This window comes from Acinetobacter sp. 1130196 (assembly GCF_000588095.1).
GTDB classification, from domain to species: Bacteria; Pseudomonadota; Gammaproteobacteria; order Pseudomonadales; family Moraxellaceae; genus Acinetobacter; species Acinetobacter nosocomialis.
The window spans coordinates 1-115,343 of sequence record NZ_JFWX01000002.1; the positions used below are offsets into that span (position 1 = coordinate 1).

Genomic DNA, 115,343 nt, shown 5'->3' on the forward strand with positions numbered 1-115,343 from the left:
TTACCTGCAGAACTGCGTAAAACGTTGACCTATGACCGTGGACGCGAGATGTCAGAACATAAAATACTCGAAGAAGATTTAGGCATAGATGTATATTTCTGTGACCCACATTCACCTTGGCAAAAAGGCACATGCGAAAATATGAATGGTTTAATTAGGCAATATTTACCTAAAGGGATTGATTTAAATCAGGCAGATCAGCATTATTTAAATCAAGTTGCCATGTCACTGAATACTCGTCCTAGAAAGGCGTTAGATTGGCTTACACCATTAGAGAAATTTGCTCAGCTTGTTGATTATCATATGGCTTTTGAAACTGTCGCACCTCATGTTTGAATTCGCCCTGTTATAGACCGTTCGACCTTTATTTTAACGGACTCTGGTGGTTTACAAGAGGAAAGCCCATCATTTAATAAGCCAGTGTTAATTTTACGAGACACGACTGAACGTCCAGAAGTGGTTGAGGTGGGGGCAGGAGTACTCGTTGGAACAAATCAGCAAAAAATTATTGAAGAAGCTGAGAAACTTTTAACAGATTCAGAGCATTATCAAAAAATGGCAAATGTTGAAAATCCGTTTGGCGATGGACGTGCTGCTCAGCGAATATTAGATGAAATTGCTAAAACTTATGAATAGAGATCATTTTTTCGAAAGTTTTGTTTGTTTTAGGGCAGTAGATGTCCTGCCGAAAGGGAGCCGATACCATAAACCGACAATATAAACTGACCAGCGTCCCATATAGTGGGGACCATCAAAAATGTAAATAGTTTTACCTTCATAGGCTTTAATTTGAGAAATAATTTCCCAAGGATAGGCTGCCCGGAATTGTCCATTTTTCTTGGTGCGAAAGGCTTCTAGCACAATCACCGTTTTATCTTTTCCAAGTGTTTGTTCAAGTTGGTCTAGAATACGTCTAGCTTGTTCGGGAGTTCTTACTCCCACACCTACGCCGTCTTGAAAAAAGATGCCCGCTTGTTGTGGTAACCAACTTTTAACCCAGAGATCATAATTTTCGGGTTCAGTTTCACCGCTATAAACACTAACCCAAACAGGTGAGGGTAGCTTTTCTAAAACATGACCTAATGTACTTACTCTTAGCCATGTGGGATCGGCTTCTACTGGAAAGTAGTATCCTTTTAACGATGCATCATTTTGTTCTTGAATAATTTGTGCAGATTTTTCTCCTAAAGCAACGACATTTGCACGTGCTTCATGTTCATTATATTCACCTGCTAAACCTAAAATAAGATTTTTAGCCCACGGTTGTTGTTTAATTTTCTGTATATCAATGGCATTTTCCCATTGAGGAAGATTGGAGTTTTTCCACCACGATTTAGATTCAACGACTGACCATTGAGGAACAAAGGTGTTCACACCTAAGTAATGCCAATTTCCTTTAGGGGGAGTAGTATTATTGTCAGGTTGCCAGAAAATACCTTCAATAATGGGAGGTTGTCCATGATTTTTGAACAACCCCGCATAAGCCACTACGCTACATATAATTAAAATAATAAAAGCAGTTATTTTAATTGGTATCTGTTTTCTCATTATTTCGTCGTAACCAATACCACAAGAAGATCACTATTATCATAATTGCAGAGATAATCACAACTAATAAAAAGAATGAAGACTGCTGAACTAATGGCGCTTTTTGATTACCTACAATTAATTTTTGGAGAACATAAATATTGCCGTTTTCTGAAACCAGCATTTTGGTCACATTATTTGGAATTTTATGCTGTATTTTTCCCCATAAATGCATAAAGGTGAGTGCACCAGTTTCAGAATCGGTAATCACATCAAAGCGGTTATTGTTATAACTCACAATAAAACCGTTGGCTGCCGCAGGCGCATAAATAATATTTTGATGCATTAAGATTTGTTGCTGATAAATCTCTTTATTTACTCTCACATTGACCGCTTGAGGGGCGTTTGGTGAGAAACGTACCAGATTGAGAGGCATTGGTGCCTGTGTAAGCAGCATATTTTTAGCGACTTGTCCCAAAATGATGGCAATATTTAATGCCCCTGATTGGTCATCAATTGCAATTGTTGGTTTGGTTGCTAATGTCATTGAAAGCGCTGCCACACCATTTTTGAGTTTATGTGGAAGTTTTACCGTTGATTTGGCGGTATCTACCCAAAGTGAACCATGAGCATTTGGTAAACATTGAGAATTTGCAATAACTGAGTTTTCCAGTTTTAAGCTAAAGTTTGTTGTATTTGAAATTTCCTTAGCAAAGATGTTGAACTGTCGGTTTACTGGGTCAGAAGCAAGATCTGCTGTTTTCATACTACCGGCAAGGCCACCATCAAGCCATGCTGTAATACTAGAGCCTTGTAATAAACCACTTTGAATACGAAGTGCAATTTGTCCCTGTAAAATATCAGTAGGCTGCCATACTGCCGGAAAATCAAGGAATAGGTTCTTTTCAGCATGGTTGAGTCTGAAGTCATCAATACCTAAATCTGCAAGCGTATCAATTTTTCTAAATTGAGCCCATGCTGGTGGTGAAATTGTAGTGGGAAAAATAGCACTACCTGTATTAAGCTGCTGTACGTATACCGGATTAATTAGACCATTAATCGCAGCAGTAAGCTCTTGGGCGGTATGGTAAGTGATAGAGAGAGTAGGTACCCCATCTGCAGGTTTTGAAATTTGTACAAACGCTCCATTTTTAAGTGGAGCCGTGGATTTGATCACTTCAATAATAAAGTTTGTTTCAGGATTCAGGTTCGTTTGACCTGAATCAACCCATTCAATAGGAGTTACTGAGCTCCAAGAACTTGCCAAACGAGCTAGCATGGATGCTTCGGTAATTTCCTTACGGTTATATTTTAAAATTCCAACAAATGGGGTAGGACGTCTAGCTTGGGGGTTAAATAGAGCATCTGGTAAATCTTTTAAACGGTATATATTTCGAACAGGAGTAAAGTCGAGTTGAGAATTACTCAAATAGGTTAAATGGTCGATATCTTCGGTACAGAAAGTCTCTTTTGTCTGGTTGAGAGTCGTTGGTTTAGCATATTGTTGAATAATAAAATCTAAACGATGAAAGCCACTTGGACTGGCAGGAATATTGAATTTAAACTGGCCATCACCATTTAAGGTCGTGTTATAGATCAGTTTATCATCATATTTCACCAGTAATGTTGTGTCATTTTCAGTTGAATAGTCACTAGAGAACTGAATATTCTGCCATTCAGCTCCTTTTCCAACATAGAAAAAATGAGGCTCGACCGTATATTTGGTCGAGGTACTTATATCATCAAGTTTCCATGTATATGCATGAGCAGATATGGCAAGTAAAAAACTGGTGCTGGCAAGGAGCACTTGAGCTGTCTGGTAAAGATCGAAAGTCTTTTTCATTTATTTTTTCTCCTTGCTACGTTCTGTTTTGTACCATTGAAGGGAGTTGCCCTGTATTTTATTTTTTAGCATGTCAAATGCGGCTTTAAAGACAATAAATAAGAAGATTTGTGAGTAACTGACGTAAGATAAGACAGAATAAAAATAGAGTTCCGGTTTAACTTTTTCTAAGGAAAGTGTAAACCACATTTGTGCCACATAGAGACAAAATGAAAGACCCCACAAAAGTGTAAATGGTCCCGGAACGGAAATACCTGCGATATCAAGTAACCCAAGCGTTAAAGTAATATGACTCCAGAATAGAGCTGGTACGAAAAGGATATAGCACATAATGTTATTCAGAATTTCAATCCCGATTGGGAAAGGTGTTCTAAGTGCTACAGGTAAATATTTACGTGTCACATAAAAGTTACCTTGTGTCCAACGCGAGCGCTGTTTAACAAATACACTTAACGATGGGGGATCTTGTTGCCAACCAATAGCATAGGGAACCCATTTAATTCGTTTTTGTCCAATAAAAATTCGGAAACTCATTTCTGTATCATCAACTAACGATTTTTCATCAAAACCGCCTAAAGTCTCTAGTGCATCGCGCCAAATGACGTAGTTGGTTCCCATTAATGTTGATAACTCAAAACGTTGCCAACGCCCACCTTGGAAGATCCATTGGAAAAAGATGAATTCAATCGCAATAAAACGAGTCAAAATACTATCTTGCCAGTTACGGGTTCTTACTTTGCCATTTACAGCAACTAACTTTTTGTCTGCCAATAAAGTTTGAGCAAGTAAACGAACGCAATCGGGTTCAGGAGTACTATCGGCATCATAGACAACAATTAGCTCACCTTTGGCATGGGGAAGGCCATTATTGAGGGTTCGGGATTTACCTTTACCGCCCATTCCCTTGGGAACGTTAACAATTTTTATGCATGGATAAATTTTTGCGAGGTTTTCTGCGATTTCAAGGGTGTTATCTTTGGAGCCATCATTGATCAGTAAGACTTCATAAGACTCTGCTGGATAATCCTGTTGAGCAATGGCATGCAAAGTGTCTTCAATCACCACGCCTTCATTATAAGCAGGGATCAAAACACTTAAGATGGGCCATCTTTCTGGTATTGGTAAGTTTTGTAGCTCTTTTTCAGCTGTTTTAGAATACTTCCACGCTTGATAACTTAACCATGCCCAAAATGCTTGTGGAATCCAAATACCTAAAAAGCCAAATAAAAACAGGATATCAATTGGAGCCATTTTTACGGACCCTCCTAATAATAGAAGAGATGAGTACTAATAATAGAATTAATCCCACTACTAAGGAGATCCATGAAATATAGCTACCAAATGTACCAAGAAGATCTGGATAAGTTGTTGTTAAAATCAGATCAAGAGGAACTACAACAACACTTAAACCAATAAATATATAACCTATAAGACTCGTATTCACATGTTCAGAAGTACTGGCATAATCAATATTATTAAATTTCCACGAAATACCGAGTTGAGGATAACGAATATTAGATAGGGGTAAGTCGGCAGGAGGATTAATAATAATTTCATAACCTGATACATGGCCATTAAAGTCTTTGGCCGAATAAAATAAATGCTGACCTTGTCGGATTTCTCTAGATGGTAAAGGGACGGCTGAAGAATTTAACTGGACAATATAACTTCCAGCTGGCTGTGAAATTAAATTTTCATCCCATCCTGTACTTACGAAAGCAGCCATTGGCCTTAAACCAATAGCAGTTGAAAAAGTAGCCTTTGCGGCAAAATACTGAGGTTGTTCAGTTTTAAAAAGCACGATGGGGATAGCACCTTGGCTCACGGCTTCTTTTAATAAAAAATAGTGGGGGAAACCGAATACTTCGTCTGGCAAGATAATGCCGGGGCGAATTCCGTTGTGAACAAACTTTTGAAAGCTTTCGGAACTAATCTGATCAAGGGTGAAGACAGGCCACCATGTATCTTGATAAGGAAAAAACATGGAAAGATCGTTAGAACTTTGTACTTCAGTTTTTATTTGTTCTGCTTTAATTTCACAATGATAATATTGCCGATAGAACTGCTGTAGAGTGGCATCTGGATATTGGCTAGATGCAATCACAATTCCACAAATGTTAAGAAGATTAGACATTAATTCATCTCCTCAGGTGGAATTGGAATAATTTTATATTCCACCTCAAGACGCAACGTCATAATTTCTCTTAATTTTTTAATAAATTCAGGTTCTTGTTCAGTTTTTTGCTGACGAATCATAATACTGTATATATTTTCGAGATCATCATCTGCAAACTGAAAAACAATTTCATTGGGCTGATGTTGACTCAAAATTTTGATCATTTCGTTTTGAGTAGTTTTCCAGACATCATCACCTAGCATTTCTTTAATGAGACTACGATTAAGAATCTTGATTGAAAAGACTTCATAGTCTTGTACATTATGGTGATCAAGAAGCTTAAAAAAGCTACGCTGGAAATATTTCAAAGCGCTGATCGGGAAAATATCGCGGCGATAATTTCGATCATAGCTTTGAATATCTCGATATTTTTGAACATTAATTTCAATATTGTGGCGTACAGCACTTAAAAACAGCGGAATAAGAGGAATAATAAACAGTAAGAGAAGCTGCCGCTCAATATGAGTTTGTGCACCTAAGTCGAGTAGAAAATATACAGCAACTCCAATAAATGCGAGTAAACCAACAATTAAAGACAAGCCAACTTCTAAAAAAGCACCCGAAATTAAAAGAAGAAGAATAAAGATCCAGCTTCCTCTAAAACTAACAGGCAACCACTCATATGCAACCATTCCCATAAATAGATGTGCTGCGATAATCCATAAGACGAGTGTTCTACCTGGGTTCTTTTGTTGCATGCGAGCTATGCTACCTTTTTTGTAATGTTAATTTTTTTATACTTTTATAATGAAAGGTGTCCATTTGCGAAGTTGTTGTTGTTTCTGTCCTTTTTAAGTATCTGCTATGTTTATTTGTAGATGAAAGTCCCTTTATAGTCAAATCCCGTCTTTATTTTTTAATCAAAAATAAACAGATAAGACGTAATTCTTATCTAAATATGCTTGAAAGTTTCAATTGCTTTTAATCGTGTTTCTTTTAAATCTACAATTGGTTTTGGATAATTTAAACTCAAATTGATTTTGCTTGAGTAGGGGTCATGAATGGATTTATTGTCCAGATGAGCCAGTTCTTTCACCCATTTACGAATATAGTCCCCATTAGGATCAAACTTTTGTGATTGGGAAATCGGGTTAAAAATTCTAAAATAAGGCACAGCATCTGTTCCTGTTGAGGCACACCATTGCCATCCCCCATTATTTGCTGCCAAATCTCCATCAATTAAATGTTGCATAAACCACTGTTCACCAATACGCCAGTCAATCAATAAGTTTTTGCATAAAAACATGGCTGTAATCATACGTACTCGATTATGCATCCAACCTGTTTGTAAAAGTTGACGCATCCCGGCATCCACAATAGGAATACCAGTTTGTCCAGTTTGCCAAGCTTTTAGCTGCTCTGGATTATGGTTCCATTTAATTTTCTGAGTACCTTTCTTAAATGGAAGATGCTTAGAAACATACGGAAAATCAAATAAGATGTGCTGGTAGAACTCTCGCCAAATAAGTTCATCTAGCCATGTTTGTTGACCTTCATTGTCTAAGTGAAAGTTGCCGTGTTGATTACGAAAGAGTGCTTGTAAACACTGCCTTACAGATAAGATTCCAATATTTAAATAAGGAGAAAGTTTGCTTGTGCCATGCACATGAGGAAAATCTCGCTCAACTTTATAATGGGATACAGAATCTTCGACAAATTGGTCTAGTTGTTCTAATGCATATGACTCGCCAACAGGCCATAAATCTTGCTGTTCTTTAGAAATAGATGAACAAAATAGTTTTTCAATTTCTGCCAAGTCCACACTTTTTTCATCTAAAAACTCTAATGAAATTTCATTTTGCTTATGTGGTAAAGGGAAGCATTGAGGTAAACCGCTGGTATTTAGTTTTGCATAACATGCTTTTTTGAATGCACTAAAAACCTGATAGGGTTGTTGTGATTGATTGCGAATGGAACGTAAAGGGAAAATTGTACGATCATGAAATAAAAAAAGCTCTTTGCTTTCCTTATTTAAAGAATCTTGTACTGTTTTATCTCTTTTTAATTCATTTGCACCCATTTCAATATTGGCATAGACATTTTCAATATTATATTTCTTGCTGAAATCAGAAATAAACTTAGCAGTATCTTCCCAATAAGGAATGACTTGGATAACAAGTGGAATATGAAGTGATGCTAATTCTTTTTGAAGCTCTTTGAGCTGCCGTAAATAAAAACTAATTTTTATTGGAGCATCGTCGTGTTGTTTCCATTGCTCTGGCGATAAGATGACTAATCCAATTGAAGGCCCTTGCTGACAGGCATGCCATAAAGCTGCATGATCATGTATTCGTAAATCTTGTCGGAACCAAATCAATTGATAAGCATTTGACATGCATAGTCCAATAATAAATTAACTTACTGAATATTATATAAAATAAACGCATAAAAAAAGCAAAGCCGAAGCTTTGCTTTTTATCATCTTGTGAAAGATGAATTAGTGGTGGTGACCACCTGCACCATGTACGTGACCGTGATCTAACTCTTCTTGAGAAGCTTCACGGATTTCTACGATTTCAACTTCAAAAGTTAATTCTTGGCCAGCAAGTGGGAAGTTAGCATCAACTACAACGTTGTCGCCTTCAACCGCTTTAACAGTAACGATTTGAACGCCGTCATCTGTTTGAGCTTGGAATTGCATACCAGGTTGAATGTTATCAACACCTTGGAACATTTGAGCTGGAACTTCTTGTACTAGGTCTGGGTTGTATTCGCCATAACCTTCAGCAGCTGGTACGTTTACAGTGAATTTATCACCAACAGTTTTACCAGTTAATGCATTTTCTAAACCTGGAATGATATTGCCTGCGCCATGCAAATAGGCAAGTGGTTCACCTTGAGATTGATCAAGTGTTTCACCCTCAGCGTTTGTTAATTTATAGTGGAATGAAACCACGTGGTTATTTGCAATTGCAGTCATGTTTTTGATCCATTCAATCAATTAAAGCGTACATCATAAAGTGAAAAATAAATTTTGTAGACTACAAAATCTCAATCTTTAACACTTTTTCTAATGCGTTTTTATCTATATAGGGATGAACTTAAAAAATTCAACTCAATACAGCTTAATTTTTGGACGTACTCGTCTTGTAAGTAAATCTTTCACTGTGAGTAGTCCAGCTTGAGTGTATCCATGAATTGTTGCTTGATGTAAACGATATAAAGATACGTACATCGTTTTAGCAATATATCCTTGTACACTGACATCCCCCAGCAATTCTCCAACGGCTTTATTACGACTTAAAGACACAAGCGAACCTTTGTCGTTAAATGTAAACATTGGCTGTGAGCGGCCATTCAGCCGAGCAGCCATTGCATCGACTAAAAAGCTTGCTTGTTGACTGGCAACTTGAGCACGTGGTCCGAGTGGGGGATTTCTTGCGTCGAGTTGACAGTGTGCACAATCACCGAAAGCAAATACATTTGGATCGGAGTAAGTTTGCAGAGTTGCGTAGACCATTAAACGATTAATATTGTCACGTTCGAAATCAGTAAAACTTTCAAGAACTTTTGGCGCTTTTACGCCAGCTGCCCATACCGTAATATCACTTGTAAGTTGATTACCGTTGCTGAAATAAATGCAGTGTTTATCAACTTTTTCAACGCGGTGTTGAGTTAAAATTTCGATGCCCATTTTTTGGAGCTGTTTTGCACTATGCTCAGCCGTTTTTTCACTTAAAGCAGGCAGAATTCGTTCTGATGCTTCAATCAGTGTGATTTTGACCTGTTTAGGATGGATCTTTTTCAAACCATAGCGATAAAAGTTTTTGGTTGTTTCAATCAGTTCTGCTGCAAGTTCAACACCAGTTGCACCCGCACCAATGATTCCAATATTTAATGTACGTTGATCTGGTTGATTTTGTGCTTCGATATATAAATGCAAAAGATCTTGCTGGAAAATATCTGCTTGTTTTCGGCTATCGAGGAAATGACAGTTTTCGCGTACCCCAGGTGTGTTAAAGTCATTTGACACTGAACCAAGCGCTAAAATAAGCGTGTCATAATTCAGTTGTTGAACATGCGTGTTTTGTTCTTTGGATACTTGAGGTGGTACGACATCTATTATTTTTTGATCTTTGTGTATCGCAACAAGTGTTCCTAATACAAACTCGTAATGATGTTTTTCTGCATGGGCAAAATAATTGGTTTGTTCTTCGTGAGGGTTTAAGGAACCCGCAGCAATTTCATGAAGTAGAGGTTTCCAGATATGAGTCAAATTTTGGTCGACTAATGTAATTTTAGCTTTACCACTTTTCCCAAAAGTTTCACCGAGTTGTGTGGCAAGTTCTAAACCACCCGCACCACCACCGACAATAACAATATGATGTAAACTTTCGGCCATTTTTATCACCTAATTATTTTTCTATAAAAAAAGATGGCTAAATTATGCCATCTTTTATTTATAAAATTTATTGTGCCTCTGTGCACAATTTGATGTTTTTAGTGCGAATCTACCGGATAAAGTTTTGCGGCACTTTGGTTACTCGATGAAAAAATAGAGAACAAATTTGAGAACCACATCACGATTCTTTGGAAAATATTCGCTTCTTCAATATGCACTTCATTTTCAATTTGTAAGCTGCGAATCAGCTGATTATTTTGATAAATTGAAACAGTTGCCAAGTTCATCGCCTTCATTAACGGTGCAGTTAACTTTTGCTCATTTAACTCAATGTTTACACGTGTTTGAGTGGTTTCAAGTGGAGCAATAGTTTTAGGCTTCTTGTTACTATCAAGAACTTGAATACGCTGTGTAGCATAATCAAACGTATTTAAATCGATTGCAGCTGGCTCTGCATATAAAGAAGTCGTGACAATGGTCGGCTGCTTAGTTTCTACTTTAAACATTTTTAAAGTTGATTTAATCACAGGTAGCTCAGCAATTAGTTTTTGCTCTGGAATAACCACTTCATCACGTGTATACGCATACGCAAGATTCATTAACTTATCGGCAATTTCAGCGCGTTTCACGGCACTTGGTGTACCTAAAACAATAACCAGTAAACGTCTTTGTGGTAAGTTTGGTGAAAACGAAGGGCGCGAAGCTGTGAGAGCCAAGTTATAACCCGCTGCTTTGGTATAGCCAGTTTTTAAACCATCTACAGATGGATCATATTTCAAAGCAAGGTTGGTCGCATGGTGAAAACGTTGATTGTAGCTAAAGCTTGGCATTTTTGAATAATGTAAATATTCAGGTGTTTGGTGAATTACTGCCTGACTTAATAAGCTTAAATCATGAGCTGTAGTGTAATGATCTGGCATTGTAATCCCGGCAGGGTTACTAAAATGCGTGTCTTTCATACCTAATGCTTGAGCTTCTTGATTCATACGTTGTACGAAATGAGGCACATCACCAGAAATTTTTTCTGCCAAAGTCACAGCTGCATCATTTGCTGACATCACAATTAAACCAGCCAAAAGCTGATCAACTGAAATTTGTTCACCCGCTTTGAGGTACATTTGTGATTCGTCCCACTGAACCACACCTACGACAGGGGTTGCAGTAATGACTTGATCTAGCTTTAATTTTCCAGCCTTAATCTCTTTTAATGCAATGTAGGCAACCATCATTTTGGTTAGAGATGCTGGTGCACGTTGTACATGACTATTATGCTCAGCAATGATTTGTCCAGATTGAGTGTCTACAATTGTCCATGCAGCGGCTTCAACACTTTCAGGAGCAATATTAAGTAGAGCAGCATTGGTAAGAGTAGTACAGAAAATACTAAACAGCGTAAAAAGAGATAGGAAGAATTTCACTAGGTGACCTTGACGTTTACTGGCAAATACGGAACACAGATGCCCAGCATGCTATGCCTTTTTTTTGTAGAAGGCTAGTCTGAATTGTTGCCAAAAAATACATCTACGCAAGTCGATACAAAAAAGTGATAATCTAATGTGAAACCGTTCTTATTTTAAATTGAAGAATTTATGTTGCATTATCAAATAGAGTTCGATGATTACAAACAGCACCTTGTTCACGTAACAATTCGTTTTTTAGCGAATCCAAATCAGGAACTATGGTTACCAACGTGGATTCCAGGCAGTTATTTAATTCGTGAATTTTCTAAGCATATTGAAGCTGTAAAAGCTTACGATGAAGCTGGACGCATGCTCAATATTAAAAAAACTGAAAAAAATCGCTGGCGTTTATTTAACACCGATCATGAGTTAATTACTGTTGAATACGATGTCTATGCATACGATTTATCAGTACGTGGTGCTTATGTAGATCAAACACGTCTATATATTAACCCAGCCTGTGTATGCTTAGGTTTAGATGGACAAGAGCAATCTGCTTGTGAATTAGAAATCTTTTTGCCTGATGAATTAAAACACTTTCAATTAGCAACTGGTTTAGCTTCAAAAAGCTTAGTTAAGGGACGTTTTACCTTAAAAGCTGATCATTATGATCAACTCATAGATAGCCCATTTGAACTTGCGGAGCAAACACGTTTTAGCTTCGAAGCTCATGGAATTGAACATGAGTTTGCAATTTCTGGACAGCACAGTGCCAATGTAGAACGTTTAAAAACAGACATTGAAAAAATTTGTGCAGCCGAAATTGAAATGTTTGGTTCAGCCCCATTTAAAAACTATACCTTTATGACGATGGCTACAGGGAATAGTTATGGTGGCTTAGAGCATTGCAACAGCACAAGTTTGATTACACCACGTGATGATTTACCAAAATCGAATGAACCAACTGAACCTTCGAAAGATTATCAACGTTTCTTAGGTTTATGTAGCCACGAGTATTTTCATTCTTGGTTAGTAAAGTTTATCCGTCCAGAAAACTTTGCGAACTACAATTTGCATCAAGAAGGTTATACCTCGCTACTGTGGATCTTTGAAGGGTTTACTTCATATTATGATGATCTCATTTTATTACGTAGCGGTGTGATCTCTCAGAAGTCTTATCTAGATTTGTTGAAGTCACAGCTTGATCGTTATTTACAAAATCCGGGGCGCTTTGTTCAAACAGTAGCTGAATCAAGTTTTGATGCATGGATTAAGTTTTATCGTCCAGATGAAAATACGAATAATGCCGGTACGAGCTATTACAACAAAGGCGCATTAGTTGCCTTATGTCTAGATTTAGGCTTACGTTTACGTGGTTCCAGTCTAGATGCCTTAATGCGTCGTTTGTATGAAAACACGCAAAATGGTATTCAGGTCAATGAGCGTACTGTTTTTGATTTATGTGAAGAGTTAACTGGCGATAGTTGGGTTGAGCAGATTAATCATTTGATTAATACCACTGAAGAATTGCCGCTTGATCAGTTATTCCCTGAGTTTGGCTTAAGCTATACGCTTAAAAATGATAAGACCTTGGCTTATGGCTTAAAGTTAACTGATAAGCCAGAGGGCGTATTAGTACAAAATGCTCACCGTGAAGGAGCTGGTGCAAAAGCTGGTATTTCTGCCAATGATGTCATTATTGCAATTGATGGATTAAAAGCGACCACAAAACTTATTGAAAAATATGCTAAACAAAAGGGCAGTTACCCAGTCTTGGCTTTCCGCCGTGATGAGTTGTTATCATTTGAGGTTACAGGCGACAGTATCAACTTAACTGAAGTTGAACTTTTTGTTGAAGATCAAAGCAAAGCTGATAAATGGTTAAAAGCCTAAATAACAGTGAATTAATTTATAAAAAACTGATGTTTCGTACATCGGTTTTTTACTTTTTAGTAGATTATAAAAATTGAAATAGGTGTTATCTTTGAGTTTATTTTGAATGAAAAGTATAATATTTGTCAGAACTCTGAAAGATATCTCATGTAATTTAACAATGTCCTATATCTAAAAAGTTGGTAATCGTGCATGTATTACCATAAGTTAGGTATAAGATTATCATTAATAGATTTAAATTATGTATTATTTCGCTGCGAAATGTCGTTATCACTGGATATTTCGTTGACTGAAAGCCAATGAGAGCCGATACTCTCAGGGTTTTATTTAAGCATATCGGTTCGTAGGTACTGGGCCAAAAGCTCGGTCCTCAAAACTCAATTCAACGGAAGGGGCTATATATGGCTGGTGAAAAGTCAACTATCATTTACACACTGACTGACGAGGCGCCATTATTGGCGACTTATTCGCTACTGCCGATCATTGAGACCTTTACTAAGCCAGCAGGTATCGAGATTGTTAAAAGTGACATCTCTGTAGCTGCACGTGTGCTCGCAGAATTCGCTGACTACCTAAGTGAAGAGCAAAAGGTATCCGACAACCTTGCTGAGCTAGGTCGTCTTACACAAGATCCAGATACTAACATTATCAAACTCCCAAATATTAGTGCCTCTGTTGCGCAATTGACAGCATGTATTAAAGAACTTCAATCTAAAGGTTATCCAATTCCTGACTATCCGGAAAACCCAGCGACTGAAGAAGAAAAAACAATCAAAGCTCGTTATGGCAAATGCCTAGGTTCAGCAGTAAACCCTGTCCTTCGTGAAGGTAACTCAGACCGTCGTGCTCCTGCTGCCGTTAAAAATTACGCTAAGAAACACCCTCATTCAATGAGCGAGTGGAAACAATGGTCACAAACTCACGTTTCACACATGGAAGAAGGTGACTTCTACCACGGTGAAAAGTCAATGACGCTTGACCGCCCACGCAACGTAAAAATGGAACTTATCACAAACAGTGGTAAGAGCATTGTTCTTAAGCCAAAAGTTGCGCTTCAAGAAGGCGAAATCATTGACTCAATGTTCATGAGCAAGAAAGCACTTTGTGATTTCTATGAAAAAGAACTTGATGATTGTAAAGAAGCAGGAATTTTATTCTCTTTACACGTTAAAGCGACAATGATGAAAGTTTCACACCCGATTGTTTTCGGTCACTGTGTGAAAATTTACTATAAAGAAGCTTTCGAAAAACACGGTAAGTTGTTTGATGAATTAGGCATTAACGTAAATAACGGTATGGCTGGGTTATACGAAAAAATCGAAACTCTTCCAACATCATTACGTGAAGAAATCATTGAAGACTTACATGCTTGCCAAGAACACCGTCCTGCACTTGCGATGGTTGACTCAGCAAAAGGTATTACTAACTTCCATTCGCCTAACGACATTATCGTAGATGCTTCTATGCCTGCAATGATCCGTGCTGGTGGTAAAATGTGGGGTGCTGATGGTAAGCAATACGATGCTAAAGCAGTAATGCCAGAATCAACATTTGCCCGTATTTACCAAGAAATGATCAATTTCTGTAAATGGCATGGTAACTTCGATCCGAAGACTATGGGTACAGTGCCAAACGTTGGTTTGATGGCTCAAAAAGCTGAAGAATACGGTTCTCACGATAAGACTTTTGAAATTCCTGAAGCAGGTATCGCAAACATTACCGATCTTGACACTGGTGAAGTGTTATTGACTCAAAATGTTGAAGAAGGTGATATCTGGCGTATGTGTCAGGTGAAAGACGCTCCGATTCGTGACTGGGTAAAACTTGCAGTGACTCGTGCACGTAACTCAGGCATGCCTGCGATCTTCTGGCTTGACCCATATCGTCCACACGAAAATGAATTGATCAAGAAAGTACAGAAGTACTTAAAAGATCACGATACGACTGGTCTTGATATCCAGATCATGTCTCAAGTACGTGCAATGCGTTACACACTTGAGCGTGTAGTTCGTGGTCTCGATACAATTTCTGTAACTGGTAACATTTTACGTGACTACTTAACTGACTTGTTCCCAATTATGGAACTTGGTACTTCTGCGAAAATGTTGTCTATCGTTCCGCTTATGGCGGGTGGTGGTATGTACGAGACTGGTGCAGGTGGTTCAGCACCTAAACACGTACAACAACTTGTTGAAGAAAACCACTTACGTTGGGATTCGCTTGGTGAGTTCCTTGCGCTTGCAGTTTCTTTAGAAGAAATGGGTATTAAAGAAAATAATGCTCGTGCGAAGTTACTTGCGAAAACACTTGATGAAGCGACTGGTAAATTACTCGACAATGACAAGTCTCCATCACGCCGTACAGGTGAGCTTGATAACCGTGGTAGCCATTTCTACTTATCACTTTACTGGGCAGAAGCACTTGCGGCTCAAGACGAAGATGCTGAGTTGAAAGCTAAATTTGTTCCACTTGCAAAAGCATTAGCTGAAAACGAACAGAAGATCGTTGCTGAGCTTGCTCAAGTACAAGGTAAAGCAGCTGACATTGGTGGTTACTATGCAGTTGATCCTGCGAAAGTAAGCGCTGTAATGCGTCCAAGTGCTACATTTAATGCAGCGCTTTCAACTGTTCAAGCTTAATAACTAATTCGTTAGTAAATAGCTGAAAAGCCGGTGCATATGCGCCGGCTTTTTTATTTTTATAAATAATAGCTATTAAAAAAGCCCACTTATGTGAGCTTTTAAAAATTAAATGTTTTTATCGACCATTACGGCTACGACCACGAGGTGCTTTAGTATTTGGACGAGTTGTACCGTTAGTTTTACGACGTGGCTTTTCACTTTCATCCATTTGCCAGATACGCTTTGTACCAGACTTTTTAACAGAACCATCTTTATTCTTACGAACCATTGGTTTGCCACCTGTACCCCCAGGTTTTTTCACATACGAGCGTGAACGATAAGGTTGCTCGGCTGGAACATCTTTAAAGTCTGGGTAGAGTAGAGGTTCGATTTCTTTGGTCTCGCCCGGCTGTAATCCTAATTGGACTAAATCAATTGAACCGATTTTAGTACGAATGAGACGTAAAGTCGGGAAACCTACCGCAGAGGTCATGCGACGAACTTGGCGGTTACGACCTTCACAAATAGAGATTTCAATCCAAGATGTTGGAATACTGGCACGGTAACGTACAGGAGGGTCACGGTCCCATAACCATTCAGGTTCACTTACCTTAATTGCTTTAGCTGGTAAAGTCATACCATCATTAAGCTCTACACCTTTACGAAGTTGCTCAAGCGCTTCTTCGGTAACATCGCCATCAACTTGAACTAAATACGTTTTGTATTTTTTATTCGCAGGGTTAGTAATGAACTGATTCAAACCACCATGATCGGTTAAAAAAACTAAACCCTCAGAGTCCATATCAAGACGGCCTGCTATGCGTAAAGTCGGGTCATCTATAAAGTCAGACACCGTCATATGCGCTTCGTCTTTACGAAACTGGGAGAGCACGTCATAAGGTTTATTGAGAATGACGATTTTCATAAAAAATGACTTCTTCTTTCAAATAAGAGGTAAAAACATTGAGCAATATTTAAGTGTGAAATTTGCTTATTTCCCACATAAATCTCAAAAAGGATTAAATTCGATTAAGCTATTATGCGTGAATAAAAGTTGAAAGTATTGTTTATCGATAATTATTTTTTTTTGGTTAGTTAAATATTATAAAAGGGAGAATCTACACAATGGGTTATCAGAAGATCGTTGTTCCTGCCGACGGTGATAAAATTACAGTAAAAGCAGACCTGTCACTGAATGTACCGAATCATCCAATTATTCCTTTTATTGAGGGTGATGGTATTGGTGTAGATATTACACCGACAATGAAAACCGTCGTCGATGCAGCTATTTTAAAAGCTTACGGTGGCAAACGCTCTATCGAATGGATGGAAGTGTATTGCGGCGAAAAGGCCAATAAAATTTATGGCACCTATATGCCAGAAGAAACTTTTGAAGCCCTGCGTGAGTTTGTTGTTTCAATTAAAGGCCCTTTAACCACTCCAGTTGGTGGTGGTATTCGCTCACTCAATGTAGCATTACGTCAAGAATTAGACTTGTACGTGTGTGTACGCCCTGTACGCTGGTTTAAAGGTGTTCCATCACCTGTTCAGCACCCTGAACTGACCGACATGGTGATTTTTCGTGAGAACTCGGAAGATATTTATGCAGGTATTGAATGGAAAGCAGACTCTGAAGAAGCGAAGAAGGTAATTAAATTCCTTCAAGAAGAAATGGGCGTCACAAAAATTCGTTTTCCTGAAGGATGTGGTATTGGTATTAAACCCGTTTCTAAAGAAGGATCGCAACGTTTAGTTCGTAAGGCCATCCAGTTTGCCATAGATAATGACAAACCATCGGTGACTCTTGTTCACAAGGGCAATATTATGAAATATACCGAAGGTGCATTTAAAGAATGGGGATACGAGTTAGCGCTAGATCGTTTTGGTGGTGAACTCATAGATGGTGGTCCTTGGGTTAAAATTAAGAACCCTAAAAATGGTAAAGACATTATTATTAAAGATGTAATTGCAGATGCTTTCTTACAGCAAATTTTGATGCGTCCTGCGGACTACTCAGTGATTGCAACTCTTAATTTAAATGGTGACTATATTTCCGATGCATTAGCAGCAGAAGTAGGAGGGATTGGAATTGCTCCCGGTGCAAATATTGGTGGCGCTATTGCAGTTTATGAAGCAACACATGGAACAGCACCTAAATATGCTGGGCAAGATAAAGTAAACCCGGGCTCAATTATTCTATCTGCTGAAATGATGCTTCGTGATATGGGATGGACGGAAGCGGCTGACTTAATTATTAAGGGTATTTCAGGAGCGATTGCCGCTAAAACGGTGACTTACGATTTTGAGCGTTTAATGCCGGGCGCAACCTTATTGCGTTGCTCTGAATTTGGTGATGCCATAATTCAACATATGGAAGATTAAACTTAAATAAAAAGGCCCTCGAACGAGGGTTTTTTTGTATATAAGTATTTATACATTTTTATGCTATTAAAAATTAAAGCTAAGAGTGGGCAGTGTATACCCATAATAAACAAGCCAATACTGTAAAACTTAGCAATATTAAACCTTGTCCGTGATGAGTAGCATACAGAGGTACATTACCAATGCTATGCGTCATTTTATAGTTCAAAACAGGCCTGATACAAAAGAAAAAAAGAGGTAATGATAAAATCACTGTATTACTAATTTTAATGCTATACCGGAAATAGTAACTAAATAGCCCTATCGTAGCCGCATATAGCAGCGTTTTGAAAAGCACTTCACCACTGGTATATATATCTATGCCAATATAAAAATTAAACTTCCATATAAGAAGGCTAACTGTAGCAATTATTGTAATAATGCCGACAACAACCGCATTTGCTGGGTTTGATACATTGTACATTTTTAAAGTTTTTAATTGGTATAAATTAATTTGAATAAAATATATATTATAAAAAAGTATAGTACATTGACTATTTTTAACTTTATAAAATGCCTCAAAAAATCTGATTTAGACATTTTGCGACTCACGCGAGTTTGAACTAGTCTCTTTAAATACCCATAAGGCAAAACAGAATATAATGACTATTAGTAGACCTAAACTTTGACCATGACCCGAGAGATAAAACGGAACATCTGGGATGGTTTGGAGGGCTTTATAATCAAGAATTGGTTCTAGCCAAAAGTACGCGAATGGAACAGCAATTAAAAATTGTGTTGTAAACTCAATATGATCGCGTGTTAAAAAGCCAAGAATAGCTGCTGTGCCAATATAGATAATGATCTTTACAGAGACCTCATAGGATGTTGTGATATCCAGTGCAAAAATGGTCCGGCATTTAAATGCCAGTAATGAAACACAGATAAAAGCAAACATCGCCAAGAGCTTTAAAAGCTCATCAATATAATTGTTATTGCTCATGTCTTACTCTATTTTAAGTATTAAAAATTATAAATTTTTATCGAATATAGATCAGAAAATAACACTCTACATTGACATAATATGACATTTTTTGTCAGTTGAGCTTACTGAGTAGGCGTATAGACATAGGTGTTAGGCAGTTAGCTCTACTGATCTACTCATTAATTTTTATTGCATAAATTCGGGATGTTTAGCAGTTTTAGGTAGCCCGATTTTCTTTTGATAGCTTTGGTCTAAAGCCTGAATAATAAGTACAAAGACAATTAAAAAGAGAGGAAAGTACAAAGTTTTCATAGTTTGGTTTCTCCGAGAGAATTTTGTATGGAAGAATGGGTACGAATTAAAAGGCTCAATGCAAATAACAAAACAATGCCTCCCATTAAAAACAGATGGGCATAAGACCAATGCAAGTGGTGTAAAGTACTAATAACAACGCCACCTAATAGCTGAGTGCTGGCAAACCCAATGGTGGCAAGGCTCCAGATTTTTTGATAACGCTGTTCATAAATCTGTAGCAGACTATAAGAGCTAATAAATACAGTGGCTGGTGTAAGTAGACCTGTAAGAAAGGACGATAAGGCGAGTAAAGCAGTAGCATGGGAAAAGAATGGTAAAGCAACTGCCAAGCAGTAGACACCGTATAGCCATTTAATGGCTTGTAAATAACCAGTAAAGCGGCTTAAACAATAAGCTACAAAGGCGCCAATACAGCTTCCTATCCCATAAAGAACCCAAAATAAATTTCGTTGTTGCAAGGGAAAGTGTAGGGTTCCCGATAAGTAGTCCATCCAGAACAAAGAGTGGGGAATATAAGCAAAAGCACTGCACATATAAGCAATAATAATGACAAGCCCCAAACGTGAGTGTTTGAAGTTTTGAGGAGCTTGCGTTGTGACTTGTACGGCCTGAGTAGACTGATATTTTAATAAGCGGAAAAGAACGAAACTGCCAATAATAGAGAGTATTGCAAAAATGCTCCATACATATTGAACAGACATGTTTTTGAGAGCAGGAATAATGAGAGTAGCAGATAACACGCCTGCGCCAATACCACTAAACCCTAAAAAATTAACTTTAAGTCTTTGGCTAATTGCAATATTTTTCATAGCAAAGCTAGGTGCTAAAATCATGAGTAGGCCACCCGCGACACCTGAAATAGTACGCCAGAGAACAAACCAAGCCATAGGCATGTGTATAAACGAACAGCAGAGCAGGCTTAAACTGCCTAAGACAGCTGAACTTGTGATCAAAGCGGGAATAGATTTTTCTTTAATGCTAAACAGTGCCAATAGTGCGCCAACCAGATAGCCCAATAAATTTGCACTTCCTAAATAGCTTGCAAAGTCGTGAGTCCATCCATATTGCACAATCATAATAGGCATGAGCGCAGTATATGAAAATCTAAAAATACCAATTCCTAGACAAGTCGCTAAAAAGACAAGCAGGCTCATTCGATAGAACGTAGACATAGGAAGTCTCTCAATTTTTTTATTATTAAAAGCGAGTTTATTTATCATTAGAAATGATTTAATATGATATTAATTATCTTGTTTTGAGATAGTGGTATGTTGCTTAAGTCTTTAGAGTTTTTTTTAGCGGTTGCAGAGAGTGGAAGTTTTTCACTAGCTGCACAAAAAATGTGTACGGTTCAATCGAACATCACAAGTCATGTGAAGAAGCTTGAAGAAGAGTTAGGCGTGGTTTTATTAAATCGCCATAACCCCGTTACATTAACTAATGCAGGACAGCAGCTACATAGTTATGCTGTCCAAATGATCGCACTGCATAATAAAGCGAAAAAAATTTTTCAAGAAGGTGATATTGACCCGAATGAAACCATTCGTTTGGGCAGTATGGAAACGACAGCAGCAATACGACTTCCTCAATTGCTTAATCAATGTATGCAGCAATATCCGAATTTACCAATTGAGCTTCAAACTCACTCAACCCGATATTTGTTAAATGCTGTGCAACAAGGAGAAGTCGATTGTACGTTTGTTGCTTCTAAATATGTAATTCCAGAGTTATATAGTTTTCCAGTGTGGCAAGAACAACTGGTTTTAGTTTGCCCAAAACAACAAACTCACTTTCCCGACATTACCACCCTCGCAAAGACTCGTTTTATTGCGTTTCGACAAGGTTGTTCTTATCGGCATGCAATTGAGCTGTTTTTAAATGATCATAGTGTCCCACCTTCACAAATTATGGAAATGGGTAGTCTCGATGGCATTGTGAGCTGTGTAGAATTAGGAGTCGGTTTTGCTTTGTTGCCCAAGTCATATCTGAGCAAAGTAGCCGATAAAGTCTCATTAAGTTGTTTTGAAATTAACACTGAATCTGCACATTTCACTACTTATTTGGTTGCTCAGCCTCCTGAAACATGGGGCAGTAATTTAAAGCAATTTATTTGTTTTATTGAGCAAAACTTTATACAGAAATGCGCTTAATTTTTATACATAAATATCCTACTTATCTTATGTTTTAAAAGTGATATATATGTATTTAAAAGTCATTTTATATTCTCATTCAGATCAGTAATGATCTGCATGCTAGAAAATTGTTGAAAAGGGTAGTTTATATAGGCCGGCTATGGTCAAATATGCCCCCTTAAAAGATGACACAAGCAATAAGTTGGAGTTTGGGAATGAATATACCCTTAATCATCAATATTGTGGTTTTTGTCGGGTTAATATTTTTACTCGCCCAAACACGTAAAACGGACTGGAGCTTGTCTAAAAAAGTTCTTGCCGGCTTAGTTCTAGGTGTGGTGTTTGGCTTAGGACTACATTTGATTTATGGCGGTGGCCATCCGATTCTTGCTGAATCTATTAGCTGGTTTAATATTGTTGGTAACGGCTATGTAAAACTTTTACAAATGGTCGTGATGCCTTTGGTCTTTGTTTCGATTTTAGGTGCGGTAGCGAAGCTGCACCAAGCTTCTTCTTTAGGAAAAATCAGCTTCTATACCATCGGAACTTTGTTATTTACGACACTCATCGCTGCGCTGGTTGGGGTATTTGTGACGAACTTATTTGGTTTAACTGCCAAAGGTTTGGTACAAGGGGCTGCAGAAACAGCTCGACTTACCGCGATTCAGACTGACTATGTGGGTAAAGTAACAGACTTAAGCGTACCGCAATTTATACTTTCTTTTATTCCGAGTAACCCTTTTGCTGAGTTAACGGGTGCAAATCCGACTTCAATTATTAGCGTGGTTATCTTTGCTGTATTTTTAGGGATAGCAGCACTCAACTTGATGAAAGATGATGCAGAAAAAGGTCAACGTATTCTGACGGCTATTCAGACTTTACAGTCATGGGTCATGAAGCTTGTTCGTTTAGTAATGACGCTTACACCGTATGGTGTTTTTGCTCTCATGACAAAAGTTGTGGCAAGTTCAAATGTTGCGGATATCTTGAACCTAGGCGGTTTCTTGGTCGCGTCTTATTTAGGCTTGGCGATTATGTTTGTCGTACATGCCATTATTTTGACTCTGACTGGTGTTTCTCCCCTTAAGTTCTTCAAGAAAGTTGCTCCAGTTCTTACATTCGTGTTTACGAGTCGTTCAAGTGCAGCAAGTATTCCACTTAGCATTGAAGCGCAAACTCGTCGTTTAGGCGTGCCTGAGTCTATTGCAAGTTTCTCTGCTTCTTTTGGTGCCACTATTGGACAAAATGGTTGTGCGGGTTTATATCCAGCCATGCTCGCAGTCATGGTTGCGCCAACTATGGGTATTAACACCCTAGACCCAATGTGGATTGCTTCGTTAGTGGGTATTGTCACTTTAAGTTCAATTGGCGTCGCTGGTGTTGGTGGTGGTGCAACTTTCGCAGCATTGATCGTACTTCCTGCGATGGGCTTACCTGTAACTTTAGTTGCACTTCTTATTTCAATTGAACCGTTAATTGATATGGGTCGTACTGCGTTAAACGTAAATGGTTCGATGACTGCTGGTGTAGTTACAAGCCAATTTATGGGGCAGACCGACAAAGCTATAATGAATAGCGAAGATGAAATTGAATTAACTCAACATCATTAAAAGTTAATATTAAAATGGCTCATCCAGTCTGGATGAGCCGTTTTTTTATATACGTAAATTGCTACTGTGATGTTAATTTTAAAAAAACTGTATCTGTTTTTCTTTTAAATAATTTTTAAAAATGAGTCTATTAAGAAAGAGAGCACTAACATGAAAATGTATCAAGTCGATGCTTTTACCAAAGAATTATTTCGTGGAAACCCTGCTGCTGTAGTAGTTGAAAAAGAGTGGCTAGATGCAGATTTAATGCAAAAGATAGCGCTTGAAAATAACTTATCCGAAACTGCTTTTGTAAAAATTATAGACTCTGAAAATTATGAAATCCGTTGGTTTACTCCAACAGTTGAAGTCGATTTTTGTGGACATGCGACTCTTGCCAGTGCGTTCGTATTATTTAAAGATTATACCGAGAAAAAGACTCTTAATTTTCATGTACGAAACTTAGGCCTATTTGTCGTTCATCGAGATGAAGACGGCAAAATCAGAATGAATTTTCCAATTCGTAAGGCTCATCAAGTTGAAGATTATCCGGCTGTTTTACGTCAAGCATTAACAAAACCGTTTAAAGTGGTTTATCAAAATGTTCAAGCCTACATTGTTGAATATGAATCAGTTCAAGATGTGTTAGATGAGAAGCCTGACATGAATTTGCTTAAAGCCTTAGGTAAGCGGACTGCGATTACCACCAGTGGTCTTGATGTAGCAATAACGTCAAGAGCAGATCAAGACTATGATTGCGTATCGCGTTACTTTGCTCCTGTCGCAGGTATAGAAGAAGATCCTGTTACAGGTTCAATTCATACCGCAATAGCACCGCTATGGGCAGAGAAACTCGCTAAAAATAATATTACTGCTTATCAGGCTTCTAACCGTGGAGGCGTTTTGTATTGTAATGTCTTAAATCAGGAGCGTATTGAAATTTCAGGCTATGGCAAACTTTATATGCAAGCAGAAATTTTTCCTTAAAATATAAGGCCGTTTAAATAAACGGCTTTTTTTTCAAATCTTTACTATTAATGTCAGCTTAAATTTCCTACTATAGTCCCACAACTATTGATTTTTTATTATTCAAATTAATTGGTATTTATATGTTTATGCAGTTTAAACAACTGACTCTCTCCCTATGTATTCTTGGTTTAAGTGCTGCGTCTTTTGCACAAACAACATTAGTAAAAAGTAAGCAAAATATTGAGGAATATAAATTAGATAATGGTTTTCGGGTCGTACTTGCCCCGAATGACAAAGAAAATAAAATCTTTATTAATACCATCTATTTGACAGGTTCTTTAAATGATCCGCAAGGTAAAGGTGGCTTAGCACATTTACTTGAGCATTTGGCCTTTAAAGGCACGCAAAATGTAAAAGGTGAAGAATTCCAACGCCGTTTAGATCAATATACATTAATGACGAACGCGAGCACGGATTACTATTCAACTAAATACACGAATATTGTCCGTCCAGAAAAAACTGCACTTGATCAAGTACTGTATCTTGAATCTGAGCGTATGGACAAATTGGTTTTACAAGAAAAATTTGTTCCTTCTGAAATTGAAATCGTAAAGCGTGAACGTGAAGTCCGTATGGATCAGCCTTTTGCTGTTTTAATGGATCAAATGTGGAAATCGGCTTATGGAAACCAGTATTTAGGACGATTACCGATTGGTGATTTGCCAGAGCTTAAGTCAATTAAAATGCCGGAATTGAACCAGTTCTACCGTAGTTGGTACGCACCTAATAATGCGGTCATGGTGATTTCAGGTAAGTTTGATAAAACTGATGTTTTAAAAACGATAGACCAATATTTTAGTCCAATTCCTGCGCGAGCTGTGCCTAAGCGTGTTCAGGTGCCTGTGTTAGATTCTACAAAAATAAAGAATCGTGAATTTGTGGTGAAAAAAGGCAGTGATTTAGCCAAATTCCATATTTATATGAATGGAAAAAACATCAAAATTCAGCCGACACTGGCTTTAGCACCAATGTTATATACCATGCAGCCAAGTGGTCATTTGTACCAGAATATGGTTGAAACAGGCATTAGCACAGACGTTCAGGCATCAACTTGGTTAGACCAAGATTTTAATGTTGTATTTTTAGGGGCGGTCTACTCACCTAAAAACGACCCCAACAAAGTAGAAAGCGCTTTGCTCTCTGGAATTGAAAAAGGTAAACCTTTTACAGAGACTGAGCTAAAACGTGTAAAAAGTTTAATGAAAACACAAAGCGAGTTAGTCAATAAAGACGCCGTTGCTTTGGGTTCTCGTTTAAGTGATTACAGCGTAGCTGGTGGGCAGTGGGATCAATATTTTAAAGATTTAGATGCAGTTGAGAAAGTGAAGCTCAATGACGTAAATCAAACCTTAAAACAGTTCCTTATTGCTGGGCATCGTATTGATGGCGATATTTTGCCAACACCTGAAGATCAAAAGAAAGCATTACAACTCGACCCAAAAGATAAACCTAAAACTTTAGATCAGACAGATGCTAAACCAGAACCTTTAAAAGACCCGAAAGTTTATCAAGAAGAAGTTAACGAGTTTTTAAAAACTTCTAAGCAATATGCTGAGAGTAATGAGAAAAAGATTATTCGTGGAAAACTTAAAAATGGAATGAAGTATGCTTTGTTCCCTGTGGAAACCCGTGATGATCGTACCTATGCCACCATTACTATGGATTTTGGTACAGAAAAATCTTTATTTAATAAAGGCACGGTAGTTGATTTAACTTCGTATTTATTACTTCGTGGTTCTGATAAATATAGCTTGCAAGATATTGCCGATAAATCGATTGATGCTGGTGGCGCGGCTTATGCGAGTGCTGACGGCAATGGCATGACCATTAATATTCAATCTAAAACTGAAAAGTTTGATGAATTCTTCAAGTTTGTTCTAGAGGTTATGAAAAACCCTAAATTTGAACAATCTCAATTCGATTTAATTAAATCTCAAAGCTTATCTAGTCTTGATCGACCTTATACAGAACCTGATGTAGTTGCAGGTTTAACGTTGTCACGTTTAGTTGAAGAATATCAGCCAGGTGATTTACGCTACCACTTTGAACCTGAGTTAGCCAAAAAACAATTAAAGGATGTGACCCAAGAACAAGTCAAAGAGTTATATCAGCATTTCTTTGCAATGAACCATGCCCAAATTGCAATTACTGGCGCATTTGATGCCAAAAAAATGAAAAAACTATTAAATCAGGAGTTTGGTAGTTGGAACAGTAAACAACCATATGAAAAAATCTTAATTCAACACGTCGATTTTCCTGCTCAGCAAGTACATGCTTTATCTGAACAACGTGAGTTTGGTAGTTATCAAAGCGTACTTGCGATACCGGTTGGAAAAAATCATCCGGATGCATCTGCCTTAATTTTAATGAATTATATTTTAGGTGATTCTCAAATTTCTTCGCGTTTGGCTCAAGAGCTTCGTGAAAAAAATGCATTAGTTTATGGTTTTGGAACAGGACTGCAACTTGATCAGGACACCAATGTGGGTGCATTAAGTATTAGTGCAAACTATACGGCGGGGCGTTCGGCACAAGTTTCTGCTTCAGTTCATAAGGTATTAAATGACTTATTAACCAATGGTATTACCGAGCAAGAGCTTGCAGCAGCTAAAGCAGATCTCATGAAAAAACGTGTTACTGCATTAGAGGATGAGCGTAATATTCACGGTATGTTAAATATTGAGCTTGAGTCAGGTAAAACATTACTGGATCGTGTTAAGCATGATCAAGATTTAACAAAGCTAACTGTTGCTGATGTGAATGCAGTCATTAAAAAATATATTAAACTTTCCAATCTCGTTGAAGTGATGGCTGACCAATATGGCCAAGCGCAAAAGCAATAAATGACTTGCCAAATAAAAAGCCACATGAAGTGGCTTTTTATTTGGGTATTTAAAATTTATTAATGATCATGGTCATGCTTATGAGTATGAAAATCTTCATTCTTACGGAAACGTAAATAGTTTTCGAACTGTTCACAGTACTCATCAAAGTTATCTTCAAGCATCATTTGAAATTGTTGAAGCAGATAAGACATCACTTGCTCTTTTGCATCACGCATTTCATTGCCATCTTTAAAATTATTGGCAGCGACCCATGTATTAAAACGGGCAGTTGCAAATAACATCGCAGCACTCACTTGTCCGCGAAGCTCAGCTGGATCAGGTTTTTGGCCTTTAGGCGGGCGACAAAAATCATTCGCTTGTTTAATGAATTCATCCGCACGCTCAAAGAAAACAGCATTTAACGCTTCTTCTTCAGTAATATCTGTTGCATTAATCTTTTGAGACATGACTTATTCCCGCAAAAATAGAGCTGCTTATTATAGGCAAAGCCTTGCGGAAACAAAACCTTTGCCTTAGTCTGTAAATAGCCTAAGTATTGGGAGTTATAATATGCAAGATGCAATTGCCGTTCAAAGTCTAAAAACAGACATTGCTTTATTACGTCAGCATGTTTTTCCGCCCCAGTATTTGGAGCATGTCGAAGGGCTACCAATTTATTATGGTTTGCAAGAAGAAGTCTTAGCCTATTATCAACAATGGAAAGATTTAATAGAAAGGGCACAAGAGCTTTTTCAGCCTTTTATGGAAGATGAATTACCAGATGCGATTCATTTACCGAGTCATTTAAATTTACCTTTATTCTTTTTCCATGTAGACCGAATTCGTATTAATAAAACACGCGCAAAAGAATCTAAAACTTTCCGTGGTGTGGCCAGTCTTATTGAAAAATGTGGACAGTTTGACACAGACCAGATTTTTACCATGCAAGAATGGTTGCAAAGCGACGACACGGCAGCATTAGTTGCACACCGCGAATTTATCGATTTAAGAACTTATGTATTCCAGCATGGTCAAACTGAATATACGCGTTCACGGTTTTATACCAATGGTATTGTGTTGGGGGTAGAGCCACACTTTAAACTTGTTGACGCTCGTGATAAGCCAAGAAAACAGCGTAGTGATAGCTATAGCGACCCATTAGCAGATAATGGTGTATGGAAAGTATTTGGTAAATATAGATAAAAAGTCGCGGCATATTTGTCGCGACTTTAAAATTCTTACCAAAATATTTTTGCCTGTTTAAATTTTTGCAAAGCTTCGGCAGACTGATTTTGTAAATAAGGCTGTTTGGCTTTAACCCATCCTAATGCAAACCAAAAATGTGGGTCATGTTCAGTTGCTTTATTAAATAGATCTTCGGCAATAAACAAGTCGTTATAAAGTCCTAAAGTATTTTGCACAGGCTGTAATTTTTTTAAAAACTGCTGAACATTTTTACGTGGATATAAGCTTGATATAAATTCGATACAGTAACGTAATTGCTTCGCTTTTTTACGTATTTTGTGCTGTTCAGTGACTTCAAGTTCTGTGAAATGCTCGGCATGACTTATGACTTGGTGATGTAACTTGTCTAAGCTTTTTTCTATCTGTTTTTTCAATTTTCCTTTAGCGTTTTGGTTATCTTCTTCTGAATAAGCAAATGCCAGTAATGCGAGCACGAGCTTAACGGTTTCTGCAGATTTAAACAGTGTGGTTAGGTCTTTTAATGGCTGCTCAGAAATAGGTAGCAAAAGTTCAGGTGAACCATGCTGCACAATCATCGGTAAAATTTCAGTACGAATGGCATCTTCGTCTCGCGTGTCTCCAAGCTTGCGGAAAAGCTCGGCAATTTGTTCTTCCCACACAGGATTTAACTCGTCTGACCATGTTGCAAAATGGTGAAGTGCGCTGCGTAAACGGCGTAAGCTCACGCGTGCTTGATGAATGTGTTCAGCGTCTGCAACACCATCAGCAATTGCAGCCATATTCGGCAAGAACTGTCCCAAACAGTTTTCTACAATTTTTTTGAGCGCCTGTTCTGCTGAAACGTCTTTATCTAAGTTCAGATTTTTTGCGTGAACAGCCGGTGAAGCAGCTTGCCCCAATGCAAGTAAATTACCTCGCTCGGCTTTACTTCTAACATCGAGCCAAAGTTCATAACGATTAATCCATTGCTGAGCAAATTGAATAAGTGTTTTAACTGCACCTTGTTTAAGTTCGAACTCAACTTCGCAAATTTTGCTTTGTGCTGTTGCTGTTTTTACGACGCCGTCATCCAGACAGACTTCAATTGCTGTGTCATCTGCTTCAAAAACATGATAAGTACGTTGTACATCAGTCTCAAACTGTAAGCTTAGCTTTTCGACTTCAGAGCCTAAAGCTTGAGTAATCAAATCTGTGACGGCTTTATTGTCTTTATATAACTCAAGGTTTATTTCAGGTTCTTGTTCGCATTTTCCTAAAAAAACTTCTTCTTCAACACGATGTAAATGACTTTGGCCGGCAGCCTTAAAGGTTTGTACCCATAAATCATTTTCTTTACGTAAACGTAGAGCCATGCCATTTTTTGCGAGTAGGCGATTTGGTGTATCGTAATACTTGGCCTGTAAATGAATATGCTGCGCTTTATGCTTTTTTAAATACTGCTGAACAGTTTTTTTCTTCGATTCAGGTAACTGAAACTTAAGCTCAACTTCAACCATAATGGATCTCCCTGAATCAGGTATTTAAACTATCTTGAATAAGTATAATAGCTTAGCGCTAAAAATAATGTTTTTGATAGAGAAAGTTACAATCAAACATATGACGCTACACTTTTATTTAGGTGTACAATCAGGTGATGTTTTGATCAAATAAAAATCAGGAAGATGATCGTGAATGCACCAGTAAACTTTAGCCATGAAACTCAGCCAGAGTTTGAGTTACCGATTAAAAACTATCAGGAATTTTATCGTTTTTACTTAACCGAACACCGTAACATTATGAGCAGACGCTTACATGTGGTGGGAAGTAGCATTGGTCTATACTTTTTTTCAAAAGCGATTCGTAAGAAACAAGCTAAATATGTGCTCTATGGTTTGGTAGCGGGTTATGCAAATGCATGGGTTGGACATTTTGTGTTTGAAAAAAATAAGCCTGCCAGCTTTAAACAGCCACTTTATAGCTTTATTTCTGATTGGCGAATGCTTTCGGATGTTGCAATGGGTCGATTAAGTTTGATTGATCGCAAGCATGATAAAATTCCAAGTTAATTTATTTATTTTTTTAAATATACCGATTGGTACTGGTAAGCCTATATCAATCGGTACTTATGATGACTTATAAATCCGTTATACTAGCGAAGTTTTCAAAAGCGAGAGTAGAGTATGCGCGGTTTATATCTCATTACCAATGATGACCCAATCGAATTATTATTAGAAAAACTAGACGCTGCACTCGCAACCCATCAAATCGCAATTTTACAGTACCGCCGTAAAAAAGTAGACAAAGCCGATCAGCCTGCTGAAGTTGAACAGATTAAAGGTTTATGTGAAAAATATCAGGTTCCTTTTGTCATTAATGATGATCTAAAACTGGCTGCAAAGTTTGGTTTAGGTGTGCATTTAGGACAAAGTGACGGTGAAATTACCGATGCAAAATCACAGTTACCAGAAGGTGTCATTATTGGTCGTACTTGCCTAAACTCATTAGAACTTGCCCAAAAAGCAATTGCCGATGGCGCAACTTATGTTGCCTTTGGCGCTGTGTATGCAACTGCGACTAAACCGGAAGCAGGTAATGTAGGTATAGAAGTGATTAGGCAAGCAGCAGCTCAGTATGATTTACCTATTTGTGCAATTGGTGGTTTAACAGTTGAAAACTCAAAACCCGTGATTGAGGCCGGAGCTGACCTCTGTGCAGTCATTAGTGATATATTAGGTCGATCAACTGCTGAAATTCCTGCCCGTGTACAAGCATGGGCACAATTATTTTCTTAAGCTTTCAAAATTATTTTTAGATATTTAAGACGAGCATTTCCATGAGTTTATCTCCAAAGCAAGAACAGTTATTTAAACAAGCCAGCAAACACATTCCAGGTGGTGTGAACTCTCCGGTACGTGCCTTTAATGGCGTTGGAGGAACACCGGTTTTCATCGAGAAAGCCAAAGGTGCGTATTTATGGGATGTAGATGGCAAGCGCTATGTAGATTATGTTGGCTCTTGGGGACCAATGATTTTGGGTCATGCTCATCCAGATATTATTAAAGCTGTACAAACAGCAGCAGAAGATGGTTTAAGTTTTGGTGCACCAACCGTACACGAAACTACCTTGGCAGATATCATTTGTGAAATCATGCCATCTATTGAATTGGTACGTATGACCAACTCTGGTACAGAAGCAACTATGACTGCTATTCGTTTAGCACGTGGTTATACTGGCCGTGACAAGATCGTGAAGTTTGAAGGTTGTTACCATGGGCACTCTGACTCTTTATTGGTAAAAGCAGGTTCTGGTTTATTAACTAAAGGTGAGGGTGAACCAACATCGAAAGGTGTACCAGCTGACTTCGCTAAACACACTTTAACGCTGCCATATAACGATATTGCAGCATTAAAAGAATGCTTTGCAAAATTTGGTCATGAAATTGCGGGTGTCATTATTGAACCTGTCGCAGGTAACATGAATATGGTGAAACCAATTGATGGTTTCTTACAAGCGATTCGTGATGTGTGTGATGAATATAAATCTGTATTCATTATTGATGAAGTAATGACTGGTTTCCGTGTTGCATTAGGCGGTGCTCAGTCAGTTTACAACGTTAAACCTGACTTAACGACTTTGGGTAAAATTATTGGCGCGGGCTTACCTGTAGGTGCATTTGGTGGTAAGCGAGAAATCATGGAATGCATCGCACCTTTAGGTGGTGTATACCAAGCGGGAACTTTATCTGGTAACCCACTTGCTATGCGCGCAGGTATTGAAATGTTCAAACATTTACGTCAACCGGATTTTTACAGCAAATTATCGGCTCAACTTGAAAAGTTACTTGCAGGCTTACAAGCAGCAGCAGATGAAGCAGGTATTCCATTTAAAACTCAGCAAGCGGGCGCAATGTTTGGCCTTTACTTTACCGACCAAGAAGATATTACAAGCTTTGACTCAATGTTGGCATGTGATATTGAAGCTTTCAAAAAGTTCTTCCATGGCATGTTAAAGCGCGGTGTAAACTTGGCGCCGTCAGCATTTGAAGCAGGCTTTATTTCATCTGCTCATTCAGATGAAGATATCGAATATACGATTCAGGCTGCAAAAGAAACCTTCGCTGAAATGAAGTAAGCAAAAAGGCCCGTTTTAAACGGGCCTTTTAATTTGAGCTATTTTTATATTTGTAGAGAACAATGTTTTATCCCTTACCTCGAAAAATCCAGTTAGCCGCAAGTACTTCAAATTGGCCTATTGAATCTACGCATAGCATTTTGCTCATGGTTGGGTTAAATGAACTTGAAAATACCCCTGAATGGATGAACCAACCATTAGCCGATCATTTAGAAATGCTAAGCAAAAGAGCACAGGCACTCGAAATTCCAGTTATGATGATTCAGTCATCTCAACTTCAACAGGCCATGTTACAGCTTGGGCAACAGTTGTCATCAAACCCTCAGGCACAAGTGATAATGGCGGGAAATTTAACACCGCTATTTAAGCAAGTCATGCAGCTTGTTTTATCGATTACAGATTATGTAGCCGTTGTAAATGATGCGATTTTGGCGAGTAGTTTAGAGCAGCATATACAATGGATTGAAAAAATCAGTTTTGACTCCATTCAACATATAAACACACAGACTTTAATGCGCTTATGGTCTTTAAGTGCACCGTCGTCACAGGTGTTGTCCGATAAGGGAATTTTATTGGCAGTTGCTGAACAGGTTGGGCGGCATCCAATGGAAATTCATCCCGAAATAGATTTAAGAAACTATGGTCTAGACACTGCTGGAGTTAATTATCTGGTGGAATTATGGCGTGCGAACGGGGCGGGGCTAAGTGCTGAAGAGCTGATGCAAACACCTACGTTGCAACATATTATGCAGTTATTGAAGCACTAATCGGCTTTAGCCATAAACTGAATCATAATATTTGCAAATTCTGTTGTTAATTTACCCGAACGGCATTGTAATTCGGACGTAAGCTTTTTATTATTGCCCGCTTGTTTTTCATCTTACCTTGGGAATACAACTTTGAGTGATTTTCTAAGTGAACATCTGATCTATCGTGATGATGATTTTATGGTGATTCATAAACCTTCGGACATTTTGAGTGTGCCAGGGAAAGGTGATTTACATGACAGCGTTTTGACAAGACTGGTGACAATTGAACCACGAACTTTGCTCATTCACCGCCTTGACCGTGATACCTCGGGTATTTTGGTTTTTGGGTTATCTAAGCGTGGACAAAGTGCGATTGCACGCCAATTTCAAGACCGTCAAACTTCGAAAATATATGAAGCGTTAGTCGCAGGCCATCTACATGGCGAAGGGACTGTTGATATCCCTGTCGTCTATGACCCGAGTCGACCACCTTTACATATTGTCGACGCTTCTCATAATAAACCTGCTTTAACACATTGGCAGGCGATCGAACATTTCCAGATTCAGGGACAACCGGTTACGCGTGTCAAATTAACACCGATTACCGGACGTTCTCATCAACTCCGTGTACACATGCAATATCTGGGACATCCGATTGTAGGTGATACATTGTATGCAACACCGGAACAATTACTTGTTCCTCGTCTGTGCTTGCATGCCAAACAGTTAAGCTTTAATCATCCTGTCACAGGGGAATCATTAACGTTTAACTGTCCTGTACCGTTTTAATGTAAAAACTTTCAATGAGTAATTTTTGTAGCGAAATAATTTAATTGGTTTCTGCTGCAAAATTTTGCTTTAAAGACTACATAAAAAGATGCAAAAATAAGCTAATTTGCATCGTACAATATGTAGTGCGAACTTGAGAAAAAGGTGGAAAAATTGCAGCAGTATGCTATTGGTCAACGTTGGCTATCAGATACAGAGACTGAGCTCGGTTTAGGCGTTCTTATTGATGTAGATGAAAGATCTGTCAGCATTTTATTCCCCAAGAGTGATGAAACGCGTGTCTATGCACGTAATAACGCACCATTATCTCGTATCATCTTTAACACAAACGATGAAGTTCAAGATCAAGAAGGCCAAAAGTGGATTGTTGAGTCGGTTGAAGACCGCCATGGCGTTTTGCGTTACAACGTAGTTCGTACCTTAGAAAATGGCGAACAAGAACGTAAAGCGCTCAATGAAACTCGTATCGGTGCACAAATTCAATTATCAAAACCCTTAGATCGTTTGCTAGCAAGCCAGATCGATTATAAAGAGTGGTATGACTTACGCATTGAAGCCATGCTAATGCAAGCGCAAATGCAAACCAGTCCATTACGCGGCTTGGTTGGTGCACGCGTTGGTTTAATCCCACATCAACTCTATATTGCACATGAAGTCGGTAAACGTTTTGCACCACGTGTTTTACTTGCCGATGAAGTAGGTTTAGGTAAAACAATTGAAGCTGGTTTGATTATCCATCAACAGCTTAAAACTGGTCGTTCAGAACGTATCCTCATCTTAGTCCCTGATTCGCTGCAATATCAGTGGATGATTGAAATGCGTCGCCGTTTCAACTTGCAATTTTCTCTGTTCGATTTAACCCGTACTGCGTCTATTAAAGAACATGATCCAGAGCTTAACCCGTTCTTAACTGAGCAATGCATTATTGCCAGCGTCGACTTGATGGTGGACCATGACGATTTACGTGAGCAAGCACTAGAAGCTGGTTTCGATTTACTCGTTGTCGATGAAGCGCATCATTTAATGTGGAGCGAAGAAGAAGGCGGTAATGATCGTTACGACTTAGTTGAAGAGCTTGCCGAAAATACGGCTGGGGTATTACTTCTTACAGCAACACCTGAACAGCTTGGTGTAGAAAGTCACTTTGCACGCTTACGTTTGTTAGATCCGCAGCGCTTTAGCAGTTTAGAGCGTTTCTTGGATGAAGAAGCGCAATATCAGCAAACTGCTCAAGTTGCAGAAGTATTGATGTCAGATGAACCTTTAACTCAAGAGCATTTAACTGCTTTAGAGGGTTTATTGGGTCATTCAATTGAAGATCAGCCTGAACAACGTTTCAGAGCGATTCATGAGTTGTTAGACCGTCATGGTACAGGTCGTATTTTATTCCGTAATACGCGTGAAGCGATTCAAGGTTTCCCAGGTCGTGATTGCCAACCAGCACCTTTGCCAGCGCCAGAAGATTGGTCAAAAGACGGTAAACTACGTGAGCAAATGTGGCCAGAAGAAGCACAAATTGATGGATCATGGATGCAAAATGACCCACGTGTGCCATGGTTAATGGAAATTCTACGTAAAGAACTTAAACATAAAAAAGTTCTTTTAATTGCACGTAGTGGTCCTGTAGTTGAATCTTTAGAAAGCGCACTTCGTTTGCATGCAGGTATTCGTACTGCAATGTTCCATGAAGGCATGAGTTTACTTGAGCGTGACCAAGCAGCTGCTTACTTTGCAGAAGAAAGCTATGGTGCTCAAATTTTACTGTGTTCTGAAATTGGTTCAGAAGGTCGTAACTTCCAGTTTGCGAGTGATCTCATTTTATTTGATTTGCCTGCAAACCCAGATGTTTTAGAACAACGTATTGGTCGTTTAGACCGTATTGGTCAAGAAAACCGTATTCAAATTCATGTACCTTACTTAATGGGCACCGCTCAAGAGCGTATGTTCCGTTGGTACAATGAAGCATTAAATATTTTTAGCAATATTTCTCCGACAGCTCAAACGCTGCAAGAAAACTTTATTGTTGAATTAAAAGACTGCTTGCTTTCAGATCAAGGCCAAACATTCGAAGACTTACTCGAAGAAGTCAATGTTCAACGTCAAGCTTTAGAAACAGAGTTACAAGCTGGTCGAGATCGCTTGCTTGAATACAACTCATGTCGTCCTATCGTTGCACAAGAAATTGTTCAAGCCTTAGAAGACTACGATGACAACACAACATTACCTATGTTTGTGAAGCGTTTTATGTCTTCAACCAATATCGATTTTGATGAGCAAAGTAACGGTACTGTTATTATTCGTCCAACAGACCAGATGCAAGTACAAGGTTTGGCACTAGACGAAGAGGGCATGACTGCGACGTTCTATCGTGATCAAGCACAAATGCGTGAAGACGCTCAATACCTGACCTTAGAGCATCCGTTCATTGAAAGTGTAATGGAAATGATCCGTACACAATCCTTCGGTAGTACTAATGTTGCTGTTCTTAAGTCAAATGCATTAAAGCAAGGTTCTGTATTACTTGAAGTTTGGTTTAAAGTTGATGTAGTTGCACCAAAATCTTTGAACTTGCCATCAAGCTTACCGAAACAGCTCATTCGCGTGTTGTTAAGTGAAAATGGTCAGGACTTGTCTGAAAAGATCGATCCAACCATTTTAAAACCATATTTGCACCATTTAGATGGCAATAGCTGCCGCCAAGTGGTTAAAGCTCGCCGTGAAGTAATTGAAGAGCGTTATAGACAAGCGCTTGATATTGCTAAAGTAGGCTTGCCACAGTTACAACAGCAGGCAAAAGAGCATTATGGTAGCAAATGGCAATACGAGATTGACCGCTTAACTTATTTAAAACAGTTCAACCCAAGTATTCGTCAAGACGAAATTGAGCGCTTACAGAAGTTGCAAAAAGAAGGCTTGAGTTTACTCGATGGCTTAACTGTAACTCCGGAAGCGATTCAAGTACTTGTGGTGGTTAAACCATAAGTAGGAAATCATAAAAAAGCGCCGTAACGGCGCTTTTTTATTGAGTAAAATTTAACTAAATCATTCTGGCATCTTTTAATTCTAGTTTTAAATAGGCATAAAAGATTGGAGCTGCAATCAGGCCACCTAAACCAAAAATTGACTCAAAAATTAACATTGCCAATAAAATTTCCCATGCATTGGCATTAATTTTATGTCCAATAATTTTCGCATTAATAAAATATTCTAACTTATGTACTAATACGAGATAGAGCAGAGCAACGCCTGCTAGACCGAGTGAAACCGTAAGCGCAGCAATAAATGTGAGCGTATTTGAAATTAAGTTGCCTAAAATCGGAATTAAGCCAAACAAGAAAGTAAGAATGGTTAATGTTTTAGCGAAAGGCAGATGAACACCCCAAATCGGCAATATTACAAATGCAAATAATATAAAGAGCAGCGTATTAATTGCTGAAATTTTAATTTGAGCAAAAACGACGTTTCTAAAAGAAATTGATAACTTTTGAATACGTTGAATGAGTAAAGACTTAAATATAGGCTGTGGTGTTCGACGGTGAAAGCCATGAATAGCCACCAAAATACCAATAATAAGGCCCATAATCATCGTTACGAAGTTATGTAAGATATCGGAACTGGCATTTTTTAATGTCGTCACGTTATCTTTCATAAACGCAAAAATTTCATCTTTTAGTTCTGTAACGCTGTCTGGAATATAACCTGGAAGATATTTGCCAATTTCGGTTTGTAAGTGTAATAGCGTTTGATCGACTTTATTGTTGATATTATGGATACCTACACCTTTTAAGTCATAAACCACAAAGCTAATTAAACTTGTAATGAAAAAGGCGATGAGTGAAACCGTGATAATACTGAGTAAAATACTAATAAAAATGCGGGCTCTTTGACCATCAATATAACGTTCAACAATAGAGCTTAAACTAATAATAATTTCATAAATGAGAAAGCCAGCAAAAAAGCTTGCTAAGAGATGCAAGGGGATAACCGAAAGCAAAAAAATGCCCATCAGAATATAACTTGCAATCAGGCTTTGACGATTACTCAAACTTTGCATGTGAATCCCTAAATATCGTGGGGAAATATGGGTATGTATTGCTAGAATAATAATTACTTATACTCTTGCATGTTGGTTGCTTCAATCTACGAATTATATTTTTATCAAGAAACTGGTATATCTGTATAAAAAATGGCTTGTAAAATCACAAACCATTTTATGTTGAATTTATCGTATTTTTGCTTCGTCTAGATGACGGGCACCTTCTAAAATCATTCTTATCATAATCATGGTTTGTTCTGCGACTTCTGCACGTTGATGAACCGGAAGATCAATCACCTTAGCACCCATATGAAATACAAGTTGCGTAATTGCTTTTGCAACGAGTTCTGGATGGTATAGATGGTTGTTGTTTAATCGCTCTAGACGGATTAAATCTTCTTGTAGTTCTTGTTGGAAGAAGTTGAGCTGGCGGTCTACAGCAGCTTTATAAGAAGCTGAACCTGTAAAGCCTTCGCGTAACAACAAACTTAAATTACCTTCATCTGCATCAAGCTGTTGAAGAAAAATTTCTACCGAACTACGAATAATGCTGTCTTGAAAAGATGCCCGTAGACGAGCTTGACGAATAATCTTACGTAAAACGATACCAGCGCGGTCAATGAGTGAAATGGCTAATTCATCAATATCTTTAAAGTGGCGATAAAAGCTATTTGGTGCAATACCAGCTTCTCTCGCAACTTCACGTAAGCTTAATGAGGCGATACTTTTTTGTGGACCAATCAGGTTAAGTGCAGCCTGAAAAAGTTCCTCTTTAGTAATCGTCGCTTTTCTTCCAACAGAACGCGTTACTGTTTTTATTTCAATGACATCTTGTGAAGAGCTTGTGTCATTTTGGCTCTGAGAAAGTGAGGTTTGGGTCATGCTTTTCAATATATTCTTAAACTCTCTGGATTATAGCGTTAGACAGGGAACTTGTGAAATTGTAATTAAAAGTACGGGTGTATATACAAATATATATACATGTGTATAATAATTAAAAAAGAGCGACAGAGCCCTCAGTTATGCAAGCAATCGAAAAGAGAAATTCTCTATTCAATTCATTAACACAAGCCGTATTTGATAAAGATATGGCGAGTTTCTGGCTACAAAAAATAAATCCCTTATGGTCTGTACAGCACGGACTAGTTCAAATTGTAAAAAAAGAATTCGTAGCTCATGACACTGTGAGCCTTACTTTAAAATGCAACCGTTTGGTCAAAATGGGAGCAGCAGGTCAGCATCATCCACTGATTGTTGAAATTGCGGGCCGCCGTTATGAACGTACTTATAGCTTGACACAAATCGATGCAGAGCACTTACGTTTAACCGTTAAAAAAGTTGCTGATGGTGTTGTTAGTAATTGGTTCATTGCTGAAAGTAAGATTGGTGATATTTTTGAGCTTGGTCAACCTTATGGTGATATGCAACAAAATATCCAGACACCAAAATTAATTATGTTAGCTGCTGGTAGTGGTATTACACCAATGTTGAGCTTAATCACAGCAATTAAGCAAAGCCAGCAATTAGAAAAAGTGCAGGTTCAGCTTTTATATTGGGTAAAACAGCGTTCTGATGCTGCTTTTACAGAGTATTTCGAGCAAGTGGCTGAACAAAACCCAAATTTCAGCTATCAGGTGTTTTACACACAAGAAACACCAAATGATGAGCGCTTAAATGCCGAACATCTTGCTTTGGTTGATGATATTGAAAACAGCACGGTCTACGCATGTGGTCCATCTGGCTTTGTTTCAACTGTCGAAGAGCTTTTTGAAAAAGCAGCAGCCGTGCTTACTGAAGCGTTTAGTTTAAGCAATGCAAGTTCTGCAGATGATGTCGGTTATGTGAATGTCACATTAACTCAGTCTAATAAAGTGATTGCAATTCCTAAGGGACAATCGATTTTGGTGAGCCTTGAGCATGAAGGTGTTAAGCCAACACACGGTTGCCGTATGGGAATTTGTAATAAATGTGTTTGTAGTAAAACGCAAGGTTCTACACGTAACCTACTAAACGGTAGTCAAAATACAGAACCAAGCCAGTTACTTAAAATTTGTGTGAACTCAGCACAATCCGATCTAGTTATTGATCTTTAAGAGAGACCTCTTATGAATATGCCAGTGAAAGTCGAATATTTTAAAAATCCTAAAAATCGCGATTTGACTCCAGCAGAACTTGAAGCATTTGCAAAAGAGCTTGACCAGATCAAACAAGAAGTATTGGATGATTTGGGTGAAAAAGATGCAAAATATATCCGTCGTGTTTATGCTGCCGTTCGCTATAGCAGTCTTTTAGGACGAGCATGCTTATTTGCAGGTTGGTTCCCACCAGCATGGATTTTGGGTACAGGTCTATTAGGTTTCTCTAAAATTATGGAGAACATGGAACTTGGTCATAATGTTATGCATGGTCAATATGACTGGATGAATGATCCAAAATTTAATGGCCAAACTTATGAGTGGGACACGGTAGGTACATCTGATAACTGGCGCCAAACTCATAACTATAAACATCATACTTATACCAATATTAAAGGTATTGATGATGATATTGGTTATGGCTTACTCCGTTTATTCCCTGAGCAACGTTGGAAACCAGGGTTTTTACTGCAACCGATTTATAGTATTCCATTTTGCTTATTGTTCCAGTGGGGCGTAGCAATTCAGAATCTTGAAATTGGGCGTGTGCTTTATAAACGTAAGACCAAGGCACAATTTTTAGAAGAGTTAAAACCAGTGAATAAAAAAATTGGTAAGCAACTTTTTAAAGACTATGTTTTCTTCCCTCTCATTGCAGGGCCAGCAGCTTTACCAGTATTTACGGGTAACTTAGTCGCTAATGGTCTTCGTAATATCTGGACATTCAGTATTATTTTCTGTGGTCACTTCACAAAAGATGCAGAAGTATTTCCAAAATCTGTTTTACAGGAAGAAAGCCGTGGACACTGGTATATGCGCCAAATTCGTGGTTCTTCTAACTTAACAGGTTCTGAGGCATTTCATATTTTGTCTGGTCACTTAAGTCATCAAATCGAACATCACTTATTCCCAGATATTCCTGCTCGTCGTTATCGTCAAATGGCTCCAAAAGTTGAAGCAGTTTGTAAAAAATATGGTTTGAACTATAACAATGCCAGCTTTGTTAAACAGTTCGGTCAAGTGGTCGGGCGTATTGCAAAATATGCTTTCCCATTTAAAAAATAATATGAAAAAGCCCTGAGAGTTCAGGGCTTTTTTTATTTCTTTTTAGAAATCCACATCGTAATAGTGGCATGGAATACCTTGTCTTTGTGAGTGTCGTAAACATCTACATTAACTAAATATTCTCCAGCCTTTTCCCAGTCATAATTCGCATGTACAGGCGCGGCTACAGCAATAAGATCCGTTTCTGCCTTTTTTAAATATTCAACAGTCATGCCTTTTGGAATCCAGCGATGAGTAGAAGGGACAGTAACTTCTGTCATTGTTCCACCTGCGAGCTCTGCCATATTACACATGGCAATTGCATGTACTGTTCCAATATGGTTAAGCACAGAACGCTTCTTTTTGATGGAAATTTCACAATAATTTGGCTTTAGCTCAATAAAAAGAGGAGAAATACTGCCGAAATAGGGTGCTTTTAGGCACAGCATACGAGAGAAAGTCCACTTTCCTTTAGGGAAAGCAGTGATTTTATTCCAGAGTTCTAATGTTGTTGCCATAATTAATTTTCCTTTAATTTGAAAATACAGAATATTATTCTGTTAAAGAATATAGTTCTGTTTACAAATATACGTCAAGTCATTCAAAATATCTCCGATGACTGGTCAGAGAATACAAAATGGTGTCTGCTCAAAATTTATTAGAACGTTTGTATCCCGGAAGAAGGGCTGCGTTAAAACGACAAATATTGTTAGATGCTTTAGATTGCTTTTTAGAGCATGGCATTGAAGCGACCAGCATTGAAATGATTCGTGCTAAATCAGAAACGAGTGTTGGAGCGGTTTATCACCATTTTAAAAATAAAGAGGGAGTCGTCGCGGCTTTATTTTTTTCAGCTTTAGATGACCAGACAGCACTAAGAGATGAATATTTAAAACGGGCCAAAACATTACAAGAGGTAGTATTTGGTTTAATTCATAGTTATGTAGACTGGGTAAGTGAACAACCCGAATTTGCAAAATTCTTAATTACTGCTCATTTCAATATTATGCAAGGGGAAGAACAGCAACAACTTGCTCAAAAAAATAAAAGTAGAAACAAAAAGATATTCAGTTTGATTGCAGATTTTGAAGAATTTAAAGCATTCCATATGATTCCACATGAACTTTTGCTATCACTGGTCATTGGTTCTACAGAAAGTTATTGTCGTGCGTGGTTATCACAACGAGTAAAGTCTGACCCTAAAATCTATAAAGACTTGTTAGCCAAAGCAGCATGGAGTTCATTGCAAGAATTATGTTTAGAACGATAATGTGGAGTATAAAAAAACCGCATTAAGAATGCGGTTTTTTAGTTTGAAAAATAATTATTTAAACTGGATTGAACCATTTGCATTTACGGTAATTTTAGACTCACCAGCAGCCATATCTTGAGCTGGCGCTGCAGCTTCGGCCAGCGCAAATTTAGCCATACTTGCACGCATTACAGGCTGAGGAAAATAGTTATTCGTGTTTAGGTTTAGATTAACTAACGTGTATTGGCTCTTATTCCAAGCTTGAGTCAACATTTGAGCACGTTGCTGGAAGCTTTTAGATGCTTCAACCATTAACTCATTTTCAACTTTTTTACGTTGCTCATCTGAAACACTAAAATTAATGGATTGAGTTTGAAAGCTTTGTTGTAACTCATTAATTAATTGGCTTGCTGCTTTAAAATCTTTACTTTCTAAACGGATTTCTGCACGGCCACGCCATTCTTTTAATTTGTTACTGTCATTGTCATAAATTGGATAAGTGCTTTGAGCACCGGTTTCCACTTTTACCTGTGGATATTTGCGTGAAGTCGCCAGTGCTTGATTCATTAACTGGTTAATTTGATTTGAAAGTTCAGCAGGCTGCTTGTTACTTTTTTCAATATATAAAGTTGCATGCATTTCATCGTTAGATACCTGACGAGAAGCTTCTGCTTGAACATTTACAATATTGTAGTGAAGTGCATTATCATCTTGGGCAAAAACCATAGGGCTGAGTACCGTACCAAGTAGAAGAGTAGATATTGCTAAAGTACGCATAAATTTATCCTTTAAAAATTAATATAAATTTAATTTTTTTTCATTAAGAAATGTTAAACATAAGTTATGCATAACTTTTGCAGATTTTGTGGGGTATTTGTAATATTTAAATCAAGTTTTTTAATTTTTGGTGCAGACAAAAGCTTTAAAAAATAAAAACTTAAAAATAAAGTATTTCAATGTAAATTAAAAAATCAAACTAATATAAAAAAAGAATATTTTCTTTAGGTTGTCACATAGTATGATGATAATTCATCATAACTATTGGGATAATACATTTTTTCAATAAGATTAGATGAGTAAAGTACACAAAAGACGTTTTTTTTCTTGCAAAATTAGGTATCATCGCGCTCCTAGTTACAAGATATAAAATATGTGTCTTCGCTAGTTCTATAAAGCACCGAGTCAAAGGACCAAAAGTCACCAGACTTATTTCTTTCTACCCTTATCAGAGATGGTAATCCGATATGAGCGTTACTTCTGTCAACCCTGCCACTAATGCTACTAACGAATATTATTTGACTCGCCAAAGTCAAATGGAATCGAATGTTCGTAGCTATCCACGTAAATTACCGTTAGCGATAGCGAAAGCACAAGGTTGCTGGGTTACTGATGTTGAAGGTACACAGTACCTTGATTGTTTAGCTGGGGCAGGTACATTGGCTTTAGGTCATAATCATCCTGCGGTGATTCAAAGTATTCAAGACACATTGGCAAGTGGTTTGCCATTGCATACTTTAGACTTAACCACACCTTTAAAAGATGCGTTTACTGAAGCGTTGTTAGCATATTTACCAGGTGGTAAAGAAGAGTATTGCTTACAGTTCTGTGGTCCTGCTGGTGCAGATGCGACTGAAGCAGCAATTAAACTTGCTAAGACTTACACTGGTCGTAGTTCAGTAATCAGTTTCTCTGGTGGTTATCATGGTATGACCCATGGTTCACTAGCAATGACTGGTAACTTAAGTGCGAAAAATGCAGTTAATGGTTTAATGCCAGGCGTACAATTCATGCCATATCCGCATGAATATCGCTGCCCACTTGGTTTAGGTGGTGAAGCTGGTGTTGATGCTTTAACTTACTATTTTGAAAACTTTATTGAAGATGTTGAAAGCGGTGTAACTAAGCCGGCTGCTGTTATTCTTGAAGCAATTCAGGGTGAAGGCGGTGTTGTTACAGCTCCAGTAAAATGGTTGCAAAAAATCCGTGAAGTAACTGAAAAGCACAACATCGTTTTAATTTTAGACGAAGTTCAAGCTGGCTTTGCACGTTCAGGCAAAATGTTTGCATTTGAACATGCAGGTATTGAACCTGATGTTGTTGTAATGTCTAAAGCAGTAGGTGGTGGTTTACCACTTGCAGTATTAGGTATTAAACGTAAATTTGATGCTTGGCAGCCTGCTGGTCATACGGGTACTTTCCGTGGTAACCAACTTGCTATGGGTACTGGTCTTGTCGTATTAAAAACGATTAGCGAACAAAATCTTGCTCAAAATGTGCAAGAGCGTGGTGACTTCTTACAAGCTGAATTGAAAAAATTAGCTACTGAATTCCCATGTATCGGTAACGTACGTGGCCGCGGTTTAATGATCGGCGTTGAAATCGTTGACGAGCGTAAACCTGCTGACCGTATCGGTTCTCATCCTGCTGATTCTCAGTTAGCAGCTGCGATCCAGACTGCTTGCTTTAACAACAAGTTATTGCTTGAAAAAGGCGGTCGTAACGGTACAGTAATTCGTTTACTTTGCCCACTCATCATTACTCAAGAAGAGTGTGTTGAAGTAATTGCCCGCTTCAAGAAAGCAGTTGCAGAAGCATTGGTTGCAGTACGAGGCGCTTAAATATGGTGGATTTTGCAGAACATCGTAAAGCGTTACTCTGCAATGATGCACAATCCATTGCTGACTATGAGTCAGCAATGGGCGAAGCGGTAAAAGCCGTTTCAGCATGGTTGCAAAATGAAAAAATGTACACAGGCGGTAGCATTAAAGAATTGCGTTCAGCAATTTCTTTCCAACCTTCAAAAGAAGGTATGGGTGTACAACAATCTCTTCAACGTATGATTGAGCTTTTCTTAAATAAAAGCTTGAAAGTACACCATCCACATTCATTAGCGCATTTACACTGCCCAACTATGGTGATGAGCCAGATCGCGGAAGTGTTAATCAATGCAACTAACCAGTCTATGGACTCATGGGATCAAAGCCCGGCAGGTTCATTAATGGAAGTTCAGCTGATTGATTGGTTGCGTCAAAAAGTAGGTTATGGTTCTGGTCAGGCAGGTGTTTTCACTTCTGGCGGTACTCAATCTAACTTGATGGGTGTGTTGCTTGCTCGTGACTGGTGCATTGCGAAAAACTGGAAAGACGAAAATGGTAATCCATGGTCTGTACAGCGTGATGGTATTCCAGCTGAAGCAATGAAAAACGTCAAAGTCATTTGTTCTGAAAATGCGCATTTCTCTGTGCAAAAGAACATGGCAATGATGGGCATGGGCTTCCAGTCAGTTGTAACTGTACCTGTGAATGAAAATGCTCAGATGGATGTTGATGCTCTCGAAAAAACGATGGCGCATCTTCAAGCCGAAGGTAAAGTTGTTGCTTGTGTTGTTGCGACAGCAGGTACAACCGATGCTGGTGCAATTGATCCATTGAAGAAAATTCGTGAAATCACAACGAAATATGGTTCATGGATGCACATCGATGCTGCATGGGGCGGTGCACTGATCTTGTCAAATGACTATCGTGCAATGCTTGATGGTATTGAGTTGTCTGACTCGATCACCCTCGACTTCCATAAGCATTATTTCCAAAGCATTAGCTGTGGTGCGTTCTTGTTAAAAGACGAAGCGAACTATCGTTTCATGCACTACGAAGCTGAGTACTTGAACTCTGCTTATGACGAAGAACATGGTGTACCTAACCTTGTGTCTAAGTCATTACAAACGACTCGTCGTTTTGATGCATTAAAATTGTGGATGACAATTGAATCACTTGGTGAAGACCTATATGGTTCAATGATTGACCATGGTGTAAAACTGACTCGTGAAGTTGCAGATTACATCAAGGCAACTGACGGTTTAGAGCTTTTAGTTGAACCACAATTTGCTTCGGTATTGTTCCGTGTTGTACCAGAAGGTTATCCAGTTGAGTTTATCGATAGCTTAAATCAAAACGTAGCAGACGAATTGTTTGCACGTGGTGAAGCAAATATCGGTGTAACAAAAGTTGGTAATGTACAGTCATTGAAAATGACTACATTAAGCCCTGTTGTAACATTTGAAAATGTTAAAAACCTTTTAGCTCAAGTATTGGCTGAAGCTGACCGCATTAAAGATGCGATTGCTTCTGGTAATTACGTACCACCAATCGACTAATTGAGTTGATACTAAAAAAGCTCGGTTTATTGCCGGGCTTTTTTATTACATATTATTTTTATTAAAAGTGTGCATCGGAAAAGACTAATATGCACAAAATATGCATATTTTCAAAAAACAAAAATAATTATGCATGATTTATGGGGAGCAAATTTCTTATTGTATTGGTAGGTTCCAGATATTTTGGGTTGTATTGATATATCAATATCGCACTTACTTTAAATAATCCCGCTTTAACTGAAAAAAGTAAGTGGCTGTAATTACAATTAAGACAAGGAAGAAGAAATGCAACAAGCGAATATGCTCAATGAATTTAAACTCATTATTGGCGGTCAACGTTGTTCAGGTGAACAAGGTGAACTAGAAATTCTTAACCCTGCTACTGGCTTAACTGCTGCACGTTGTGCAAAAGCATCAGTTGCGCAGGTGAACCAAGCAGTGAGTGCAGCTAAACAGGCATCTAAAGCTTGGCAACAAACCTCGCATGATGAACGTAAATCAATCCTAAATAAAATTGCAGATGGCATTGAAAAGCACGCTGAAATGCTCGCAGAGCTGGTTGTTCTTGAACAAGGTAAACCACTGGCACTTGCACAAATGGAAGTGCAGGGTGCAATTGGCTGGACGCGTTATGCGGCTTCTATGGATTTACCGGTAGAAGTAATTGAAGACAGTGAAACTAAGCGTATTGAGCGCCATCGCCAACCATTGGGTGTAGTGGCTTCAATTACGCCATGGAACTGGCCACTCATGATTGCAGTTTGGCACATCATGCCTGCATTGCGTGCGGGTAATGTTGTGATTAGCAAACCTTCTGAATACACACCACTATCGACTTTACGTTTATGTGAAATCATTCAGCAAGAAGTTCCGGCTGGTGTAATCTCAATTGTGGTTGGAGCTGGTGAGATTGGCGAAGCATTATCTTCTCATCCAGATGTGCAAAAAGTTGTCTTTACTGGCTCAACTCGAACTGGTCAGCACATTATGGCTGGGGCAGCTCCGCAGCTAAAACACTTAACTTTAGAGCTCGGCGGTAATGATGCTGGTATTGTATTGCCAGATGCAAATATCGATGAAATTGCAGCTAAGATTTTTAATATGGCGTTCTTAAACGCTGGTCAAACATGTGCGGCATTGAAGCGTTTATATGTACATGAAAGCCAATATGAGGCTTTATCTCAAAAGTTAGCTGATATTGCCAACGCTCAAGTGGTGGGTGATGGTATGGCATCTTCTACAACATTTGGTCCAGTACAAAACAAAATGCAATATAACAAGGTGAAAGCTCTTATTGCTGAAGCGATTGAACAAGGTGCAAAAGCACTTTCTGGACAACAACAGCTACCAGAGCAAGGCTATTTTATTGCGCCAACTATTTTGACTGAAGTTTCTGACTCTTGCCGCGTGGTACAAGAAGAGCAGTTTGGCCCAGTGTTGCCTATTTTAAAATATGCCGATATCAACGATGCTATTGCCCGTGCCAATGACAGTGAGTTTGGCTTAGGCGGTTCAATTTGGTCTTCTGATCTTAAAGCCGCACAGACCTATGCTACGCAGCTTCAATGCGGAACGGTTTGGATTAATACCCATGCAGAAGTGCTACCTCATGCACCTTTTGGTGGCTGGAAAATGTCTGGCTTAGGCGCTGAGTTTGGTTTAGAAGGTTTGCTTGAAAATACGATTGGACAAACGGTTCACATCAGTAAAGTCTAAATATTAATTTTAAGGCGGATCTAGTATCCGCCTTTTTATTTTCACCGATATGGTAGAAAGACTTCGCTTATTTATTGGGAGTGATGATAGCTCAGGCTTTTAGGTTTAATTAAAAAATGATTCTGTTCTTTAATTTTTTTCAGAACAATGTAAGATTTTATGTGACCTATAAAATTATAAGAAAGCAATCTTTCAGTCACAAATTGAGAAAGCTGTTCTAAGTTTTCAGCAACAACTTTTAAAATAAAATCTGCATCGCCACTAATTGAAAAAGCATCCTGAATGTTATCTTCAGCTTCAATCAGCTCTTGAAAAGCTTGTTGTGATTTGGCTTCGTGTGTCCTTAAATTAATGTGAATCATTGCTGTAACTTCAAGCCCTAACGCCTGTTGCTGGATGCGTGCCGTGTAGCCAAGAATCACGCCTTTTTGCTCAAGCAATTGACGTCGTCTTGAACATTGAGAAGCAGATAAACCGATTAAATCTCCAATTTCCTGATTGGTGAGTCGTCCATTCTTTTGTAGTGCCTGAATGATTTGCCAGTCGAACTTATCCATTGCATAAAATCCTTTTATGATACACAAATCATGTATTTTTATTAAAATGCGTTTTTATTATGCACGAAATCTAAAAGATAGATGAAATATTATTTTTCTATGGAATAAAAATTGGTCTCAAAGGATATAGAGCAATGTTCATAGAAATTGGTGAATTTTTAAATCTTCGTCTAAAACAAATGGGTATCCAACATCTTTTTGGTGTACCTGGTGATTTTAACCTCTCATATCTAGAACAAGTTGAAGCAGACCCACAACTCGAATTTATTGGAAATTGTAATGAATTAAATGCTGCCTATGCAGCAGACGGATATGCACGAATTAACGGTTTTTCTGCCTTGGCTACGACTTATGGTGTAGGTGACTTAAGTGCCATTAATGGTATTGCAGGTGCCTATGCAGAAAATGTACCTCTTATTCATATCTCAGGTATTCCACCTTTACATGCAGTTCAAAAGGGCACTTTAATTCACCACACGCTTGTCGATGGTAACTATGACAATATTATGAACTGTATGAAAGAGTTCACAGTTGCCCAAACTCGTTTAACTCCTGCAAATGCAGCTTCTGAAATTGATCGTGTTTTACGTCAGTGTTTCCTTGAACGCCGTCCTGTACACATCCAACTACCTGGTGATATTACCCACGTTAAAATTGAAGTGTCTGAGCGTCCACTCGACCTAAGCTATCCAGCAGTTGAACCTGAATTATTGCAAAGTGTGGTAAGCAAACTTTGTGACATTATTGAGAATGCTCAAAGTCCAGCGCTTTTAGTTGATAATGAAGCTTCAGTGTTTGGTGTAACTTCACTTTTAAATGATTTGTCTCAAAAATGCTCAATTCCATTTGCAGGCATGAATACTGCAAAAAATATTATGGATGAAGGCTCACCACGCTACATTGGTACTTATGTTGGTGGGGCAAGCCAACCGCATGTGAAAAATATCATTGAACAATCTGACTGTTTAATTGGTATTGGCGCGCGCTTTACCGATGTAGGCTCAGCTGTATTTACTCATCAAATTGAGACCAAGAACTACATCGAAATTAAATCTTATGGCTTAAATATTTTTGGGCAGGATTTTCCGGGTATTGAAATTGGACAATTACTTGTTGAGCTAAATAAAAAAGTTGCGCCACGTAAATCGTCAGTCCCCCTTCTTGAAAAACAACCTCAGAAAGTAGTTGAAGCTCCAGCACAACAGAAGCTTAGCCAAGATGTGCTTTGGAATTACATTTCGGGTTTCTTAAAAGAAGATGATGTGATTATTGGTGAAGTCGGGACATCAAACTCTGCTTTGTCAGGTATAAAGCTGCCTGCTACAGCTAAATATATTGCACAGCCGCTTTGGGGGTCTATTGGTTACACCTTACCGGCTTTGCTTGGTAGTTTGTTGGCTGCCCCTGAACGCCGTCAAATTCTATTTATTGGTGACGGTTCGTTCCAGCTTACGGTACAAGAGCTTTCTACAATTATCCGTCATGGTTTAAAACCAATTATTTTCTTGCTGAACAATGGCGGCTATACCATTGAGCGCTTAATTATGGGTGAAAACGCTGCCTATAACGACGTGCAAAACTGGAAATACACTGAAATTCCAGCGGTATTTAACGGTAAGAAAGGCCATACAACTTATGTGGTTGAAACCGCAGGGCAGTTAAAGAGTGTTCTAGACAACGTTCAGCAAAATGACCAGTTAACTTTTATTGAATTAAAACTACCAGCAATGGATGCCCCGGTGAGTTTGAAAAAATTTGCTTCTGTGATTGCACGTTTTGATTACGGCGATCGTGGCTACGAAATTTTAAAGGAGCGTTCCCAACCTATTAAATGTAAGGATGCAAGCTCGTTTTAAATAGAAGATAGGACACGTCTTCTCAAAATTAAATGGACTCATATTAAAGCAATTTATGTCCGAAGGTCGGTTTCTGATCTTCGGATGTGGTGCTGAATAAAGGTGTACAGGAAGTGACACCAACATTGGAGATAATGTTATGGATGCAAATAATAAGCACGAGTTAAAACAAGGCTTATCCAATCGGCATATTCAACTCATCGCACTCGGAGGGGCGATCGGAACTGGGTTATTTTTAGGTCTTTCTCAAACAATTAAATTGGCTGGTCCTTCAATTTTATTAGGATATGCAATTGCAGGAGTGATTGCCTTTTTAATTATGCGTCATTTAGGTGAAATGGTTGTTGAAGAACCGGTAAGTGGTTCTTTTAGTTATTTTGCGAACAAATACTGGGGCAAAATGGCTGGCTTTATGTCTGGTTGGAACTACTGGGTGTTGTATGTACTGGTAAGTATGGCCGAACTGAGTGCAATTGGCACGTTTATACAGTTCTGGTGGCCTGAAATTCCAACATGGATGACTGCATTATTTTTCTTTATTTTAATTAACGGCATTAACTTGGTAAATGTCCGCTTTTTTGGGGAATCCGAGTTCTTATTTTCCTGCATTAAAATTGTTGCGATTTTAAGTATGATTGGCTTCGGTGCTTATCTTTTACTTTCAGGCTCAGCAGGTCCGCAAGCAGGTGTTGCAAATTTATGGCAACACGGTGGTTTCTTTCCGCATGGTATTCATGGCTTTATTATGGCTTTGGCTGTGATTATGTTTGCATTTGGTGGTTTAGAGCTTATTGGTATTGCAGCTGCAGAAACCAAAAAACCTGAAACAACAATTCCAAAAGCAGTGAACCAGATTGTGTACCGCATCTTGATTTTTTATATCGGTGCAATTGGTATTCTTTTATGTCTTTATCCTTGGAATATGGTGGCAGAAGGCGGTAGTCCATTTGTCTTAATTTTCCAGTCACTCAATAGTAATGGCGTTGCCAATGTTCTGAACTTTGTGGTCTTGATTGCTGCTATTTCGGTTTATAACAGTTGTATTTATTGTAATAGCCGTATGTTGCATGGTTTAGCAGAGCAGGGTAATGCGCCAGCAATTTTGAAAAAAGTAAATAGCCGTGGTATTCCAGTTCCGGCAGCAGTGGTGTCTGCATCAATCACAGCAGTCTGTGTGGTGGTGAACTATTTAATTCCTGGCCAAGCTTTTCAGCTCTTTATGATGTTGGTTGTTGCAGCGCTTGTCATTAACTGGCTCATGATTTCTGTCACGCATTTGAAATTTACTAAAGCAATGAAATTACAACGTCGTCAAACTAAGTTTCAAAGCATCATGAGCCCATGGAGTAACTATTTAACCATTAGCTTTGTATGTTTCATTCTTATTATTATGGCGATGACGCCAGATATGAGACTGGCTGTGATTTTGGGGCCGATCTGGCTTGCTGTTTTAGCCATTATGTATTTCTTGAAGTACCGTAAAAAAATGGTCCCAATGCCAGAAGTACAATCAAACTGATAAGCTTAATTTACGGTGATATTGCGGTTATCTGACAAAAAGCATGTAACCGTTTATCTTTTTGTCATAATATTTTCATCTTTGAACGAAATAATTTTTTAAAAACAAATATGTCATCTAAAAATTTGAGAAATGTGTCAAAAATTAAATTTGTAATAACAATTTATTAAATTCTTTAAGTTTTTATAATTTAAGAATAATTGTAAATTTGGTAATTGGGATGATTGTCATATTTAATATAAAAATTAGGTTCTCTAAGCCTTATAAAATAAGTTTAAATGCTTGATATAAAATAAAATTAAAAATGTGACAATGAACATTATAAAAATCATTAAAGCGTCATAATACTGTAACTTATTTGTCATATTTTCTATTCACAATGCAGCTATCGAAGAGCGTACAAGCACTAAACAAAAAGTGACGTACAACCTATTGCATTAATGAGAGAGAACAGAATGCGCTTAAATCCACGTCAAATCGCAATTGCGTTAGCAGTAACTGGGGCCGCTGTAACAACGACTGCAAATGCAGCTCGTGATACGATTCAAATTGCTGGTTCTTCAACTGTATTACCGTTTGCCAGTGTTGTAGCTGAAGAGTTTGGTAATACATTCCCTCAATTTAAAACTCCTGTTGTAGGTTCTGGTGGTTCTTCTGCTGGTTTAAAACAGTTCTGTCAAGGCGTTGGTGACAACACGATCGACGTTGCAAACGCTTCTCGTAAAATTAAAAGCACTGAAATTGAAGCTTGTAACAAAGCTGGTGTAAAACAAATTCAAGAAATCAAAATTGGTTATGACGGTATTGTATTCGCGTCTAGCTCACATAAAGCAGCTTATAAATTAAAACCTTACCATGTGTTTGCTGCTTTAGCTGCACAGTTGCCTTCAAAAGGTAAATTGGTTCCAAACCCATATACAAACTGGAATCAAATCGACAAATCACTTCCTAATGAACCTATTACACTTGTAATTCCTGCGTCTAACCACGGTACGCGTGAAGTTTTCCAAGAGAAAATGGTTGATGCTGGTTGTGAATCATACGAATACTTCAAAAACTTAGATAAAGATGCTCAGAAGAAAGCATGTTCGACTTTCCGTAAAGATGGTCGTGTAATTGAAATTGCTGGTGACTATACAGAAACTTTAGCTCGCTTAAAAACTTCTCCAAGTGCAGTAGGCGTGTTTGGTTTAAGTTTCTATGACATGAACCGTGACAAGTTACGTGTAGCATCAGTAAACAACGTACTTCCTTCTGAGAAAACTGTGTTAAATGGTACATATCCTGTATCTCGCCCATTATTCTTCTATGTGAAAGGCGAACACTTAAAATCAGTTAAAGGTTTACCACAGTATGTAGAATACTTCCTAAGCAAAAAAGCGACTGGTAAAGGTTCTAAAGCTGAGCGTGATGGCTTAATCGCGATGTCTGATGCAGAGCGCGCTAAAGTCCTAGCTGACTTTAAAGCAGGTAAAACTGTTAAATAATTTGTTTTGAATAGGGGCTGGTGATCCCAAGTGATCATCAGCCTTTTTGTCTAACACGTTTTTCCCAAATTATGACAATTGAGAAAACAGTGGAGAATACATGAATCTGCTACTTATCGGTGTGTTGTTAGCCCTTGTGGCAATTGCATATCAACTTGGGCTGAGAAAAAGCCGTAACCTAGCAGGTAAGGGAAGCAACTCAGCGACATTACATTCTCGTCCTGGTTATTATGGCGCACTGGTTGGACTTTGGTGCGGTATCCCTGCTTTTTTAATTTTGATAATTTGGAACTTGGTTGAACCAAATATTTTAAATCATATTATCTTTAATAATATTCCAGCTTCTGTGTCAGCTTCTCTTGATGAAGCAGCAAGAAGTGTACTTGTTGATCGAGTTCAAGCGATTGCTTCTGGTTTTGGGGTAAGTGATCATCCAGCTGCTTATGAGTTGGCTGCTGCTCAGCAATATGCAAAATTTCAAACCATTGGCTCTTTTGCCAAATTTGCTGTTGTTGTTTGTGCTGCATTATTAGGTCTAGTCTGGGCAAAGAAAAAAATTAGCCAAGAATATCGTGCACGTAACCAAGTGGAACGTGCGATTAATGTTGGTTTGATCTTGTGTTCTGGCGTGGCAATTTTGACCACAATCGGCATTGTAATGTCGATGTTTGGCGAAGCAATGCACTTTTTCCATTTTGTAAGTCCAATCGACTTTTTCTTTGGTACAGAGTGGAACCCCGGCTTTAGCACTTCAGGCAATGCCGAAGGTAGCTATGGGTTATTACCATTGCTATGGGGTACGCTCATGGTCAGTGGTATTGCCTTATTGGTTGCAGTACCGGTTGGCTTAATGATTGCCATTTATTTAGCTGAATATGCGTCACCATGGTTGCGCTCATGGGCAAAACCAACGATTGAAGTTTTAGCGGGTATTCCAACAATTGTGTATGGTGTTTTTGCCATGATGATTATTGGTCCATTTTTTAAAGCTGTTGGTGCTCATGTCGGTATTGAAATTAATGCAACCAGTGCTTTGACTGCTGGTTTCGTAATGGGAATCATGATTATCCCGTTCGTTTCATCTTTATCTGATGACATTATTACTCAAGTACCTCGTGCACTTCGTGATGGTTCACTTGGACTTGGCGCAACTAAATCAGAAACAATTCGCCAAGTGGTTTTACCAGCAGCTTTACCGGGCATTACAGGGGCATTTTTATTGGCTGTATCGCGTGCCGTGGGGGAAACCATGATTGTGGTTTTGGCAGCGGGGAACAGTCCACTTCTACATGCAAATCCGTTTGAAGCTGTTTCGACAGTTACCGTAACCATCGTAAAACAGTTAACTGGCGATACCGATTTTGCAAGCCCACAGGCCTTGGTGGCATTTGCATTGGGTTTAACACTCTTTGTAATCACCTTGGGATTAAACATTGTTGCACTGTACATTGTGCGTAAATACCGTGAGCAATACGAATGAGTACATCAAATACATCGTCTCCTATGGATCAGAACGTATTTGATCCACAAGCTGCTGCTCAGGCACGTGATCGCCGTAAAAAAGTCATTGAAAAGTCATTGGCTAAACGTCACCGTAAAGAAAAAGCTTTCCGTATTGCTGGTTTATCAGCAGTGGTTATTGGCCTTGCATTCGTAGCGCTACTGTTTGGTAGTATTTTGGCAAAAGGTTTACCTGCTTTTTGGCAAACCAGTATAAATGTACCAGTTTACTTCGATCCTAAAGTGATTGATGCCGGTCCATTGCCAGTACGTGCACAAGGTGAAACACCTGCTCATTACCAAGAACGTTATGTCGATTGGCAAACAAAAATGGGTATGGTGGATTGGGACAGCCTCATCGTAAATGGAATAGTTGCTAAAGACCCTTCACTTGAGTCACAACGTGATTCTTTACGTAGCCTTTACGCAAGCTCGGAAGCTTATCGTTTACGTGACATGGTATTTGCTGACCCATCACTTATTGGTAAAAAAGAGAATCTTACTTTCTTGGGTGATGCTAACGTAGATGTCTGGTTAAAAGGTAACATTGACCGTTCATTACCAGATGACCAGCAGCAGCTCGATCCGGAAATCCGTAAGCTCGCAGATGATTTGAAAGCAAAAGGTATTCTTGAAAATACATTTAATACTAACTTATTTAAGAATCCGGATTCTCGTAGCTCACCAGCAATTAGTGGTCTTGCAGGTGCATTCATGGGTTCATTGTTCATGATGTTGATTGTGATCATTATCTCGATCCCAATTGGTGTTGCCAGCGCTATCTATCTTGAAGAGTTTGCTCCAAAGAATTTTATTACCGACATCATTGAGGTCAACATTAATAACCTTGCTGCTGTTCCTTCAATTGTATTCGGTTTACTTGGTGCTGCAATTTTCATTGGTTGGATGCATTTACCATTATCAGCTCCATTTGTCGGTGGTTTGGGATTAAGTTTAATGACATTACCGACAGTCATTATTACAACACGTGCTTCTTTAAAAGCTGTACCTCCATCAATTCGACAAGCTGCTCTTGGTTTAGGGGCATCTAAAGTACAAACTGTTTTCCACCATGTTTTACCTTTGGCTATGCCGGGCATCATGACAGGTTCAATTATTGGTGTGGCACATGCGCTTGGTGAAACTGCACCGTTACTTTTAATCGGAATGAGTGCATTCGTTGCAAGTATTCCATCAACTCCATTTGATCAAGCAACTGCTTTACCTGTTCAAGTTTACTTATGGCAAGGTAATGAGTTGCGTAACTTCTTCGAAGGCCGTACAGCTGCTGCGATTATCGTACTCCTTGCATTAATGATTGGTTTAAACAGCCTTGCAATTTGGTTACGTAAAAAGTTCGAAGTGCGTTGGTAATAGAGGATAAATAATGAATACTATCGATATTACGAATTCCTTAGAAAAGGATAAGTTAGTGAATACTGAACAATCTCCACTTACAGATACACAACTGCATCATGGCACTTCGTATGTTTCGCATTTTGAGCCACATACTTCAAAAAAGCCAAACTCAACCGAAATCAAGATCAGTGCACAAGATGCCCATGTTTATTATGGTGACTTCGAAGCGATTAAAGGCATTGATTTAGATATCTATCAAAATGAAGTGATTGCATTTATCGGACCATCAGGTTGTGGTAAATCGACTTTCCTACGTACCTTAAACCGTATGAATGACACAATTGATGGTTGTCGTGTAACAGGTAAGATCACTTTAGATGACAAAAATATCTATGATCCGAATCTGGACGTTGTATTGCTACGTGCTCAGGTGGGTATGGTATTCCAAAAGCCAAACCCGTTTCCTAAGTCTATTTTTGATAACGTTGCATATGGACCAAAGCTACATGGTTTAGCACGTGACAAATATGACCTAGAAGAAATTGTTGAAAATAGCTTGCGTAAAGCGGGCTTATGGGAAGAAGTGAAAGACCGTTTGAATCAGCCGGGTACAGGCTTATCTGGTGGTCAGCAACAACGTTTATGTATTGCACGTACGATTGCGGTAAGTCCTGAAGTCATTTTGATGGATGAACCATGTTCTGCACTTGACCCAATTGCAACAGCAAAAGTGGAAGAGCTTATTTCAGAACTTTCTGATCAATATACGATTGTGATTGTAACGCACTCAATGCAACAAGCAGCACGTGTTTCAGACCGTACAGCTTACTTCCATTTAGGTGATTTGATCGAAGTAAACTCTACAGAAAAAGTATTTACGCAACCTGACCATCAATTGACAGAAGCGTACATTACTGGCCGTTTCGGTTAATTTCTAGCTGTAAAAGAAAAAGAGCCTTGTGCTCTTTTTTTTATTTAATAAATGAAAATGAATCTATTTTGCAAAATCGCTATTGAATTTTATTCAAAAGAACCACATCTTAAGGCTATAAAGACAAACTTATGAGCATAGAATTTTATGTTATTCCATTTGCCTAAACTCCCTGCGGAAATACGTGTTAGTCATTTAAATGCACGTGTAAATGAACAGAGAAAAAAAATTGCACAAACGACAGCAAGCCGTTTAGAGCTTTTACAATTGGCTCAACAACTTGCAAAAGAAGCTAAAATCCGCCGTAAGAACAATCAGAAGATTTTTGTTTTAGATTTTAAAGGTGACATTCAAGCATCTGCGGTTGAAAACCTTCGTGAAGAAATCACACTTATTTTAGCTACAGCTAAAGCTGGACGTGACCGCGTAGTGGTACGTCTTGAAAGTCCGGGTGGTATGGTTCATGGTTATGGACTGGCAGCAGCTCAGTTAGTTCGTTTGCGTGATGCAGGTTTTCATTTAACGATCTCTGTCGACAAAGTCGCTGCAAGTGGTGGTTATATGATGGCTTGTATTGCAAATGAAATTATTTCTGCACCATTTGCTGTTGTTGGTTCGATTGGTGTCGTTGCTCAGGTTCCAAATTTCAATCGTCTTTTAAAAGAGCATAACGTTGACTTCGAACTTTACACAGCAGGGCAATATAAGCGTACTGTGACTATGTTCGGTGAAAATACACCTGAAGGTAAGGCGAAGTTTGAAGAAGAGCTACAACAAACACATATCTTGTTTAAGCACTTTGTAGAGAAGTATCGTCCACAGCTTAATGTAGACAAAGTTGCTACAGGTGAGCATTGGTATGGACAAGATGCACTTGATTTAAACCTTGTAGATAAACTAGAAACTTCTGATGAGTATCTATTAGCGTTGTTACCTCAGCATGATGTCTATGTGATTAATACACGTAAAAAGGCAACTTTGGGTGAAAAGTTAGGTCTACAAGCGGCCCAAATGGCGGATAGTTTGATTCCAGCGGTAATGAATAAAGTTGCAGATACATTGGCAAAAGCGAATTCAACTTTGGTGCAAATGCGCGATACGAAATTTTAATTAAAATATTTTTTAACGAAAGAGTACCTTTATAGGTGCTCTTTTTTTATGGGAGCCATTAAACCAATTTGATTAATATTTGTTTAAGTTTCAATTGCCAAAGTTGTGGTTATTTTTAAATTTTTGAGTCTTGTGATGTCAAAAACTTTATCTCATATTGATATTCTTATAAGAATCTTGCACATCATTATTATGGTTGCGTTTGTTGGTGCTTATTTTACAGGAGATAGTGAGGACTTACATCAGGTGCATATGATGTTTGGTTATATCCTTCTGATGAGTATTACCACACGGGTTATCTGGCATTTTTTAAGTCCACGTATTTCAAATACTGCGCCATTTGGCATAAAGAAGCGGAGCAGTATGGCATTCAACGCAATTAAAAAGCCGTTTAGTCATGCAAATTCAGTAAGTATTTTTTCGAAAAATTCAATTCAATTGATCAGTATTGGGTTATTTCAAGCTTCGATTGTATTTATTTTCATACTCATTCCTGTTGTTGTAGCACTTGGATATGGAACAGAGCACTTTACTTATTCTTTGAGAGACTTACATTCATTTTTCGCAAACTTATTTTTAGCTTTGGTTATATTGCATCTTTCAACGCTTATTTTAAATAGCATTCTTGCTAAACGCTTTCAGGGCTGGACTATGCTTAAAATGACATGGGAAGATAAAAAAATAACTAAATTTATGACATTATTGGTGTTAGTTATTGTCGGAGCTTTTAGCTTTGTTTATTTAAGAATGTAATATATAAGGTGCATATGAATCCTGTTTGAAGTTATATTTTTTAATGAGAATTCAAAAAATATTGTTGATAAATATACTTATTGAATTGTGGTAGATAAGTGATTTTGATATTTTAGGCAACAATAAAATAGCTTTTAGATGTTTCATTTAAAAAGTTACACATTTAAAAATATAACTGAAATTCAGGATAGGAAATAATGACAAGAATAATTGTGGCATCCAAAGAGGGTTTGGACGTTCTGCAAGATGGTCAGCTTGATAAAGTAGTTTTAAACCAGCCTACTATTATTCAAATTGGTATCAGTCAAAAAGATATTGCATCCATGGAAAAACAGGGTGGACGCCTAGTCATCCATTTAAAAAATGGAGAGACTATTGTCTTAGAAAATTTCTTTAATGAAGCAACAAATACAACAGAGCATTCACTTGTTTTTCCAACAGAGCAAGGGAAGTTTGTTGAAGCACAATTCGATGCCCAAGGCAAAGTGATCGATTATAAAGGCTTAAATCACGTTACAGATTTGCGCTATGCCAGTACGAGTTCAACAGCTGCAACTATGGCGGTTGATAGTGATCCAAGTTTTTCGATGGGTAATGTACTCAAAGCAGGTCTAGCAGTTCTAGCTGTGGAAGGATTATATCTTTGGGCTTTTAAGAAAGATGATAAAGAGGATTCATCAAGTGCACCTGATTTAATCGCACCTTCTGCTCCTACCGCTACGCTTGCTGATGATACCGTGACAGTGACTGGTAAAACTGAAGCAAATGCAAAAATCTATCTTAAAGATGCTGCAGGCAATACAGTCGCATCGGGTGTTGCAGATGCAAGTGGTAACTACACGATTAAATTAGATAAGCCTCTAGTGAATGGGGACAAATTAAATGTTATTGCCCAAGATGCGGCTGGAAATAGCTCTAAAGCTACGGTTGTAACAGGTACAAAAGATACAATACCTCCAGATACTCCACAGGCTCAATTGAGCGATGATGGTTCATTATTGACTGGTAAAGCAGAGGCAAATGCAAAAATTACAGTTTATGATGCCACTGGCAAAGTACTAGGTTCTGTTTTTGCAAATAAAGATGGTATTTATTCTTTAAAGCTTACTCCGCCATTAACTGGTGAGGCGGGCGGTAAAGTTATTGCTGAAGATGCTGCAGGTAATAAATCTGAAGAAGTTAAGATTATTGCGGGTAAAGACACCGTGCCACCAGCTTCTCCTTTTGTTGAAGTCAACAAAGAAGGGTCAGTAATACATGGTAAAACTGAAGCAAATGCAAAAGTTCAAATAAAAGATGCCGATGGTAAAGTGATTGGAAGTGGGACCGCCGATGCTCAAGGTGATTTTCAAATTACACTTTCACCTGCTTTAACAGAATCCCAAAAAGGTGCAGTAGTTGTTGAAGATGCAGCCGGTAATATGTCTAAACCCGTTGAAATTAAGCCGGGCTTTGACTCGATTGCACCGGATAAACCAACGGCTCAAATTAATGCAGATGGAACTTCGGTAACTGGTACAGCGGAAGCCAATGCCAAAATTGAAATTAAAGATGCAACTGGTAAAGTGATTGGTACCGGAACGGCAGATGCGAATGGAAAATTTACGATTACTATTTCGCCTGCATTAACTGATAACAACCATGGTGCTGTTTCAGCGATCGATGGTGCTGGAAATAGATCTGAAAGTCTCGACATTGTGGGGACAAAAGACCCCATACCCCCGACAAAACCTATCTTAAATAGTGTAGAAGATGATGTAGGTGACATAAAAGGTGCTATTGCAGCAGGTTCTGAAACTGACGATGCTAGGCCAAAACTTACAGGTTCAGGTGAAGCGAATGCGACACTTACGATTTATGATAATGGTGTTGCAATTGGGGTGGTGACTGTAACGGCTGGGAGATCTTGGTCATTTACTTTTGATAAGGATTTAACTCTTGGTAAGCACAGCATTACTTTAACCCAAACTGATGCAGCAGGGCTGACCAGTGAAGCAAGCTCTCCATTTACTTTTTATGTGGTTGCACCGAAAGTCGCGAGTCTGGCTGATGCTTCAGTCAGTACTTTAAGTACAGAAGCACCATCTTTGGCAGATAGTGTTGGGTTACATACTCTAAAGGTTGCACAAACTACGACAACTGAGCCGACTAGTCAGCAGAAAACTGTTCCTGTAGATGATTTGCTAAAAAGCTCTTCTTTACACGCATCAGATCCTGTCTCAAAACTTCTATCATCGACAGCATTAAAAACAGCTCAGACTCCTGAGCAAAATGATGTAAATACTTCAATTGATCAGACAACAAATCTTGATCATCTTTTGCCAAATACGACTTCTTCACCTTTGCAAAACATTTTAGAGCAAACCTATCCGGTTGTTTAACAGGTCGTTTGGTAACAAATAAAAAGCGCTCAATGAGCGCTTTTTATTTACGGTTTATTGTCTAATTTAGGTGATGTTATCAAGGCGAAAAGTCCATAGAGGATTGAGCCAATTGTGGCGAGTAACATATCTTTATGAGCATCCCACATATCACCTTGTTGCCCATTATAATTTTCCGCTTGTTCAGGTGATAACCCAATTGCGATTGCCCATTCAATTAGTTCATAAAAGACACTTGATGCCATCACGAATTGGACTACAAGTAAAAATAGAGAAAAAGGACGTGCAGTGGGTAACCATACTTGGAATACACGATAAATAAGAGGGTAGAGCAAAGCACCATATGAAAAGTGGACAAGTCGATCATACATATTACGAGACCAACCCATGTATTCATCTAAGTTAAAATGAAAGATGTGTTGAATCCAGTCATTATACGGAACGTATGAATAGAGATAATGAGCACCAATTACGTGGATTAAAAGAAACAGTAAATAAAAACAAAAACTTAAAAAAACGAGTCCAATTTTTTTAAAAATAATAAAAAGCAGAATCAACATCAAAACAGTGCCAGCTTGATGAAGTAAATAAGCCTCAAACTCAAGTGGTTGAATACCTGAAATAATAATGGCAATAAAAAGCAGGCCAAGCGCAATATAGTGTTTAACTTTAAATTCTTTTTCGATCATTTTATAAATAAGTCTTTATTCTGATTTATATGAGTGTAATAAAAAAGCGAAGCCTAAGCTTCGCTTTTATCAACTTTTTTAATTAGATTTTGCTAATTAAATCGTTAATTTGTTTTGCTTGTTCAGCTGCATTACCTGTATAAGTTGCAGGTGTAAGCTCAGCTAAACGAGCACGCTCTTCGCTTGGTACTTGAGCAAGTTCATTACCATTTACGAAATCAACCATCATGTCGCGAGTCATTGCTTGGCCACGAGTTAAAGCTTTTAACTTCTCATATGGTTTTTCAACGTTATAACGACGCATAACTGTTTGAATTGGCTCTGCAAGAACTTCTTGAGCTTGGTCAAGATCTTCATTCAAGCGGTTTGCATTCAATTCAAGTTTGCCAATACCTTTTAAGCAAGCATCAAAAGCAATTAAGCTTTGAGCAAAACCAACACCCATGTTACGAAGTACAGTTGAGTCAGTTAAGTCACGCTGCCAGCGAGAAATTGGTAATTTTTCGCCTAAGTGAGCCAACACAGCATTTGCAATGCCTAAGTTACCTTCAGAGTTTTCAAAGTCAATCGGGTTAACTTTGTGCGGCATAGTTGAAGAACCAACTTCACCTTCTTTAAGTTTTTGTTTGAAGTAACCTAAAGAGATATAACCCCATACGTCACGGTTAAAGTCGATCAAAATTGTATTGTAACGACGTAACGCATCAAATAATTCAGCCATGTAGTCATGTGGCTCAATTTGAGTTGTGTATGGGTTAAATGTTAAACCTAAAGATTCAACAAAAGCTTGTGAGTGCGCTGGCCAATCAACATCTGGGTAAGCAGAAAGGTGAGCATTGTAGTTACCTACTGCACCATTGATTTTGCCGAGTAACTCAACATTTTCAAATTGCTTGATTTGGCGAGCTAAACGATATGCAACGTTCGCCATTTCTTTACCCAAAGTTGTTGGGCTAGCAGTTTGACCATGTGTACGAGACAACATCGGTTGTTCAGCATGAGTCGTTGCTAAAGCAGAAATTGCATTTAAAATTTGCTTCATGCTTGATACTAAAACTTCACGACCGTTTTTAAGCATAAGCGCATGAGACAAGTTATTGATGTCTTCTGATGTACAAGCGAAGTGAATGAACTCACCCGCATTTTGTAATTCAGCAATACCAGCAATTTTCTCTTTCAAGAAATATTCAACTGCTTTTACGTCATGGTTAGTTGTACGTTCAATTTCTTTAATGCGATTCGCATCTTCTTCAGAGAAGTTGCTCACGATTGCATCTAGAGCTGCATTTGTTTCAGCTGAGAAAGGAGCAACTTCAATAATTTCTGGACGATTAGAAAGCGCTTGTAACCAACGCACTTCTACAGTGACACGAGCATGAATTAAACCAAACTCAGAAAGAAAAGGGCGTAGCGCATCACATTTGCTGGCATAACGTCCATCTAATGGTGATAGTGCGGTTAAAGCGTTCATAACGATTCCTTAATGCTGGAATAAACATAAAACAAAAATAATCTCGTTACAGACTTAGATAACTTGGTACTGTAAGCGAGCAAGTGCTTGAATATCCTGTAGCAATTTACGTTTGCTAAAAATCATATTCCATGAACTACCGCCGAGTTGTCGCCATAAATGAGCCATTTGTAGCCCTGTAAACAGACAAGCACGAATACGGTTGGTATGGTTGGTATCTTTAAATGCCTCAGCATTACCACGAACAAGAATGCGTGGATTAATTTGCCCGGCAGTATCAACATAGGTTTGTGCCAAATTGGCTAAAATGCTGGGGTGTAAATAGTTATTATCGAAAAAAGAAAGCTGTTTTAAAATCTTCTGCTGCGCTTTTTCAATAATCGCCACATATTCAGGATTGCTATAGACCTTCTTTTCTAATTGCAAAAGTGACATTGCGTAAGACATAGGAAGCTTTGCACTACGCATTTTAGGTAAACGAGACTTAGGCGCATTGGTAAAAGGCTGGGTAATACAATTTTCGAGTGTTTTAAGACCTAACGAAATATCAGCCAGTTGATTAAAAAAATCTAAAGTCTGAACGTTATTATTATTTGTTGTCGGGCGAATATTTAAACTCGCCTTTATTAATAACTCAAAATAGAAGTTACCACTTTCACCAATACTTTGCTGACCTGTCATAGCAGTCATATGTGTAAGCTGGGTCGCTTGGAATACCCCAGCTAAAGCAAGGGCACGGTTTTGGCGAACATTCAAGGCTTGTGATTGTTGAAAGGGTAACTCCACCATGCCACTCATTCCCTTAAATAAAATTTGGTGTAGGGGCATTTGTATGGTGAATCACACCCCCGCCTAGGCAAACTTCATCTGAATAAAATACAACACTTTGACCCGGTGTAACTGCGCGTTGAGGTTCATCAAACTCAACACGAATACCGTGTTCACTATTTTCATCAATAAACACTGTGCAAGCCTGATCAGGCTGGCGGTAGCGTGTTTTAGCGGTACAACGTAATCCTTCAGCTGGAATATGTTGTTCACCTGCTACCCAGTCAATGGACTCACTCCAAAGCTGTGTACTTTGCATCAGTGGGTGTTCATGTCCTTGGCCTACAACTAAACGGTTATTGGCAACGTCTTTATGAAGTACAAACCATGCACCTTCAGCTGCACCTTTCATACCGCCCAGACCAATACCACCACGCTGACCGAGCGTATAGTACATCAGACCGTGATGTTCACCAACTTCTTTACCATTATCCAGCACAATTTTACCTGGTTGAGCGGGTAAATATTGTTTAAGGAAGTCATTAAAACGGCGTTCACCGATAAAACATATACCAGTTGAATCTTTTTTCTTCGCAGTTGCTAAGTCCAGCTCTTCGGCAATTCTACGAACTTCCGGTTTTTCAATTTCGCCAACAGGGAAGAGCGTTTTATTAATTTCACGGCCATGCACTGCATGCAAGAAATAAGTTTGATCTTTATTATTATCTAAACCACGTAATAAAGGTGCATATGCTTCACCTTTAGAGTTATATGCAGTTTCAGCACGACGAGCATAGTGACCTGTTGCAATAAAGTCAGCACCTAAAGTCATGGCATGGTCTAAAAATGCGCGGAACTTAATTTCTTTATTACATAAGATGTCTGGGTTTGGGGTACGACCAGCTGCATATTCAGCCAAGAAGTGTTCGAATACACGATCCCAATATTCCATCGCAAAGTTTGCAGTGTGAAGTTTAATACCGATTTTATCTGCTACTGCTTGAGCATCGGCTAAATCTTCCATTGCTGTACAGTATTCCGTGCCGTCATCTTCCTCCCAGTTTTTCATGAAGAGACCTTCAACTTGATAACCCTGTTGAAGTAAGAGTGCCGCAGAAACAGATGAATCTACGCCACCAGACATACCGACGATGACACGTTGTTGCATAGGACTAGGCATCCAAATGAGAAGTTAATGAGGGAGAGAAAGGGTGCTCATAAATAAGAGCTAAAGGATAATGGAGACCTTTTATGGCATCTTCAATCGCTTTAATGACCAGAGGACTACGAGCGCGGGCAGATTCTTGAAGCTCATCTAGAGTCATCCAGACAGCAGAAACAATACCTGTATCAAGTTTTGGGTCGCTTTCGACATGAGTGACATGTGCTAAAAAGCAGAAGCGATAGTAAGTACGGTCCGGAAACATAGGTGGGGTATATGTATAAATACCAAGTAAGGCATCTATATCAACATGATGACCCGTTTCTTCAAGTGTTTCACGAATAGCCGCTTCTATTAGCGTTTCACCACATTCCACATGACCAGCAGGTTGATTAAACACAGTGTGTACAAAACCTTCGCTATGTTCTTCGACAAAAAGATAACGTCCATCTTTTTCTACGACTGTAGCGACAGTGACATGAGGAGTCCATGCGGCCATAAAAAAGCACCATGAATTTAAAAGTCGTATGATACGAAATTTAGGGGTTTTTGGCTACGGTGATCTTACAAACGATAGAGAACTATAAAAGCTCTATCGTTTGAAAAATTGAGTATGTACTAATTGGTTTGGTTATCTTTATGGTTATTTTGCACTTTTACATAATGTCTTGCTGAGTAAGGTAAAAATGCCAATTCTTTTTCAGTTAGAGGACGTACTTGCTGTACTGGACTTCCAACGTAGAGATAACCACTTTTTAAGACTTTACGAGGTGGAACTAAACTTCCCGCACCAATCATTACATCATCTTCAATAACGACATCATCTAAAATGACGGTATTGATCCCGACTAGTACGCGGTTGCCAATTGTACAGCCATGTAAAGTCACATGATGACCCACCGTCACATCTTCACCAATAATAAGAGGTGAACCATTAGGCTTGGCATCATTTTTATGGCTGACATGTAACATACAATGGTCTTGTACATTACTATTTTTACCAATTTGAATACTATTTACATCTCCGCGAATGACTGCAAAAGGCCATACCGAAACATTTTCGGCCAATTTAACATCACCGACAACCACGGACATTTCATCAATGTAACAACTTGGATCAATTTGTGGATGATGATCTAAATAAGGACGGATGTTTTTTGTCATGAGAAGCATCAAAATAAAATTTAATAGAAGTATAAAATAAAAAAGCACTCAAGCTAATAGCATGAGTGCTTAATTGAACTATTCTAAAATTAGAATAAGTTACTAAAGAATTGTTTGATATGGTCGATCATGCGTGCAAAGAAGCCTGCTTCTTCAACTGGTTTTAATGCAACAAGAGGTTTTTCAGCAATGACCTTGCCATCTAAACTTGCAACAAGTTTACCCACCACTTGGCCTTTTTGAAGAGGGGCATTTAAATTTGGTTGAACAACCAATTGAGTTTTTATACCACCTGCTTTGCCTTTAGGCATAGTGACATTGAAGTTCTCTGCTAAACCAATTTGAACTTCATTTTCTTTACCGAACCATACTTTAGCTTTTGCAAGAACTTGGTTTGCAGGTTGAACATTTGCAGTTTCAAAGTTCGCAAAGCCCCAAGACAACAACGCGCGTGTTTGGTTAGCACGTTCATTAACGCTGTCAGTACCAAAAATAACTGAGATTAAGCGCATTGGGCCACGTTTACTTGAAGTTGTTAAGCAGTAACCAGCTTCATCTGTATGGCCTGTTTTTAAACCGTCAACACTTGGGTCGGTATAAAGTAACGCATTACGGTTACCTTGCTTGATACCGTTAAATGTAAATTCTTTCTCAGAGTAAATTGGATAGTATCTTGAGCTGTCTTTAATAATATGTTGAGCTAGAACAGCCATATCTTTTGCAGTTGAATAATGACCTTCTGCAGGTAAGCCCGTAGAGTTCATAAACTGGGTATTTGTCATACCAATACGTTTTGCTTCCTGGTTCATGAGGTGAGCAAAAGTACCTTCATTTCCTGCAATATGTTCAGCCATTGCTTTTGACGCATCATTACCAGACTGAATGATAATACCTCGAAGCATTTCTAAAACTGTTGCAGTGCCATTTAATGGTACATACATACATGATTCAGCGCTGCTTCCTTTACACCAAGCAGATTCGTTCATACGAACCTTTTCATTCTCGGTAAGCTCACCTTTTAATAGTTTTTGTTCAATGATGTAGCTTGTCATCATTTTAGTCATAGAAGCAGGCGCAAGCTTTTCATTTTCATTTTTAGAAGCGAGAATCTGTCCTGTCTCGTAATCCATTAATACATAAGACTTATTATTTAATTCTGGCGGAGCTGATAAGACAGTTGCTGCATAAGAAAAACTTGGTGAGAGGAGGAGTGCAGCAATAGCGCTTTTTCGAGTCATTCTAGGTAATTCCAATATCTTGTGTGAAGCAGAAGAGCCTAGCATTTTAGGACAAAGCAAAGCCGACTTCTATGGGGGAAGTCGGCTTTTTCAAACAGTATTGTAACTAGAGAGTTTTTAACTAATTTAGTTTTGCGATTGATAAGCTTTTACGTCTTGACAAACTAACTTGTTTTGCTCGTTACCAGCAGCTTTTGCATCATTACGTGCTTCTTTTAAGACTTTCTTGAAACTTTTGTCTTTGCTACGTTTTTCTAAAGCTGCAACTGGGTCTGCTTCATTTGGTAAATAATCTTTCACAAGGCGCTCATAACCTTGGGCAAATTCAGCATCTTTTTTGCCAATTAAACTTGGACAAATTTCAGAAAGTACTTGAATTGCTGCTAATTCTTCGGGTGTAGTCCCTTTGGTCGGCGTAACTTCAACAACATTTTCATTTTCAGTTTTCTTTTCAGCTGTTTTTTTCTTGTCAGCAGCATAACCCACTGTTGCCATTGTCATGAGTAAAACAACAGAAAGTGATTGAACTAAGCTTTTTTTCATAAACATGGATAACCTGAAACAAAAATTTGAAATATGCCGATAGCTTAAACAATTTAAACGCTAAAAAAATGGAAAAAATGTATTGTTATGTAGGTTTTCTGCTTTACATAAACAGAAAACCCTTCAAAGAAAAGCGTATTGAGTCAAATAAGCTTAATCTTTGTAATTTACCACTTCCTGACAAAGTTCGTGTTGCTCATGGTGATCCATTTCTTTTGCCGCTTGGCGAGCTTCACTTAAAAGTGTCTTGTATTCTGCATCATTTTGTAGGGCAGAAAAGGTAATTGACTTATTGGAATAACCACCAAGGTACATTGCAATAATCTTTTTAGTATTCGTTTCAAGATTTTTATTTGCGCCAACAAAACTAGGGCAAATTTCTTGTAAAACTTGAGTAGATGCAATGTCATCTTTAATTAAGCTATCAGCTTCTTGTGTCGAGATACCCTCATCAGCAAAAACCGTTTGCGTACACAATGTGATACTGATCCCCAATACTTGAAAAAAAGGAGCGAAAGTTTTCATTTTTTCACAATTTTATAATGCTATGGAGGCATAAATATATATAATTCAACAAATAATTCAATTGAGAAAACCTTCGGGTTTATTTGTCGAGAAAGATTTTTTGTGAATATTCTAATTGCGAATGATGACGGTGTATTTGCACCAGGTATACAGGCTTTAGCTGAAGCGTTAAAACCATTAGGCCGTGTTGTAGTAGTTGCTCCAGAAAGTGAAAGAAGTGGATTTTCGAGCGCGTTAACGTTAGATCGCCCTTTACGTCCTATTCAAATTGCTGAAGATGTATGGGCTGTAAATGGAACGCCAGCCGATTGCGTCTATTTATCTATGAATGGATTGTTTGATTTCGAATTTGACTTGGTGGTTAGTGGAATCAACAGTGGTGCAAACTTAGGTGATGATGTTCTGTATTCGGGAACAGTCGGCGCTGCATTTGAAGGACGCTTAATGAAACAGCCTGCAATTGCGGTTTCTTTAGCGGGTTCTGATGTGCGTTCATACAACCATAAAGATGATTATGCGCAAGCAGCCAAATGGGTACATGACTTTATTGCCAAAGGTTTACCTGCGCTACCACCTCGACATATTTTTAATATTAATATTCCGGATGTACCTCAGTTGAAAGGTACACAAATTACCTATCAAGGACGCCGTGCTCAGTCTAAACCCATCACAAGTCATGTCGACCCAAGAGGAAGACAGGTCTACTGGATTGGTCTGGCAGGTGAAGCAGTTACGGACCCGCAGCGTATTGCTAGCCAGATTCAATCTGACTTTTTTGCGGTTGCAAACGGTTTTGTGAGTGTGACCCCAATTCAGATGGATGCAACAAACTATGCGGTTTTAGAGGATTTGCAGGCAAGCTTGGGTCAATAATTTGGCCCGAATGTTATAACTTTGTGAATATAGAAAAAGAGGAACATGTTTCCTCTTACTTTTTTGGTACTCTTAGCCGAAATGATTTGTAGCATTTAGTGAGGGAGATCGATGCATTTAACTGGGCAACAAAGCAGATCGCATATTCAAAGAGACAATATAATGAAAATTATGATGTTGTCTGTAGCTGTAGGTTTTACTGTTGCAATGGCAGGATGTGCTTCTAAACCACAAATTAATAATAGTTCTCGCTATTCAATGGCTCCTAACTATTACACCGTTCGTTCAGGTGATACTTTAAGTGGCATTGCAATGCGTTATGGTTTGGACTATCTCAGTATTGCAGAGATGAATGATATTGCTCCGCCATATCGTATTTATGTTAATCAATCATTACGATTGAAAAAATCTTCTTCACCAAAAACCGTGTCGACACAAGTCATGGCGCAACAAGAGCCAATTAAGCGCCAAACAATTGCATTACCGACAACCACAACTCCGCCAACAACAACGGTTACTACACCGCCGCCAAGAACAGTTGCACCAACAACCAATACTAGCGTAGGGGCTTCAATTCCAAGTTCAAGCTTGCGTTGGGTGAAACCAAATAATGGTCCGGTTATCCAAGGATTTAATTTGGCGAATAATGTCAAAGGAATTCGTTACGGTGGTAACCAAGGTGATCCTATTTATGCGGCAGCTGACGGTCAAGTTGTATACGCAGCCGATGGTTTAAAAGAATACGGTAATCTCGTTTTAATCAAACATATTGATGGCTATATCAGTGCGTATGCCCACAATAGCAAGATGATGGTGAAGAGTGGAGACAATGTAACCGCAGGCCAAAAGATTGCTGAAATGGGATCTTCAGGGGCTTCTCGTGTCATGCTTGAGTTCCAAATTCGCCTTGACGGTAAACCAATCAATCCGGCAAATCTTTTACCAAATTAGCTAATGCAATAAATATAGGTTTCCTCGTATAATGTAATTGGTTGCTTTCATTACAACAATAAGCATTTTTTATAAATTTAGAATTAGATTTGAGGAAACCTATGTTAGATCAGCTTCGTGCGATGGGTGTTTTTGCTTGTGTGGTTGAAAAAAGTTCATTTAGTGGTGCGGCACGTGAATTAGGCATTACAACAAGTGCTGTCAGTCAGCAAATACGTTCTCTTGAAAATGAAATGGATGTAATTTTATTACACCGTTCTACTCGAAAACTTAGTTTGACAGAGGCTGGACAGGCTTTTTTCTCAAGTTGCCAAGAAATGTTGGCAGCAGCAGAAAGAGGCAAAATCAGAATCAATGAATTGCGAGATGACTTGATTGGTGATTTGCGTATTGCAACAACCCCAGACTTAGCAGTTCAGCACATTATTCCTGCTTTATCTCATTGGATGTCTGCCCATCGCGGTTTATCTGTTCATTTTGAAGTGGGGCATCGTTATATCGACTTAATTGAAGAGCGAATTGATATTGCAGTACGTATGAGCTCTAAGCCAGTAGAAGAGAGTAGTTCTGTAGTTCCTATGGCTTTTGTCGATCAGATTTTGGTAGCCTCTCCCAGCTATCTCAATCAATCAAGCCCGATTTTGCATCCCAACGATTTAAACAACCATGAGTTGCTTTCTATCAATGCAATGAACGAATCACGCACTTTTAACTTCCAGCATGCTAAAACAGGTGAAAAATTAAATATTGAGATGGTAAGCCGTTTGCAAAGTAATAATTTGCAAGTTGCTAAAGCCTTATGTCAGCAAGGACATGGTATTGCTAGAATTTTATATTTAGATGCTCAAAAAGAGTTGAAGGCTGGTTCTTTAATTGAAATTCTTCCAGATTGGAAACTCCCGGCTTTCACTTTATATGCAGAGATCGCCAAACACGATCAACAGCCAATGAAGATTCAGCGTTGTGTTGAAGCGCTTAAACAGTATTTTAGTCAATTGGCTGGCGGAAGGGCCATGCAAATTGTTCGCTAATTTTACCTTATTCATAAAAAAGGGCTTGTGATTACAAGCCCTTTTTTACTTAGTGCTATTTCTGCTTCAGAGTCGCAACTTCTTCTTGAGTCTCTTGTGGAAGATCATCAGCTGTGAGCTCTTCATGCTTTTTGATTTTTTTCTTGTTTTTCTTTTTCTTCTTTGGTTCCTCTTCAATTTCTGCACCATCTTCAATGGCTTGCCAATATTCAAGTTGTTCCATTACAGCCGCATAAATAGAGTGCTTACTGTACTTGCCTTTTTTATCGAGTGTACCGACTGGACGAGCCATTAAAATTTCAAGTGCTTGGTCAATCGTATCAATCGCATGAATATGGAACTGACCAACTTTTACTGCATCAATTACATCTTGGCGTAACATCAAATGTTGCATGTTTTGACGTGGGATAATGACACCCTGTTTGCCAGTTAAACCTTGTAATTTACAAGCATCATAGAAGCCTTCAATTTTTGCATTTACACCACCAATTGGTTGAACTTGGCCTAACTGATTCATAGAACCGGTAATTGCCCATGATTGATCAATTGGTATTTGGCTAATTGCAGAAATTAGTGCAGAAAGCTCGGCAACCGTTGCACTGTCACCGTCGACTTGCCCATAGCTTTGTTCAAATGCAAGCGCAGCAGAGAAGTGTAAAATCTGTTCACGGCCGAAGTGAGCTTTCAAGAAGCTAGACATGAGCAACACGCCTTTGGCATGGAGTGAACCACCAAGTTCTACACTACGTTCAATATCAAGAATATCACCGCCACCTTGATAAACTGAGGCAGTCAAACGTGAAGGTAAACCAAACTCAACATCTGCATAGTGAATAACGGAGAGGGCATTGATTTGACCTAAACGGTGGCCCGAAGTTTCGATTAACTGAGTTCCACGCGATAGATCCTGCCAGTAAAGTTCTCTTAAATAGCCTAAGCGATATTGTCTATGTTGTAATGCAAGATTAATGTGTTGGTCAGTTACAATCTTTTCATTGGCTTTAAATGCATGATGATGTGCTTCGCGAATGAGATCACCCAAAGTTGAAGCATGTAATGATAGTGAACTTTGGTCTTCCGCCTGACGGCTTGAGTCGGTAAGTAAAGCTGCTAAAGCACTACGATCAAATGGAAGTAGTTTATCTGCTTGTACATAGTCAGCAATTAGCTGCATGTAAGCTTGTTCATTTTCGTCATTACGTTGTAATGTATCGGTAAAATCTGCACGAATTTTAAATACACTACCAAGCTCTGGTTCTACTTCTAAGATTTCATAATAAATCTCAGGTTCTGCCATAAGAACCACTTTAATATCAAGTGGAACTGCAGCAGGTTCTATCGAGATAGAGCCTGTTAACGTCAACATGTGTTCAAGAGAAGAAAGCTTGAGCTGGCCTGATTTTAAAGCACGCTTTAAACCCTGCCATGCATAAGGCTGTTCGAGTAATTGCTCGGCTTCAAGCATTAAAAAACCACCATTCGCTTGATGTAGAGCACCTGGGCGAATGAGTGTGAAATCTGTGGTAATTGTACCGTTGTGCGTAAGCTGTTCTACATGACCAAGCAAGTTGTAGTGAGTTGGGAAATCTTCAAAAATAACCGGTGCACCGCTGTTTGGTTTATTTGAAACAATTACATTTGCTTGATAACGTGCTGGTACACGATTGAACATAGCAGGAGCAAAGTCATCTTCTTCTTGCTCTAAAATGAGCTCAACATTGTCAATTACATCTTGTGCATATTGTTTTAAATAATCTTCAAGCCCTTTAACTTGACCATACTTATTTAAAATTAAATCTATTCGTGGCATGACCACTTGAGTCGCGATGTCTCGATTTAAAACAGAGACTTTGTCTCGTGCATCGTCTTCTAAATCGCCTAAATGCAAACCAAGACGCTCAAGCTTTTTATCCATATAGCGAATATTCGCCGCGATTTCAGCACGCTGTTTACTATTTAAAGCATCAATTTCTGCTTGGGTCAGTTCTTGAACCTGATCATTTTTTACTTGGACAGGCACAAAACCATGCTTCTCATTTCGAGAAATTAATTTTAAATCGAGCTCTTCGCCTTCTTTTGTTAACTCAACAAGCGCTTCTTGCTGCTCATCTCCAGTTTCCTGACGAATTCGCTCAATACGGTTATGATAAGTCTCGGCACTAAAGCGGCGTTCAAGCTGTTTTAAAATAATTTGCCAAGTTTGATGAAGAGTATGTTGAAACTTGGTTCCTTGCCCAGCAGGGAAGCGTAGCGCAATTGGCTGACGCGCTTGCTTAAAGTTATAAACATATACCCAATCATCTGGAGTAGGCATTGTTTTCGCATGTTGTTGGAGTAAACGCTTAATCATGGTGCGTTTACCCAAACCTGCCGTTCCTACTGCAAAAATGTTATAACCAGAGTAGGGTAAAGAAATGCCGGCTTCTACAGAAGCTTTGGCACGATCTTGTCCTAAAAAGTTATTAAGCGGTTTTATACGTTTTGTTGAGGCTGGAATATTTTCAAAATCTGGAATATGTGTAAGTTGCTCGGGTTTTAAGGCTGTTTTATCCAAAGTCATTTTTATATCAGGTTGCTCAAAAGCTGAAGGAAATGCATTTATTGTGACGTTTGTGGTGTTTGTTTTAGCGAGTGATAAAGTTGAAGTTGTCACTTGATCAAGTTTTTGTGTCACTGTTGATATCCAGCAAAAGAAAACGAAGGTTGAAGATTAAAGGTATACAGGTTTAGCATAAAATATCAAGCAAACTTGCTGCTTTTATCACCAAAACAAAACTTGATTGCAGAAAGAATCTTGAAAGCAATTGTAAGAAGCGATTGAATAGACGCATTTATAATTTATGGAAAATAAAAAACGAATGACCACACAAACCTCTGGTTGGGTCTCGGCGTTTAAAGCATTTTTAGACCGTCGTGCATTAATTATGCTATTTCTGGGTTTTTCTGCCGGAATACCTATTTTACTAATTTTCTCTAGTCTTTCTTTATGGCTAGGTGAAGCGGGCATTGATAAAAGCGCAGTCACTTTTTTCAGTTGGGCAGCTTTGGGATATTCCTTTAAGTTTGTTTGGGCACCTCTCATTGATGAATTGCCAGTACCGGTCTTGACCAAGGCTTTAGGTCGAAGACGTGCTTGGCTGCTTATTGCTCAGTGTTTAATTGTGCTTGCGATTTGCACCATGGCTTTTGCCGACCCAGCTTTAGGCCATAGCTATTTGGTTCAAATGGCAGCCGGTGCAGTATTACTTGGCTTCTCGGCAGCAACGCAAGATATCGTAATTGATGCTTATCGTATCGAATTAGCTGAAACTGAAATGCAGACGGTGTTGGCGTCGACTTATAATGCTGGCTACCGTATTGGTATGATTGTAGCTGGGGCTGGTGCATTATTTTTAGCAGCACATTTAGGAACAGCTAAAGGCAACTATATTTACGAGGCGTGGAAAACGACCTATTTAACCATGGCAGTAGTCATGTTGGTCGGTATTGTTACAACCTTGCTTGTCCGTGAACCTAAGGTTAATCGCGTATATAAAAACTATAAAACTACTGATTATTACCGTCTGGTTTTAGTCTTCTTTATAGCGGTCATTTCGTTTGTCATAACTTATATTTACTCAGGTCAAATTACCGAGGCAATTTCCAAAGCTGGCAATATTCAAGATAGTGCAGCTTTATTTGGTTTAGAGGCTTTAAGATTCTTAACAGCAACAGGTTCTGCCATTTTAGTTGGTTATGTGCTAGTTAAGATGGGGGTGGTCAACCAGCAAATGGCAAAAGAAACTTGGATTGCTCCAATTCTGGATTTCTTTAAACGTTATGGTGTCAAACTCGCGTTAGTGCTTCTATTTTTGATTGGTTTCTTCCGTATTTCAGACATCATTGCCGGTGTGATCTCAAATGTCTTTTATCAAGATCTAAACTTTAGCAAAGAACAAATTGCTGAAGCTGTAAAAGTTTATGGTGTGATCTTTAGCTTGGTTGGAGGCTTCTTAGGAGGCTTATTAGCACAGCGTATGAACATCATGAAACTGATGTTTGTTGGTGCTGTATTGGCAAGCTCTACTAACCTCATTTTCATTGGTTTAGTGAAATCTGGCAAACCCCTTGATATGGTAGATGTTCAAGTGGGAGACAAACATTATAAAGCTCAGCCGGATGAAGTCGGTTATTGGAAGATTAAAGTCCCGAGTTCCAATTTTGATGGAACAAAACAAGTTGATGTAAAAGCTGGCTATGCTTTGCAAGGTCAACAAGCAGAGACCATAGTCCGAGTTCAACCTTTAGTAACAACGCATGCTGAACATGTACCCCTACAGATTTTACCTTTAATGGGAAGTGACCAAATCACTGCTAAATCTTCTGAAGGCAGTGTGGTTGTTCGTGGTCAGTATTTTGGTAAAGCTTTATCGCCTAACCAAAAGATTGTGTTGAATCTGGATGGACAGAATTTTGATGCAAAAATGACAGATCAAAAAGGTGTATTTAACGCTGCAATTGATATGCAGAAATTACTGTCATCACCAAGCAAACAAATTACTGCGTCAGTTGTCGAAGGAAACCAAAAAGTATTATCAGTTTCCCATCATTATAATGTTGCTTCAAATTCTCTACCCAAAGCTGAATTAGATGTAAATATTGACCCTTTACCATATATTGATACTCAGTCAGGTAAAGAGGTCGAGATTAGCGGTAAAGTCATTAAGCCTTATAGTTCGCTGTGGCTCTACTTTGCAATTGTTGTGGATAATATGGCTTCGGGCCTCGCGGGTGCAGCATTTATTGCATTCCTTTCGAGCCTAACCAGTGTGTCATTTACCGCTGTTCAATATGCGATCTTTAGTTCACTCATGACCCTTACACCAAAACTTTTAGGTGGATATTCAGGTACCATAGTGAGTAATATTGGGTATCCAAACTTCTTTTTGATGACCACATTGATCGGGATTCCAATCTTAATTTTAGTGGTTTGGGTTGGAAAACTACTCAAAGATCATCAAACACATGAAACAGAAAAGGCAGGTGAATAAACATGCGAATGCTTCATACAATGTTGCGAGTAGGCAATTTAGAACAATCTTTAAAGTTCTATACCGAAGTATTAGGGATGAAGTTACTTCGTAAACGTGATTATGAAGAAGGTCGTTTTACACTAGCATTTGTTGGTTATGGCGATGAAGAAAATAATACCGTGCTTGAACTTACGCATAACTGGGATACCTCAAGTTATGATTTAGGCAATGCCTATGGTCACATCGCAATTGGTGTCGAAGACGCTTACAAAGCATGTGAAGAAATTAAAGCACGTGGTGGTAAAGTTGTGCGTGAAGCAGGCCCAATGAAGGGTGGTGTAACGGTGATTGCTTTTGTTGAAGATCCAGATGGCTACAAAATCGAACTCATTCAGCAAGATGCAAACGCTAGAAATAATTAAGTAATTGACTCAGGCGCTTTAAGATTTAGGTCTTAAAAGCCTAGCTTTATTTTTATAGCCCAGTATGATGAAGGCTTGACCAAATGGTCAATTTATCAACTGGGTTTTTATTTGTCTAAAATAATCATAGGATGTGAACATGCTGAAGTTCTTGGCACTTGATCGATTTACAATTTTGTTAGTTGGTATGGTGTTACTAGCAACATTTTTTCCAGTCAGTGGTCAAGCTGCGCAGTATTTCAATACACTAACTACAGTCGCGATTGCAATTTTATTTTTCCTGCACGGTGCTAAGTTATCTCGTGAGGCAGTCATTGAAGGTATTTTGCATTGGAAAATGCACTTGCTGGTATTTGCAATTACGTTCTTTATTTTTCCTGCCCTTGGTTTATTGGCTAAACCTATTCTTTTGCCCTTATTAGGACAGCAGCTCTATTGGGGCTTTTTGTTTATGTGCTTCTTGCCCTCTACTGTTCAGTCCTCTATTGCATTTACTTCAGTGGCAAAAGGAAATGTAGCAGGGGCGGTATGTAGTGCATCTTTTTCAAACTTGGTTGGCATGTTCATTACACCAGTTTTAGTGAGTTTCTTTATTTTAGGACAAAGTCAGCATGGCTTTGATCCAACATCATCTATTGTAGAAATTACGCTGTTGTTATTGGTACCATTTGTTTTAGGGCAATTGCTTCGTCCTTATATTTTTCCATATATGGCAAAAGTACCAAGTATTGTAAAAGCGTTCGATCAAGGCTCAATTTTGATGGTGGTGTATGGTGCATTTAGTGGGGCGGTGGTTGCTGGACTTTGGCATCAAGTAAACTGGAAAACTTTACTTCTTTTGGCGCTGGCTTGCTCTGTATTACTGACTATTATTATGTTGCTTGCCCTGTATTTACCGCGTGCTTTTGGTTTTAGTCGTGCCGATCAGATTACTGTTTTCTTTTGCGGTTCAAAAAAGACCTTGGCAAGTGGTGTACCAATGGCACAAATCTTATTTATTGGTCAGCCTTTAGGAATGATTGTATTGCCAATTATGATATTTCACCAAATACAGTTAATGGTGTGTGGAGTAATCGCAAATTACTGGGCTAAATCCCAAGATTAATTCGCAAAAAAAAATTATATGGCGTATAATACTGTCCACTTGTTGTGCTTAGCTCTAACCCTAGAGGTTTCGGTGGGCCAAAAGAATGGTCTGTTGTGGTGTTGATCTGCTTGTAAAAGCTTTCCTCAATTTAATTGAGAGTGATCAATTGCGATGACAGCTTAAGCCTTTCTTCAATTAGGAGTAATCGACGATGCGCGCCGATATTCACCCAAAATATGAAAAATTAGTTGCAACTTGCTCATGCGGTAACGTAATCGAAACTCGTTCTGCTTTAGGTAAAGAAACTATTTACCTTGACGTATGTTCAGCTTGCCACCCTTTCTACACTGGTAAACAAAAGAATGTAGACACTGGTGGTCGTATCGACAAATTCAAACAACGTTTTGCTGGTATGTCTCGCTCTATCAAGCGTTAATACTTCAAAACGAAACAAAAAACGGGCTTATGCCCGTTTTTTGTTTTTAGCGTACAAGACCATTATTGGTCTTGCACATCTGTTAAGCGATCAAGCTTTTTCTGAAAATAATCACCTTGTAAGAAACGTGCTTCCACATTCCATGCATTAGCAAACAGATTCATGTCATTTAAGTTAGCTAATAAAATTCCAATTGGTTTTACAGTCAAATAGTTCAATATTTTTTCTTGCAAGCTATTGAGTCCTTGGTCTGAGCTTAATAGATCAGTTTTGCTAGACTGCAGTTTTACAAGCTGGATATCAAGCTGCTGTAAAATTGAATCGCTATACATAGAAGAAGCAAAGTCTCGGATTGAAACTTCTGCACCATGTTGACGTAAACGACCAATCAGCGGTTGAACTGTTGGAAGGTAGTGCTGAAGAGCTTGTTCCGAAAATTGCAAAATCAAAGGACATTCAAGTTTACTACCAATGATAGTAAGCAGTTTGGAAATCAGCTCAGGGAAGGTTTTATCTTTCAGCAAAATATCAATATTAAGGTTAATAATGAGCCTTGCTTTAGGATACTGAGCAATGAAATTATGAAGCTGTTTACAGGCTTCTACTAATATCCAGCGATCTAGTTGAATTGATAGTTCAGCATCTTCTTTTAATTCAGCTAAGTCATTTAAATCATGCCATTGTTCATCTGCAATAAAGCCACTCGTCACTTCATAGTTATGAGTTTCTTCATCATGTTTATCGTAAATTTGCTGATACTTAAGATGTATCTCACCTTTAGCTAATTTTTGTTTCAACTGCTGTAGCAAAGAAGACTGTGAAGTCATCTCAAAGTGCTCAATCGTTAAATCAAGAGGAATAGCTTCAATGCTCGGCGAAACTGGTTTTTCTACAATAGGTGTTATTTCAAGCTGAGGAGTAACTTGAGGTAGGTTCTGCTTTTCAGCTTCATTAAGTAATGAGCTAAATGTAGTTTCAGTTAATGGTTGGTTAAGCGGAGCATAGCCAAGTTTTAACTGTACCGAAAAGTTTTGCTCATTCACTTTTAACAAGTGTTCTTTCTGCAAAGTTTGTAAACTCGTCAACTGAGAATTTAAAACCGTACTATTTTCAGCTTGTAAAATCCCGACATAACTGCCCAAGTCGACTTGGAAAATCGGCATCTGAGCATGGTCTTTTAAAAAACCATGTAGCTGATTGAAATAAAGTCCTAAAGTTTGCCAACCTTGTTGAAAAAGTCGTTCTGGACACTGTGCAAGTCTAAATAGAACCAGAGCATTTGCTTGGGCAGGGTGGGTCGATAAATGACGATTAATCTGTGGCCAAGCTGCACTTAATCCAGCCGTTTTCTCGGTTAGCGCTGTATTTGCTGGTGTTTTTAAATCAACTTGATAGTCGATGGTCAGTTGTACAGCATCTTCTTCTTGGCTCGGAATAAATTCCAGTTTTAAAGCATTATTACCAGAAATAGCTTGATGCTGACTTTGAATTTCGAAACGTGCTTGATCAAACTGGCCTAAAGAAATTTTCTTAAAACGTTGTTTAAAAATATTTAAATCGTTAGGTTGTAAGACATCTAAAATCGGCAAACCAATAATATCTTCTTCTTGCTGGAAACCAAAAAGATTCAAATATTCGGTATTTGCCTTAATATGTATACCTTCTTGAAAAATAGCGACCGCTTTATGGCTGCTATCGACCAGTGTTTGCGTATGTGTATGAATGGTATCAAGCTCAGCCAAAAGGCGCTGTTCTTTCTGTAAAAGGCGGCTATATGACAGCGCTCGAACAAGCGTAATATAGAAATAGTCCAAAGGTTCTAATGGAACTACATCATAAATACCTTTTTGAATATAGTTTTGATATTGCGATGATTGGTAGTCATCTGGTTGTAAAAGTAAAATTGGAAGCTGTGGCTGTTCTGAGGCTTGAACAAGGGAGAGAGTTTGTTCAATTTTCAAATCATACGCACGACCAAAAATAATGACATCCCACGATGTATTTAACTGCTTTTCAAAACTTTTTAAATCATCAAGTAATAAGGCATTAACTTGATAATCATTCCCCGATAATAAAGTTAAAATTTGGTTATAACGTAACTGGTTATCATCAATAATGAGTAAACGTATTTCAGTACGTTTTAACTTTTTAGATAGTAAAGAGTTTCTCACTTTAATGCTTCCCATAAATCTTGGTTATTCGCGTTACTATTCTTTTTCAGCATGAACTGATCAAGCAGATGTTGTTGTTGCTCATTCAAAAGTTCAAATTGAAATTGAATAAAACTTTGAGTAATGAGTTGTGCTTTGAGTAGATACACTTTGATTTCTTCTGTCCCCAATCGTAAATGAATTGTTTGTTGCTCTCTAAAAATTTGAGACCCCGGTAAAATAAGCGTGTTTTGTATTTCTTCTAGGTTTTGAGTTTGTAGTAATAGTGCAGGGTGGTAATTACGAGTATGGCGCTCGGCCTGAATATGTACGGCACAAGGGAACATGGCTTGTGAAAGAATTTCTAAACCCAGCTCCAGACTTTTTTCAGTCGATTGTTTAATCCAGCGAATCACACCGCCACGCCACTGACCATGCAGCGTTTCTTTGACTAAAATATATTCGCCAGTTCTTAAATTTTTAGGGGCTTCACCAGACCATTTAATACGGTAGCCATTAACACTAATATCAAGCACTGTAGTTTGGTAAATCGTCTTGCTCTCACGACTCAAGCGCTGATACGAGCTGGTCTGTTGCTCTTTTTTTTCTAAGTTTGATAAGACTTTCGATTCACTTTGTAGATTATAGTTATTGTTAAGCTGTAGCGTTTCTTCAAAGTTTTTTGCTTTAGATAAATAAAAATGAGCAGTACTTAAGCCAAAACAGATTTGCAATGCAGCATTGTATTCATAACGTTCATGACGGCGCTGTGCTGTGGTACCCAAAATGGTTTGAACGTGGAATTTTAGTGCTGGACTCAAATAAATCTTTTCATTTTTAGACATGTATTGAGCATTTTTATGCATGGTGGCAGTCACATGCTCAAGCAAGGCTTGTGTACTAATGAAAATGCTTGGGTTGAAATTTGAGCTTTGCTTTTTGTTATATACAGGCGGATGGTCTTTAGTCGGATCGACTACATATTTAGTTAAAGCAGAGTCTTTAGGCAAGATTTGAATCATGCGTGCCCAGTCAAAACTACATTGAAACAAAGCTTGAATTTCTGATTGACGAATCTGATTGGTATTAAAAATATCTAATAAAATCAGCTGAGCATATGCCTGTGTAATATTTGCTAAAGGGTGCTGTACACCTTGAATATGATTAATATTGGTTAAATGATATTTATACTGAACGGCTGTTTCATAAAGCTGGTGAGCAATTAACCATTGACCTTTTACAGGTTCGCTGTAGAGCATATGCTGTTGGTATAAAAGGTTGGTGAGTTGCTGCAATGCATGGAATGTCGCCAAAATACGCGCGGTTTGTAAGTTTTTCTTTTGTTTAAAAGAAAATAAAGAGAACTTTTGTCTTTGTAGCTGCTCGTGGCTGGTCTGTGCAATATTTAAATAAATGCTGGCAAAATAACAACGCAGCAGCATTGCCAACTCAATAATATGCTCGTTACGGTCGGTACTAATCACCCCTTGGTTAAAGAAGTTTTTTTCTAAGCTTGCCAAAACATTATTAATAGTTGGGTGAAGCGTTTGAATTAAGTCAAAGCGGAGCGTTTCACTGCAATTTAATTCATTTAACTCCAAAATTGCGGTAAATAGCGCTTTTGAAGTATCACCCAATTGCATAATAGAAAGGGTAGTGACCCATTCATTAAGATCTTTAATGTTGGCTTCACAAAAGCTTAACCGTTCACGGGTACGTGAGGTTTGATTGTGAAAAATGTCCGAAAGTGCATTATTCATCATCACTTATTATATAACTCAAAAAGTTGTAGCCCCAAAAAGCGGTGTTTTATTCTTTTCGCCCGCAATTTCCCTGACGAGTTTAGGAACCAGATATCCAGGTAGGCTCGCTAACACGTCTTGATATATCGCATCTATTTCAGATGGCATTAAATCAAAATGTTGTGCGCCTTTTACTTTATCTAATACGTGTAAGTAATATGGCATAACGCGAGCTTCAAATAGACGATAACTTAAATCAGTTAAAGTTTGAGCAGAATCATTGACACCTTTTAGCAATACAGCCTGATTTAGTACAGTAATGTGGTGCGAAGATAACTCCATCAACTTTGAACAAGTAAAGTCATCGAGTTCAGAAGCATGGTTTGAGTGTACCACCAGAATAATACGCAGCCTACTGTTTTTTAATAAAGAAATAAGCTCTTCGTCGATTCGATTTGGAATGACAATTGGAACTCGTGAATGAATTCGCAAAATCTTAACTTGTTTGAGAGATGATAAGCGTTCTAGCCAAAGTGCAAGCTTACGATTAGAAAGTGTAAGGGGGTCACCTCCACTTAAAATCACTTCATTAATATCGGGATTAGCTTCGATATAATTTTTAATATTGAGCCAATCATCATTTTTTGGCAGATTTTCCTGATAGGGAAAGTGACGGCGGAAACAGTAACGACAATGCACAGCACATGCGCCTGTTAAGGTCAGTAAAAAACGAGATTTATATTTATGTAAAACACCCGGTAACTGATTGGCTGCTTCTTCACCTAAAGGGTCGGTTACAAACTCAGGATGCTCTTCAAGCTCTAAATGATGAGGTAATACTTGTAGTAAAAGCGGGTCAAGCGGGTTTTTAGCGTTCATTTTTCCGACGAACGCACGAGGAACACGCAATTTAAACTTTTCAGAAGCCAGAATCGCACCTGATAATAGCTGATCTGAGGATAACTCGAGTAGGCTTAGCAGTTCAGAAGGATCAGTAATAAGGTCACTGAGTTGTGATTGCCAGTTTTGCTCTTGGTATAAATAGTTTATCATTTGACACGATTAAGATAATGCAACAACGCATTATATCGCATAGTTGACTTGTTAAGTTTGGAGTGTGCCTTTCATGGCCTATTATTCTACAAATGATTTCAAAGCTGGCCTTAAGGTTATGCTTGATGGTAACCCATGTTCTATCATGGAAAACGAATATGTAAAACCAGGTAAAGGTCAAGCGTTCAACCGTGTAAAATTACGTAACCTTAAAACTGGCAAAGTATTAGAAAAAACTTTCAAATCAGGTGACTCTTTAGAAGCGGCTGACATCGTTGAAGTTGAAATGGATTACTTATACAACGATGGTGAAATGTGGAACTTCATGGATCCTGTAACTTTTGAGCAAATCGCTGCAGACAAAACTGCAATGGGCGATGCTGCTAAATGGTTAAAAGACGATTCAAATGAAAAATGTACAATTATGTTGTTCAACGGTGTACCTTTAACTGTAAACCCACCGAACTTCGTTGTATTAAAAATCGTTGAAACTGATCCGGGCGTACGTGGTGATACATCTGGCGGTGGCGGTAAACCAGCTAAGCTTGAAACAGGTGCGGTTGTTCGTGTTCCGTTATTTGTTCAGCAAGAAGAAAGCGTTCGTGTAGATACTCGTACTGGTGAGTATTTAGAGCGTGCATAATAGTTAAAAAATAAACTATTATCGAAGGGATGATGTAAATCATCCCTTTTTTTATGCGAAAGTATAAGAGGAAAAAAGAAAAAGGAGGAGTAGAGTCACAGGGATTAAGAGAAACAGTACATAACAATATAAAAATGCTGTAGTTATTTATTGAGAGGTTAAGAATGGACACAATGCAAGCGAAATCTACGCTTCCCTCCAAGCTGGTCTGGAGCCTAGTGGCAATTATAGGTGCAATTTCTTTTGGGATGCTGGCACTCAGTCGTGGTGAACATGTTAACGCGGTTTGGCTTGTACTGGCTGCAGCATGTGTATATAGCATCGCATATCGATTTTATAGTCTATTTATTGCAACTAAAGTATTTGAATTAAACCCAAGACGTTTAACCCCAGCTCATCGTTTAGCCGATGGTCTGGATTATGTACCCACCAATAAATATGTGCTTTTCGGTCACCACTTTGCTGCAATTGCAGGGGCAGGACCGTTAGTTGGACCAATTCTGGCTGCACAAATGGGCTTTTTACCAGGAACGATCTGGTTATTGGTTGGTGTTGTGTTGGCGGGGGCAGTACAAGACTTTTTAGTCTTATTTATCTCAACACGTCGTGATGGCCGATCACTTGGTGAAATGGCAAAGCAGGAACTTGGTTCTTTTGCTGGTGTTGTGGTGATGCTCGGTGCACTCGGGGTAATGATTATTATCCTTGCCGTACTGGCGTTAGTGGTTGTTAAAGCACTTGCACATAGTCCATGGGGTGTCTTTAGTATTGCAGCAACCATTCCAATTGCATTGTTCATGGGCGTTTATATGCGCTTTATCCGTCCGGGACGTATTGCAGAAGTTTCAATTATTGGCTTTGTTTTAATGATGCTGGCAATTGTCTATGGTGGACATGTTGCAGCAGACCCATACTGGGGTGAGTTCTTCACTTTAACAGGTACACAGCTCACTTGGTGTCTCATCATTTATGGTTTTATCGCATCGGTATTGCCAGTTTGGTTGTTATTAGCACCGCGTGATTATTTATCTACCTTCCTCAAAATCGGGGTGATTCTTGGTTTGGCGGTGGGTATTATCATTGCATTACCTGAATTGAAAATGCCGGCTGTAACCCACTTCATTGATGGTACAGGTCCAGTTTTCTCAGGTAGCTTATTCCCATTCCTATTTATTACTATTGCTTGTGGTGCCATCTCTGGTTTCCATGCGCTTGTTTCTAGTGGTACAACACCAAAACTCGTCGATAACGAAGCTGACATGCGCATGATTGGCTATGGCGGTATGCTTATGGAGTCTTTTGTCGGGATCATGGCAATGATCTGTGCGACAGTGTTAGACCCGGGTGTGTACTTTGCGATTAATGCGCCAGCGGCAGTACTCGGTACAACTGTAGAAACTGCGGCAGAAGCTGTACGTAACTTAGGTTTTGTTGTTACCCCAGAAATGCTGACCGTGTTGGCTCAAGAAGTAGGTGAAAGCTCGATTCTTTCACGTACAGGTGGTGCACCTACCTTCGCTATTGGTATGGCTCATATCATTTCTGAAATTTTTAATAGCCGCCAAATGATGGCATTTTGGTATCACTTTGCCATTTTGTTTGAAGCATTGTTTATTTTAACTGCTGTCGATGCTGGTACTCGTGCTTGTCGTTTCATGGTGCAAGACACGGTAGGTATTGTTATTCCTGCGGTTAAAGCATCAGGTTCATTCTTCGGTAACTTAGTCGGTACGGCTGTTGCGGTAGGTGGATGGGGCTTCTTCGTCTATCAAGGTGTGATTGACCCATTAGGTGGCGTTAACTCATTATGGCCTTTATTTGGTGTTGGTAACCAAATGCTGGCTTCTATGGCACTCATTTTAGGTACAGTCATTCTGTTTAAAATGAAAAAAGAAAAATATGTATGGGTAACGATTATTCCGACTATTTTCTTGTTCGTGACTTGTATGACTGCGGGTTGGCAAAAGATTTTCCACGAAAACCCAAAAATTGGTTTCTTGGCGCAAGCGCATAAGTTCTCTGACGCGATTGCTCGTGGTGAAATTATTAAACCAGCCAAAACTATTGCTGAGATGCAAAACATTGTGATGTCGAATCAGATTAATGCTGCGCTTTGTGGCTTCTTTATGATTGTTTCGATTGTCATGATTATTGCCTCAATTGGTATTGTTCGCCGTGCTTTAGCGAGTCCGAAACCGACTGTAAATGAAGCGCCTGCGGTATATGCCGATCCTGAAGTGGTTACCACTCGAGGAGAATAAAGATGAATTTTAAATTTGCAAAAAATGGAACTGTCATTATTGCGAAAATCATCAAAATGACAGTGCTCTCGCAAAAAGAGCTATTACTTTCTCCAAAGAACTGGTCGCGTATAGCAACCTTGTGGCAACGTTTACAGCAAAGCTTCCGACTGATGGTTGGTGTGCCGGACTATCAAACATATTTGGAGCATATGAAAGCCCATCATCCAGATTTAACACCTATGGATGCAAAGACTTTCTATCGACATTGTGTTGATGTGCGTTATCCATCGGCAGGTGGTACTTTGAAGAAATGCCCATGTTAAGTTGAGCTTGATATTTGGCTAACCAAAGACGGTATGTGGTTGAACCATGTACCGTTTTACTTTTTGGGAAATGAAAAAGAGTTTGCTCAAAGTCTGCTCATTTGTATTTTTTTCAATGGCAAATCTCTTGTTTTGCTTTTGAAAAATGAATATGATGCTTTCCATTCTAGGTGTATAGCTCAGTTGGTTAGAGCGCTACGTTGACATCGTAGAGGTCTCCAGTTCGAGTCTGGATATACCTACCAAGATTCGCTGTTAAATCAGCAATTTAAAAAACCGCCTTAAATGGCGGTTTTTTATTTTCGGGGTATTTTCGGGGAATTAATTCACGCCTTAATGTGGATAAGTACGAAAATTAGTCAAGTTTAGAATTCAAATACTATGAGAGTAGACTAATTTTGTGTTTATAGTCTCCTTATTATAGGGAGTAATATCTTATTAATTATTAATGCTATTGATTTTTATATTTTGATCAATGATAGTGGATTATAGGTATTAGTACTTCTATATAAGAATAATAATTTCATATCAAGGAGATATGGATGAGTTCACATGAGATTGGACGTCAAAAAATGTCAGCAATGACATTGGGTGCTTTAGGTGTGGTTTTTGGGGATATTGGTACTAGTCCACTTTACGCTTTTACCCAATGTTTTCATACATCACATAATGTTCCTATAAATGAAGCGAATGTTCTAGGCATTTTATCATTGATTTTTTGGGCACTGATGATCGTGGTGTCCTTGAAATTTAGTATGTTAATTATGCGTGCTGATAATCATGGAGAGGGGGGGATCTTAGCATTATTAGCTCTTAACATGCACAATAAGCAAATTGGGCCTAAAGTGCGCTTTGGGTTAATTACAATTGGTTTATTTGGTGCTTCATTGTTTTTTGGTGATGGCATTATTACCCCCGCTATTTCAGTATTGTCAGCAGTAGAGGGATTGTCGGTAGCAACCCCTATTTTTACACCGTATGTGATACCAATTACGATTGTGATTCTAATTGGATTATTTATGATCCAGAAAAAGGGAACTGGATCCGTAGGCCGTTTTTTTGGACCTATCATGCTACTGTGGTTTTTCTCAATAGGTTTTATTGGCCTATCTCACATTATCAAGAACCCTTTTATCTTGAATATGCTTAATCCGTATTGGGCTTTTCCTTTCATTGAAAATAACCCTGTGACTGCATTTGTAGTTATGGGAGCAGTTGTATTGACGATTACAGGTGGAGAGGCATTATATGCGGACATGGGCCATTTTGGTCGTAAGCCAATTCAATTGGCTTGGTTTTTTGTTGCGTTACCATGCTTGGTATTAAACTATGCAGGACAAGGTGCGTTGATTCTGCAAAACCCGCAGGCCATCGATAATACTTTTTTCATGATGGTACCTAAAATAGCACTATATCCTATGATTGCTTTAGCAACTGCTGCGACAGTAATTGCCTCTCAGGCAGTTATTTCAGGTGTGTTTTCTATGGCACGTCAAGCTATGCAATTAGGTTATTTACCACGTTTTGCGATTGACCATACCTCTGAATCTGAAATTGGTCAGATTTATATACCAGCATTGAACTGGATGTTGCTTGGAATGATTATTAGTTTAGTGCTTATGTTTCAATCTAGCGCTAATCTAGCTTCAGCTTATGGTATTGCAGTAACTTTGACTATGTTTTGCGATACGATTTTAGTTGCTTTCATCATGTATCACTTATGGAAATGGCCTTCGTGGGTCATGTTGTTAATTGCGATACCTTTGATAATACCAGATCTCCTCTTTATTGCTTCAACTTCACTAAAAATTGTAGATGGCGGCTGGTTCCCATTAATGATGGGTGCGATCACTTTTATAATTATGACAACATGGCGCCGTGGACGTGAATTACTACTGAACAAGTTGCAAAGTGACACTATGCCATTAGATTTATTTATTAAGAGCTTGGAGTCTAGTGCTTATATGGTGAGTGGAACGGCTGTATTTATGACAAGTAGTCCAAAAGTTGTTCCTCATGCTTTATTACATAATTTAAAACATAACAAAATACTTCATGAACGTAATATTTTGATCACCATAAATACTCGTGACATTCCATATGTAGATGAATCAGAACGTATTGATGTCGAAGTATTAGATAAGCACTTTTTACGAGTCACTGCTTATTATGGATTTAAAGAGCAGCCAAATGTACCTCAAGCATTAGAACAAGCTTTAACTAAGTTGAATCAACCATATAACATTATGGACACAAGCTTTTTTGTATCACGTGAACGTGTAATCCATAACGTAGGTGATGGTATTGTTTCATGGCGTGAAAAACTGTTCATTTCAATGCAACTTAATACGAGTCCTGCTAGTGATTTCTTCCAGATACCAGCTAACCGAGTGGTGGAAATGGGGAGCCAAGTAGAGATTTAGGGATGCCTTGATTGATTTTATGTATGCGAAAATAAGAGGCTTTTTAAAGGCTTAAATTTAGAAGGTTTAAGCTTTTTATTTTCATGATTCGAGAACTTTTTGAGAAATTTACTCTATTTCAAGTTGCTCATCTTCTTTTATATTATTCTATTTTTTATTTAAATAATAACTACTTACTATGAGTAAGTAGTTAGGTTAAAGATGAGGTAGTAACTACTTTTGAAGAAGCAATGAAGCAGCATAAAAATAACAAGCCCTCTAAGTATGCTTTTTTGTGTGACATTTTTTATCTGCTTTGTTAGATTGTGTGAGCTTTATAACAAATGGTGAAGAAATGAAAAAAATTCTAGTTGTAAGTTTGTTTTTAACTCTTTTGGGATGTTCTAAAGATAAGCCTCATGATGTTTTTGAAGGAGGTTTTGCATCAATGGAAGCCTGTTTAGCAGATGTAAAGTTGAAAGCTGGCCGAACTCCTGTTGTTGAATTAATGAATGACACAAAAGTTGCTGGAAGATTTAATGGTATGAAAAGAACGCAAGGTGTTTGGTCTTGTGAATTAAAGCAAAATAAAACTGGATTACCATTTTATGGATTTTATAGCATCGAAAAAGATCTATAGATATTTTAAAATTTAAGTGTTTATGAAATGCCGCCTTTATAGGCGGTTTTTTTATCTGAAGAAAACTTATGGCAACTAAGCGTGGACGTTGACCTTAAATTTATTAGTAAATATTGGGTCATATATCCAAGGTTTGTCTCGTGCTGAGTGTCAGACGCGCCTGTAAATTTTCCTAATTTTTAGAAGGTTATACCCTTGAAGCTATAATTTTATAAACCCCACTTAAACAATCACTTATCCATTATTTATTCTTACTTTTTAATGATCTAATTTAAAACAAATGTCATTTTGTGTGCTTGACTGTAACAGGGTTGGGCACTATTCTTTGCCTGCTGGCCACATTGCCAGCCGGCTTTGACAGGCTGAATAATAACTCCCGCATCAGAGCTTTTCCTTCTGAGGAATAGTTTTGTGTGTGGTGGACCACTCGTTCCCTCCCGTAGCGGTAGGACGGGAGAGGGACACCTTCGGGTGTGCTAGTTTGAGTTATTACTAGTCTGTCAACCTTCTTCCGTTCTGCCACCATAATTCTATAAATGTCTGGCAGAACTCCCAATAAAAAGGAGTTGGCTTTGCACATCCATTATTTCTTGGCAGCCGTTGCCAAAAGCTATAACGACACCACTTAAAAATTTAAAGCAGCTTGATCACCTTTAAGGTTTTCAGGCTTTCAGTCATTACGGCTCAAAAAACTTGCATCACCAATAAAACTTGAGATGTGCCAAGCACAGTCTTTATAGGCTTTGCTGTGCCTTTTTTTCTCCCAAAAAGGGCACAGGCTTTTTATATCTCTTTTATATACAAAAAAAATTTATTTTTATAACGGTAAAACTATGTCAAATTTTATTCTCCCAACACGTGCTTTAGAAGTTGTAAAAAAAGGAATAAATCTGTTCCATCACGGTGGATTTCACATGGTCGGTGTCGACAAAATTGTGAAAGAAACCGAAGTGAATAAAATGACGTTTTATAATTATTTTCACTCTAAAGAACGCTTCATCGAAATCTGTTTAATCGTACAAAAAGAACACCTCCAAGACCAAGTGGTTGCACTGGTCGAGTATGACCATGACACAAGCACAACCGATAAACTCAAGAAGTTGTATGTTCTACATACCGACTTAGAAGGCCCGTACTACTTATTATTTAAGGCTATTTTTGAAACTAAAAATAGTTATCCAAAAGCTTATAAAACCGCGGTGAGATACAGAACATGGCTGACCAATGAAGTTTATAGTCAGCTTAGATTACTTAAAACTGATGCTTCTTTTACCGATGCCAAACTCTTTTTATATATGATTGAAGGCAGAATTATTCAGCTTCTAAGCTCTGATGAGACAGATGAAAGAGACGGGGAGTTAGAATGGCGCTGGATACTGAAACTGCTAAGATTAAACTAGATTTCTGATACTTTTATAATGGCCTAAGGCAGCGAATAAAAAGGCATTTTAAGCTTCTCTTTAATTTCTTAGGTTAACATCTAAAGAAATTCCTTGTTTGGAATGAATTGAATTCCTATCAAAGGAGAACCAAATGCTGGAAGTCTTAAAAAATAGTACATATCGGCATTTGTTTTTAGCCCAAGTCATTGCATTGATTGGTACTGGGCTAATTACAATTGCATTGGCTTTACAAGCCTATGACATTGCTAAAGGGCAGGCTGCGCAAGTTCTTGGTATTGCTTTGGCAATTAAAATGATTGCTTATATTGGCGTTGCTCCAATTGCCTCAGCTTTTGCAGAAAGACTTCCTCGTAAAAAGGTTCTGGTGACTTTGGATGTGATTCGAGCGTGCACTGCTTTATGCCTACCATTCGTTACTCAAATTTGGCAAATTTATATTCTGATTTTTCTTTTACAGTCTGCATCGGCAGCATTTCCCCCAACATTTCAAGCCATGATTCCCGATGTCTTACCCGAGGAAAGAGAATATACCAATGCGCTATCTCTATCTCGGTTAGCATATGACTTAGAAAATATTATTAGCCCGATGTTGGCAGGTTTTTTACTAAGTTATATGAGTTATCACAACTTATTTTTAGGTACAGTGATTGGATTTATTGGCTCGGCGCTTTTCGTTGTAAGTACAAAACTACCCGTGGCTCAGGTTGCTGCATTTCAAGGTATATATAGCAGAATAAAAAGAGGGGCAAAAATCTATTTCAACACTCCTCGTTTAAAAGCTTTATTGGCATTAAATCTAGCCATTGCTTCTGCGAGCGCTGTGGTAATTGTAAATACTGTCGTTTTAGTACAATCCACTTTTAAATTGTCCGAACATGCGACCACTTGGGCGTTTGGGTTATTTGGCTTAGGATCAATGCTTTCGGCTTTTATGCTTCCTAAAGTTTTAGAAAAATTTGATGACCGATCTGTCATGCTGACTGGAACGGTAATTTTGGTAATTGGTTTATTTAGTGGATATTTTATCGCTTCATATGATTGGCTTTTAGCACTCTGGTTTGTTTTGGGAATAGGGTATTCAGTCTCACAAACTCCAACGGGTCGACTCATTCGTAAGTCTGCTTCAAGTGAAAATAGAACGGCTTTGTTTGCTGCACAATTCGCGTTTTCACATGCATGCTGGTTAATTACATATCCTTTAGTGGGATGGTTAAGCACTCACTTTGGAACTTTATTTACTTTTATTCCTATGGCAATTATTGCTTTAAGTGCATTGTCTTTTGCCTATTTCATCTGGCCGAAAAATGATGACTTAGTTTTATCTCATACCCATCATGACTTACCTGCTGGACATGAACATTTGGTTAACCATAGCCATAACGGTGAGCATGCACACGAATATGTGATTGATGATTATCATCATAAATGGCCGAAATAAGAAAGAAACTAACTTACTAGACTAAAGTTCAAATGTCATTCATCTGCTTTGCATCTTTTTAGTGCTTTTATTTTGTACACTAAATGCTCATTATAATTCCAATTTAAGGAAGCAAGCTCATGAAAAAATTATTATTTATTTGTTTAATTGGTTTAGCGGTCACAAATGCTAACGCTCACTCTGGCGGGACTAACTCATCAGGATGTCATACCAATAGTAAAACGGGACAATATCACTGTCATTAATAAAAAAAGAGTAAGCATAAGGCTTACTCTCTTGTTTTAATAGAATAAATTTTTATACACCCACGTATAGAATTAAACCACAAATCGCTGCTGCTAAAATTACATACATAACTTTTACTTCAAAGTGGAATAAGGCAATAAATGCAGCGATTGTAATTAAGGCCGCTTCATAATTAAAAGCTTGACTAAATCCATGAGGCCATAAAACATGATAACTAAAGAACAGTGCCAAATTTAAAATCACACCGACTACGGCAGCTGTAATTGCAGTTAAAGGAGCAGTAAATTTTAGCTCGTTATGCGTTGATTCGATAACAGGTGCACCTGCTAAAATAAATATAAATGAAAACAGAAAAGTAAACCAAGTAACAATAATTGCACCGAGTGTACCTGCCAGAAATAAATGTTCTGAACCTAATAAAGCATGGTTGAATCCACCGAGAAAACCCACAAAAGCAACAACTATAATTAGAGGCCCAGGTGTACTTTCACCAAGTGCTAAACCATCAATCATTTGCGTTGGGCTTAGCCATCCATAATAGTTCACAGCTCCTTGATATACATATGGCAGAACTGCATACGCACCGCCAAATGTAAGTAAAGCTGCTTTAGTAAAGAACCATGCCATTTGTGTATATGAATGATCCCAACCAAAGTAAAGGCCAAGCCCCACGACAGGAATAAACCATAGAAGGGCACCAACAATAATAATTTTAGTCAGGCGTAACCATTTGAACTTTGCATGTTCTGGAGTTGGTGTATCGTCATCAATTAAGGCAGTACCATAATCTTTTTGACTGTTTTTATGCCCTGCATTACTAGAAAACAGTTCAGGATATTTCTTACTTGTAAAATAACCAGTGAGTCCTGCCGCAAAAACAATGAGTGGAAATGGTAGGTTTAAAACAAATATGGCGAGAAAAGCGATAGCAGCAATTAACCATAAGAATTTGTTCTTGAGTGATCGACTGCCAATTCTGTAAGTTGCGTGAAAAACAATAGCGACTACAGCTGGTTTAATTCCATAAAACAGGCCAGCAATTATTGGAACATCACCGAATTTAACGTATATCCATGATAAGCCTATTAATATGAATAAAGAGGGGAGAACAAATAAAATACCTGCAACTAAACCTCCAATAGTACGATGCATAAGCCACCCGATATAGGTCGCTAACTGCTGTGCTTCTGGGCCGGGCAATAGCATGCAATAGTTAAGCGCATGTAGAAAACGTTTTTCTGAAATCCAACGCTTTTGTTCAACAAGCTCTTGGTGCATAACAGCGATTTGTCCTGCTGGCCCTCCAAAACTGATAAATCCTAATTTGAGCCAAAATAGGAGTGCACGCCAGAAGCTTACAGGTTCAACAGGAGAGTCGTGTGAGTTTTGTTTTTCTTGTGTCATGAGCGTTCTCTTTTTAAGTCGGCATATAAGCCATCAAAGATATAGTTGGCCAATTCAAATAATTGGTCGTCGTTGCTGATCTGACTACGTAAACCTTGAATTACTTTTTCTATGCCTATTGCTTCTGGTGGTTCAAAACCACCGACATCAAGATAGTGAACAATTTCTGCAATCTTTTTTAATGCAGGTGTTTCAAGTTCAAAACTATGCAAGAGAACTTCAAAAGTAACCAAGTTATCGATATGGGTGAAAGTTGCTCCATCAAAATCATAACCAAGTGCATATGTAGGACATTCAGAAGGGGATTCCAGCCATAGAAACTGAGGTGATTCATCAATAAAATTTTTGATAAGCCAAGCTGACGCTAATCTGTCTATCCATGGGTGCTTTCGGGTAGCCCAGACTTGATTTTGATAATCTTTTTTTAGAAGTCGCTTTATCTTTGCTTGAGTAAAAACGGGTTCATTGGTTTCACCAAGTCGAGCAATAGAATGTTCGAGTGAGATAAGTTCATTGAGTGTTTGCTCTTGGACTTCGCTAGGGAAATAATCAATTTCGACAAGAGCATCCAAGCTCTTTCGCAATTTCCGGACTTGTTTAAGTAGTTCTTTTTTTTCATTTTCATTTTGATTCTGATTTAAATCAACAAGCTGTTTACGTATAGCTTCATATTCTTCATTACGATTAAAAAGTGAAATAATTTCAAGGTTTAATGGCGCTTCTGCTTGAAAGATATAAGCTGAACCTTGTTCTGAGATTACATCCTGCGCGATAGCTTCAAATTTTTCAGAGTGCGTAATGGGTAATAGATAGACTCCATCACGCACAGTTGCGGCTCCGCTTGCCTTGAGTGAACGCCAGACTCTCATACGAGCGGTTGAGTTCTGAGTAGGGAGTGAAGATATGAGTAAAGATATATTCATGTTACATACTCAACATATTTTGTTTAGTATATAACAAAATTTACTCAATCGAGTGAACCATCCATTAGAACTTTTTGTATATGCTTATAAAAAAGAACTATCTATTAAGAGATAATTTTATGACTGAAAAAGCTATAAGTTTGAAAAATGCTGTTTTAAAGAATTTAAAAAAAGTTCAACCTTTTTTGGAATTCTCGATCCATAAGGTGTGGTTGCATAAAAATAAAGATCGGAGTTTAAAAGGGTTTTTGAATAGTTAATAATGATTCCTTCATCTTCATATTTTTTTGCTAAAAAGTCAGGTGCAAATAAAATGCCTTGATTTCTCTTACAAAGTTCTAAAAGAATTTCTATATTATTGCATGTTAATTTTGGTATTGAGTTAATAATATTATTTTTTAAGTCATCTTTAGAATATAGTAAAATGCTATGTTCTCTAAGCTCTTCTATATTTTTCGGTTTTCCATATTTATTTAAATATGTATCTGTTGCATAAAAGCTTCTTTTATATGTATTTAAAATGAAAGTATTTTTCTCTTCAATATTTTCCTCAACTTTTAAAATCACATCAAATTTATGGGGATTGATATGAGTGGAGTGGTCTGAAAACATAAGATCAATTTCAATATGAGGATATTTGATTAGAAAATTAGAAATGACATCTGAAAAGCACGTTTGGATAAAGACATGTGGAGCACTAATTTTGAGTAAGCCTTCAGGGTATTTCTGGTCGTATACAAAGTCATGAGCTGCTAAATCTAACTCTTTCACAATCACTTTGCATCGCTCATAGAACTTTTCTCCAGAGCGAGTCAGGTCCATCTTTCGGGTGTTGCGTATAAATAATGATGTATTAAATAGACTTTCTAAATAAAAAATTCTTTTTGAAACCTGATCTCTGGTAATGCCTAGATTTCTAGAAGCATGACTAAAATTTCCATTCTCTACCACACTTATAAAAGTATTAATACAGTCTATTTTATCCATCAAATTTTAAAGGCTAAATGATCTTGCCGCTAAATTATATGAGGAATATCTGTATATCAATCATTGTATCTTTTTAGAATACAGTTTGTATTTAAATAAATATCTAGTAGTTTACACGGATTTTTGATTTTATATACCGTGAGTTATTTGGTTTTTTAAAGGTTAATAAAATATTTAAAACTATTTAAATTATCTTATTTTATAAAGATAATTTTATAAATTAGATCATGAATATTGCATATTTTATAAACTTTTATTAATGCATGAAACTTATATTTTTTAAATATTAAAACTATGAGATTTCAAAAAGGTAAATAGATGAGTGACTTGATTAATAATAACCCAGTATGGGTAAAAAAGATCTTATCAATTCATGGATTGCTTCCGCTACTTCGACTTGCACTCGTTTCAGCCTATTTAGTGGGGGGAATTAATAAATTCATCGGATTTCATGCGGCTATTGAAGAGCAGGCGAGTTTTGGTCTACAGCCTGCTTGGCTCTGGGCAGCTACCGCTATTTTTATTGAAATTGTTGGTTCACTGCTGGTGATTTTTAATCGTTTTGTCTGGTTAGGAGCAGGGGCTTTAGGCTGTCTAACTGCCATAGCAATGCTCGTTGCAAACGACTTTTGGAATCATACAGGCCCAGCATTTTTTAGTACGTTTAATAGTTTCTTCGAACATCTTGGGCTCATCGCTGCGTTGGTGATGGTCACCATTCTTTCTAATCAATCTTCAAAATCACAATAAGTTTAAGCATCTCATTTAAACAGGAGCATTTTATGCGTAAATCATTATCAGCCTTGCTTTTAAGCACCATGCTAGTGGGCACAAATGTTGCCCTAGTGCCTCAGGTTTTTGCCAAAACAACAACAAGTATAAAAAGTGAGGCGCCCGGTGTAGCCCCCCAATACGATACAACGCATGTTTATGTAAACCCTGAAGACTTTGATAAATTTACCGATAGTTTGGTCGCAACATTCGGGGGTACCAAGTCGAAACAAGGTGTTTTCCAAGTCACACCAACACCGAGCCAGACGATGTCTCAGCTTGTATTGACCCCAGTAGGTACATTGTCTGTATTTGGTTTTAAAACTCCAATTCCATATCCGTTTGGTTTGGAAAGAACAGGCTATTTAGTCAAAGATATGGATGCAGCAGTGCAGGCTGCCAAGGCAAATGGGGCAGATGTCATTGTAGATGCCTTCCCAGACCCAATTGGGCGTGATGCGATTGTCCAATGGCCGGGCGGTGTAAATATGCAGCTCTATTGGCACACGACTAAGCCTAACTATAACCAGTTAGAGACTGTTCCAGAAAACCGTATTTATGTTTCAAAACAAAGTGCCGACTCGTTTGTTAAGAAGTTCGTGAGTTTTTCACACGGTAAAGTCGTTTCCGATAACCCTAAAGCCGCAGGTATAGAAATTGGTCGCCCAAATGAAACGTATAGACGTATTCGCGTTGAGTCTGACTTCGGCAAAATGACAGTGTTCGTGACCAATGGTCATCTTCCTTATCCGTATGGGCACGATATGACGGGTTATGAAGTTAAAAACTTATCTGAAACCTTAGATAAAGCCACAAAAGCAGGTGCATCTGTTTTGGTGAATGCTTATAAGTCGGATGGTCGTGAGTCAGCAATGGTGCAGTTCCCGGGCGGTTATATCGCTGAAATTCATGCGTCTATCAAATAATTTATAGCCTAAATGATGGATTGAAATTTGCACTCATGCTGCCTAAGAGCAATGTGAGTGCAAAACCCCAAGTCTCTGCAACGACCTATTTATTACTATGGATAACACTTGATGGCCTCGCATGTTTTTAAAGACAGAACATATCGAACTAAGCACTCAGAGACTTACCTTAAAATAATAAAAATGAGTCTGTTATTAACCAGCAGTTTATTTTTCTACGAATCTGCTTATGCAGAAAATGAAGTCTCAAACACAAATGCATGTCCAACTCGTCCAAAAATCTCAACGAATCGTTGGCAAGAAAATTGGGATGTTTTAAAAAATCCGTGTGTGCCAAAGAAAATAGGAGACGACTTCAAATATATACCTTTTGGCGATAATAATTATTTATCACTGGGGGCAAATATTCGTGAACGTTTTGAAGTCAATAATAATGCCAAGTTTGGTACTGGAAATAATCAGGCCGATAGTTATTTAATTCAAAGATTACAAGCGCATGCAGATGTACGAATAGGTGATCATTTACAATTATTTACGCAGCTAAGCGATGCCCGAGCGTTTGATAAAAAGAATATTACCAGTACCGACCAAAATAGACTCGATATAGAACAAGCCTTTATTGCGTGGGTGAGTCCTTTAAATAATGGAACTTTTAAATTCAGAGTCGGCCGTCAAGAAATGGCTTTTGACTTACAGCGCTTTATTTCGAATAGAGAAGGCCCCAATGTTCGGCAAGCCTTTGATGGGGTATGGTCGGGGTATGAATATGGCGACTGGAGAGTTTTAGGTTATCTCACCAGACCTGTTCAGATAGAAAAAGATTCCACGTTTAATGACCGCTCGAAAAGCAATTTAAGCTTTAGTGGTTTTCGCGTAGATAAACAAAATGTATGGGATGTTGAGTTATCAGGTTATTACTCGCGTTATGAACGAGATAATGCATCCTTTCCAAGTATTAAGGGCAATGAGGTTCGAGACTTATATGACCTTCGTCATATGGGTAAAAAAAATAATGTCGATTGGGATGTTGAAGGCATGCTTCAGCATGGAAAAATCGGCGGACAAACAATTCAGGCTTGGGCGCTCAGTAGTATTACGGGATACACTTTTGCTGACCAAGCGTGGTCACCACGTTTAGGGGTTCAATTTGATATTGCCACAGGCGACAAAAAAGCCAACGATAATGAGCTCAATACTTTTAACCAGCTCTTTGCAAACGGTTCATATTTTACTTTGGCGGGTTACAGTGGCTACAGCAATATTATTCACATAAAACCATCTCTGACACTTAAGCCTTCCGATAAACTTACTCTGTTAAGTGCTTTAGGTTTTCAGTGGCGTGAAACCACTCAGGATGCGATTTATTTCCAAGGAAATAACAGCATGGCAAATACCGCGGGGCAAGGTTCGAGCTGGACTGGGGCATATCTTCAACTCAGAGCAGATCGAAAAATTAATTCGAATCTGTCTGTGGCTGCCGAAGGCGTGCACTTTGAGGTTGGAGATACCATTAAGAAAGCGGGTGGTAAAGACGCAAACTATTTAGGCCTTGAGCTTAAATATGGCTGGGAAAACGAGAAGAGTAAAAATATGAGCACAGAGATAAAGCAAACTAAAATTGGGTGTTACCAAAATTTAAACATTGAACTCGTGACTTGGGACTGTACCACGGCCGAGGTTGAGCTTTCCTGTGCTTGTATTTTTGAACATGAAATGAATAACCGTTCTTTTTCGGGTGGTTTGGCGCATTTAGATGAAGCTCTAAACGGAAGACTATATGAAATACGGAAAAATAACTGGTTTAGTGCAAAACTGAATGATGTTCTTTTAATAAATCAAACGCCTTCAACCATACAGGCAACTAAAGTTTTGCTTATAGGCATGGGGTCACCAGAAGATTTCATGATAGAGCGAATCGAGACTGCGATAAAAACTGCTATAAAAACAGCGCATCAATTGGAACTCAAAAGTGTGGCATTTGCGCCGAGTCTTTTAGATACAGGTCTGAATCCTCCTACTGGTTTAAATGAACTCATGCTAAGAAGTTTAAAAGAAGAATTAGACCGCCATCATCAGCTTTATTTGCAAAAATTAGTTAAAAAATCTGAAATTGAAAGATGGGTATTTGATGCGGGTTTTCAAAATTATGAGGCTAAGGCTGAGCAATATATCGCGTCTTTTGCCAAAGTTTTTACTCAAGATTCATTCTGATTTTAAAAATAAAATTCAGTAAAGCATTATGAAAAGGAACATGCTTTACATTTAACTGCATTAGCCTAAACGATGCAGTTAAATGATCAATATTAAGAAATTTCTAAAATTTTCTGAGCGATATATAAATCTTGGATCGATAAGCCTGAACTGTCATAAATTGTGATTTGTTCCTGAGATTGTCTACCTTGCGCATTTGCTAAAAGCACATCACCTATATTGATTAAGGTTGCAGTCTCAGGCGTATGTTGAAATTCACCAATGAGTTTAGACTGGACATTAAGGTCGCAAAATAAACCACTATGTGAAAATAGCTCTGGCGGAAGTTCTTGTTTGCCTTGTTTATCAGAACCCATCGATGAAATATGAGTGCCAGCTTTGACCCATTCAGCTTTAAAAAGAGGAGTGTGCGAAGAAGTTGCGGTCACAATAATATCGGCTTGTTCACAGGCTTCTTTTGCACCGGTAATGTTAAGCTTAACGCCTAAATGTTTGAGGGCATCTGCCATATTTTCAGCTTTATTTGAGTCGCGTCCGACTATAAAAATCTGGTCGAAATTTCTAATTCTTGCTAAAGCCTCACACTCATATTTGGCCTGATTTCCTGTACCAAATATAGCCAATACCTTTGAATCTTTTCTTGCCAATATATTGGTCGCAATTGCATTAGAAGCGGCTGTACGAAATGCGTTGACTTTGCCTGCTTCGATGGCAGCTGCCATTTTTCCATTGGCTTGATTAAATAATAAAATGAGCGCGTTATGGCGAGGCAAACCGTTTTTAGGGTTATCTTCCCAAAAAGAACCAACTTTAAGGCCAGCCAAATGCTCGGTCGCCGATGACTTAACACTAAAGGTATTTTTGCTATCGGACCCTTGACCATGAACTACAGCAAAACTTTTAGTGTCAGGTTGAGTTGCAGCAATTAAAGCTTGGTAAATGGCGTCATAAGCCAGTTCATGATTGATGAGAGCAGAAGATTCAGACTCAGAAATAAATCTCATCATATCTCCAAAAGTTTATTTAAATTAAGACACGAACACGTCGAGAGGCGAGTAGCATGTAATGCCTATCTATGACGCATTAACGGACATCCTAGATAGACATTGGCTTTTATTAAGCTGATAAAAACTCTACATATTTAGAAATATCAACGTTGCCACCACTAATAATGATGCCTATACGTTTGCCTTTTAACTCATGCTTTAAATTACGCGCAGCAGCAAATCCGAGGCATCCTGTCGGTTCAACGACCATTTTCATTCTTTCAGCAAAAAACTTCATACAGCTAATGAGGTCTTCATCTGTGACTGTCAAAATATCATCAACTTTTTGTTGAATTATAGGGAATGTTAATTTACCTAAATATTGCGTTTGAGCACCATCGGCAATAGTTTGCGGTGTATCAATATGAACAATTTCTCCTTTTCTAAAAGACATTTGCCCATCATTTCCTAAAGCAGGTTCAACGCCATATATTTTACAGTTCGGAGAAAGCTGGCGAGCAGACAGGGCAGAACCAGCCAATAAACCGCCACCACCTAAACATACAAATAGGTAATCTAATTCGCCGACTTCTTCAAATAACTCTTTTGCAGCCGTTCCTTGCCCAGCAATTACATGTGGATGGTCATAAGATGGAATGAGTGTCAAGCCATTTTTTTCGGCAATCTCTTTACCAATTTTTTCCCGATCTTCGGTATAACGGTCAAATTCAACAATATTACCGCCGTACTCTCGGGTCGCTGCCATTTTTGCAGCAGGGGCATCTTTAGGCATGATGATTGTTGCTGGAATACCAAGAATTTTTGATGCGAGCGCAATCGCTTGTGCATGATTTCCCGAAGAGAAAGCGACCACGCCAGCTTTTTTCTGAGCTTCATTGAATTGTAAAAGCGCATTTATTGCACCACGAAATTTGAAAGCACCAACTCGCTGAAAATTCTCACATTTAAAGAATACTTCTGCTTTAAATTCATTATTAACAGTACGTGAAGTTAAAACAGGAGTCTTATTTGCAAAACCTTTTATACGTTCAGCAGCGGCTGCGACATCTTCATAAGTGGGAAGGGTTAAATTTTTCATAATTAAACCTAATTCTATTCATGTTTTCGGATGCAAGATTTGGTATTGCTCAAGGAATACACAAGATAGTAGCCTTGTTTAGATAAAATATATATGTTTAGATAAAATGTCTAATTTTATTTTCTAATGTGATAACAATGAGATATAAGATTTTGATTTACATTAAGTTTAAAATTAGATAAAAAGTCTAAATTACTATTACATGCTTCATTCTAAAGTTTGAAATAGTAAGTAAGTCATTTGGAGGAAATACCTTGGGAAATCGTGATAAACATTTGCTCACTCAACTAGATACCATCGCGAAGGGGTTAAGTGAAACGCTATTTCCTTTTTGTGAGGTCGTTGTCCATGACTTAACAAATCCTGAGCATGCCATACTCTCTATACATAACAATTTATCTGGTCGAAAAATTGGAGATCCAGCTACTGAGTTAGGGTTGGCTAGAATCATGTCTCCAGAGTTTCCAAACCTCATTTCAAACTATGCAAACCAGTTTGCTGATGGCCGTCCTGCCAAAAGTACGTCTATTGGGATTAAAGATGAAGAAGGCCAGTATGTAGCCGCTTTATGTATGAATATTGATTTAACCCTATTTAGGGGGATGCAAAGCGCTTTAGAGCAGTTTACTAAAATTGAAACTGACAACATTATTGAAAATTTAGAACCGAATGGTACAGAGGCAATTCGAAGATATATTGACCAATTTGCCTCAAAGCATGCTACGACACCGCGTATGTTAAAACTCAATGAGCGTAAACAATTAGTACATGAGTTAAAAAATAACGGTTTGTTAGATATTAAAAAGGCTGTCGAGACAGTGGCACAACATTTAGGTATATCAAGAGCCAGTGCCTATTTGTATGTAAAAGAAACTTAATAGATTGATCTTATCTATCAAAAAACAACTTGTTTATTCAACATAGCTCATTTAAATAAATGGATAGGGACACAATAAGTATCTCTATAGCCTTATCAAGGAGGTCGTTATTTGAAGTTATTTATTATTATATTTATAGCCATTTTTTCGAGTATTGGACTGATCTGTTTAATCGCGCTACTCAGAAATTTAAAAAGTTATTCGCCATCGAGTGATCATGATTATTCATCTTCAACACATCATTTACACGATAATAGTTCTAGTCATCATCATAGCTCTAATTATTCAAATGATTGTTCATCGTCTTCAGACTCAGGGAGTTGCGATGGGGGCGGAGGAAGCGATTAAAAAAGCCCTTTCATATAAAAGGGCTTTTAGTTATTTAAGGTAAATCAAACCAAATGAATTGGCTGTCTTCAAGTGCATGAATCACGGCGTTATCTTCAAACACTAAAGCATCACCCGCTTTAACTTCTTGATCACCAATACGAATTACACCTGAAATGACATGAACGTAATTTACGCGTTTTGATGTTTCAATAGGAAGTTCATTTCCTTTTTCCAATACAGCAGATTTGACCTCTGCGTTTTGGCGGATGTGCATTGGGGCATTTGCATCGGGGCCTGCAATTAAATGCCATTTATTTGGATCTTTACGTGGGTCCAAACTAATTTGTTGGTAATTTGGCTCGGCTTCTTTTACGTCTGGAATAATCCAGATTTGTAATAGATGTACGGGTGTATCAGTGTTATTAATTTCACTATGAGCCACGCCTGTACCAGCGCTCATAAGTTGCCATTCACCTGCCTTAATTTGGCCTTCATTTCCCATCGTGTCACGGTGTGAAATTGCACCATCGAGCACACATGTTAAAATTTCCATGTTGTCATGAGAGTGAGTGCCGAAACCGTTATGGGCATCAATTTGGTCGTCATTAATCACGCGTAATGCACTTACACCCATATATTTAGGGTTATACCAGTTACCAAATGAAAAGCTATGGTAAGACTCTAACCAACCTGCTTTAACATGACCACGATCTTCACTACGATGCAAATAAGCATTCATGACTCGATCTCCTCAAATTATTATTGATCTCTTAAGGAATATGTTAAACCTGTAGAAACAAGCTAAAAATAGAGTAGATGCAACATATTGTTGCGTTTTTAATATGATCAAGACATCTAGAAATTTTCGTTTTAAATTTTAGATATAAAAAAGCCTGCATAAAGCAGGCTTTTTCTTTTAAAAGATTATTCTAAGAATTTAACAGTGACACCTGAACGTACTTTATTACCTAAATCGTTAGCATCCCAGTTTGTTAAACGGATACAACCGTGTGATGCAGTTTTAGAAATTAAAGACGGGTTTGGTGTACCGTGAATACCGAATGATTTTTTACTTAAACCAATCCAGATGTTACCTACAGGAGCGTTAGGACCTGGTGGTAAAGAAAGTGGTTTTAAGTTTTTACCTTGTACGAAGTTCGAAGGTGAATAGCTATACCAAGGGTTACGCGCAACACCAACTACCTTATAAGTACCGGTCGGAGATGGCGTATCAGTACTGCCAATTGTTGCAGGAAATGAGGCAATCATTTGATTGCGGCTATTAAACAGATACAACTGTTTAGCACCTTTATGCGCAATAATTAAATGAATGTCTTCTGGTAAGTCATTGCGTACGTTAGGAACAATAATTTTCTCACCAACTTTTTTGAAGGTTGCTTTCGGGTTTAGTTTCTTTAAGAAACCTTCGTCAATATGGAACTTCTCGCCCAACATTTCACTCACGCGAGTGTAATACAAACCTTTCATTTTGGCCTGTAATGCATAGTCAGAAGGAATTGACTCAGCATACGGACCTTTGAGGTCTGCATCAGTAATGGTGTATTCAATAAATGCTGGTTTTGTTTGTTTTGCAACAAGCGCATCCCAAGTTTCTTTAGTAAGTTCACCAGTAGGTGATAAACCATTCATTTGCTGGAAAGATGCAATTGCTTTAAGCGTGTTTTTACCGCTCATACCATCAATTGCACCCGGTGAAGCATGCGCATTGTTTAGCATGACATGGGCACGTGCATAAACTGGTAATTGACCTTTACCAATATTTTCGTACCACTCAGCATTGTTTAAGCCATCTAATGTCCATGAAACGGCTGGAGCAGAAGTAGCAGTCTTAGATGCTGTTGTTGTTTTAGCTGGCGCTGTTGGTTCTGAAGCAGCAATACCTGAATCGGCATTTGGATCTTCAGCTTTTTGTAAATTTTGTAATGTTGTAGACGCTCGATTTAAGTCATTTTGTTCTTGAGCTGTAATCTGTGTCTGGGCTTGAGCTTGAGTTTGGGCTTTAACAGTTGAAGCAGCATCTACAGCAAGCGGATCAATCGGATCTTCTACAGGAGCAGATACTTTTTTAGGAGTGACTGGTTGCTCAGTTGTTGACGCAGCCAAAGCAACATTAGCAATAATACAACTTAAACTCATAGCGAGTAATGAGCGAACAAACATGTAATTCAACCTTAAGAATTTTCATATAAGCAATAGGGTAAGGAGACTGATCCTAAAGTTTATAAAATCACCGATAACGCAATGTATGCGTATTTAAGTATTGGTGAATTTAATCATTAAAGGAAGATCAATAAACCCGATGTAACATGTTGCAAGTATTGCAGAAAACCGAGCTTCTTGCAGTAGACTTTTGTGTAAATATGCATTTTTTAGTAGATTGACAAGTTTTTTGTATGAAATTGAAATTATAAAAACATTCACCTTTTTGATATGATGCTGCCACATGAAAAAGATAGAGATCGGCAATGACGACACTTAAAAATGATCGTTTCTTACGTGCTTTATTACGTGAGCCTGTAGATACCACTCCAATATGGATGATGCGCCAAGCAGGACGTTATTTGCCTGAATATCGGGAAACACGCTCAAAAGCTGGTGACTTTCTATCTTTATGCAAAAATACAGAGTTTGCTTGTGAAGTAACTTTACAACCTTTGCGTCGCTACGATTTAGACGCAGCAATTTTATTTTCAGATATTTTAACGATTCCAGATGCATTAGGACTAGGCCTTTATTTTGAAACAGGCGAAGGCCCTAAGTTTCATAAAACGGTTCGTACTGAACAAGATGTAGCAAACTTACCTAAGTTAAATGCTAAATCTGATCTTGATTATGTCATGAACGCAGTAAGCACAATTCGCTCTGCTTTAGGTGGTCAGGTTCCACTCATTGGTTTTTCGGGTAGCCCTTGGACACTGGCGACTTATATGGTTGAAGGTGGTTCAAGCAAAGAGTTCCGTTTTACCAAGCAAATGATGTATCCCCAGCCGGAAGTTTTGCATGCGTTGCTTGACCATTTAGCAGATTCAGTCATTGATTATCTAAATGCGCAAATTGATGCAGGCGCTCAAGCAATTCAAATCTTTGATAGTTGGGGCGGGGCTTTAGCACACCGTGAATATGTAGAGTTCTCGCTGAACTATATGAAAAAGATTATTGCAGGTCTGCAACGTGAAAAAAATGGACGCCGTATTCCTGTCATCGTATTCACTAAAGGTGGTGGTCAGTGGCTAGAGCCAATGATTACAACAGGTGCAGATGCATTAGGTTTAGACTGGACCACACCATTAAATACAGCTCGTACAACTGTAGCAGGCCGTGTTGCCCTACAAGGAAACCTTGATCCGGCTGTTTTATATGGTTCAGCGGCTTCAATTGAAAAAGCAGTGAAAGCCATGCTAGATGATGCTTATGCAAATGGTGAGAAGACAGGCTATGTTGCAAACTTAGGCCATGGCATTACCCAATGGGTAGATCCGGCCCAGCCAAAAATCTTTGTAGATACAGTACATGAGTATAGTGCTAAATATCTAGGATAGTTTTTTGTGCAATATCTCTCTTTAACCTTTCAATTTATTGGCAAGGCTGTTTCGGCAGCCTTGTTTGGTATTTTGCTTTTAATTGCTTTTGCTTTAACCGCGCCGATGGGAAGCCATGAATATATGGGTTTTTATCGTTATGATTATTTACTCATCTATGCACTCATTATTCAGATTTGCCTGTTGTATTTAAAGCTTGAGTCTTGGCAAGAAGCCAAGGTCATTGCTTTATTTCATATCATGGCAATGGTCATGGAAATCTTTTTGACACACCCTGGCATTGCTTCATGGCAATATCCGCAGCCTGCTGTGTTTAAAATTATTACTGTGCCTTTATTTGCAGGCTTTATGTACTCGGCTGTAGGTAGCTTTTTTGCTCGCTCAATCCGTTTATTTCAAGTTTCTTTTGAAAAACTTCCAAGTTTTGGAAGTATGCTTTTTCTCGCATTTTTCTCATATATTAATTTTATGAGTAAATTTTTTATACCAGATATTCGCTATATTTTATTTGCTTTTAGTGTTTATATTTTCTGGAAAACTACACTTTATTTTCAAATAAATGAACGTAAGTTTAAAACTCCAATGCTTCCTGTGTTGGTGACACTCGCATTCATAATTTGGGTTGCTGAAAATATTAGTACATTTTATAAAATTTGGGTTTATCCAAGTCAGATCAATGCTTGGCATATGGTGGGATGGGGTAAACTTGGTTCATGGTATTTATTATTACTACTAAGTTTAGTATTAGTTCTTAAAATATTAGGTCATCGAGATAATCAAGGTAATTGGAATTTAAAATAAAAATTTCCTTTTTACTTTTTATCATATTATTTAATTTTTAATTGCTAAATGACAAGCATATCGCTATCTTTGAAGGGTGTAACAATAGTTACACATAACAATACATAAGAAACAATCAATAATGATTTTGGAGATATACATCTATGTTAAAAAAATTAGCTTTAGCTGCTTTGTTAGCAGCTGGTTCAAGTGTTGCTATGGCTGATAACGATGTAGGTTGTGGTGTGGGTACGCAAGTATGGGCTGGCCAAAAAGGAGTGGTGCCTAAAATTCTTGCTGCAACAACAAACGGTATTTTTACTAACCAATTATTAGGTATTACTTTCGGTACTTTAGGTTGCCGTCAAGGCGGAACAGTAACAGCTCAAGTTGTTACTTTCACAAATGAAAATGCAGAAGCTTTAGCGCGTGATATGGCTGTAGGCCAAGGTGAAAGCCTGAACGTACTTGCTGAGTTAATGCAAATTAAACCACAAGACAAAGACCGTTTCTTCAAAGTTTCAAAAGCAAACTTCGGTGAAATCTATTCAACAAACAACCAAAACACACTTCAAGTATTAGCATCATTACAAAACGTAATGGCTAAAGACGAAGTTTTAAAAGCTTACGTATAAGTTTGAAATTGAAAACCCTGCCATTCGGCAGGGTTTTTCTTATATTTAATGATAAAAATTGATGAGCTTAATGAAATCGGTTGCTTTAATTTTTGCCTCATTGGCAGTTAATATTGCGTATTCAGCAGAAATAAATCCATCTATTCAAAACTATTGGTCTATTGCAGAACAAAAAAAATTAGATCAAGACATTACATGGCAACGGCTCATGTATGCCAATAAAAACCAGAAGAGTGAAGTAAGTTATTCAGGTTATTTTATTGCTGCAAATGGGAAAAATAATTTAAAAGAAGAACAGAAAGCTGATATCGCCGCATTATTTACACCAGCCCCAGACAACCAGTCAATACGTTGTAAATTTCCGGCACGTAGTCAGTGGCTTATAAAGCAATTAGGCATTCAAGAAAATGAATTGCCGCAAGTAAAATGTTCAGAGTTTGAAAACTGGATTGGCCAGATTAAGCCTTATAAAGCGACTTTAATTTATGCGACTGACTTTATGGGCAATCCAAGCTCAATGTTTGGTCATACCTTATTGCGCTTAGACCCTAAAGATCAAAAGCAGTTAAACCTCGTTTCTTACGCTGTAAATTATGCAGCCACTGTCGCAGGCAATGACAACTGGTCATATGCTTGGAAAGGCTTAACAGGGCAGTATCCGGGTGAATATTCACTTATGCCTTATTATCGTAAGGTAAAAGAGTATGGTGATTTTGAAAGCCGTGATTTATGGGAATATGAGTTAAATCTATCTCCTGAAGAAACACGTTTTTTGGTGAGCCATATTTGGGAAATGCAACATGTGAGCTTTCCTTATTACTTTGTAAGTGACAACTGTGCCTATCGGTTACTGGGCTTAGTCGATTTAGTTAAACCTGAGTCTCATCTACAAGAGAAGTTTAATTATGCTTCCATTCCAATGGAAACCATTAAAGCGATGCAACAGCAAGGGCTCACCAAAGCTCCTGTTTATCGACCCGCTTTAGAAACTCAATTATTGGCCCAAGCTCATCAACATGATGCGTCTTTAGCAAAAGTAGCTCATCAAGTAGCAATGAAGCCAATTCAACAGTCTACAGAAACACTTAAATCATTTAGCCCATCAGATCAGGCCAAAATCCTTGAGATGGCTTACGATGATTTATATCTACAATTTATTGGTCGCAAAGTTGAAGAAAGCTTTGCCCAGCCACAGCTTAGACAGCTTTTAGCACTACGAAGTCAGATTGATTTAGATAAACAGCGCCAAGAACCTAAACGACCTTCTACTGAGCCAACACAAGGCCATAATGCACGTAATGTTTCACTAAAACTGGGCGAAGTGCAAGGTGACAAGTTTATCGAGATAGGTCATAGACAGGCTTATCATGACTTAATAGATCCTCAAGGCGGATACCGTGCTGGTACTCAATTATTATTTTTAAATGGTAATGCGCAGTGGCGTAACGATCATCTAAAACTTGAACACCTTGATCTGTTAGAGGTGAACTCCTATAACCCGATTCAACCATTTAAAACACCGCTGACTTGGGGATTTAACTTAGGTTGGCGTCAGGAAGCGGTTCAAGACGGTGTTTATAGTGATGCAAAGCAGCATGGCGTCGCGAGTTTTAATGCTCAGGTTGGTTACAGTCTTGCAGATTATGAGCGCAAACATATTTGCTATGGGCAGGTACAAACTTACGTCCAAGCGGGTTCAAATTTAGATAAAGGTTGGCGTGTAGGAGTAGGGCCGACATTAGGGTGTATGAATCAGTGGTTTGAAAAGTTTAACTCAGTGGTGCAAGTGGAGTTGCCATATTGGGAAGACAAAAACCAATGGAACTTACGTTTAAATACACAGTGGCAATATGTCATTAATAGCAATAATGCTATTCGGCTTAATTGGGATTATGAAAAACAGAATCATCTGGACTGGATGAAATCAAGTCTTGGATATGTTTGGTTCTTTTAAATCATATATTCATAAAAAAGAGAGAAATAGATGAAGACTATTTCTCTCTTTTTGTTTTAGGGAAAAATTATTTCTTTATTGCATTCAGCACAGCATAAGCTGCCTTAATGCGTTCTTCATTTGGAATGCGTTTATTGGTTAACATGACTAAACCAATATTTTCTTTAGGTATAAATACGGCATAGGTTCCGAAACCATTTGTTGAACCAGTTTTGTGGTACATCTTAACTGAAGGTTCTTTTGAAATAGCAGTCACTTTATTAGGTTTCATCACAATCTGTTCTGAATTACTGTCTAATAAAGTTTGTAACGTTGCCGGATAAGCAAACTCTTCCCAACCGAGTGCCTGATACATGCTATTTACTTGATAGCGACCTTGATGTGTCTCATTAATTGCACGTTGAATATTTGCCGGATATTTCTGTGGGTTCAGGTTGGCATGAATAAAGCTCAGCATGTCGGGTAGGGTCGATTTGACGCCGTATGCTGGGGCATCGAGTGGGCCAGGGTTAACTCGAATTGGCTGATTTTCTTGGTTATAGCCAAATGCATAGTTTTGCATCTGAGTTTTAGGCACATTGACATAGCTATGTTTTAAGCCAAGGTCCGGAAAAATCGTTTTTTCCAAGACCTGACTAAAAGGCTGCTTCATTGATAAACCAACTATTTCCCCAAATAGGCCAATACTTGGGTTTGAATATTGTCTATATTCACCGATAGGGTTTTTAGGTTTCCAATCTTTAAAAAAAGTTAAAACCTGTTGATCTGTTTGTACTTCATCTGGGAATTGCAAAGCGAGGTTACCACTTGTATAGGTGGCAAGTTGAAGTAAATTGACCTGATCAATTGGGGTGTTTTTTAACTCTTTCCAGTATTTGCCCGGCGTATCATCAAAAGAGATTTTTCCTGTATTTTTTGCATAAGCACCTGCCGTCGCAGTAAATAATTTACTGACAGAACCTAGCTCAAAAATGGTATTGCTATTTACAGCTTTTTTATCTTGAACGGATTGTAGACCATAATACGTTTCATATTTTTTATTGTTTTGAATAACACCTACCGCCATACCCGGCACATTATATTTTTCTAATAAGGGTTTAAAATTTTGATCTACCAATTGTTTAATTTCTTGGTCTTTAGAAGTATTGCCCGCATAAATTGAGGTATTAAAAATAAAAAGAGAAGGTAAAAGTAAGTAAGAAATTTTTTTAAATCGCATGATTCGCTCATAAATCATTTAAAAAGAAAGATGCGTACTTTTATAACAAAAATCATCTAATTTAATTGTTATGTTTTATAGAGTTGGATTGAAGATTTATAGCGTTTAGCTATAAAAAAAGCCCAACATTGTCGGGCTTTTTGCAGTAAAACTATATTAGTAGCTTTCTGGTACAGCACTTAAAAATTCACGGCGTGCTTCTTTATCGGTTTTAAAATCTCCGACAAATGAAACTGTACGAGTAGTAGATTCTTGTTTACCTACACCACGCATCATCATGCACATATGTGCAGAGTCAATGACTACAGCAACCCCACGAGCGCCAGTGACTTCTGCAACAGCTTCAGCGATTTGCTGAGTTAAGTTTTCTTGAATTTGCAAACGACGAGCAAACATCTCGGTAATACGTGCAAATTTAGACAAGCCAAGCACTTTGCCTTCTGGTAAATAGGCAACATGAACACGGCCATAGAATGGGAGGAGATGGTGTTCGCAGAGCGAATAAAATTCAATATTCTTCACCAATACCATTTCATGGTTATCTGATGGGAAAACAGCATTATTGGTGACTTCTTCTAAAGTTTTACTATAGCCAGAAGTTAAATATGAAAAAGCTTTAGCCGCACGCACAGGCGTATCTTTAAGGCCGGGACGATTAAGATCTTCACCGACGGCAGTCAGAATATTTGCGTACGATTGCTGCATTGACATAAGACGTATAAATTTACTCTATTAGACAAGCTCGGCATTGTATCAGAAACATGCCGTGATGTTCATAAATCCTCACACTATATTTATTTTGGTTTTGCGCACGCTTAGTAAAAGATGAATAAATTTCATGTTTTTTATCGTTAAGAGTCAAGTGGTTGGATATGAAATGTGCGTTTAATATAGGTAAGTTCTAAATGATCGCTTCATGGCATCATATTTGCACAAAAGCATTATTATAAAACATAAGGATAAAACATGTCAGAACGTCCAATCACCTTCTTTTTTCGTGGCGGTCAGCAGCAAGTAGAAAATGTTCTACCCACAATGACGGTTTTACAGTTTCTACGAGAATATACCCAAACTGGTAAAACCAGAAAGACTGGTACAAAAGAGGGCTGTGCTGAGGGCGATTGTGGTGCATGCACAGTAGTGATTGGTGAGTTGGTCAATGACAACCTGCAATTACGAAGTGTGAATGCGTGTATTCAGTTTTTACCGACTTTAGATGGTAAGGCTTTATTTACAGTAGAAGACCTTCATAGCTTATTGCCTGTACAAGATGGCACGCTTCATCCGGTACAACAGGCGATGGTCGATATGCATGGTTCACAATGTGGTTTTTGTACACCCGGTTTTATCATGTCGTTATGGTCAATGTATGAAAATGAACAACAGCCCCCAAGCAAAGATAAAATCAGTGATTATCTTTCTGGAAACTTATGTCGCTGTACGGGTTATCGCCCTATTCTAGATGCAGCACAAAAAGCTTATGACTATCCACGTGTGGCATTAAAGCGTCAAAAAGTAATTAATGTATTAAAAGAGATACGAGCATTACCAGCATTGCATTTGAATGATCAAAAGCAGCAATTTTTTGCACCGAGGACTTTGCAGGATTTTGCCGTATTACGCTTACAGTTGCCGCATGCGCGTATTGTTGCAGGGAGTACCGATGTCGGTTTGTGGGTAACAAAGCAGGGCCGTGATTTGGGCGATATGCTTTATATCGGACAAGTTGAAGAGCTGAAAAAGATTATAGTCACAGACCATGCTTTAACGATTGGGGCAAATGTAAGTTTGAGTGATGCACTCATTAAAATTTCAGAGTTTTATCCCGACTTTCAAGAATTGCAGCGCCGTTTTGCTTCCATGCCGATTAAAAATGCAGGAACACTAGGTGGAAATATTGCTAATGGTTCGCCGATTGGCGATTCAATGCCAGCATTAATTACGCTAGGTACACGATTGATTTTGCGTGTAGGTGAGCAGACTCGTGAAATTGCTTTGGAAGACTTTTATTTAGATTATCAAAAAACAGCATTACAACTTGGTGAGTTTGTAGAGTCGATTGTTATTCCACTTCGTGAAGGGCAGACGCGTTTTAAATTTGCCAGCTATAAAATTGCCAAACGTTTTGAGCAAGATATTTCTGCAGTATGCGCTGCTATTTCATGTGAGCTAGATAATGATGGTGTCGCTCACAATGTGAAAATTGCTTTTGGTGGCATGGCTGCTATTTCCAAACGTGCAAAATATACAGAAGCCGTATTGGAAGGCCAACAACTTACAACAGAATTGATCATTCAGGCACAAGAAGCATTGTCGCAAGACTATCAGCCTTTAGATGATGGACGTGCTAGCTCTGCATATCGTTTACACGTCGCAAAAAACTGTTTACAGCGTTTTTATGTAGAAAAAGTCCTGTCTCGGACAATCACTCGAGTAAATGACTTGATTGCTATGGTGGAGATCTGACATGAATCAAAATATTGACTTAAGGGTTTCTAAAAAATCCGCTAAAGCAGGTGATTCGATTCCACACGAGAGCGCGCATTTACATGTGACGGGGCAGGCAACTTATATTGATGATTTACCCGAGCTTGAAAATACGTTGCATTTGGCAGTCGGATTTTCGAATTGTGCCAAAGGCAAAATCAGTAAGTTTGATTTAGAGGCAGTACGTCAGGCCGATGGTGTCCATGCAGTTTTCTCGGCAAAAGATATTGATGTTGAAAATAATTGGGGGCCCATTGTTAAAGATGACCCAATTTTTGCAGACGAGCAGGTTGAGTTTTATGGACAAGCCTTGTTTGTGGTTGTTGCTGACACTTATCAGCAAGCCCGTCAGGCAGTGCGCTTAGCAAAAATTGAGTATGTACCCGAAACTCCGATTTTAACGATTCAAGATGCGATTAAAAAAGAATCGTGGGTGCTACCGCCTGTTGAATTTAGCCACGGTGACGTTGAACAGGCTTTTGAAAATGCAACACATCATCTTTCAGGGAATATTCAGGTTGGTGGACAAGAGCATTTTTATCTAGAAGGGCAAATTTCCTATGCGATTCCACAAGAAAATCAGAGCTTAAAAGTCTATTGCTCGACACAGCATCCAACCGAAATGCAGTTACTAATTTGTCATGCACTAGGCATGAATATGCATCAGGTCAGTGTAGAAAGCCGTCGTATGGGTGGTGGTTTTGGTGGTAAAGAATCGCAGTCGGCGCAGTGGGCGTGTATTGCATCTTTGGCAGCGAAAAAAACAGGCCGTCCATGTAAATTACGCTTAGATCGTGATGATGACATGAGTGCTACGGGTAAACGTCACGGTTTTGCTTATGAATGGTCTGTGGCT

99 protein-coding genes, 1 tRNA gene and 2 pseudogenes (1 of these 102 running past the window's edge) are annotated in these 115,343 nt (G+C 38.3%); 59 read left to right on the plus strand and 43 right to left on the minus strand.

Features of this window, described 5'->3' with window-relative positions:
- Window positions 1-336 (plus strand): IS30 family transposase (locus J671_RS24915; protein WP_031970445.1); only part of this gene is annotated, 336 nt, incomplete at its 5' end.
- Between the two features lie 9 nt (window positions 337-345).
- A pseudogene (locus J671_RS06710) lies at window positions 346-636 on the plus strand (UDP-N-acetylglucosamine 2-epimerase); the annotation flags it as partial.
- Between the two features lie 3 nt (window positions 637-639).
- Here J671_RS06710 and J671_RS06715 read toward each other — a convergent pair.
- From J671_RS06715 to J671_RS06755, 9 genes are all read right to left on the minus strand, one after another.
- Window positions 640-1,548, minus strand: a complete 909-nt coding sequence (locus J671_RS06715) for a hypothetical protein (RefSeq protein WP_031981742.1) — start codon at window positions 1,546-1,548, stop codon at window positions 640-642.
- Window positions 1,526-3,370, minus strand: coding sequence for a hypothetical protein (locus J671_RS06720; protein ID WP_031981743.1), 1,845 nt, complete (start codon window positions 3,368-3,370; stop codon window positions 1,526-1,528). The genes J671_RS06715 and J671_RS06720 overlap by 23 nt, the downstream gene beginning before the upstream one ends.
- A complete protein-coding gene (locus J671_RS06725) occupies window positions 3,371-4,621 on the minus strand; it encodes a glycosyltransferase family 2 protein (RefSeq protein WP_000035254.1) in 1,251 nt (416 codons plus the stop codon).
- Window positions 4,608-5,504, minus strand: a complete 897-nt coding sequence (locus J671_RS06730; protein WP_031981744.1) for a hypothetical protein — start codon at window positions 5,502-5,504, stop codon at window positions 4,608-4,610. The genes J671_RS06725 and J671_RS06730 overlap by 14 nt, the downstream gene beginning before the upstream one ends.
- Window positions 5,504-6,244, minus strand: coding sequence for a hypothetical protein (locus J671_RS06735; protein WP_002052464.1), 741 nt, complete (start codon window positions 6,242-6,244; stop codon window positions 5,504-5,506). The genes J671_RS06730 and J671_RS06735 overlap by 1 nt, the downstream gene beginning before the upstream one ends.
- Window positions 6,245-6,438: 194 nt before the next feature.
- Entirely contained in the window at window positions 6,439-7,881 is a 1,443-nt protein-coding gene (gene phrB / locus J671_RS06740) for a deoxyribodipyrimidine photo-lyase (RefSeq protein ID WP_031981746.1), read from the minus strand.
- A gap of 102 nt (window positions 7,882-7,983) precedes the next feature.
- Entirely contained in the window at window positions 7,984-8,466 is a 483-nt protein-coding gene (slyD, locus tag J671_RS06745) for a peptidylprolyl isomerase (protein WP_031981748.1), read from the minus strand.
- A 135-nt stretch (window positions 8,467-8,601) separates the two neighbouring features.
- The gene (locus J671_RS06750; RefSeq protein WP_002052684.1) at window positions 8,602-9,888 is read right to left on the minus strand and encodes an NAD(P)/FAD-dependent oxidoreductase; all 1,287 of its coding nucleotides are present in this window, start codon (window positions 9,886-9,888) and stop codon (window positions 8,602-8,604) included.
- A gap of 98 nt (window positions 9,889-9,986) precedes the next feature.
- The gene (locus J671_RS06755) at window positions 9,987-11,306 is read right to left on the minus strand and encodes a D-alanyl-D-alanine carboxypeptidase PBP6B (RefSeq protein ID WP_031981749.1); all 1,320 of its coding nucleotides are present in this window, start codon (window positions 11,304-11,306) and stop codon (window positions 9,987-9,989) included.
- 171 nt (window positions 11,307-11,477) lie between these two features.
- Here J671_RS06755 and J671_RS06760 point away from each other — a divergent pair, with 171 nt between their 5' ends.
- Window positions 11,478-13,181 (plus strand): M61 family metallopeptidase, encoded by a 1,704-nt coding sequence (locus J671_RS06760; RefSeq protein ID WP_031981750.1) that lies wholly within the window; start codon window positions 11,478-11,480, stop codon window positions 13,179-13,181.
- Window positions 13,182-13,582: 401 nt separating this feature from the next.
- A complete protein-coding gene (locus J671_RS06765) occupies window positions 13,583-15,820 on the plus strand; it encodes an NADP-dependent isocitrate dehydrogenase (RefSeq protein WP_031981752.1) in 2,238 nt (745 codons plus the stop codon).
- A 118-nt stretch (window positions 15,821-15,938) separates the two neighbouring features.
- Here J671_RS06765 and J671_RS06770 read toward each other — a convergent pair whose 3' ends face one another.
- Complete coding sequence (locus J671_RS06770) at window positions 15,939-16,727, minus strand: rRNA large subunit pseudouridine synthase E (RefSeq protein ID WP_004707608.1); 789 nt, start codon at window positions 16,725-16,727, stop codon at window positions 15,939-15,941.
- 200 nt (window positions 16,728-16,927) lie between these two features.
- Between J671_RS06770 and icd the strand changes: the two genes are divergently transcribed.
- Window positions 16,928-18,184, plus strand: a complete 1,257-nt coding sequence (gene icd / locus J671_RS06775) for an NADP-dependent isocitrate dehydrogenase (RefSeq protein ID WP_031981754.1) — start codon at window positions 16,928-16,930, stop codon at window positions 18,182-18,184.
- A 79-nt stretch (window positions 18,185-18,263) separates the two neighbouring features.
- On the opposite strand, the gene J671_RS24920 is transcribed toward icd, so the two are convergent.
- The 4 genes from J671_RS24920 to J671_RS06780 form a co-directional block, all read right to left on the minus strand.
- On the minus strand, window positions 18,264-18,755 hold the full coding sequence (locus tag J671_RS24920; protein WP_079270480.1) for a hypothetical protein: 492 nt from the start codon (window positions 18,753-18,755) through the stop codon (window positions 18,264-18,266).
- Window positions 18,756-19,166: a hypothetical protein gene (locus J671_RS0104210; protein WP_005123164.1), complete on the minus strand. Its 411-nt coding sequence runs from the start codon at window positions 19,164-19,166 to the stop codon at window positions 18,756-18,758.
- A gap of 168 nt (window positions 19,167-19,334) precedes the next feature.
- Window positions 19,335-19,460 carry a hypothetical protein gene (locus J671_RS24925; protein WP_004885924.1) on the minus strand — a complete coding sequence of 42 codons (126 nt, stop codon included), beginning with the start codon at window positions 19,458-19,460 and terminating at the stop codon, window positions 19,335-19,337.
- Window positions 19,457-20,635: a YbfB/YjiJ family MFS transporter gene (locus tag J671_RS06780; RefSeq protein WP_031225122.1), complete on the minus strand. Its 1,179-nt coding sequence runs from the start codon at window positions 20,633-20,635 to the stop codon at window positions 19,457-19,459. The genes J671_RS24925 and J671_RS06780 overlap by 4 nt, the downstream gene beginning before the upstream one ends.
- 96 nt (window positions 20,636-20,731) lie before the next feature.
- Here J671_RS06780 and J671_RS06785 point away from each other — a divergent pair, with 96 nt between their 5' ends.
- The 4 genes from J671_RS06785 (at window position 20,732) to J671_RS06800 (ending at window position 27,056) form a co-directional block, all read left to right on the plus strand.
- Window positions 20,732-21,613, plus strand: a complete 882-nt coding sequence (locus J671_RS06785; protein WP_031981756.1) for a LysR family transcriptional regulator — start codon at window positions 20,732-20,734, stop codon at window positions 21,611-21,613.
- A gap of 197 nt (window positions 21,614-21,810) precedes the next feature.
- Window positions 21,811-23,205 (plus strand): L-cystine transporter, encoded by a 1,395-nt coding sequence (locus J671_RS06790; RefSeq protein WP_031981758.1) that lies wholly within the window; start codon window positions 21,811-21,813, stop codon window positions 23,203-23,205.
- Between the two features lie 150 nt (window positions 23,206-23,355).
- Entirely contained in the window at window positions 23,356-24,171 is an 816-nt protein-coding gene (locus J671_RS06795) for a PhzF family phenazine biosynthesis protein (protein WP_031981759.1), read from the plus strand.
- 122 nt (window positions 24,172-24,293) lie between these two features.
- Window positions 24,294-27,056: a M16 family metallopeptidase gene (locus J671_RS06800; RefSeq protein WP_031981761.1), complete on the plus strand. Its 2,763-nt coding sequence runs from the start codon at window positions 24,294-24,296 to the stop codon at window positions 27,054-27,056.
- A 59-nt stretch (window positions 27,057-27,115) separates the two neighbouring features.
- On the opposite strand, the gene J671_RS06805 is transcribed toward J671_RS06800, so the two are convergent.
- Entirely contained in the window at window positions 27,116-27,505 is a 390-nt protein-coding gene (locus J671_RS06805) for a DUF3144 domain-containing protein (RefSeq protein WP_002052603.1), read from the minus strand.
- A 103-nt stretch (window positions 27,506-27,608) separates the two neighbouring features.
- Here J671_RS06805 and J671_RS06810 point away from each other — a divergent pair, with 103 nt between their 5' ends.
- The gene (locus J671_RS06810) at window positions 27,609-28,241 is read left to right on the plus strand and encodes a hypothetical protein (RefSeq protein WP_004885938.1); all 633 of its coding nucleotides are present in this window, start codon (window positions 27,609-27,611) and stop codon (window positions 28,239-28,241) included.
- Between the two features lie 35 nt (window positions 28,242-28,276).
- On the opposite strand, the gene J671_RS06815 is transcribed toward J671_RS06810, so the two are convergent.
- On the minus strand, window positions 28,277-29,740 hold the full coding sequence (locus J671_RS06815) for a CYTH and CHAD domain-containing protein (RefSeq protein ID WP_031981763.1): 1,464 nt from the start codon (window positions 29,738-29,740) through the stop codon (window positions 28,277-28,279).
- A 165-nt stretch (window positions 29,741-29,905) separates the two neighbouring features.
- Between J671_RS06815 and J671_RS06820 the strand changes: the two genes are divergently transcribed.
- The 6 genes from J671_RS06820 to rapA all read left to right on the plus strand — a co-directional run bounded on the left by J671_RS06820 (window position 29,906) and on the right by rapA (window position 36,875).
- Window positions 29,906-30,289, plus strand: a complete 384-nt coding sequence (locus J671_RS06820) for a DUF962 domain-containing protein (protein WP_022575306.1) — start codon at window positions 29,906-29,908, stop codon at window positions 30,287-30,289.
- A gap of 114 nt (window positions 30,290-30,403) precedes the next feature.
- Window positions 30,404-31,015, plus strand: a complete 612-nt coding sequence (thiE, locus tag J671_RS06825; protein WP_031981765.1) for a thiamine phosphate synthase — start codon at window positions 30,404-30,406, stop codon at window positions 31,013-31,015.
- A gap of 41 nt (window positions 31,016-31,056) precedes the next feature.
- Window positions 31,057-32,355 carry a glutamate-1-semialdehyde 2,1-aminomutase gene (gene hemL / locus J671_RS06830; protein WP_002052888.1) on the plus strand — a complete coding sequence of 433 codons (1,299 nt, stop codon included), beginning with the start codon at window positions 31,057-31,059 and terminating at the stop codon, window positions 32,353-32,355.
- Window positions 32,356-32,417: 62 nt separating this feature from the next.
- Window positions 32,418-33,122 carry an isochorismatase gene (locus J671_RS06835; RefSeq protein WP_031981766.1) on the plus strand — a complete coding sequence of 235 codons (705 nt, stop codon included), beginning with the start codon at window positions 32,418-32,420 and terminating at the stop codon, window positions 33,120-33,122.
- Window positions 33,123-33,254: 132 nt separating this feature from the next.
- Complete coding sequence (locus J671_RS06840) at window positions 33,255-33,893, plus strand: RluA family pseudouridine synthase (RefSeq protein WP_031981768.1); 639 nt, start codon at window positions 33,255-33,257, stop codon at window positions 33,891-33,893.
- A 144-nt stretch (window positions 33,894-34,037) separates the two neighbouring features.
- The gene (rapA, locus tag J671_RS06845) at window positions 34,038-36,875 is read left to right on the plus strand and encodes an RNA polymerase-associated protein RapA (protein WP_031981770.1); all 2,838 of its coding nucleotides are present in this window, start codon (window positions 34,038-34,040) and stop codon (window positions 36,873-36,875) included.
- A gap of 55 nt (window positions 36,876-36,930) precedes the next feature.
- Here rapA and J671_RS06850 read toward each other — a convergent pair whose 3' ends face one another.
- A complete protein-coding gene (locus tag J671_RS06850; protein ID WP_002052593.1) occupies window positions 36,931-37,947 on the minus strand; it encodes an AI-2E family transporter in 1,017 nt (338 codons plus the stop codon).
- A 168-nt stretch (window positions 37,948-38,115) separates the two neighbouring features.
- Window positions 38,116-38,811 carry an HTH-type transcriptional repressor FabR gene (fabR, locus tag J671_RS06855; RefSeq protein ID WP_004707630.1) on the minus strand — a complete coding sequence of 232 codons (696 nt, stop codon included), beginning with the start codon at window positions 38,809-38,811 and terminating at the stop codon, window positions 38,116-38,118.
- A gap of 140 nt (window positions 38,812-38,951) precedes the next feature.
- On the opposite strand from fabR, the gene J671_RS06860 reads away from it, so the two are divergent.
- Window positions 38,952-40,022 carry a ferredoxin reductase gene (locus J671_RS06860; protein WP_031981771.1) on the plus strand — a complete coding sequence of 357 codons (1,071 nt, stop codon included), beginning with the start codon at window positions 38,952-38,954 and terminating at the stop codon, window positions 40,020-40,022.
- A 12-nt stretch (window positions 40,023-40,034) separates the two neighbouring features.
- Complete coding sequence (locus J671_RS06865; protein ID WP_002052591.1) at window positions 40,035-41,129, plus strand: fatty acid desaturase family protein; 1,095 nt, start codon at window positions 40,035-40,037, stop codon at window positions 41,127-41,129.
- 32 nt (window positions 41,130-41,161) lie between these two features.
- Here the strand turns inward: J671_RS06865 and J671_RS06870 are convergent, their stop codons facing one another.
- Window positions 41,162-41,626, minus strand: coding sequence for a hotdog fold domain-containing protein (locus J671_RS06870; protein ID WP_031981772.1), 465 nt, complete (start codon window positions 41,624-41,626; stop codon window positions 41,162-41,164).
- A gap of 119 nt (window positions 41,627-41,745) precedes the next feature.
- Here J671_RS06870 and J671_RS06875 point away from each other — a divergent pair, with 119 nt between their 5' ends.
- Complete coding sequence (locus J671_RS06875) at window positions 41,746-42,378, plus strand: TetR/AcrR family transcriptional regulator (protein WP_031981773.1); 633 nt, start codon at window positions 41,746-41,748, stop codon at window positions 42,376-42,378.
- A 54-nt stretch (window positions 42,379-42,432) separates the two neighbouring features.
- Here the strand turns inward: J671_RS06875 and J671_RS06880 are convergent, their stop codons facing one another.
- Window positions 42,433-43,137, minus strand: coding sequence for an SIMPL domain-containing protein (locus J671_RS06880; RefSeq protein WP_002052708.1), 705 nt, complete (start codon window positions 43,135-43,137; stop codon window positions 42,433-42,435).
- 467 nt (window positions 43,138-43,604) lie between these two features.
- Between J671_RS06880 and J671_RS06885 the strand changes: the two genes are divergently transcribed.
- The 3 genes from J671_RS06885 (at window position 43,605) to J671_RS06895 (ending at window position 48,229) form a co-directional block, all read left to right on the plus strand.
- On the plus strand, window positions 43,605-44,978 hold the full coding sequence (locus tag J671_RS06885; protein WP_031981775.1) for a diaminobutyrate--2-oxoglutarate transaminase: 1,374 nt from the start codon (window positions 43,605-43,607) through the stop codon (window positions 44,976-44,978).
- Between the two features lie 2 nt (window positions 44,979-44,980).
- Window positions 44,981-46,513 carry a pyridoxal phosphate-dependent decarboxylase family protein gene (locus J671_RS06890; RefSeq protein ID WP_004707641.1) on the plus strand — a complete coding sequence of 511 codons (1,533 nt, stop codon included), beginning with the start codon at window positions 44,981-44,983 and terminating at the stop codon, window positions 46,511-46,513.
- A 285-nt stretch (window positions 46,514-46,798) separates the two neighbouring features.
- Window positions 46,799-48,229: an aldehyde dehydrogenase family protein gene (locus J671_RS06895; RefSeq protein ID WP_031981777.1), complete on the plus strand. Its 1,431-nt coding sequence runs from the start codon at window positions 46,799-46,801 to the stop codon at window positions 48,227-48,229.
- A 71-nt stretch (window positions 48,230-48,300) separates the two neighbouring features.
- Here the strand turns inward: J671_RS06895 and J671_RS06900 are convergent, their stop codons facing one another.
- Window positions 48,301-48,786 (minus strand): Lrp/AsnC family transcriptional regulator, encoded by a 486-nt coding sequence (locus tag J671_RS06900; RefSeq protein ID WP_004885973.1) that lies wholly within the window; start codon window positions 48,784-48,786, stop codon window positions 48,301-48,303.
- 134 nt (window positions 48,787-48,920) lie between these two features.
- On the opposite strand from J671_RS06900, the gene J671_RS06905 reads away from it, so the two are divergent.
- The 9 genes from J671_RS06905 (at window position 48,921) to blp2 (ending at window position 61,682) form a co-directional block, all read left to right on the plus strand.
- Window positions 48,921-50,642 carry an alpha-keto acid decarboxylase family protein gene (locus J671_RS06905; protein ID WP_031981779.1) on the plus strand — a complete coding sequence of 574 codons (1,722 nt, stop codon included), beginning with the start codon at window positions 48,921-48,923 and terminating at the stop codon, window positions 50,640-50,642.
- 139 nt (window positions 50,643-50,781) lie between these two features.
- On the plus strand, window positions 50,782-52,161 hold the full coding sequence (locus J671_RS06910; RefSeq protein ID WP_002052892.1) for an amino acid permease: 1,380 nt from the start codon (window positions 50,782-50,784) through the stop codon (window positions 52,159-52,161).
- Window positions 52,162-52,616: 455 nt separating this feature from the next.
- On the plus strand, window positions 52,617-53,648 hold the full coding sequence (locus tag J671_RS06915; RefSeq protein WP_004707648.1) for a substrate-binding domain-containing protein: 1,032 nt from the start codon (window positions 52,617-52,619) through the stop codon (window positions 53,646-53,648).
- 100 nt (window positions 53,649-53,748) lie between these two features.
- Entirely contained in the window at window positions 53,749-55,128 is a 1,380-nt protein-coding gene (gene pstC / locus J671_RS06920; RefSeq protein WP_004707651.1) for a phosphate ABC transporter permease subunit PstC, read from the plus strand.
- Window positions 55,125-56,522: a phosphate ABC transporter permease PstA gene (pstA, locus tag J671_RS06925; RefSeq protein WP_031981780.1), complete on the plus strand. Its 1,398-nt coding sequence runs from the start codon at window positions 55,125-55,127 to the stop codon at window positions 56,520-56,522. The genes pstC and pstA overlap by 4 nt, the downstream gene beginning before the upstream one ends.
- A 13-nt stretch (window positions 56,523-56,535) precedes the next feature.
- Window positions 56,536-57,438: a phosphate ABC transporter ATP-binding protein PstB gene (gene pstB / locus J671_RS06930; protein ID WP_002052705.1), complete on the plus strand. Its 903-nt coding sequence runs from the start codon at window positions 56,536-56,538 to the stop codon at window positions 57,436-57,438.
- Between the two features lie 147 nt (window positions 57,439-57,585).
- Window positions 57,586-58,548 carry a protease SohB gene (gene sohB / locus J671_RS06935; RefSeq protein WP_031981781.1) on the plus strand — a complete coding sequence of 321 codons (963 nt, stop codon included), beginning with the start codon at window positions 57,586-57,588 and terminating at the stop codon, window positions 58,546-58,548.
- Window positions 58,549-58,683: 135 nt separating this feature from the next.
- Window positions 58,684-59,301: a cytochrome b/b6 domain-containing protein gene (locus tag J671_RS06940; RefSeq protein ID WP_031981783.1), complete on the plus strand. Its 618-nt coding sequence runs from the start codon at window positions 58,684-58,686 to the stop codon at window positions 59,299-59,301.
- Window positions 59,302-59,498: 197 nt separating this feature from the next.
- Window positions 59,499-61,682 carry an Ig-like repeat protein Blp2 gene (gene blp2 / locus J671_RS06945; RefSeq protein WP_031981785.1) on the plus strand — a complete coding sequence of 728 codons (2,184 nt, stop codon included), beginning with the start codon at window positions 59,499-59,501 and terminating at the stop codon, window positions 61,680-61,682.
- A gap of 47 nt (window positions 61,683-61,729) precedes the next feature.
- On the opposite strand, the gene J671_RS06950 is transcribed toward blp2, so the two are convergent.
- The 9 genes from J671_RS06950 to J671_RS06990 form a co-directional block, all read right to left on the minus strand.
- Window positions 61,730-62,371 carry a DUF2238 domain-containing protein gene (locus tag J671_RS06950; RefSeq protein WP_031981786.1) on the minus strand — a complete coding sequence of 214 codons (642 nt, stop codon included), beginning with the start codon at window positions 62,369-62,371 and terminating at the stop codon, window positions 61,730-61,732.
- A gap of 82 nt (window positions 62,372-62,453) precedes the next feature.
- Complete coding sequence (purB, locus tag J671_RS06955) at window positions 62,454-63,842, minus strand: adenylosuccinate lyase (protein WP_002052704.1); 1,389 nt, start codon at window positions 63,840-63,842, stop codon at window positions 62,454-62,456.
- 54 nt (window positions 63,843-63,896) lie between these two features.
- A complete protein-coding gene (gene hflD, locus J671_RS06960) occupies window positions 63,897-64,631 on the minus strand; it encodes a high frequency lysogenization protein HflD (protein WP_031981787.1) in 735 nt (244 codons plus the stop codon).
- Window positions 64,632-64,644: 13 nt separating this feature from the next.
- Window positions 64,645-65,778, minus strand: a complete 1,134-nt coding sequence (mnmA, locus tag J671_RS06965; protein WP_031981789.1) for a tRNA 2-thiouridine(34) synthase MnmA — start codon at window positions 65,776-65,778, stop codon at window positions 64,645-64,647.
- A gap of 4 nt (window positions 65,779-65,782) precedes the next feature.
- Window positions 65,783-66,271 (minus strand): NUDIX hydrolase, encoded by a 489-nt coding sequence (locus J671_RS06970; protein WP_031981790.1) that lies wholly within the window; start codon window positions 66,269-66,271, stop codon window positions 65,783-65,785.
- Between the two features lie 119 nt (window positions 66,272-66,390).
- Complete coding sequence (locus J671_RS06975) at window positions 66,391-66,936, minus strand: gamma carbonic anhydrase family protein (RefSeq protein WP_004707665.1); 546 nt, start codon at window positions 66,934-66,936, stop codon at window positions 66,391-66,393.
- A gap of 89 nt (window positions 66,937-67,025) precedes the next feature.
- Window positions 67,026-68,174 (minus strand): D-alanyl-D-alanine carboxypeptidase PBP5/6, encoded by a 1,149-nt coding sequence (gene dacC, locus J671_RS06980; RefSeq protein ID WP_031981791.1) that lies wholly within the window; start codon window positions 68,172-68,174, stop codon window positions 67,026-67,028.
- A gap of 126 nt (window positions 68,175-68,300) precedes the next feature.
- A complete protein-coding gene (locus J671_RS06985) occupies window positions 68,301-68,723 on the minus strand; it encodes an MCR_0457 family protein (protein ID WP_002052886.1) in 423 nt (140 codons plus the stop codon).
- A 147-nt stretch (window positions 68,724-68,870) separates the two neighbouring features.
- On the minus strand, window positions 68,871-69,242 hold the full coding sequence (locus J671_RS06990; protein ID WP_004886002.1) for an MCR_0457 family protein: 372 nt from the start codon (window positions 69,240-69,242) through the stop codon (window positions 68,871-68,873).
- Window positions 69,243-69,344: 102 nt separating this feature from the next.
- Between J671_RS06990 and surE the strand changes: the two genes are divergently transcribed.
- From surE to J671_RS07005, 3 genes are all read left to right on the plus strand, one after another.
- Window positions 69,345-70,115: a 5'/3'-nucleotidase SurE gene (gene surE, locus J671_RS06995; RefSeq protein ID WP_002052561.1), complete on the plus strand. Its 771-nt coding sequence runs from the start codon at window positions 69,345-69,347 to the stop codon at window positions 70,113-70,115.
- Between the two features lie 111 nt (window positions 70,116-70,226).
- A complete protein-coding gene (locus J671_RS07000) occupies window positions 70,227-71,066 on the plus strand; it encodes a peptidoglycan DD-metalloendopeptidase family protein (protein ID WP_016804676.1) in 840 nt (279 codons plus the stop codon).
- Window positions 71,067-71,167: 101 nt separating this feature from the next.
- The gene (locus J671_RS07005) at window positions 71,168-72,097 is read left to right on the plus strand and encodes a LysR family transcriptional regulator (protein WP_031981793.1); all 930 of its coding nucleotides are present in this window, start codon (window positions 71,168-71,170) and stop codon (window positions 72,095-72,097) included.
- A 55-nt stretch (window positions 72,098-72,152) separates the two neighbouring features.
- Here J671_RS07005 and J671_RS07010 read toward each other — a convergent pair whose 3' ends face one another.
- Window positions 72,153-74,771 carry a Lon protease family protein gene (locus J671_RS07010; protein ID WP_004707676.1) on the minus strand — a complete coding sequence of 873 codons (2,619 nt, stop codon included), beginning with the start codon at window positions 74,769-74,771 and terminating at the stop codon, window positions 72,153-72,155.
- A gap of 166 nt (window positions 74,772-74,937) precedes the next feature.
- Between J671_RS07010 and J671_RS07015 the strand changes: the two genes are divergently transcribed.
- The 4 genes from J671_RS07015 (at window position 74,938) to rpmE (ending at window position 79,054) form a co-directional block, all read left to right on the plus strand.
- Complete coding sequence (locus J671_RS07015) at window positions 74,938-77,127, plus strand: AmpG family muropeptide MFS transporter (RefSeq protein WP_081404833.1); 2,190 nt, start codon at window positions 74,938-74,940, stop codon at window positions 77,125-77,127.
- Between the two features lie 2 nt (window positions 77,128-77,129).
- Window positions 77,130-77,531, plus strand: coding sequence for a lactoylglutathione lyase (gene gloA / locus J671_RS07020; protein ID WP_002052709.1), 402 nt, complete (start codon window positions 77,130-77,132; stop codon window positions 77,529-77,531).
- Between the two features lie 133 nt (window positions 77,532-77,664).
- Entirely contained in the window at window positions 77,665-78,636 is a 972-nt protein-coding gene (locus tag J671_RS07025) for a bile acid:sodium symporter family protein (RefSeq protein WP_086223797.1), read from the plus strand.
- Window positions 78,637-78,829: 193 nt separating this feature from the next.
- Entirely contained in the window at window positions 78,830-79,054 is a 225-nt protein-coding gene (gene rpmE, locus J671_RS07030) for a 50S ribosomal protein L31 (RefSeq protein ID WP_001200845.1), read from the plus strand.
- Between the two features lie 62 nt (window positions 79,055-79,116).
- Here the strand turns inward: rpmE and J671_RS07035 are convergent, their stop codons facing one another.
- From J671_RS07035 to epmB, 3 genes are read right to left on the minus strand one after another with little or no spacing between them, the layout of a single operon-like run.
- Window positions 79,117-81,225 (minus strand): EAL domain-containing protein, encoded by a 2,109-nt coding sequence (locus tag J671_RS07035; protein ID WP_081404839.1) that lies wholly within the window; start codon window positions 81,223-81,225, stop codon window positions 79,117-79,119.
- Entirely contained in the window at window positions 81,222-82,967 is a 1,746-nt protein-coding gene (locus J671_RS07040; RefSeq protein ID WP_004707685.1) for a hypothetical protein, read from the minus strand. The genes J671_RS07035 and J671_RS07040 overlap by 4 nt, the downstream gene beginning before the upstream one ends.
- A 15-nt stretch (window positions 82,968-82,982) precedes the next feature.
- The gene (gene epmB / locus J671_RS07045) at window positions 82,983-83,999 is read right to left on the minus strand and encodes an EF-P beta-lysylation protein EpmB (protein ID WP_002052728.1); all 1,017 of its coding nucleotides are present in this window, start codon (window positions 83,997-83,999) and stop codon (window positions 82,983-82,985) included.
- Window positions 84,000-84,072: 73 nt separating this feature from the next.
- On the opposite strand from epmB, the gene efp reads away from it, so the two are divergent.
- The 9 genes from efp to J671_RS25775 all read left to right on the plus strand — a co-directional run bounded on the left by efp (window position 84,073) and on the right by J671_RS25775 (window position 93,336).
- Window positions 84,073-84,642 carry an elongation factor P gene (efp, locus tag J671_RS07050; RefSeq protein WP_002052936.1) on the plus strand — a complete coding sequence of 190 codons (570 nt, stop codon included), beginning with the start codon at window positions 84,073-84,075 and terminating at the stop codon, window positions 84,640-84,642.
- 164 nt (window positions 84,643-84,806) lie between these two features.
- Entirely contained in the window at window positions 84,807-86,903 is a 2,097-nt protein-coding gene (locus J671_RS07055) for a carbon starvation CstA family protein (protein ID WP_017394303.1), read from the plus strand.
- Window positions 86,904-86,905: 2 nt separating this feature from the next.
- Window positions 86,906-87,208 carry a YbdD/YjiX family protein gene (locus tag J671_RS07060; RefSeq protein WP_002052430.1) on the plus strand — a complete coding sequence of 101 codons (303 nt, stop codon included), beginning with the start codon at window positions 86,906-86,908 and terminating at the stop codon, window positions 87,206-87,208.
- Between the two features lie 168 nt (window positions 87,209-87,376).
- Window positions 87,377-87,453, plus strand: a tRNA-Val gene (locus J671_RS07065).
- 297 nt (window positions 87,454-87,750) lie between these two features.
- Window positions 87,751-89,631, plus strand: coding sequence for a potassium transporter Kup (locus tag J671_RS07070; protein ID WP_050674828.1), 1,881 nt, complete (start codon window positions 87,751-87,753; stop codon window positions 89,629-89,631).
- Window positions 89,632-89,965: 334 nt separating this feature from the next.
- On the plus strand, window positions 89,966-90,250 hold the full coding sequence (locus J671_RS0104220) for a hypothetical protein (RefSeq protein ID WP_031981801.1): 285 nt from the start codon (window positions 89,966-89,968) through the stop codon (window positions 90,248-90,250).
- A gap of 833 nt (window positions 90,251-91,083) precedes the next feature.
- Window positions 91,084-91,650, plus strand: a complete 567-nt coding sequence (locus J671_RS07075) for a TetR/AcrR family transcriptional regulator (protein WP_031981802.1) — start codon at window positions 91,084-91,086, stop codon at window positions 91,648-91,650.
- A 133-nt stretch (window positions 91,651-91,783) separates the two neighbouring features.
- Entirely contained in the window at window positions 91,784-93,091 is a 1,308-nt protein-coding gene (locus tag J671_RS07080) for an MFS transporter (protein ID WP_031981804.1), read from the plus strand.
- Window positions 93,092-93,210: 119 nt separating this feature from the next.
- Window positions 93,211-93,336: a YHYH domain-containing protein gene (locus tag J671_RS25775; RefSeq protein ID WP_114271335.1), complete on the plus strand. Its 126-nt coding sequence runs from the start codon at window positions 93,211-93,213 to the stop codon at window positions 93,334-93,336.
- 52 nt (window positions 93,337-93,388) lie between these two features.
- On the opposite strand, the gene chrA is transcribed toward J671_RS25775, so the two are convergent.
- The 3 genes from chrA to J671_RS07095 all read right to left on the minus strand — a co-directional run bounded on the left by chrA (window position 93,389) and on the right by J671_RS07095 (window position 96,651).
- A complete protein-coding gene (gene chrA / locus J671_RS07085) occupies window positions 93,389-94,741 on the minus strand; it encodes a chromate efflux transporter (RefSeq protein WP_031981805.1) in 1,353 nt (450 codons plus the stop codon).
- Window positions 94,738-95,664, minus strand: a complete 927-nt coding sequence (locus J671_RS07090) for a chromate resistance protein ChrB domain-containing protein (RefSeq protein WP_031981807.1) — start codon at window positions 95,662-95,664, stop codon at window positions 94,738-94,740. The genes chrA and J671_RS07090 overlap by 4 nt, the downstream gene beginning before the upstream one ends.
- A 132-nt stretch (window positions 95,665-95,796) precedes the next feature.
- Entirely contained in the window at window positions 95,797-96,651 is an 855-nt protein-coding gene (locus tag J671_RS07095; protein ID WP_031981808.1) for a LysR family transcriptional regulator, read from the minus strand.
- A 318-nt stretch (window positions 96,652-96,969) separates the two neighbouring features.
- On the opposite strand from J671_RS07095, the gene J671_RS07100 reads away from it, so the two are divergent.
- The 4 genes and pseudogenes from J671_RS07100 (at window position 96,970) to J671_RS25930 (ending at window position 100,559) form a co-directional block, all read left to right on the plus strand.
- On the plus strand, window positions 96,970-97,401 hold the full coding sequence (locus J671_RS07100; protein WP_022575334.1) for a DoxX family protein: 432 nt from the start codon (window positions 96,970-96,972) through the stop codon (window positions 97,399-97,401).
- Window positions 97,402-97,433: 32 nt separating this feature from the next.
- Complete coding sequence (locus J671_RS07105) at window positions 97,434-98,348, plus strand: hypothetical protein (protein WP_022575335.1); 915 nt, start codon at window positions 97,434-97,436, stop codon at window positions 98,346-98,348.
- A 111-nt stretch (window positions 98,349-98,459) separates the two neighbouring features.
- Window positions 98,460-99,917 (plus strand): annotated as a pseudogene (locus J671_RS0104225) (alginate export family protein); the annotation flags it as partial.
- A gap of 21 nt (window positions 99,918-99,938) precedes the next feature.
- Window positions 99,939-100,559 carry a M17 family peptidase N-terminal domain-containing protein gene (locus J671_RS25930; RefSeq protein ID WP_032048638.1) on the plus strand — a complete coding sequence of 207 codons (621 nt, stop codon included), beginning with the start codon at window positions 99,939-99,941 and terminating at the stop codon, window positions 100,557-100,559.
- 92 nt (window positions 100,560-100,651) lie between these two features.
- On the opposite strand, the gene J671_RS07110 is transcribed toward J671_RS25930, so the two are convergent.
- A complete protein-coding gene (locus J671_RS07110) occupies window positions 100,652-101,563 on the minus strand; it encodes an ornithine cyclodeaminase family protein (RefSeq protein WP_031981810.1) in 912 nt (303 codons plus the stop codon).
- A 112-nt stretch (window positions 101,564-101,675) separates the two neighbouring features.
- A complete protein-coding gene (locus J671_RS07115) occupies window positions 101,676-102,644 on the minus strand; it encodes a threo-3-hydroxy-L-aspartate ammonia-lyase (RefSeq protein ID WP_004886089.1) in 969 nt (322 codons plus the stop codon).
- A gap of 254 nt (window positions 102,645-102,898) precedes the next feature.
- Between J671_RS07115 and J671_RS07120 the strand changes: the two genes are divergently transcribed.
- Window positions 102,899-103,522, plus strand: coding sequence for a helix-turn-helix transcriptional regulator (locus J671_RS07120; protein WP_002052706.1), 624 nt, complete (start codon window positions 102,899-102,901; stop codon window positions 103,520-103,522).
- A gap of 111 nt (window positions 103,523-103,633) precedes the next feature.
- Window positions 103,634-103,870, plus strand: coding sequence for a hypothetical protein (locus J671_RS26300; RefSeq protein WP_079377406.1), 237 nt, complete (start codon window positions 103,634-103,636; stop codon window positions 103,868-103,870).
- 34 nt (window positions 103,871-103,904) lie between these two features.
- Here J671_RS26300 and J671_RS07125 read toward each other — a convergent pair whose 3' ends face one another.
- Both J671_RS07125 and J671_RS07130 read right to left on the minus strand, forming a co-directional pair.
- Entirely contained in the window at window positions 103,905-104,591 is a 687-nt protein-coding gene (locus tag J671_RS07125) for a pirin family protein (protein WP_031981811.1), read from the minus strand.
- Window positions 104,592-104,776: 185 nt separating this feature from the next.
- Window positions 104,777-106,033: a L,D-transpeptidase family protein gene (locus J671_RS07130; protein ID WP_002052477.1), complete on the minus strand. Its 1,257-nt coding sequence runs from the start codon at window positions 106,031-106,033 to the stop codon at window positions 104,777-104,779.
- Between the two features lie 305 nt (window positions 106,034-106,338).
- Between J671_RS07130 and hemE the strand changes: the two genes are divergently transcribed.
- The 4 genes from hemE to J671_RS07150 all read left to right on the plus strand — a co-directional run bounded on the left by hemE (window position 106,339) and on the right by J671_RS07150 (window position 110,781).
- Window positions 106,339-107,412, plus strand: a complete 1,074-nt coding sequence (hemE, locus tag J671_RS07135) for a uroporphyrinogen decarboxylase (RefSeq protein WP_031981812.1) — start codon at window positions 106,339-106,341, stop codon at window positions 107,410-107,412.
- A gap of 6 nt (window positions 107,413-107,418) precedes the next feature.
- Window positions 107,419-108,213: a DUF817 family protein gene (locus tag J671_RS07140; RefSeq protein ID WP_002052947.1), complete on the plus strand. Its 795-nt coding sequence runs from the start codon at window positions 107,419-107,421 to the stop codon at window positions 108,211-108,213.
- 143 nt (window positions 108,214-108,356) lie between these two features.
- On the plus strand, window positions 108,357-108,827 hold the full coding sequence (locus J671_RS07145; protein ID WP_000914200.1) for a DUF3015 family protein: 471 nt from the start codon (window positions 108,357-108,359) through the stop codon (window positions 108,825-108,827).
- 61 nt (window positions 108,828-108,888) lie between these two features.
- Window positions 108,889-110,781, plus strand: coding sequence for a DUF4105 domain-containing protein (locus tag J671_RS07150; protein WP_031981813.1), 1,893 nt, complete (start codon window positions 108,889-108,891; stop codon window positions 110,779-110,781).
- A 67-nt stretch (window positions 110,782-110,848) separates the two neighbouring features.
- Here the strand turns inward: J671_RS07150 and J671_RS07155 are convergent, their stop codons facing one another.
- Window positions 110,849-112,000: an extended-spectrum class C beta-lactamase ADC-239 gene (locus J671_RS07155; RefSeq protein ID WP_031981814.1), complete on the minus strand. Its 1,152-nt coding sequence runs from the start codon at window positions 111,998-112,000 to the stop codon at window positions 110,849-110,851.
- 156 nt (window positions 112,001-112,156) lie between these two features.
- On the minus strand, window positions 112,157-112,705 hold the full coding sequence (gene folE / locus J671_RS07160) for a GTP cyclohydrolase I FolE (protein WP_001187844.1): 549 nt from the start codon (window positions 112,703-112,705) through the stop codon (window positions 112,157-112,159).
- A 261-nt stretch (window positions 112,706-112,966) separates the two neighbouring features.
- Between folE and xdhA the strand changes: the two genes are divergently transcribed.
- Window positions 112,967-114,466, plus strand: a complete 1,500-nt coding sequence (gene xdhA, locus J671_RS07165; RefSeq protein WP_031981816.1) for a xanthine dehydrogenase small subunit — start codon at window positions 112,967-112,969, stop codon at window positions 114,464-114,466.
- Window position 114,467: 1 nt separating this feature from the next.
- A protein-coding gene (gene xdhB, locus J671_RS07170) for a xanthine dehydrogenase molybdopterin binding subunit (protein ID WP_031981817.1) crosses the window boundary here: on the plus strand, window positions 114,468-115,343 show its beginning. The gene runs 1,500 nt beyond the window's last position; 876 of the gene's 2,376 nt are visible here — the first part of the coding sequence; it begins with the start codon at window positions 114,468-114,470; the stop codon falls past the right edge of the window.

Excerpts from the sequence above, each read along its gene's own strand:
- J671_RS07115 (WP_004886089.1), bottom strand. The coding sequence starts at position 102,644 with ATGAAAAATTTAACCCTTCCCACTTATGAAGATGTCGCAGCCGCTGCT.
- J671_RS07100 (WP_022575334.1), top strand. The coding sequence starts at position 96,970 with ATGAGTGACTTGATTAATAATAACCCAGTATGGGTAAAAAAGATCTTA.
- mnmA (WP_031981789.1), bottom strand. The coding sequence starts at position 65,778 with ATGCAACAACGTGTCATCGTCGGTATGTCTGGTGGCGTAGATTCATCT.
- J671_RS07110 (WP_031981810.1), bottom strand. The coding sequence starts at position 101,563 with ATGAGATTTATTTCTGAGTCTGAATCTTCTGCTCTCATCAATCATGAA.
- J671_RS07080 (WP_031981804.1), top strand. The coding sequence starts at position 91,784 with ATGCTGGAAGTCTTAAAAAATAGTACATATCGGCATTTGTTTTTAGCC.
- J671_RS06725 (WP_000035254.1), bottom strand. The coding sequence starts at position 4,621 with ATGGCTCCAATTGATATCCTGTTTTTATTTGGCTTTTTAGGTATTTGG.
- J671_RS06815 (WP_031981763.1), bottom strand. The coding sequence starts at position 29,740 with ATGGTTGAAGTTGAGCTTAAGTTTCAGTTACCTGAATCGAAGAAAAAA.
- hflD (WP_031981787.1), bottom strand. The coding sequence starts at position 64,631 with ATGGTGGAGTTACCCTTTCAACAATCACAAGCCTTGAATGTTCGCCAA.
- J671_RS07125 (WP_031981811.1), bottom strand. The coding sequence starts at position 104,591 with ATGAATGCTTATTTGCATCGTAGTGAAGATCGTGGTCATGTTAAAGCA.
- J671_RS07060 (WP_002052430.1), top strand. The coding sequence starts at position 86,906 with ATGAATTTTAAATTTGCAAAAAATGGAACTGTCATTATTGCGAAAATC.
- J671_RS06975 (WP_004707665.1), bottom strand. The coding sequence starts at position 66,936 with ATGACAAAAAACATCCGTCCTTATTTAGATCATCATCCACAAATTGAT.
- chrA (WP_031981805.1), bottom strand. The coding sequence starts at position 94,741 with ATGACACAAGAAAAACAAAACTCACACGACTCTCCTGTTGAACCTGTA.
- J671_RS06970 (WP_031981790.1), bottom strand. The coding sequence starts at position 66,271 with ATGGCCGCATGGACTCCTCATGTCACTGTCGCTACAGTCGTAGAAAAA.
- purB (WP_002052704.1), bottom strand. The coding sequence starts at position 63,842 with ATGAACGCTTTAACCGCACTATCACCATTAGATGGACGTTATGCCAGC.
- J671_RS07095 (WP_031981808.1), bottom strand. The coding sequence starts at position 96,651 with ATGGATAAAATAGACTGTATTAATACTTTTATAAGTGTGGTAGAGAAT.
- J671_RS06750 (WP_002052684.1), bottom strand. The coding sequence starts at position 9,888 with ATGGCCGAAAGTTTACATCATATTGTTATTGTCGGTGGTGGTGCGGGT.
- J671_RS07070 (WP_050674828.1), top strand. The coding sequence starts at position 87,751 with ATGAGTTCACATGAGATTGGACGTCAAAAAATGTCAGCAATGACATTG.
- J671_RS06810 (WP_004885938.1), top strand. The coding sequence starts at position 27,609 with ATGCAAGATGCAATTGCCGTTCAAAGTCTAAAAACAGACATTGCTTTA.
- J671_RS07005 (WP_031981793.1), top strand. The coding sequence starts at position 71,168 with ATGTTAGATCAGCTTCGTGCGATGGGTGTTTTTGCTTGTGTGGTTGAA.
- gloA (WP_002052709.1), top strand. The coding sequence starts at position 77,130 with ATGCGAATGCTTCATACAATGTTGCGAGTAGGCAATTTAGAACAATCT.
- J671_RS06890 (WP_004707641.1), top strand. The coding sequence starts at position 44,981 with ATGGTGGATTTTGCAGAACATCGTAAAGCGTTACTCTGCAATGATGCA.
- J671_RS06940 (WP_031981783.1), top strand. The coding sequence starts at position 58,684 with ATGTCAAAAACTTTATCTCATATTGATATTCTTATAAGAATCTTGCAC.
- efp (WP_002052936.1), top strand. The coding sequence starts at position 84,073 with ATGGCCTATTATTCTACAAATGATTTCAAAGCTGGCCTTAAGGTTATG.
- J671_RS06780 (WP_031225122.1), bottom strand. The coding sequence starts at position 20,635 with ATGTCTACGTTCTATCGAATGAGCCTGCTTGTCTTTTTAGCGACTTGT.
- J671_RS06770 (WP_004707608.1), bottom strand. The coding sequence starts at position 16,727 with ATGAAAATCGTCATTCTCAATAAACCTTATGACGTGCTCTCCCAGTTT.
- J671_RS06805 (WP_002052603.1), bottom strand. The coding sequence starts at position 27,505 with ATGTCTCAAAAGATTAATGCAACAGATATTACTGAAGAAGAAGCGTTA.
- J671_RS24925 (WP_004885924.1), bottom strand. The coding sequence starts at position 19,460 with ATGAAAACTTTGTACTTTCCTCTCTTTTTAATTGTCTTTGTACTTATT.
- fabR (WP_004707630.1), bottom strand. The coding sequence starts at position 38,811 with ATGACCCAAACCTCACTTTCTCAGAGCCAAAATGACACAAGCTCTTCA.
- J671_RS06865 (WP_002052591.1), top strand. The coding sequence starts at position 40,035 with ATGAATATGCCAGTGAAAGTCGAATATTTTAAAAATCCTAAAAATCGC.
- J671_RS06730 (WP_031981744.1), bottom strand. The coding sequence starts at position 5,504 with ATGTCTAATCTTCTTAACATTTGTGGAATTGTGATTGCATCTAGCCAA.
- icd (WP_031981754.1), top strand. The coding sequence starts at position 16,928 with ATGGGTTATCAGAAGATCGTTGTTCCTGCCGACGGTGATAAAATTACA.
- J671_RS06760 (WP_031981750.1), top strand. The coding sequence starts at position 11,478 with ATGTTGCATTATCAAATAGAGTTCGATGATTACAAACAGCACCTTGTT.
- J671_RS25930 (WP_032048638.1), top strand. The coding sequence starts at position 99,939 with ATGAGCACAGAGATAAAGCAAACTAAAATTGGGTGTTACCAAAATTTA.
- J671_RS06900 (WP_004885973.1), bottom strand. The coding sequence starts at position 48,786 with ATGGATAAGTTCGACTGGCAAATCATTCAGGCACTACAAAAGAATGGA.
- J671_RS06895 (WP_031981777.1), top strand. The coding sequence starts at position 46,799 with ATGCAACAAGCGAATATGCTCAATGAATTTAAACTCATTATTGGCGGT.
- pstC (WP_004707651.1), top strand. The coding sequence starts at position 53,749 with ATGAATCTGCTACTTATCGGTGTGTTGTTAGCCCTTGTGGCAATTGCA.
- slyD (WP_031981748.1), bottom strand. The coding sequence starts at position 8,466 with ATGACTGCAATTGCAAATAACCACGTGGTTTCATTCCACTATAAATTA.
- J671_RS06720 (WP_031981743.1), bottom strand. The coding sequence starts at position 3,370 with ATGAAAAAGACTTTCGATCTTTACCAGACAGCTCAAGTGCTCCTTGCC.
- J671_RS07155 (WP_031981814.1), bottom strand. The coding sequence starts at position 112,000 with ATGCGATTTAAAAAAATTTCTTACTTACTTTTACCTTCTCTTTTTATT.
- phrB (WP_031981746.1), bottom strand. The coding sequence starts at position 7,881 with ATGTCAAATGCTTATCAATTGATTTGGTTCCGACAAGATTTACGAATA.
- J671_RS06860 (WP_031981771.1), top strand. The coding sequence starts at position 38,952 with ATGCAAGCAATCGAAAAGAGAAATTCTCTATTCAATTCATTAACACAA.
- J671_RS06765 (WP_031981752.1), top strand. The coding sequence starts at position 13,583 with ATGGCTGGTGAAAAGTCAACTATCATTTACACACTGACTGACGAGGCG.
- J671_RS06800 (WP_031981761.1), top strand. The coding sequence starts at position 24,294 with ATGTTTATGCAGTTTAAACAACTGACTCTCTCCCTATGTATTCTTGGT.
- blp2 (WP_031981785.1), top strand. The coding sequence starts at position 59,499 with ATGACAAGAATAATTGTGGCATCCAAAGAGGGTTTGGACGTTCTGCAA.
- J671_RS06985 (WP_002052886.1), bottom strand. The coding sequence starts at position 68,723 with ATGTTTATGAAAAAAAGCTTAGTTCAATCACTTTCTGTTGTTTTACTC.
- pstB (WP_002052705.1), top strand. The coding sequence starts at position 56,536 with ATGAATACTATCGATATTACGAATTCCTTAGAAAAGGATAAGTTAGTG.
- J671_RS06735 (WP_002052464.1), bottom strand. The coding sequence starts at position 6,244 with ATGCAACAAAAGAACCCAGGTAGAACACTCGTCTTATGGATTATCGCA.
- J671_RS07055 (WP_017394303.1), top strand. The coding sequence starts at position 84,807 with ATGGACACAATGCAAGCGAAATCTACGCTTCCCTCCAAGCTGGTCTGG.
- J671_RS0104220 (WP_031981801.1), top strand. The coding sequence starts at position 89,966 with ATGAAAAAAATTCTAGTTGTAAGTTTGTTTTTAACTCTTTTGGGATGT.
- sohB (WP_031981781.1), top strand. The coding sequence starts at position 57,586 with ATGTTATTCCATTTGCCTAAACTCCCTGCGGAAATACGTGTTAGTCAT.
- J671_RS07145 (WP_000914200.1), top strand. The coding sequence starts at position 108,357 with ATGTTAAAAAAATTAGCTTTAGCTGCTTTGTTAGCAGCTGGTTCAAGT.
- J671_RS07150 (WP_031981813.1), top strand. The coding sequence starts at position 108,889 with ATGAGCTTAATGAAATCGGTTGCTTTAATTTTTGCCTCATTGGCAGTT.
- J671_RS06950 (WP_031981786.1), bottom strand. The coding sequence starts at position 62,371 with ATGATCGAAAAAGAATTTAAAGTTAAACACTATATTGCGCTTGGCCTG.
- J671_RS06835 (WP_031981766.1), top strand. The coding sequence starts at position 32,418 with ATGTTTTATCCCTTACCTCGAAAAATCCAGTTAGCCGCAAGTACTTCA.
- rpmE (WP_001200845.1), top strand. The coding sequence starts at position 78,830 with ATGCGCGCCGATATTCACCCAAAATATGAAAAATTAGTTGCAACTTGC.
- J671_RS06885 (WP_031981775.1), top strand. The coding sequence starts at position 43,605 with ATGAGCGTTACTTCTGTCAACCCTGCCACTAATGCTACTAACGAATAT.
- J671_RS07000 (WP_016804676.1), top strand. The coding sequence starts at position 70,227 with ATGCATTTAACTGGGCAACAAAGCAGATCGCATATTCAAAGAGACAAT.
- J671_RS06715 (WP_031981742.1), bottom strand. The coding sequence starts at position 1,548 with ATGAGAAAACAGATACCAATTAAAATAACTGCTTTTATTATTTTAATT.
- hemE (WP_031981812.1), top strand. The coding sequence starts at position 106,339 with ATGACGACACTTAAAAATGATCGTTTCTTACGTGCTTTATTACGTGAG.
- J671_RS07075 (WP_031981802.1), top strand. The coding sequence starts at position 91,084 with ATGTCAAATTTTATTCTCCCAACACGTGCTTTAGAAGTTGTAAAAAAA.
- J671_RS06785 (WP_031981756.1), top strand. The coding sequence starts at position 20,732 with ATGTTGCTTAAGTCTTTAGAGTTTTTTTTAGCGGTTGCAGAGAGTGGA.
- J671_RS06905 (WP_031981779.1), top strand. The coding sequence starts at position 48,921 with ATGTTCATAGAAATTGGTGAATTTTTAAATCTTCGTCTAAAACAAATG.
- pstA (WP_031981780.1), top strand. The coding sequence starts at position 55,125 with ATGAGTACATCAAATACATCGTCTCCTATGGATCAGAACGTATTTGAT.
- dacC (WP_031981791.1), bottom strand. The coding sequence starts at position 68,174 with ATGACTCGAAAAAGCGCTATTGCTGCACTCCTCCTCTCACCAAGTTTT.
- folE (WP_001187844.1), bottom strand. The coding sequence starts at position 112,705 with ATGCAGCAATCGTACGCAAATATTCTGACTGCCGTCGGTGAAGATCTT.
- J671_RS06875 (WP_031981773.1), top strand. The coding sequence starts at position 41,746 with ATGGTGTCTGCTCAAAATTTATTAGAACGTTTGTATCCCGGAAGAAGG.
- J671_RS06790 (WP_031981758.1), top strand. The coding sequence starts at position 21,811 with ATGAATATACCCTTAATCATCAATATTGTGGTTTTTGTCGGGTTAATA.
- J671_RS07090 (WP_031981807.1), bottom strand. The coding sequence starts at position 95,664 with ATGAATATATCTTTACTCATATCTTCACTCCCTACTCAGAACTCAACC.
- J671_RS06820 (WP_022575306.1), top strand. The coding sequence starts at position 29,906 with ATGATCGTGAATGCACCAGTAAACTTTAGCCATGAAACTCAGCCAGAG.
- J671_RS0104210 (WP_005123164.1), bottom strand. The coding sequence starts at position 19,166 with ATGAGCAATAACAATTATATTGATGAGCTTTTAAAGCTCTTGGCGATG.
- J671_RS06795 (WP_031981759.1), top strand. The coding sequence starts at position 23,356 with ATGAAAATGTATCAAGTCGATGCTTTTACCAAAGAATTATTTCGTGGA.
- J671_RS06880 (WP_002052708.1), bottom strand. The coding sequence starts at position 43,137 with ATGCGTACTTTAGCAATATCTACTCTTCTACTTGGTACGGTACTCAGC.
- J671_RS06990 (WP_004886002.1), bottom strand. The coding sequence starts at position 69,242 with ATGAAAACTTTCGCTCCTTTTTTTCAAGTATTGGGGATCAGTATCACA.
- J671_RS06910 (WP_002052892.1), top strand. The coding sequence starts at position 50,782 with ATGGATGCAAATAATAAGCACGAGTTAAAACAAGGCTTATCCAATCGG.
- J671_RS07040 (WP_004707685.1), bottom strand. The coding sequence starts at position 82,967 with ATGATGAATAATGCACTTTCGGACATTTTTCACAATCAAACCTCACGT.
- thiE (WP_031981765.1), top strand. The coding sequence starts at position 30,404 with ATGCGCGGTTTATATCTCATTACCAATGATGACCCAATCGAATTATTA.
- J671_RS06870 (WP_031981772.1), bottom strand. The coding sequence starts at position 41,626 with ATGGCAACAACATTAGAACTCTGGAATAAAATCACTGCTTTCCCTAAA.
- J671_RS07130 (WP_002052477.1), bottom strand. The coding sequence starts at position 106,033 with ATGTTTGTTCGCTCATTACTCGCTATGAGTTTAAGTTGTATTATTGCT.
- epmB (WP_002052728.1), bottom strand. The coding sequence starts at position 83,999 with ATGATAAACTATTTATACCAAGAGCAAAACTGGCAATCACAACTCAGT.
- J671_RS06915 (WP_004707648.1), top strand. The coding sequence starts at position 52,617 with ATGCGCTTAAATCCACGTCAAATCGCAATTGCGTTAGCAGTAACTGGG.
- xdhA (WP_031981816.1), top strand. The coding sequence starts at position 112,967 with ATGTCAGAACGTCCAATCACCTTCTTTTTTCGTGGCGGTCAGCAGCAA.
- J671_RS07015 (WP_081404833.1), top strand. The coding sequence starts at position 74,938 with ATGGAAAATAAAAAACGAATGACCACACAAACCTCTGGTTGGGTCTCG.
- J671_RS25775 (WP_114271335.1), top strand. The coding sequence starts at position 93,211 with ATGAAAAAATTATTATTTATTTGTTTAATTGGTTTAGCGGTCACAAAT.
- J671_RS06850 (WP_002052593.1), bottom strand. The coding sequence starts at position 37,947 with ATGCAAAGTTTGAGTAATCGTCAAAGCCTGATTGCAAGTTATATTCTG.
- J671_RS07105 (WP_022575335.1), top strand. The coding sequence starts at position 97,434 with ATGCGTAAATCATTATCAGCCTTGCTTTTAAGCACCATGCTAGTGGGC.
- hemL (WP_002052888.1), top strand. The coding sequence starts at position 31,057 with ATGAGTTTATCTCCAAAGCAAGAACAGTTATTTAAACAAGCCAGCAAA.